The 110,261-nt window shown below is 68.5% G+C and carries 115 protein-coding genes (2 of these 115 only partly in view); 60 read left to right on the forward strand and 55 right to left on the reverse strand.

Translation table 11 applies throughout. The features are described 5' to 3' along the window. From ASF87_RS05515 to ASF87_RS05530, 4 genes are all read right to left on the reverse strand, one after another. Positions 1–136, reverse strand: the start of a protein-coding gene (locus ASF87_RS05515; protein ID WP_056374793.1) for a glycoside hydrolase family 13 protein. The gene continues 1,544 nt to the left of window position 1, outside the view; the window shows 136 of its 1,680 coding nt (coding positions 1–136); it begins with the start codon at positions 134–136; its stop codon lies off the left edge, out of view. 73 nt (positions 137–209) lie between these two features. Next, on the reverse strand, positions 210–1,088 hold the full coding sequence (locus ASF87_RS05520; protein WP_056374796.1) for a carbohydrate ABC transporter permease: 879 nt from the start codon (positions 1,086–1,088) through the stop codon (positions 210–212). Continuing rightward, the gene (locus ASF87_RS05525) at positions 1,088–2,074 is read right to left on the reverse strand and encodes a carbohydrate ABC transporter permease (RefSeq protein ID WP_235558874.1); all 987 of its coding nucleotides are present in this window, start codon (positions 2,072–2,074) and stop codon (positions 1,088–1,090) included. The genes ASF87_RS05520 and ASF87_RS05525 overlap by 1 nt, the downstream gene beginning before the upstream one ends. Then, positions 2,071–3,414: an ABC transporter substrate-binding protein gene (locus tag ASF87_RS05530; RefSeq protein WP_056374798.1), complete on the reverse strand. Its 1,344-nt coding sequence runs from the start codon at positions 3,412–3,414 to the stop codon at positions 2,071–2,073. The genes ASF87_RS05525 and ASF87_RS05530 overlap by 4 nt, the downstream gene beginning before the upstream one ends. Positions 3,415–3,515: 101 nt before the next feature. On the opposite strand from ASF87_RS05530, the gene ASF87_RS05535 reads away from it, so the two are divergent. After that, positions 3,516–4,736, forward strand: a complete 1,221-nt coding sequence (locus tag ASF87_RS05535) for an ROK family protein (RefSeq protein WP_056374800.1) — start codon at positions 3,516–3,518, stop codon at positions 4,734–4,736. A gap of 5 nt (positions 4,737–4,741) precedes the next feature. Continuing rightward, positions 4,742–5,296 (forward strand): 2'-5' RNA ligase family protein, encoded by a 555-nt coding sequence (locus ASF87_RS05540; RefSeq protein WP_235558875.1) that lies wholly within the window; start codon positions 4,742–4,744, stop codon positions 5,294–5,296. Between the two features lie 18 nt (positions 5,297–5,314). Here the strand turns inward: ASF87_RS05540 and ASF87_RS05545 are convergent, their stop codons facing one another. From ASF87_RS05545 to ASF87_RS05565, 5 genes are all read right to left on the reverse strand, one after another. Then, complete coding sequence (locus ASF87_RS05545; RefSeq protein ID WP_056376356.1) at positions 5,315–6,229, reverse strand: aldo/keto reductase; 915 nt, start codon at positions 6,227–6,229, stop codon at positions 5,315–5,317. 71 nt (positions 6,230–6,300) lie between these two features. After that, positions 6,301–7,659, reverse strand: a complete 1,359-nt coding sequence (locus ASF87_RS05550; protein WP_056374804.1) for a dihydrolipoamide acetyltransferase family protein — start codon at positions 7,657–7,659, stop codon at positions 6,301–6,303. 36 nt (positions 7,660–7,695) lie between these two features. Beyond that, entirely contained in the window at positions 7,696–8,661 is a 966-nt protein-coding gene (locus ASF87_RS05555) for an alpha-ketoacid dehydrogenase subunit beta (RefSeq protein ID WP_042540549.1), read from the reverse strand. Positions 8,662–8,672: 11 nt separating this feature from the next. Beyond that, complete coding sequence (pdhA, locus tag ASF87_RS05560) at positions 8,673–9,794, reverse strand: pyruvate dehydrogenase (acetyl-transferring) E1 component subunit alpha (RefSeq protein ID WP_056376357.1); 1,122 nt, start codon at positions 9,792–9,794, stop codon at positions 8,673–8,675. A 101-nt stretch (positions 9,795–9,895) separates the two neighbouring features. Beyond that, positions 9,896–10,963, reverse strand: coding sequence for a histidinol-phosphate transaminase (locus ASF87_RS05565; RefSeq protein WP_056374805.1), 1,068 nt, complete (start codon positions 10,961–10,963; stop codon positions 9,896–9,898). Between the two features lie 58 nt (positions 10,964–11,021). Between ASF87_RS05565 and ASF87_RS05570 the strand changes: the two genes are divergently transcribed. Continuing rightward, a complete protein-coding gene (locus ASF87_RS05570) occupies positions 11,022–11,426 on the forward strand; it encodes a phage holin family protein (RefSeq protein ID WP_042540493.1) in 405 nt (134 codons plus the stop codon). Between the two features lie 30 nt (positions 11,427–11,456). On the opposite strand, the gene ASF87_RS05575 is transcribed toward ASF87_RS05570, so the two are convergent. Both ASF87_RS05575 and ASF87_RS05580 read right to left on the reverse strand, forming a co-directional pair. After that, positions 11,457–12,734 carry a hypothetical protein gene (locus ASF87_RS05575; RefSeq protein ID WP_056374807.1) on the reverse strand — a complete coding sequence of 426 codons (1,278 nt, stop codon included), beginning with the start codon at positions 12,732–12,734 and terminating at the stop codon, positions 11,457–11,459. Then, the gene (locus ASF87_RS05580; protein ID WP_056374809.1) at positions 12,731–12,994 is read right to left on the reverse strand and encodes a hypothetical protein; all 264 of its coding nucleotides are present in this window, start codon (positions 12,992–12,994) and stop codon (positions 12,731–12,733) included. The genes ASF87_RS05575 and ASF87_RS05580 overlap by 4 nt, the downstream gene beginning before the upstream one ends. Positions 12,995–13,161: 167 nt before the next feature. Between ASF87_RS05580 and ASF87_RS05585 the strand changes: the two genes are divergently transcribed. Next, the gene (locus ASF87_RS05585; protein WP_200933698.1) at positions 13,162–13,701 is read left to right on the forward strand and encodes a low molecular weight protein-tyrosine-phosphatase; all 540 of its coding nucleotides are present in this window, start codon (positions 13,162–13,164) and stop codon (positions 13,699–13,701) included. Continuing rightward, on the forward strand, positions 13,698–15,080 hold the full coding sequence (gene purB / locus ASF87_RS05590) for an adenylosuccinate lyase (RefSeq protein ID WP_056374814.1): 1,383 nt from the start codon (positions 13,698–13,700) through the stop codon (positions 15,078–15,080). Before ASF87_RS05585 ends, purB begins: the two co-directional genes overlap by 4 nt. A gap of 11 nt (positions 15,081–15,091) precedes the next feature. Here purB and ASF87_RS05595 read toward each other — a convergent pair whose 3' ends face one another. From ASF87_RS05595 to ASF87_RS05605, 3 genes are all read right to left on the reverse strand, one after another. Continuing rightward, positions 15,092–16,525 (reverse strand): MFS transporter, encoded by a 1,434-nt coding sequence (locus tag ASF87_RS05595; protein ID WP_056374819.1) that lies wholly within the window; start codon positions 16,523–16,525, stop codon positions 15,092–15,094. Positions 16,526–16,591: 66 nt separating this feature from the next. After that, positions 16,592–16,945: a hypothetical protein gene (locus ASF87_RS05600; protein ID WP_056374821.1), complete on the reverse strand. Its 354-nt coding sequence runs from the start codon at positions 16,943–16,945 to the stop codon at positions 16,592–16,594. Continuing rightward, positions 16,942–17,592: a hypothetical protein gene (locus ASF87_RS05605; RefSeq protein ID WP_042540481.1), complete on the reverse strand. Its 651-nt coding sequence runs from the start codon at positions 17,590–17,592 to the stop codon at positions 16,942–16,944. The genes ASF87_RS05600 and ASF87_RS05605 overlap by 4 nt, the downstream gene beginning before the upstream one ends. Before the next feature lie 307 nt (positions 17,593–17,899). Here ASF87_RS05605 and ASF87_RS05610 point away from each other — a divergent pair, with 307 nt between their 5' ends. Continuing rightward, entirely contained in the window at positions 17,900–18,820 is a 921-nt protein-coding gene (locus ASF87_RS05610) for a hypothetical protein (protein ID WP_056374822.1), read from the forward strand. An 18-nt stretch (positions 18,821–18,838) separates the two neighbouring features. Here ASF87_RS05610 and ASF87_RS05615 read toward each other — a convergent pair whose 3' ends face one another. Beyond that, positions 18,839–19,675, reverse strand: coding sequence for a sulfurtransferase (locus tag ASF87_RS05615; protein ID WP_056374824.1), 837 nt, complete (start codon positions 19,673–19,675; stop codon positions 18,839–18,841). A 135-nt stretch (positions 19,676–19,810) separates the two neighbouring features. Here ASF87_RS05615 and ASF87_RS05620 point away from each other — a divergent pair, with 135 nt between their 5' ends. Next, positions 19,811–20,740, forward strand: coding sequence for a DMT family transporter (locus tag ASF87_RS05620; protein WP_056374826.1), 930 nt, complete (start codon positions 19,811–19,813; stop codon positions 20,738–20,740). 4 nt (positions 20,741–20,744) lie between these two features. Here the strand turns inward: ASF87_RS05620 and ASF87_RS05625 are convergent, their stop codons facing one another. Both ASF87_RS05625 and ASF87_RS05630 read right to left on the reverse strand, forming a co-directional pair. Next, a complete protein-coding gene (locus tag ASF87_RS05625; RefSeq protein ID WP_056374828.1) occupies positions 20,745–21,146 on the reverse strand; it encodes a (R)-mandelonitrile lyase in 402 nt (133 codons plus the stop codon). Positions 21,147–21,181: 35 nt separating this feature from the next. Next, positions 21,182–22,201: a zinc-dependent alcohol dehydrogenase family protein gene (locus ASF87_RS05630; protein WP_056374830.1), complete on the reverse strand. Its 1,020-nt coding sequence runs from the start codon at positions 22,199–22,201 to the stop codon at positions 21,182–21,184. Positions 22,202–22,317: 116 nt separating this feature from the next. Between ASF87_RS05630 and ASF87_RS05635 the strand changes: the two genes are divergently transcribed. Then, on the forward strand, positions 22,318–22,977 hold the full coding sequence (locus ASF87_RS05635; protein ID WP_056374831.1) for a GTP cyclohydrolase II: 660 nt from the start codon (positions 22,318–22,320) through the stop codon (positions 22,975–22,977). Positions 22,978–23,006: 29 nt separating this feature from the next. After that, positions 23,007–23,465 carry a MarR family winged helix-turn-helix transcriptional regulator gene (locus ASF87_RS05640; RefSeq protein ID WP_056374833.1) on the forward strand — a complete coding sequence of 153 codons (459 nt, stop codon included), beginning with the start codon at positions 23,007–23,009 and terminating at the stop codon, positions 23,463–23,465. A gap of 6 nt (positions 23,466–23,471) precedes the next feature. On the opposite strand, the gene ASF87_RS05645 is transcribed toward ASF87_RS05640, so the two are convergent. From ASF87_RS05645 to ASF87_RS05660, 4 genes are read right to left on the reverse strand one after another with little or no spacing between them, the layout of a single operon-like run. Then, the gene (locus ASF87_RS05645) at positions 23,472–24,224 is read right to left on the reverse strand and encodes an SDR family oxidoreductase (RefSeq protein WP_056374835.1); all 753 of its coding nucleotides are present in this window, start codon (positions 24,222–24,224) and stop codon (positions 23,472–23,474) included. A 28-nt stretch (positions 24,225–24,252) separates the two neighbouring features. Continuing rightward, the gene (locus tag ASF87_RS05650) at positions 24,253–24,678 is read right to left on the reverse strand and encodes a hypothetical protein (protein WP_056374837.1); all 426 of its coding nucleotides are present in this window, start codon (positions 24,676–24,678) and stop codon (positions 24,253–24,255) included. Further along, positions 24,675–25,547, reverse strand: coding sequence for an aldo/keto reductase (locus ASF87_RS05655; protein ID WP_200933743.1), 873 nt, complete (start codon positions 25,545–25,547; stop codon positions 24,675–24,677). Before ASF87_RS05655 ends, ASF87_RS05650 begins: the two co-directional genes overlap by 4 nt. Before the next feature lie 2 nt (positions 25,548–25,549). Then, positions 25,550–27,004 carry an MFS transporter gene (locus ASF87_RS05660; protein ID WP_056374841.1) on the reverse strand — a complete coding sequence of 485 codons (1,455 nt, stop codon included), beginning with the start codon at positions 27,002–27,004 and terminating at the stop codon, positions 25,550–25,552. 35 nt (positions 27,005–27,039) lie between these two features. Between ASF87_RS05660 and ASF87_RS05665 the strand changes: the two genes are divergently transcribed. Both ASF87_RS05665 and ASF87_RS05670 read left to right on the forward strand, forming a co-directional pair. Continuing rightward, entirely contained in the window at positions 27,040–27,996 is a 957-nt protein-coding gene (locus ASF87_RS05665) for a helix-turn-helix transcriptional regulator (protein ID WP_327037338.1), read from the forward strand. 65 nt (positions 27,997–28,061) lie between these two features. Next, positions 28,062–28,418, forward strand: coding sequence for a helix-turn-helix domain-containing protein (locus ASF87_RS05670; RefSeq protein ID WP_056374844.1), 357 nt, complete (start codon positions 28,062–28,064; stop codon positions 28,416–28,418). A 172-nt stretch (positions 28,419–28,590) separates the two neighbouring features. Here ASF87_RS05670 and ASF87_RS05675 read toward each other — a convergent pair whose 3' ends face one another. Next, positions 28,591–29,184: a ClpP family protease gene (locus ASF87_RS05675; RefSeq protein WP_056374846.1), complete on the reverse strand. Its 594-nt coding sequence runs from the start codon at positions 29,182–29,184 to the stop codon at positions 28,591–28,593. Further along, on the reverse strand, positions 29,181–29,795 hold the full coding sequence (locus ASF87_RS05680; RefSeq protein ID WP_056376358.1) for a ClpP family protease: 615 nt from the start codon (positions 29,793–29,795) through the stop codon (positions 29,181–29,183). Before ASF87_RS05680 ends, ASF87_RS05675 begins: the two co-directional genes overlap by 4 nt. A gap of 138 nt (positions 29,796–29,933) precedes the next feature. On the opposite strand from ASF87_RS05680, the gene ASF87_RS05685 reads away from it, so the two are divergent. Next, complete coding sequence (locus ASF87_RS05685) at positions 29,934–30,401, forward strand: acyl-CoA thioesterase (RefSeq protein ID WP_082041096.1); 468 nt, start codon at positions 29,934–29,936, stop codon at positions 30,399–30,401. Positions 30,402–30,541: 140 nt separating this feature from the next. Here ASF87_RS05685 and ASF87_RS05690 read toward each other — a convergent pair whose 3' ends face one another. After that, a complete protein-coding gene (locus ASF87_RS05690; protein WP_162238672.1) occupies positions 30,542–32,335 on the reverse strand; it encodes a hypothetical protein in 1,794 nt (597 codons plus the stop codon). Positions 32,336–32,484: 149 nt separating this feature from the next. Continuing rightward, the gene (locus ASF87_RS05695) at positions 32,485–33,699 is read right to left on the reverse strand and encodes a trans-sulfuration enzyme family protein (RefSeq protein ID WP_056376359.1); all 1,215 of its coding nucleotides are present in this window, start codon (positions 33,697–33,699) and stop codon (positions 32,485–32,487) included. 104 nt (positions 33,700–33,803) lie between these two features. On the opposite strand from ASF87_RS05695, the gene ASF87_RS05700 reads away from it, so the two are divergent. Then, entirely contained in the window at positions 33,804–34,280 is a 477-nt protein-coding gene (locus ASF87_RS05700) for an Lrp/AsnC family transcriptional regulator (protein WP_235558876.1), read from the forward strand. 49 nt (positions 34,281–34,329) lie between these two features. After that, positions 34,330–36,039, forward strand: coding sequence for an AMP-binding protein (locus ASF87_RS05705; protein ID WP_056374852.1), 1,710 nt, complete (start codon positions 34,330–34,332; stop codon positions 36,037–36,039). A 7-nt stretch (positions 36,040–36,046) separates the two neighbouring features. Here the strand turns inward: ASF87_RS05705 and ASF87_RS05710 are convergent, their stop codons facing one another. Together ASF87_RS05710 and ASF87_RS05715 are read right to left on the reverse strand one after the other, a co-directional pair. Beyond that, positions 36,047–36,442: a hypothetical protein gene (locus ASF87_RS05710; RefSeq protein ID WP_056374854.1), complete on the reverse strand. Its 396-nt coding sequence runs from the start codon at positions 36,440–36,442 to the stop codon at positions 36,047–36,049. Positions 36,443–36,562: 120 nt separating this feature from the next. Next, positions 36,563–38,041 carry an MATE family efflux transporter gene (locus ASF87_RS05715; protein ID WP_056374856.1) on the reverse strand — a complete coding sequence of 493 codons (1,479 nt, stop codon included), beginning with the start codon at positions 38,039–38,041 and terminating at the stop codon, positions 36,563–36,565. A gap of 147 nt (positions 38,042–38,188) precedes the next feature. Here ASF87_RS05715 and cycA point away from each other — a divergent pair, with 147 nt between their 5' ends. The 12 genes from cycA to ASF87_RS05775 all read left to right on the forward strand — a co-directional run bounded on the left by cycA (position 38,189) and on the right by ASF87_RS05775 (position 51,505). Next, positions 38,189–39,649, forward strand: coding sequence for a D-serine/D-alanine/glycine transporter (cycA, locus tag ASF87_RS05720; RefSeq protein ID WP_056374858.1), 1,461 nt, complete (start codon positions 38,189–38,191; stop codon positions 39,647–39,649). Between the two features lie 85 nt (positions 39,650–39,734). Beyond that, the gene (locus tag ASF87_RS05725) at positions 39,735–40,721 is read left to right on the forward strand and encodes an aldo/keto reductase (RefSeq protein ID WP_056374861.1); all 987 of its coding nucleotides are present in this window, start codon (positions 39,735–39,737) and stop codon (positions 40,719–40,721) included. Between the two features lie 43 nt (positions 40,722–40,764). After that, on the forward strand, positions 40,765–41,418 hold the full coding sequence (locus ASF87_RS05730; protein WP_056374862.1) for an IMPACT family protein: 654 nt from the start codon (positions 40,765–40,767) through the stop codon (positions 41,416–41,418). Positions 41,419–41,492: 74 nt separating this feature from the next. Beyond that, entirely contained in the window at positions 41,493–42,422 is a 930-nt protein-coding gene (locus ASF87_RS05735; RefSeq protein ID WP_042540447.1) for a J domain-containing protein, read from the forward strand. 59 nt (positions 42,423–42,481) lie between these two features. Then, positions 42,482–43,462: a hypothetical protein gene (locus ASF87_RS05740; protein ID WP_056374865.1), complete on the forward strand. Its 981-nt coding sequence runs from the start codon at positions 42,482–42,484 to the stop codon at positions 43,460–43,462. Positions 43,463–43,598: 136 nt separating this feature from the next. After that, positions 43,599–44,591: a LacI family DNA-binding transcriptional regulator gene (locus ASF87_RS05745; RefSeq protein WP_056374867.1), complete on the forward strand. Its 993-nt coding sequence runs from the start codon at positions 43,599–43,601 to the stop codon at positions 44,589–44,591. Between the two features lie 35 nt (positions 44,592–44,626). Continuing rightward, positions 44,627–45,895: an extracellular solute-binding protein gene (locus ASF87_RS05750; protein WP_056374868.1), complete on the forward strand. Its 1,269-nt coding sequence runs from the start codon at positions 44,627–44,629 to the stop codon at positions 45,893–45,895. A gap of 10 nt (positions 45,896–45,905) precedes the next feature. Next, on the forward strand, positions 45,906–46,871 hold the full coding sequence (locus ASF87_RS05755; RefSeq protein ID WP_056374869.1) for a carbohydrate ABC transporter permease: 966 nt from the start codon (positions 45,906–45,908) through the stop codon (positions 46,869–46,871). Between the two features lie 2 nt (positions 46,872–46,873). Then, positions 46,874–47,713, forward strand: a complete 840-nt coding sequence (locus ASF87_RS05760) for a carbohydrate ABC transporter permease (protein ID WP_042540439.1) — start codon at positions 46,874–46,876, stop codon at positions 47,711–47,713. Positions 47,714–47,747: 34 nt separating this feature from the next. Continuing rightward, on the forward strand, positions 47,748–48,746 hold the full coding sequence (locus tag ASF87_RS05765) for a glycoside hydrolase family 130 protein (protein ID WP_056374870.1): 999 nt from the start codon (positions 47,748–47,750) through the stop codon (positions 48,744–48,746). 4 nt (positions 48,747–48,750) lie between these two features. Continuing rightward, positions 48,751–50,808 (forward strand): hypothetical protein, encoded by a 2,058-nt coding sequence (locus ASF87_RS05770; RefSeq protein WP_056374873.1) that lies wholly within the window; start codon positions 48,751–48,753, stop codon positions 50,806–50,808. A gap of 40 nt (positions 50,809–50,848) precedes the next feature. Then, positions 50,849–51,505, forward strand: coding sequence for a histidine phosphatase family protein (locus tag ASF87_RS05775; RefSeq protein WP_228385721.1), 657 nt, complete (start codon positions 50,849–50,851; stop codon positions 51,503–51,505). A 30-nt stretch (positions 51,506–51,535) separates the two neighbouring features. Here the strand turns inward: ASF87_RS05775 and ASF87_RS05780 are convergent, their stop codons facing one another. Beyond that, a complete protein-coding gene (locus ASF87_RS05780; protein WP_157550011.1) occupies positions 51,536–52,078 on the reverse strand; it encodes a hypothetical protein in 543 nt (180 codons plus the stop codon). 93 nt (positions 52,079–52,171) lie between these two features. Here ASF87_RS05780 and ASF87_RS05785 point away from each other — a divergent pair, with 93 nt between their 5' ends. From ASF87_RS05785 to ASF87_RS05795, 3 genes are all read left to right on the forward strand, one after another. Beyond that, positions 52,172–52,594, forward strand: coding sequence for a Fur family transcriptional regulator (locus ASF87_RS05785; RefSeq protein WP_056374876.1), 423 nt, complete (start codon positions 52,172–52,174; stop codon positions 52,592–52,594). A 64-nt stretch (positions 52,595–52,658) separates the two neighbouring features. Next, positions 52,659–54,110, forward strand: coding sequence for a catalase (locus ASF87_RS05790; RefSeq protein WP_056374877.1), 1,452 nt, complete (start codon positions 52,659–52,661; stop codon positions 54,108–54,110). 83 nt (positions 54,111–54,193) lie between these two features. Then, entirely contained in the window at positions 54,194–55,003 is an 810-nt protein-coding gene (locus ASF87_RS05795; protein WP_056374878.1) for an alpha/beta fold hydrolase, read from the forward strand. A gap of 58 nt (positions 55,004–55,061) precedes the next feature. Here ASF87_RS05795 and msrA read toward each other — a convergent pair whose 3' ends face one another. Together msrA and msrB are read right to left on the reverse strand one after the other, a co-directional pair. After that, positions 55,062–55,607: a peptide-methionine (S)-S-oxide reductase MsrA gene (gene msrA, locus ASF87_RS05800; RefSeq protein ID WP_056374879.1), complete on the reverse strand. Its 546-nt coding sequence runs from the start codon at positions 55,605–55,607 to the stop codon at positions 55,062–55,064. Continuing rightward, the gene (gene msrB / locus ASF87_RS05805) at positions 55,604–56,074 is read right to left on the reverse strand and encodes a peptide-methionine (R)-S-oxide reductase MsrB (RefSeq protein ID WP_056374881.1); all 471 of its coding nucleotides are present in this window, start codon (positions 56,072–56,074) and stop codon (positions 55,604–55,606) included. Before msrB ends, msrA begins: the two co-directional genes overlap by 4 nt. Positions 56,075–56,225: 151 nt before the next feature. Here msrB and ASF87_RS05810 point away from each other — a divergent pair, with 151 nt between their 5' ends. Then, positions 56,226–57,143 (forward strand): DUF808 domain-containing protein, encoded by a 918-nt coding sequence (locus ASF87_RS05810; protein WP_042540422.1) that lies wholly within the window; start codon positions 56,226–56,228, stop codon positions 57,141–57,143. Between the two features lie 22 nt (positions 57,144–57,165). On the opposite strand, the gene ASF87_RS05815 is transcribed toward ASF87_RS05810, so the two are convergent. Then, a complete protein-coding gene (locus ASF87_RS05815; RefSeq protein WP_056374883.1) occupies positions 57,166–58,515 on the reverse strand; it encodes an HNH endonuclease signature motif containing protein in 1,350 nt (449 codons plus the stop codon). Positions 58,516–58,585: 70 nt separating this feature from the next. Further along, complete coding sequence (locus ASF87_RS05820; RefSeq protein ID WP_056374885.1) at positions 58,586–59,338, reverse strand: SDR family oxidoreductase; 753 nt, start codon at positions 59,336–59,338, stop codon at positions 58,586–58,588. A gap of 149 nt (positions 59,339–59,487) precedes the next feature. On the opposite strand from ASF87_RS05820, the gene sigJ reads away from it, so the two are divergent. From sigJ to ASF87_RS05840, 4 genes are all read left to right on the forward strand, one after another. Beyond that, positions 59,488–60,399, forward strand: a complete 912-nt coding sequence (gene sigJ / locus ASF87_RS05825; RefSeq protein ID WP_056374887.1) for an RNA polymerase sigma factor SigJ — start codon at positions 59,488–59,490, stop codon at positions 60,397–60,399. An 87-nt stretch (positions 60,400–60,486) separates the two neighbouring features. Further along, positions 60,487–61,014 carry a GNAT family N-acetyltransferase gene (locus tag ASF87_RS05830; protein ID WP_042540414.1) on the forward strand — a complete coding sequence of 176 codons (528 nt, stop codon included), beginning with the start codon at positions 60,487–60,489 and terminating at the stop codon, positions 61,012–61,014. A gap of 41 nt (positions 61,015–61,055) precedes the next feature. Continuing rightward, positions 61,056–61,742 (forward strand): nicotinamide riboside transporter PnuC, encoded by a 687-nt coding sequence (gene pnuC / locus ASF87_RS05835; protein WP_056376360.1) that lies wholly within the window; start codon positions 61,056–61,058, stop codon positions 61,740–61,742. 83 nt (positions 61,743–61,825) lie between these two features. Beyond that, the gene (locus ASF87_RS05840; protein WP_056374888.1) at positions 61,826–63,211 is read left to right on the forward strand and encodes an LLM class flavin-dependent oxidoreductase; all 1,386 of its coding nucleotides are present in this window, start codon (positions 61,826–61,828) and stop codon (positions 63,209–63,211) included. A 30-nt stretch (positions 63,212–63,241) separates the two neighbouring features. On the opposite strand, the gene ASF87_RS05845 is transcribed toward ASF87_RS05840, so the two are convergent. Continuing rightward, positions 63,242–63,421, reverse strand: a complete 180-nt coding sequence (locus ASF87_RS05845; RefSeq protein ID WP_042541496.1) for a hypothetical protein — start codon at positions 63,419–63,421, stop codon at positions 63,242–63,244. A 100-nt stretch (positions 63,422–63,521) separates the two neighbouring features. Here ASF87_RS05845 and ASF87_RS05850 point away from each other — a divergent pair, with 100 nt between their 5' ends. The 3 genes from ASF87_RS05850 to ASF87_RS05860 all read left to right on the forward strand — a co-directional run bounded on the left by ASF87_RS05850 (position 63,522) and on the right by ASF87_RS05860 (position 65,339). Continuing rightward, positions 63,522–63,971: a carboxymuconolactone decarboxylase family protein gene (locus ASF87_RS05850; protein ID WP_056376361.1), complete on the forward strand. Its 450-nt coding sequence runs from the start codon at positions 63,522–63,524 to the stop codon at positions 63,969–63,971. A gap of 124 nt (positions 63,972–64,095) precedes the next feature. Then, on the forward strand, positions 64,096–65,136 hold the full coding sequence (locus tag ASF87_RS05855; protein WP_056374890.1) for an iron-containing redox enzyme family protein: 1,041 nt from the start codon (positions 64,096–64,098) through the stop codon (positions 65,134–65,136). Then, the gene (locus ASF87_RS05860) at positions 65,133–65,339 is read left to right on the forward strand and encodes a CDGSH iron-sulfur domain-containing protein (protein ID WP_056374892.1); all 207 of its coding nucleotides are present in this window, start codon (positions 65,133–65,135) and stop codon (positions 65,337–65,339) included. Before ASF87_RS05855 ends, ASF87_RS05860 begins: the two co-directional genes overlap by 4 nt. Before the next feature lie 65 nt (positions 65,340–65,404). Here the strand turns inward: ASF87_RS05860 and ASF87_RS17670 are convergent, their stop codons facing one another. Continuing rightward, complete coding sequence (locus tag ASF87_RS17670) at positions 65,405–65,728, reverse strand: hypothetical protein (RefSeq protein WP_157550012.1); 324 nt, start codon at positions 65,726–65,728, stop codon at positions 65,405–65,407. Between the two features lie 610 nt (positions 65,729–66,338). Between ASF87_RS17670 and ASF87_RS05870 the strand changes: the two genes are divergently transcribed. From ASF87_RS05870 to ASF87_RS05890, 5 genes are all read left to right on the forward strand, one after another. After that, a complete protein-coding gene (locus ASF87_RS05870; RefSeq protein WP_042541499.1) occupies positions 66,339–67,016 on the forward strand; it encodes a response regulator transcription factor in 678 nt (225 codons plus the stop codon). After that, a complete protein-coding gene (locus ASF87_RS05875; protein WP_056374896.1) occupies positions 67,009–68,340 on the forward strand; it encodes a sensor histidine kinase in 1,332 nt (443 codons plus the stop codon). The genes ASF87_RS05870 and ASF87_RS05875 overlap by 8 nt, the downstream gene beginning before the upstream one ends. A gap of 528 nt (positions 68,341–68,868) precedes the next feature. Continuing rightward, positions 68,869–69,708, forward strand: a complete 840-nt coding sequence (locus ASF87_RS05880) for a PepSY domain-containing protein (RefSeq protein WP_235558879.1) — start codon at positions 68,869–68,871, stop codon at positions 69,706–69,708. Between the two features lie 161 nt (positions 69,709–69,869). Beyond that, positions 69,870–70,172, forward strand: a complete 303-nt coding sequence (locus ASF87_RS05885) for a hypothetical protein (RefSeq protein ID WP_056374898.1) — start codon at positions 69,870–69,872, stop codon at positions 70,170–70,172. A 41-nt stretch (positions 70,173–70,213) separates the two neighbouring features. Next, positions 70,214–70,441 (forward strand): RNA-binding S4 domain-containing protein, encoded by a 228-nt coding sequence (locus ASF87_RS05890; RefSeq protein WP_042541504.1) that lies wholly within the window; start codon positions 70,214–70,216, stop codon positions 70,439–70,441. Between the two features lie 18 nt (positions 70,442–70,459). Here ASF87_RS05890 and ASF87_RS05895 read toward each other — a convergent pair whose 3' ends face one another. Then, positions 70,460–71,017 carry a dihydrofolate reductase family protein gene (locus ASF87_RS05895; protein ID WP_056374900.1) on the reverse strand — a complete coding sequence of 186 codons (558 nt, stop codon included), beginning with the start codon at positions 71,015–71,017 and terminating at the stop codon, positions 70,460–70,462. Positions 71,018–71,276: 259 nt separating this feature from the next. On the opposite strand from ASF87_RS05895, the gene ASF87_RS05900 reads away from it, so the two are divergent. Both ASF87_RS05900 and ASF87_RS05905 read left to right on the forward strand, forming a co-directional pair. Next, positions 71,277–72,173: an SDR family oxidoreductase gene (locus ASF87_RS05900; RefSeq protein WP_056374902.1), complete on the forward strand. Its 897-nt coding sequence runs from the start codon at positions 71,277–71,279 to the stop codon at positions 72,171–72,173. Positions 72,174–72,274: 101 nt separating this feature from the next. Further along, positions 72,275–73,060, forward strand: coding sequence for a DNA/RNA non-specific endonuclease (locus tag ASF87_RS05905; protein WP_056374904.1), 786 nt, complete (start codon positions 72,275–72,277; stop codon positions 73,058–73,060). 342 nt (positions 73,061–73,402) lie between these two features. Here ASF87_RS05905 and ASF87_RS05910 read toward each other — a convergent pair whose 3' ends face one another. The 6 genes from ASF87_RS05910 to ASF87_RS05935 all read right to left on the reverse strand — a co-directional run bounded on the left by ASF87_RS05910 (position 73,403) and on the right by ASF87_RS05935 (position 80,311). Then, entirely contained in the window at positions 73,403–74,350 is a 948-nt protein-coding gene (locus ASF87_RS05910) for a hypothetical protein (protein WP_056374906.1), read from the reverse strand. Continuing rightward, positions 74,347–75,138: a signal peptidase I gene (locus ASF87_RS05915; RefSeq protein ID WP_162238673.1), complete on the reverse strand. Its 792-nt coding sequence runs from the start codon at positions 75,136–75,138 to the stop codon at positions 74,347–74,349. Before ASF87_RS05915 ends, ASF87_RS05910 begins: the two co-directional genes overlap by 4 nt. A gap of 71 nt (positions 75,139–75,209) precedes the next feature. After that, positions 75,210–75,944 carry a SipW-dependent-type signal peptide-containing protein gene (locus ASF87_RS05920; RefSeq protein WP_056374911.1) on the reverse strand — a complete coding sequence of 245 codons (735 nt, stop codon included), beginning with the start codon at positions 75,942–75,944 and terminating at the stop codon, positions 75,210–75,212. Between the two features lie 43 nt (positions 75,945–75,987). Next, positions 75,988–76,896: a hypothetical protein gene (locus ASF87_RS05925; protein ID WP_056374912.1), complete on the reverse strand. Its 909-nt coding sequence runs from the start codon at positions 76,894–76,896 to the stop codon at positions 75,988–75,990. Then, a complete protein-coding gene (locus ASF87_RS05930) occupies positions 76,893–77,543 on the reverse strand; it encodes a SipW-dependent-type signal peptide-containing protein (RefSeq protein WP_056374914.1) in 651 nt (216 codons plus the stop codon). The genes ASF87_RS05925 and ASF87_RS05930 overlap by 4 nt, the downstream gene beginning before the upstream one ends. After that, positions 77,540–80,311, reverse strand: coding sequence for a hypothetical protein (locus tag ASF87_RS05935; protein ID WP_056374915.1), 2,772 nt, complete (start codon positions 80,309–80,311; stop codon positions 77,540–77,542). Before ASF87_RS05935 ends, ASF87_RS05930 begins: the two co-directional genes overlap by 4 nt. A 514-nt stretch (positions 80,312–80,825) precedes the next feature. On the opposite strand from ASF87_RS05935, the gene ASF87_RS05940 reads away from it, so the two are divergent. Beyond that, positions 80,826–83,417, forward strand: coding sequence for a LuxR family transcriptional regulator (locus tag ASF87_RS05940; RefSeq protein ID WP_157550013.1), 2,592 nt, complete (start codon positions 80,826–80,828; stop codon positions 83,415–83,417). A gap of 236 nt (positions 83,418–83,653) precedes the next feature. Here the strand turns inward: ASF87_RS05940 and ASF87_RS05945 are convergent, their stop codons facing one another. Beyond that, a complete protein-coding gene (locus ASF87_RS05945) occupies positions 83,654–85,042 on the reverse strand; it encodes an FAD-dependent oxidoreductase (RefSeq protein ID WP_056374919.1) in 1,389 nt (462 codons plus the stop codon). A gap of 9 nt (positions 85,043–85,051) precedes the next feature. Next, the gene (locus ASF87_RS05950) at positions 85,052–85,813 is read right to left on the reverse strand and encodes an aquaporin (RefSeq protein WP_056374921.1); all 762 of its coding nucleotides are present in this window, start codon (positions 85,811–85,813) and stop codon (positions 85,052–85,054) included. A gap of 48 nt (positions 85,814–85,861) precedes the next feature. Here ASF87_RS05950 and ASF87_RS05955 point away from each other — a divergent pair, with 48 nt between their 5' ends. Together ASF87_RS05955 and ASF87_RS05960 are read left to right on the forward strand one after the other, a co-directional pair. After that, positions 85,862–86,536 carry an arsenate reductase/protein-tyrosine-phosphatase family protein gene (locus ASF87_RS05955; protein ID WP_056374923.1) on the forward strand — a complete coding sequence of 225 codons (675 nt, stop codon included), beginning with the start codon at positions 85,862–85,864 and terminating at the stop codon, positions 86,534–86,536. Between the two features lie 21 nt (positions 86,537–86,557). Beyond that, positions 86,558–86,956 (forward strand): arsenate-mycothiol transferase ArsC, encoded by a 399-nt coding sequence (locus tag ASF87_RS05960; protein WP_056374925.1) that lies wholly within the window; start codon positions 86,558–86,560, stop codon positions 86,954–86,956. A gap of 24 nt (positions 86,957–86,980) precedes the next feature. Here ASF87_RS05960 and ASF87_RS05965 read toward each other — a convergent pair whose 3' ends face one another. Together ASF87_RS05965 and dnaB are read right to left on the reverse strand one after the other, a co-directional pair. After that, entirely contained in the window at positions 86,981–87,175 is a 195-nt protein-coding gene (locus ASF87_RS05965) for a three-helix bundle dimerization domain-containing protein (RefSeq protein ID WP_056374927.1), read from the reverse strand. A gap of 61 nt (positions 87,176–87,236) precedes the next feature. Next, positions 87,237–88,610: a replicative DNA helicase gene (dnaB, locus tag ASF87_RS05970; protein WP_056376363.1), complete on the reverse strand. Its 1,374-nt coding sequence runs from the start codon at positions 88,608–88,610 to the stop codon at positions 87,237–87,239. 554 nt (positions 88,611–89,164) lie between these two features. On the opposite strand from dnaB, the gene ASF87_RS05975 reads away from it, so the two are divergent. The 3 genes from ASF87_RS05975 to ASF87_RS05985 all read left to right on the forward strand — a co-directional run bounded on the left by ASF87_RS05975 (position 89,165) and on the right by ASF87_RS05985 (position 92,749). Beyond that, the gene (locus ASF87_RS05975) at positions 89,165–90,256 is read left to right on the forward strand and encodes a hypothetical protein (RefSeq protein ID WP_056374929.1); all 1,092 of its coding nucleotides are present in this window, start codon (positions 89,165–89,167) and stop codon (positions 90,254–90,256) included. Positions 90,257–90,365: 109 nt separating this feature from the next. Continuing rightward, positions 90,366–91,985: a beta strand repeat-containing protein gene (locus ASF87_RS05980; RefSeq protein ID WP_056374932.1), complete on the forward strand. Its 1,620-nt coding sequence runs from the start codon at positions 90,366–90,368 to the stop codon at positions 91,983–91,985. Positions 91,986–92,257: 272 nt separating this feature from the next. Beyond that, positions 92,258–92,749, forward strand: a complete 492-nt coding sequence (locus ASF87_RS05985) for a hypothetical protein (RefSeq protein WP_157550014.1) — start codon at positions 92,258–92,260, stop codon at positions 92,747–92,749. A gap of 93 nt (positions 92,750–92,842) precedes the next feature. Here the strand turns inward: ASF87_RS05985 and rplI are convergent, their stop codons facing one another. From rplI to rpsF, 4 genes are read right to left on the reverse strand one after another with little or no spacing between them, the layout of a single operon-like run. Continuing rightward, positions 92,843–93,295 (reverse strand): 50S ribosomal protein L9, encoded by a 453-nt coding sequence (gene rplI, locus ASF87_RS05990; RefSeq protein ID WP_042541517.1) that lies wholly within the window; start codon positions 93,293–93,295, stop codon positions 92,843–92,845. An 11-nt stretch (positions 93,296–93,306) separates the two neighbouring features. Further along, complete coding sequence (rpsR, locus tag ASF87_RS05995; RefSeq protein WP_042541518.1) at positions 93,307–93,561, reverse strand: 30S ribosomal protein S18; 255 nt, start codon at positions 93,559–93,561, stop codon at positions 93,307–93,309. Positions 93,562–93,611: 50 nt separating this feature from the next. Next, positions 93,612–94,127, reverse strand: coding sequence for a single-stranded DNA-binding protein (locus ASF87_RS06000; RefSeq protein ID WP_042541519.1), 516 nt, complete (start codon positions 94,125–94,127; stop codon positions 93,612–93,614). Between the two features lie 5 nt (positions 94,128–94,132). Further along, positions 94,133–94,501 carry a 30S ribosomal protein S6 gene (gene rpsF, locus ASF87_RS06005; protein WP_042541520.1) on the reverse strand — a complete coding sequence of 123 codons (369 nt, stop codon included), beginning with the start codon at positions 94,499–94,501 and terminating at the stop codon, positions 94,133–94,135. Positions 94,502–94,727: 226 nt separating this feature from the next. On the opposite strand from rpsF, the gene ASF87_RS06010 reads away from it, so the two are divergent. Further along, positions 94,728–95,426, forward strand: coding sequence for a hypothetical protein (locus tag ASF87_RS06010; RefSeq protein WP_235558880.1), 699 nt, complete (start codon positions 94,728–94,730; stop codon positions 95,424–95,426). A gap of 417 nt (positions 95,427–95,843) precedes the next feature. On the opposite strand, the gene ASF87_RS06015 is transcribed toward ASF87_RS06010, so the two are convergent. The 5 genes from ASF87_RS06015 to ASF87_RS06035 are packed head-to-tail and all read right to left on the reverse strand — an operon-like array spanning position 95,844 to position 101,132. Further along, the gene (locus ASF87_RS06015; RefSeq protein ID WP_056374939.1) at positions 95,844–96,683 is read right to left on the reverse strand and encodes an ABC transporter ATP-binding protein; all 840 of its coding nucleotides are present in this window, start codon (positions 96,681–96,683) and stop codon (positions 95,844–95,846) included. Further along, a complete protein-coding gene (locus tag ASF87_RS06020; RefSeq protein ID WP_235558881.1) occupies positions 96,676–97,566 on the reverse strand; it encodes an ABC transporter ATP-binding protein in 891 nt (296 codons plus the stop codon). Before ASF87_RS06020 ends, ASF87_RS06015 begins: the two co-directional genes overlap by 8 nt. Then, a complete protein-coding gene (locus tag ASF87_RS06025) occupies positions 97,563–98,474 on the reverse strand; it encodes an ABC transporter permease (protein WP_056275557.1) in 912 nt (303 codons plus the stop codon). The genes ASF87_RS06020 and ASF87_RS06025 overlap by 4 nt, the downstream gene beginning before the upstream one ends. Continuing rightward, positions 98,471–99,532 (reverse strand): ABC transporter permease, encoded by a 1,062-nt coding sequence (locus ASF87_RS06030; protein ID WP_042541524.1) that lies wholly within the window; start codon positions 99,530–99,532, stop codon positions 98,471–98,473. The genes ASF87_RS06025 and ASF87_RS06030 overlap by 4 nt, the downstream gene beginning before the upstream one ends. A gap of 13 nt (positions 99,533–99,545) precedes the next feature. Next, the gene (locus tag ASF87_RS06035) at positions 99,546–101,132 is read right to left on the reverse strand and encodes an ABC transporter substrate-binding protein (protein WP_042541525.1); all 1,587 of its coding nucleotides are present in this window, start codon (positions 101,130–101,132) and stop codon (positions 99,546–99,548) included. Positions 101,133–101,281: 149 nt separating this feature from the next. Between ASF87_RS06035 and ASF87_RS06040 the strand changes: the two genes are divergently transcribed. Next, a complete protein-coding gene (locus ASF87_RS06040; protein WP_228385602.1) occupies positions 101,282–101,869 on the forward strand; it encodes an Lrp/AsnC family transcriptional regulator in 588 nt (195 codons plus the stop codon). 56 nt (positions 101,870–101,925) lie between these two features. Here the strand turns inward: ASF87_RS06040 and ASF87_RS06045 are convergent, their stop codons facing one another. Then, the gene (locus ASF87_RS06045) at positions 101,926–102,285 is read right to left on the reverse strand and encodes a hypothetical protein (RefSeq protein ID WP_235558882.1); all 360 of its coding nucleotides are present in this window, start codon (positions 102,283–102,285) and stop codon (positions 101,926–101,928) included. Positions 102,286–102,492: 207 nt separating this feature from the next. Here ASF87_RS06045 and ASF87_RS06050 point away from each other — a divergent pair, with 207 nt between their 5' ends. The 8 genes from ASF87_RS06050 to ASF87_RS06085 form a co-directional block, all read left to right on the forward strand. Beyond that, entirely contained in the window at positions 102,493–103,464 is a 972-nt protein-coding gene (locus ASF87_RS06050; RefSeq protein WP_056374941.1) for a hypothetical protein, read from the forward strand. Further along, positions 103,461–104,594 carry a hypothetical protein gene (locus ASF87_RS06055; RefSeq protein WP_056374943.1) on the forward strand — a complete coding sequence of 378 codons (1,134 nt, stop codon included), beginning with the start codon at positions 103,461–103,463 and terminating at the stop codon, positions 104,592–104,594. The genes ASF87_RS06050 and ASF87_RS06055 overlap by 4 nt, the downstream gene beginning before the upstream one ends. A 376-nt stretch (positions 104,595–104,970) precedes the next feature. Then, a complete protein-coding gene (locus ASF87_RS06060; protein WP_056374945.1) occupies positions 104,971–105,666 on the forward strand; it encodes a DUF1684 domain-containing protein in 696 nt (231 codons plus the stop codon). 28 nt (positions 105,667–105,694) lie between these two features. Further along, entirely contained in the window at positions 105,695–107,188 is a 1,494-nt protein-coding gene (locus ASF87_RS06065; RefSeq protein ID WP_056374947.1) for an ABC transporter substrate-binding protein, read from the forward strand. Positions 107,189–107,241: 53 nt separating this feature from the next. Further along, complete coding sequence (locus ASF87_RS06070) at positions 107,242–108,204, forward strand: ABC transporter permease (RefSeq protein WP_056374949.1); 963 nt, start codon at positions 107,242–107,244, stop codon at positions 108,202–108,204. After that, positions 108,201–109,061, forward strand: coding sequence for an ABC transporter permease (locus ASF87_RS06075; RefSeq protein ID WP_056374951.1), 861 nt, complete (start codon positions 108,201–108,203; stop codon positions 109,059–109,061). Before ASF87_RS06070 ends, ASF87_RS06075 begins: the two co-directional genes overlap by 4 nt. After that, positions 109,058–109,855: an ABC transporter ATP-binding protein gene (locus ASF87_RS06080; protein ID WP_056374953.1), complete on the forward strand. Its 798-nt coding sequence runs from the start codon at positions 109,058–109,060 to the stop codon at positions 109,853–109,855. The genes ASF87_RS06075 and ASF87_RS06080 overlap by 4 nt, the downstream gene beginning before the upstream one ends. Next, a protein-coding gene (locus ASF87_RS06085; protein ID WP_056374955.1) for an ABC transporter ATP-binding protein crosses the window boundary here: on the forward strand, positions 109,852–110,261 show its 5' portion. Its footprint extends 346 nt past the window's final position; only the first 410 of its 756 coding nucleotides appear in the window; the start codon lies at positions 109,852–109,854; the stop codon falls past the right edge of the window. Before ASF87_RS06080 ends, ASF87_RS06085 begins: the two co-directional genes overlap by 4 nt.

Consider the following 110,261-nt stretch of genomic DNA (forward strand, 5'->3'; position numbering starts at 1 on the left):
CGATGCCCGGGATGTCGCCGAGCCCGTCTCCGTTGGCATCGGCGAAGCTGCGGGGATAGATCTGATAGACGGCGGCCTGTCGCCACCATGCTGCCGTCTTGTCGTCGCGGGTCTCGAGGAGAAGCGCATCGGTCATGAGGGGTGTTGCTCCTTCTTGTTGCGGTCTGGGGTGCGCGCGGACCGGCGCTCGCCGGCCCGCGCGATGACGATCAGCCCTTGACGGCGCCCTGCGTGACGCCTTCCATGACGAAGCGCTGCGTGAACAGGTACGCCAGGATCGCGGGGGCCATCGCCATCAGGTACGAGGCGAACGACACGTTGTAGTTGTTGCTGAACTGGGTCTGGAAGAGGTTCTGCCGCACAGGCAGCGTCTGCATGGCCGGATCCGAGATGATCAGCGACGGCATCATGAAGTCGTTCCACGCGTAGAGGAACGCGAAGATGCCGACCGTGGCGCTCATCGGAGCGAGCAGCGGGAAGATCAGCTGCCAGAACGTCTGCCATGTGCTGGCGCCGTCGATGCGCGCGCTCTCCTCGAGCTCGATCGGGATCGATCGCAGGAACGCCGTGAACAGGAGCACGCTGAAGCTCAACTGGAACATCGTCGCGAGGATGATGACCCCGAACGGGTTGTCGAGTCCGGCCCAGCCGGTCAGCTGGATCTGCGGCAGCGCCACGACCGGGAACGGGATGAACATGGCGGCCAGCAGGTAGAAGAACGAGTAGCGGAACAGGCGGTGGTCCCAGTTGCGCACGATCGCATACGACGCGAACGCGGCGAGCACGATGGTCGCGATGACCGTTCCTGCCGTGACCAGCAGCGAGATGCCGGCTCCGACCGGGAACTTCGTCAGGTTCCACGCCTCGACGAACCCGTCGATGCTGAACGGCGCCGGCAGCGAGAACGCGTTGCCGTCGACCGCCTGGCCCGTGGTCTTGAACGCCATCGAGATCGTGACGTACAGCGGCAGCAGAACCGTGACCGCGCACAGGATCAGGATGATCGTGCCCGACCAGTTGACGCGCTCCATGCGGACGCGCGGCTTCTTGCCCGAGGTGGGGATGGTGGTGAGTGTCTGCGTCGACATCAGAGTGCGTTCCTTCCGCGGGTCAGCGAGAGCTGCAGCAGGGAGATGAGCACGGCGACGATGAAGAAGATCGTCGCATTGGCCATCTGATAGGCGTAGTCGCCGCCGTTGAAGCCCGCGATGATCGTCATCGCGACGCTGCGGGTGGCGGTGCCGGGCCCGCCGTTTGTGAGTCCGACGATGATGTCGTAGGCGTTGAGAAAGCCCTTGAAGCCCAGGATCACGTTGATCACCACGTATCCGGCCACGAGCGGCAGTGTGATGCGGAACAGCTGCTGCCTCTTGTTCGCGCCGTCGATGCTCGCCGCCTCGTAGACCTCGCCGGGCACCGAGAGGAGCCCTGCGATGTAGATCAGCAGCGTGCCGGGAACCGCCTGCCACGCGGTCACGATCACGATCGCGACCCACGCGAGATCGGGGTTCGCGAGAAGGCTGGTCGAGAGCCACGGGATGCCGGTGGCGGCACCCGCGGCCGGGATGGAGTTGGAGAAGAGGAAGTTGAAGACGTAGGCGATGATGATGCCCGAGATCACCATCGGGATCACGAAGATCGTGCGCAGCCCGGTCTTGAAGCGGATGCGGGAGGTCAGCCCCACCGCGAGCATGAAGGCGACCACGTTGACGACGATCACCGTGGCGATCGAGAAGCCGAACGTGAACAGGTAGCTCTGCAGGATGGCCGGGTCGCTGAACATCGCGATGTAGTTCGTCAGCCCGTTGAAGCTCCACTCGCCGATGCCGATGGAGTCGGTGAAGCTGAAGAAGATGCCCATGACCGCGGGAACGGTGATCGCCAGGGTGAAGATCACGAGGGTCGGAAGCAGGAACAGGTAGTAGATCGGCTCGACGCGCCCCTTGCGACGGGCGAGCTTGCGGGTGCCGCCGGTGACGATCGCCGTGGTGTCGGTCGTCGGACTGTTGGGCTTCGTGATGTTCGATGCCGCGGGGTTCGGAGCTGCCGGGCCCGGCAGAGCGGTGTTCGTCATGGCGTGGACTCCTCTGTCTCGCCGGATGCTGAGTCCTCACCGGATGCGTTGTCCTGGGTCGACGGAATGGGAGCGCGGAACGCGATCCTGGCCCAGTCGGCATCCATGGTGCGCAACGTGGAGGTCGTGGACGCGCCGAGCACCATCGCCTGCGCGTAGTTGAAGACCGGAAGGGTCCTGGGCACGAGCACCGAGGGTCCCTGATAGATCTGGCCGTTGTCGTAGTACTCGACCATTCCCTCGACCCGAGGGTCATCGGGGGCCGGAGCATCGTTGGTCGGGGTGAAGCCGAGCTGCGAGGCGTTGTACTCCTCGATGTTCTCGGGCAGGAACAGGTACTCGAGGAAGTCGCGTGCGGCTTCCTGGTGCTGCGACCCCTCGGGGATCATCGCCGCGAGGTCCATGTTGACGCGCACGCCGAGGTCGGCGGGGTCGTCGGTCATCGGCAGCGGGAAGGTGCCGAGAGCGAGATCGGGAGCGGTCTTCTCGATCTCGCTGAACGCCCATGGCCCCTGCAGGTACATCGCCGCCTCGCCCTTGCCGAACGCGAGGTTGCCGTCGCCGTATGCACGGCTCGCAGCATCCGCATTCGTGTACTCGTTCACGAGCGTCATCATGCGGTCCATGGGCTCTGCGAAGTCCTTCTCGAACGAGGCCTCCGAATCCGGTCCCACCTCGGTGCCCTCCTGCGCGAGCGTGTCGAAGAAGTCGATCACGTCGACCGAGCCGCCGGCGGTGTAGTCGTACCAGCCCTGCGCGACCGTCCAGTCGTCCTTGAAGGTGGCGTAGAACGGGTCGATCCCCGCCTCCTTCAGCTGGTCGCACACGGCGATCAGCTCGTCCCAGGTCTGCGGAACCTCGAGACCCTGCTGCTCGAAGATCTCCTTGTTGTAGATCACCGAGGCGCCCATCACGGAGTACGGCAGCGCGCTCGTGCGCCCCTCGCACGACCCGTACTGCTCCATGAGGGGCTGCAGGTCGTCGCGGATCGTCGAGGCTGCTTCGGTGCCGGAGAGATCGGTGAGCGCGCAGCGCTGCACGAACCGGGCGATCTCGTAGTTGTAGTTGGCGAGCATGATGTCGGGCGGGTTGCCGCGCACGAAGCTGGCAGACACCACATCGACACCGGACGTGTCGATCTCGACGCGCACCTTGTCTTGCGAGGCGTTGTACTCGGCGACGCGTTCGGTCATGAACTCGATCGCCTCGCGTTTGCTGAAGGTGAAGCGGATGGTCTCGGTTCCGCCGACGGTCGAGCAGCCGGTCAGGGCGGCGCCGACCAGGGCGAGCGCGGCGGCTCCGGCGACGAGCCGGGCCGGGCGTGGTGGTTTGACAGACACCGTTGTCCTTTCGTCCGGTAGATCCGCAGACTAAATCTAGTGAGCGAATTTACTTCGATGAACGGTACTGTCTCATGTGAACGAGAGTGAGGTCAAGACCCGTGACAGAAGTCTCTGCAGGTCTGGGCACCGGGCGAGCCAGTGTCGGCGCGATCCTCGACTTCGCGTGGACCGCCGGTGAGTTCACCGCGACCGAGGCGATGGCGAGCACCTCATTGACCCGCTCGACCGCGATCGACGGAATCGACACCCTCGTCGATGCCGGAGTTCTGCGCGAACTTCCCAACGCCCGCGTCGCGGGAAGCTACCGCGCCGGGCGGCCCGCGAGGCGCTTCGTGCTGGCATCCGATCTCGGCGTCGTGATCGGAGTGGATGCCGGAGACACCCACCTCGCGGTCACGATCGCCGATCCGCTCGAGAACACGCTCGTGCACCATCGCACCGACCTCGATCCGACGCAGTCCGCAGCCGCCCGTCGCGCGACGATCCTCGAGCAGATGCAGCTCGCGATCGCCGAAGCAGACGCCACACGCGAATCGATCCTCGCGATCTGCGTCGGAGTGGCCGCGCCCGTGAATCGCGCCGGCATCTCCCCTCCGCACCCGGAGGGCTTCTGGGAGCGTACGAACCCGGGCCTCGCCGAGGCGCTCGACGACTGGGCGCCCGTCGTCGAGATCAAGAACGACGCACAGCTCGCTGCGATCGCCGAGGGCTCAGCCGGAGCGGCGATCGGATGCCGCGACTACGTCGCCCTGCTCGCGAGCGAGCGCTTCGGTGGCGGGGTCGTCGTCGACGGCCACGTGCTGCACGGTGCGCACGGCGGCGTCGGCGAGGGCGTCGTGTTCGACCACATCATCGGAGTGGGGTCGGCCTTCGGCCTGCGCTACGCGCTGCAGGACCAGGTACGGGCCGCCGTCGAGAGCGGTGAGATCGACTCGGACTCGGCGATCGGGCGGCTCGCGGGCGCCGACCGCATCGACCCGCGCACTGTGCTGACCGCGGCATCCGCCGGCGATGCCGATGCGCTGCTCGCGACCTCGCGCGTCGGTGCGACCCTCGCCCGCGTCGTGGGCGTGCTGGGCAGCATGTACGACCCCGCCCGCGTGATCGTGTGCGGTGCGGTGGCCGAGAGCATCGCCCCCGTGCTCACAGCCGCGCGCGAGGTGCTGCCGACCCAGCTGCACCTGCCCGCGCCCGAGATCCTCGCCTCGACGCTCGGCGCCGAGGTCGTGTCGATCGGCGCCGTCACGACGGCGCGCCGGGCTGCGCATGAGGTGGCTGTGCCCTTGTTAGCGGAGCGACGGCTGAGCGCGGTCGGCTGAGCGCCGTGCGAGAACCAGAGCTGCAGCAATCCCCCGCGGCGATCGAACTGCTCCTCGACCCGAAGGCCGAAGCCGAGATCCGGGCCGAGTGGGATGCTCTCGCCGCGCGCGGCATGTCGAGCCTGGCGGCACACACGTCCGCGAGCAACCGCCCTCACGTCACCCTGGTCGCTCGCGTCGGGCTGCCGAAGGTGGATCGCCGCGTCCTGGCAGACATCCCTTCGTTCCCGATCACGCTGGGCGCTCCGCTGCTCTTCGGCAACGGCGAGCGCCGCGTGCTGGCCCGCAGCATCGTGCCCACCGGGGAGCTGCTCGCCCTCCGAGCAGCGGTTCGCTCCGCCGTCGGCACGGGTGACGATGCCCCCCACACGGCACCGGGCGAGTGGATGCCGCACGTCGCCCTCGCCCGCAGATTGCGCGTCGCCGATCTCGCGGAGGCGCTGGATCTCATCGGCGGCGACATCCATGCTCACGCGCGCAGCGTGCGGCACTGGGACCCCGCCACCGCGCAGATTACGACCCTCGCGGAACTGCGGCCGATGCGCTCCTCAGCGCGCTGAGCTGAACAGCAGCAACTCTCAGGCGTAGTCGCTGTCGTCCACCGGCGAAGGCGCCGGACCCAGGCTCTCGATGGCGTTCCACAGCGCCTCCGGGACCTCCGCCTGCTCCAGCTCGTCGAGCTGTTCACGACGGTGCGGTGACGACACCCCGACGACGGTGGAGTCGACCAGCGGCGACCGCAGCGAGTAGTGCAGGGCTGCGGCAGCCATCGACGTTCCATGCTCCGCGCACAGGCGCTGCAACCGCTCGGTCCACGCCAGCAGCTCCTCTCCGGCGGGGCGATAGGCGTACTGCGCACCGGAATGCGGCCCCTTGACGAGCAGACCCGAACCGAACGGCGCAGCGTTGAACACGACCATGCCACGTTCCTTGGCGTCGGTGAAGACAGGCTCAGCCGAGTGATCCACGAGGGTGAATCGGTTGTGGATCAGCACGGCGTCGAACACGCCCGTCTCGACGTACTTCGCCATCAGCGGCACCGGGGCGGCCGCCACACCGATCGCGTCCACCACACCCGCGCTCCGGAGCTCGATGAGCCCCTGCACCGCGCCACCGATCGAGATCGTGTCTTCGAACGACACCGAGTACGGGTCGTGCAGGTGCAGCAGCGGAAGCCGGTCGACCCCGAGCCGAGTGGTCGTCTCCTCAAACGAGCGGAGCACGCGGTCTCGGTCGAACACGCCGGTCTCGGGGTCCTGATCCACCTTCGAGATGACCCGCGAACCGTCCATCCCCAGCTCCCGCAGCGCGATTCCGAGCACCGCCTCGGAGCGACCGCCGGCGTAGTTGTTCGAGGTGTCCACGAACCCGTGTCGGCTCGTGAGCAGGTCGATCGCGACCTCGACGGCCGCTCTCTCCTCGGCGGACCCCGGCGTCGAATGTCGGCCGAGGCCGGAGGTTCCGAGGGTGATGGCAGTCGGTTCGATCTTCATCCGCTGGAGTCCGTTCTCGTGGGGGTCGGTCGTCGCGGTTCTGCTGCCACTGTATCCCCGGGCGATCCGCATCACTCGACGAGCAGTGCGGGCTCCTCGAGCACGGATGCCACGTCGGCGATGAAGCGGCTCATGCCGTCGCCGTCGATCACGCGGTGGTCGAACGATCCGGCGACCGTGGTGACCCAGCGGGGGCGCACCTCTCCGTCGACGACCCACGGCTTCTGGCTGATCGTGCCCATCGCCACGATGCCCGCCTCGCCGGGGTTGATGATCGGCGTGCCGGCATCCATCCCGAAGACGCCGATGTTGGTGATCGTGATCGTGCCGCCCTGCTGGTCGGCCGGGCTCGTCTTGCCCTCGCGGGCGGTGAGCGTCAGGCGGTTCAGCGCGCGGGCGAGATCCTTCATGCTGAGATCCTGCGCGTCCTTGATGTTCGGCACGAGCAGGCCGCGAGGCGTGGCCGCGGCGATGCCGAGGTTCACGTAGTGGCGCACGGCGATCTCGGCGCCGCCCTCGGTCTCGATCCAGGCGGCGTTGACCATCGGGGTGCGACGTGCGGCCCAGATCACGGCACGGGCCATGATCAGCAGCGGGGAGACGCGGATGTCGGCGTAGTCGGGCGACGCCTTGAGGCGCTTGACGAGTTCCATCGTGCGGCTCGCGTCGATCTCCTTCCACACGGTGACGTGCGGGGCGGAGTAGGCGCTCTGCACCATCGCCGACGAGGTCGCCTTGCGCACTCCCTTGACCGGGATCGACTCGGTGCGGTCGTCGCTCCGGCCGGAGGCGGATGCCGGGGCCGGCGACAGCCCGCGGGCGAGACCCGACGGGGTGCTCTGCGGCGCGGGCACGGTCTCCTCGCGCACGGCACCCCACTCGGGCGTCTCGATGTTGCGGAAGACGCTGGCCTGCTGTGCGTGGGTCATCACGTCGTCGCGGGTGACCTCGCCGTCGGCGCCGGTGGGCGTGACGCTCGTGAGGTCGACGCCCAGGTCGCGAGCGAGCTTGCGGATCGGCGGCTTCGCGATCACACCCACCGACGAGCGAACGGGGCGCTCGGCCGGTCGCTTGCGTCGCGAGGTCGCACCGCCGCCCGTGCCGTAGCCGACGAGCACCGAGCCACCACCCTCTTCGGGCGCAAGAGCTTCGGCCGTGGCGATCACGCCCGGACCGGCATCATCACGGGCATCCGTCACGAAGGTGATGATCGGCGAGCCGACCTCGACCGTCGCCCCCTCTGCGGCGAGCAGCTCACCGACGACTCCCGCGTGCGGCGAGGGCAGCTCGACGAGCGACTTGGCCGTCTCGATCTCGCAGATCACGTCGTTGATGGCGACGGTGTCACCGGGCGCGACCTTCCACGCCACGATCTCGGCCTCGGTCAGGCCCTCGCCCACATCGGGGAGGTTGAAGTTCTGCGTGCTCATGTGCGGTCCTTTCGGAACGGCAAGATCGGGGTGAGATCAGTAGGCGAGGGAGCGATCGACGGCTTCGAGGATGCGGTCCGCATCGGGGAGGTAGGTGCCCTCGAGCTTCGCGGGCGGGAACGGGGTGTCGTACCCCGAGACGCGCAGCACCGGGGCCTCGAGTGCGTAGAAGGCGCGCTCCATGACGGTGGCCGCGATCTCGCTGCCGATGCTGACGAAGCCCTGCGCCTCCTGCGCGTAGACCATGCGTCCGGTCTTGCGCACCGAGCTCAGGATCGGCTCGTAGTCGACCGGCGACAGCGAACGCACATCGACGACCTCGCAGCTGGTGCCCTCTGCCTCGGCGAGCGCGGCCGCCTGCAGCAGCGTCGTCACCATGGCGCCGTGTCCGACGAGCGTCACGTCCGAGCCGGTGCGCACGACGCGAGACGAGTGCAGCGGGGCGGCAGAGGCGTCGAGCTCGACCTCGCCCTTCTGCCAGTAGCGGCTCTTGGGCTCCATGAAGATCACCGGGTCGTTCGACGCGATGGCCTCCTGGATCATCCAGTACGCGTCATTCGGCGTCGAGGGCGAGACCACCCGCAGTCCGGGGGTGTGCGCGAAGTACGCCTCCGGGCTCTCCTGATGGTGCTCGACGGCACCGATGTGTCCGCCGTACGGGATGCGGATCACGATCGGCAGGCTCAGCTTGCCCTCGTGCCGGTTGGTGAGCTTGGCGAGCTGAGTCGTGATCTGGTCGAACGCGGGGAACACGAATCCGTCGAACTGGATCTCGATCACCGGGCGGAACCCGGTCATCGCGAGCCCGATCGCCGTGCCGACGATCCCCGACTCGGCGAGCGGCGTGTCGAGCACGCGCTTGTCGCCGAAGTCGCGCTGCAGGTGCTCGGTGACGCGGAACACGCCGCCGAGCTTGCCGATGTCCTCGCCCATGAGCAGGACCTTGGAGTCGTCCTCCATCGCCCGACGCAGGCCCGAGTTGAGCGCCTTGCTGAGGGGCATCGTCTCCAGGGTCACTTGCTGTCTCCTTCGAAAGACGCCTCATACCGCGCGTGCCAGGCCTTCTGCTCCGCGATGAGCGGGTGCGGCTCGCTGTACACGTGGTCGAAGATCTTGTCTGCGGTGGGGGATCCGAGTTCGACGCTGCGCGAACGCAGGTCTTCGGCCGCGTCCGCGGCCTCGGCATCCACATCGGCGAAGAACTGCCCTGCTGCTCCCCTGTTCTCGAGGAACGCGCGCATGCGATCGATCGGATCGCGCTGGGCCCACGACTGCTCTTCGTCTGAACCGCGGTACTTCGTGGGGTCGTCGCTGGTGGTGTGCGCGCCGAGACGGTAGGTGACCGCCTCGATCGCGCGAGGGCCCTGGCCACTGCGGGCCTCATCGAGGGCGACCCGCGAGACGGCATAGCTGGCGAGCACGTCGTTGCCGTCCACGCGCACGCTGGGGATGCCGTAACCGGCGCTGCGCTCGACGAGCGGCACCCGCGACTGCGTCGCGACCGGCACCGAGATCGCCCAGTGGTTGTTCTGCAGGAAGAACACGGTGGGCGCCTGGTAGCTCGCCGCGAAGACCATCGCCTCGTGCACGTCGCCCTGGCTCGATGCCCCGTCGCCGTAGTAGACGATGACCGCTTCGTCCTTGTCGAGGTCGCCGGTGCCGGATCGCCCGTCGAAGTTGAGCCCCATGGCGAATCCGGCCGCGTGCAGCACCTGCGAGCCGAGCACGAGAGTGTAGAGGCGGGTGTTGCCGTTCTTCGGGTCGGTCGGGTCCCAGCCACCGTGCGAGACGCCGCGCATGAGCTTGATGATGTCGACGGGGTCGACGCCGCGGATGCGCGTCACGGCGTGCTCGCGGTACGACGGGAAGATGGTGTCCTGCGCGCGGGCGGCGCGGGCGGACCCGACCTGGGCGGCCTCCTGTCCGCGGCTCGGCGGCCACAGCGCGAGCTGCCCCTGACGCTGCAGGTTGGTCGCCTGAGTGTCGATCGCGCGGATGATCACCATGTCGCGGTAGAACTGCTCGAGCTCGGCGTCGCTGATCGCCTCGATCAGGGACAGATATTGCTCGGCAGCCGGACTCGGCGTGAAGCGGCCATCCTGATCCAGGACGCGTACGAGTTCAGTCTCTGGCAAGGTCACGGTGCCACGCTACCGCCGTCCGCATGCTCGGGCACGCATACCTAGGACGTCCTCGCATCTGCCGGGAAACCGGAGAACAGGGCGCCCCGAGCCCGTCAGAGCTGCGTCGCGGCGACCTCGAGGACGCGATCGACCGATGCCTCTTCGCCGACCGAGATGCGGATGCCGTCGCCGGGGAAAGGGCGCACGATGAGGTCGGCCGACGCGAAGGCCGCAGCGACCTCGACGGTGCGCTCGCCGGTGGGCAGCCAGATGAAATTGGCCTGGCTGTCGGGCACGTCCCAGCCCTGCCTGCGCAGCCCCTCGAGCAGGCGAGTGCGTCGTTCGACGATCACGGCCACGCGCTCGAGCAGCTCGGACTCGGCATCGAGGCTGGCGATGGCGGCGTTCTCGGCCGCCGACGTCACGGAGAGCGGGATGCCGGTGGTGCGCGCGGCATCGAGCACCTTCTCGTTGCCGATCGCGTATCCGATGCGCAGACCCGCCAGTCCGTAGGCCTTCGAGAACGTGCGCAGCACCACGACGTTCGGATGCCGTTCGAACACGCGCTCTGCAAGACCGTCGACCGCGCCGGGTGCGGTCACGAACTCGGCGTAGGCCTCGTCGAGGATGATCAGCACGTCGGTGGGGACGCGCTCGACGAACGTCGCGAAGTCGTCGCTCGTGATGATCGGCCCGGTCGGGTTGTTCGGGGTGCACAGGATGACCGCGCGGGTGCGCTCGGTGACCGCATCGGCCATCGCGTCAAGGTCGTGGCGCGAGTCGGCGGTCAGAGGCACCTGCACTCCGGTCGCACCGGCGACGAGCGGCAGGCTCGGGTACGCCTCGAATGAGCGCCACGCGTAGACGACCTCGTCGCCGACTGAAGAGGTCGCGAGGATCAGCTGATGGAGGATCGAGACGCTGCCCGCGGCGACGTGCACCTGCTCGGGAGCGACCGCGTAGCGAACCCCCAGCCGCTCGCGCAGGCGGCCGGCGGTGGCATCCGGGTAGCGGTTGATCGGCGTCGTGTGCTGCAGCGCGGCGGCGACGGAGGGAAGCGGCTCGAACGGGTTCTCGTTGCTCGAGAGCTTGTAGGCGTCGGGGCCGGCCTGCTTGCCCTGTCGGTACGGCGCCAGGGCGGCGATGGCGGGGCGGATGCGCGGCAGGATCGGGTCGGTCACAAGGATGAGTCTAGATTCGGCCACCCTCCGGCGGAGCACATGGAAGACTGGGATGACTATGCGCTTCATCATCCGAGTCGTCGTCAACGCGTTCGCCCTGTGGGTCGTGACGCTGATCCCCGCCCTGCAGGTGCAGATCACGGCGTTCGCGCCGGGCGAGACCCTGCAGCTCGTGCTGACCCTGCTCGCGGTCGCCGCGATCTTCGCGCTCGTGAACACCTTCATCGGCACGGTGGTGAAGATCGTCGCGTTCCCGCTGTACATCCTCACCCTCGGCCTCATCGGGTTCGTGATCAACGGGTTCCTGCTGTGGCTCACCGCCTGGATCACGAGCAGCTTCGACTGGGGTCTCACGGTCGGCAGCTTCTGGTGGGGCGTGCTCGCCGCGCTCATCATCTCGCTGATCAACGGCGTCTTCGGCTTCATCCTGCGCCCGCAGAGCAAGAAGCAGCGCCGCGACTGACGGGAAGACCGCGCATCCCCGGCGCGTCCCTCATTCGGTGCGCTCGGCCTGATACTCGGTGCGCTCGATCACCTCGGCCGCGTCGAGCTCTCTCCAGAACTCGTCCACCGCGTCCATCCGGGGATCGCTCAGGTCGTCTGCGAACCTCGCGGTGTCTCTGTACGTCTCCAGGTGATGAGCGTCGACCACGAGGTCGTCGAACGTGTCATTCGGATTCGCTTCCGTCGAGATGGTGACGCTGTCGTCCGACCCTGTGCCCTCGGGTGACCCTCCGCCGGCCAGCGCCGAGACCGGGTCGTTCGTGTGACGCAGCTGGATGATGGTCTGGTCGTCATCGAGCGTCGGCTCGACCGGGCTTCCCGCGGTGATCTGCATCTGCACATCGAACTCGCTCTCCATCGCGAGGTGCGCGGCGACCATCCCCGATTGCGAGTGGGCCACGACGTCGACCTCGTCGCCTGGCTCGGCGCCCGCTGCCCTGAGTGCGTCGAGTGTCGACTGATACGACGCCGACCTCTGCCCGGTGTAGAGCTGAAGGTTGGACTTCGAGTCCCACGGCTCCTTTCCTCCCCACCCGACGCTCTGGGTTCCCTCCAGATAGGCCACGAACTTCGTCGTGCCATCGGCGAAGGAGTACTTCTCGACGGCGACCTGCGCCCCCGCGGTGGTCGGCATGCGCCCGAAGGCTCCCGCCAGGCCCGTCGGCGCACCGGTGGGCGACGACGTCTTCACCGGCGAGACCGAGACGGGGTCGGCCTTGCCCCGCAGAGTCTCGCCGGGGAGCACCTTGCCCAAGCCCGACACCACCCCCACCATCGCCACGGTCCTGAACACCTCGTCATACAGCGCGGGTGTCACGAGGTTGCCGGTCAATCCCTCGAAGCGCTCGGCGCGCCACTGGGCGATCACCTCATCGGCCATCGCCTGGATGCGGTCATCCGACGCCGCGAGCCGATCGGCCCGGCGCAACAGCCGCTGCGCCGTGCTCGGATCGGTCTGCGCGAGCATCTCGGCCTCGGCTCGCAGCTCGACGTACTCGTAGGCATCGGCCATGAGCAGCGTGGAGCTGGCGGTCTCCCGGCACTCGGAGTGCAGGCGAGACACGTGCTGACCCGACGCCCACAGCCCGACCGTGTCGACGTGCGCGCTCAAGCCCGGAGTGTCGACGATGATCCGATGCGCCCGCATGATCGCGGAGTGCGCATCGTCATAGCGGCAGGCGACGGCATCCACACGTCGAGCGACGTCGCGCAGCGCGTCGGGGTCGACCGAGATCGCTCCGCCGTGATCGATGGTCAGCCCGCTCACGAGGCGTCGATCCGCTCAGCCTCGGATTCGCGGCTGCGCATCTCGGACGCCTCGACACGAGCGCCCTGTCGAAGCTCGTCGAGCGAGCGCTGCATCGCGCGCACTCCGTCGGAGTGCCAGTCGGTGTCGGAGGCGAGGACGGCGAGCGACGCGCGCACGTCGTCGAGCGCCTCGACGGCGGTGCGGAGGGCTGCCAGGGTCTGCGCCCTCGCCCAGGCGGTCTCGGCCGCGCCGGTCTGCGCGAGTGCAAAGGAGTACATGCGCCCAGCATCCGTCGTGGCCCGCCGAGTCCGAGATCGGAGTCGCCATGATCGGCGGAGACCGTGGGGGGAACGCTCGACCCCCGCGGTGGTGCAGAACGGGTGCACCACGCCCGGCCGGGATACCCGGCATCGCACGATCGGCCTTCGACGGGCAGAATAGGACGGTGACATCCCCGGATCCCTTCCGCGTGATCTTCGTGTGCACGGGGAACATCTGCCGCTCTCCGATGGCAGAGGTGGTGTTCCGCGATCTCGCGGAGCGACAGGGCCTCGGCTCGCGGATCGTGTCGCGCAGCGCCGGAACGGGTGACTGGCATCTCGGCGAACGGGCCGACCATCGCACGATCGATTCGCTCGCCCGCCGCGGGTACGACGGCTCGCAGCATCGCGCGAAGCAGTTCACCTTCGCCTCCTTCTCGGAGAACGATCTGGTCGTCGCCCTCGACCGCACGCACGAGCGCATCCTGCGTGAGTGGGCGCACGATGAGGACGAAGAGGGCAAAGTCACCCTGCTGCTCGCCTTCGACCCCGATGCCCGGAGCCAGGATGTGCCCGACCCGTACTACGCCGGCGCCGAGATGTTCGATTCGGTGCTCGGTATGATTGAGACCGCGACTCGCGGGCTGTTCCGCCAGCTCGAGCCGGCTCTTCGCCAGCCCCGCACGCCCCGCACTCCCGGGGCCCGATCAGGAGGACTCCCCTGACTTTCCAGCCTTCGCTCCCGCCCCAGCCCCTGAGCCCCCTCGACGGTCGCTACCGCGGCGCCGTCACCGGCCTCGCCGACTTCCTCTCGGAGGCGGGTCTGAACCGCGCCAGGGTCGAGGTCGAGGTGGAGTGGCTGATCGCGCTCACCGACCGCTCGCTCTTCGAGACGAGCCCGCTGTCGGATGCCGACAAAGAGCGGCTCCGCGCCCTCTACCGCGACTTCGGCCAGGCCGAGATCGACTGGCTCGCCGAGAAGGAGGCCGTCACCCAGCACGACGTCAAGGCCATCGAGTATCTGGTGCGTGACCGCCTGTCGACGCTCGGCCTCGACAGCATCGCCGAGCTCACGCACTTCGCCTGCACGAGTGAGGACATCAACTCCGCCTCCTACGCGCTCACCGTGAAGCGCGCGGTCGAAGAGGTCTGGCTCCCCGCGCTCGACGTCGTGATCGCCAAGCTCCGCGAGCTGGCCGCCGAGCACGCCGACGCCGCGATGCTCTCTCGCACCCACGGACAGCCGGCCACCCCGTCGACCATGGGCAAGGAGATCGCCGTCTTCGCGTGGCGTCTCGAACGTGTGCGCGCCCAGATCGCGGCATCCGACTACCTCGCCAAGTTCTCAGGCGCAACGGGCACCTGGTCTGCGCACCTCGCGGCCGACCCCGACGCCGACTGGCCCACGATCTCGCGTGAGTACATCGAGGGTCTCGGTCTCGGCTTCAACCTGCTGACCACGCAGATCGAGTCGCACGACTGGCAGGTCGAGCTCTACGACCGAGTGCGTCACGCCGGCGGGATCCTGCACAACCTCGCGACCGACATCTGGACCTACATCTCGCTCGGCTACTTCGCGCAGATCCCCGTCGCCGGCGCGACCGGCTCGTCGACGATGCCGCACAAGATCAACCCGATCCGGTTCGAGAACGCCGAGGCGAACCTCGAGATCTCGGGTGCTCTGCTCGCATCCCTCGGTCAGACCCTCGTCACGAGCCGCCTGCAGCGCGACCTCACCGACTCGACGACGCAGCGCAACATCGGCGTCGCCTTCGGCCACTCGCTGCTCGCGATCGACAACCTGCGACGCGGCCTCAACGCCATCTCGCTCTCTCGCGATGTGCTGCTCGCCGACCTCGACGTGAACTGGGAGGTTCTCGCCGAGGCGATCCAGACCGTCATCCGCGCCGAGGTCGTCGCCGGTCGCTCGTCGATCACCGACCCCTACGCTCTGCTCAAGGAGCTGACCCGCGGGCACCGCGTCGGCGCTGCAGATCTGGCGGAGTTCGTCGAAGGGCTCGAGATCGGCGATGCCGCGAAGCAGCGTCTGCTGGCCCTCACCCCCGCGTCGTACACCGGCATCGCCGAGCAGCTCGCGAAGTAACCCGCCGAACGCTACGGGCGCGGCTCTGCGGAGTGCGCGCCCGCAGGGTCGCGAGGCATGAACGCCGCAGCGACCAGGGTCAGCACGGCCACCACTGCCGCGGCGATGAACACCCAGACGGATGCCGAGATGATGGTCGCCGGATCATCCGGGCCGGCGCCCTGCGCGATCACCGAGTTCGAGATCGCGCCGAACACGGCCACGCCGAGCGCGCTGCCGGCCGACCGGGCGAAGGCGTTCATGCCGGTGACGGCTCCGCGCTCCCCCCATCCGACCGACGCCTGAGCGGCGATCAGCGTGGGAGCGGCGCTCCACCCCAGGCCGAAGCCGAGCACGAACGCGACCGCCGCGATCGAGAACGGGTTGGGCCACGGAGAGACCACCGCGAGCGCGATCGCTGCGACGGCCGTGATCGACATGCCCGTGAGCGCGGTGCGCCGGAATCCGATCCTCATGTACAGCCGCCCCGCGTTCGCGGCGGCGAGCGGCCAGCCGAGGGTGAGCGCCGCGACCGCCAGCCCCGACAGCAGCGGCGCGATGCCGATGGAGCCCTCGAGGTAGGCGGGCGCGAAGCTCGTGACTCCGGTCATCAGGGCGCCGATGCCCAGTGAGACGATCGTGGTCGTGAGGATCAGCGGCCTCGCGGCCAGGCGCAGGTCGACGATCGGCTCGGCGGCACGTCGCTCGACGAGCCCGAAGGCCACGAGCGCAGCCGCACCCGACCCGAAGCAGATGGCGCTGGGGATCGAGAGCCAGGCCCAGGCATTGCCGCCCTCGAGCATGCCCAGAATCAGGCCGGTGAGTCCGACGGTCAGGAGCACCGCTCCGGCGTAGTCGATGCGATGCTGCTGCGTCTGCTTCTCTTCGTGGTACTTGCGCAGCAGCATCCATCCCGCGATCAGACACAGCGGGATGTTGACCCAGAAGATCCACCGCCACGCGTCGAGCTGGGCGAAGATGCCACCGAGCGCAGGGCCGACGACGGACGAGATCGCCCAGACGGATGCGATGTATCCCTGCACCTTGGCGCGCTCGGCGACGGTGTAGATGTCGCCCACGATCGTCATCGACATGGGTGCGACGGCGCCTGCGCCGAGACCCTGGATGATGCGGAAGACGATCAAGGCCGTCATGCTCCAGGCGAAGCCCGAGAGCAGGGAGCCGAGCAGGAACAGCGCGATTCCGAGCAGGATGATCGGCTTGCGGCCGACGGTGTCGGCGAAGCGCGAGTAGATCGGCACGCTGACCGCCTGCGCGAGCAGGTACACCGAGAAGAGCCAGGGGAACTGCTGATAGCTGCCCAGGTCGCGCACGATGCTCGGCACCGCGGTCGCGAGGATCGTCGCGTCGATCGCGATCAGGCCGGTGGCGAGCATGAGCGCCCCGAGCACGGGGCCCCGTGCCGACCGGAGTCCGATGGAGGCGCGATCGATCGAGGCAGTCACTACAGGGACAAGCCGTCGCAGCCCGGGGCTATTCCGGTCGGGTCGGAGAAACCCGCGATCATCATGTCAGGAGGAGGACGTGCGATCCGGCTTGTCGGAGTCGGGTTCGTCTGACGTCTCGGGGTCGAAGAGCACGGGACGGTCGACCGTCTTGGCGACGTCGGCGGGATCGACCACGAGGATCAGCATCGCCAGGAACAGCAGCGTGACGATGAACGCTCCGCCGCCCACCACGAGACCGAGCGCGATCGGAGTGAGGCCGTCGTAGGTGCCGCTGGCGATCGCGTTGTTGACGCGGGCGGTGAACGCTCCCGTCGACACGAGCGTCACCACGGCGGCGAAGATTCCGCAGCCGAGTGCGATTCCCAGCAGGTGCAGAGGGCGCAGGATGTCGCGCCGGGTGGGCTTCTCGTCGCTCATCGCTCTCCTCCGTGCCCGGCGGGGGCGGGGTCGTTCTCGGTCGTGCGACCCTCGGCGACAGCATCCGCTCGCTTCGGGGTGAGACCGGCGATGCCGAGGAAGACGGCGACGATCGCCGCGTATCCGCCGAACATGCCGACGCCGAGGATGATGCCGGTGAGTTGGAACGCGCCGGCTCCGTCGATCTCGTACGGCTGCACGAAGCCGGCCGGGATCGCGATCAGCAGCACGGCCAGGAGCAGCCCGAACGCGCCGAGGGTGATCGAGTCGCGTGCGTTCGCCTCGCCGGCTCTGCGCGCACGCAGCCCGACGACGAGTTCGAGGATGCCGGTCGTCACCGACCAGGCGATGACGACGACGAAGAAGACGTCTTCGGTTCGCCATGCGGGCACACCGGCCGTCATGCCGGCGACGAAGCTCAGCAGCGCGAAGACGACGGACGGCCAGCGCTGGCCGGCCGGATAGACGAGCCACGTGGCGACGATCATCACGAGGCCGGTCGTGAGCACGAACCCGCTGAAGACGGAGAGACCGACGGCCGCCGAGTGATCGGGCGAGAAGGTGATCATCACGGCTGCGGCGGCGGCGAAGAGCGCGCGCAGCAGCTGAACGTGACGCACGGTGAACGCGCGGGCAGGGGCAGACATGAAGATCGAGAATCCTCCGGGGGTGTTCCCCCCAGTCTACGCGGGGGCGCTGAGTGGGCGCCGACACCGGAGAGGTGTTCGCGGGGCCCGATGGATCTCCCCAGATCGATCACCAGGCCCCGCGACAGAACGCAGCGACGGGGGCGACACTGCGTTGTGGACCGAGACGCCGTGAGGTCGGGCACCCTGCTCACGATTGCTCAGCCCAGTAGACCCCAGAAATAGCACCTCGTCCCCTACGCGATGCTGGTGTGGTCGTAAGCTCACTCTAGAACGCGATTCTTCACATACCGGAGGGGGTGCTGTGATGAGCATGGAAAGTGGCATTCGCCGATATGCCGATGTATTCGCGGCGTCCTTCCGAGACGCGATCAATGCACGTGGATTGACCCTCGCCCGGCTGCACGAGCAGTTGCGCGCTCGCGGCAACAGCGTGTCGATGGCGACCCTCAGTTACTGGCGCTCCGGAGCACGCCGCCCCGAAGGTGCCCAGTCGATGGCCGCCCTCGGCGACATCGAGCAGCTTCTGCACCTCGAGCCCGGCTCCCTCACCGCTCTGCTCGGCACGACGAACCGCACAGGACCCCTCGGCCCCAATCTTTTCCCCCTCGACGAGCAGGAACTCGAGGAGGCCGTCAAAGAGGCGTTCGCCGCCCTCGGCGCCGAGTACCCCGACACGTCGCGCGAGCTCACGACGCACTCCGTGACGGACGTGGATGCCGCCGGCAACGTGTCGTACTCCATCACCCGCAGCATCGTGCAGTCGACCGTCGGGACGGTCGTGTCGATCCCGTTCCTGGAGATGACGCCGGGCATCAGCACGCCCGCCCCCTTCATCGAGGCTGTGGCCGGGGGACGGATCTCCGCGCGCTACTCGCATCCGAACGGCGAGGTGCATGGCGTCCTGTTCGAGCTCGACGTGCCACTGACCGCGCCGGGCACCGCGATGGTGGAGTGGTCGGTCGCCTACCCGCCCGACTATCCGCCGCAACGGGAGACGGGTCACGCCGTCGCTCGGCAGTGCCGAGAGCTGCTGGTATGGACGCGGTTCCACCCCGACGCACTGCCCGACCGCATCGAGGAGCGCGTCGAGACCCCGGACGGCTCGACGCTCACCGAGCTGTCTCTGGAGGGCCGCACGTCAGTGCACCAGGTGCGACGCGCATTCGGCCCGGGGCTTCTCGGCGTCGCATGGAGCTACGCGGACGGCGCTGACCCCGGCGCCTGACCCCCGGCGCCTGACCGCTCAGCCGGGCTGATCGCCGACCGCGACCGGGCGCCCCGGCGTGTTCGACCACTGGCTCCACGAGCCGGGGAAGACCTTCGCCTCGATGCCGATCTCGTCGAGCACCAGAGCGGTATGCGCCGCAGTGATGCCCGAGCCGCAATACGCCGCGACAGGGGTGCCCTCGGTCACGCCGACGGCCGCGAAGGTCGCCTGGAGGGTGTGCATGTCGAGGATCCGGCCCTCGGCGTCGAGATGAGCGGCCATCGGCACGTTGAGCGCTCCGGGGATGTGTCCGGCGACGGGATCGAGAGGTTCGTGCTCTCCGCGATAGCGATCGGGCGCACGCACGTCGAGCAGCACGCCCGAGTCGGCGAAAGAGGCAGCCTCGTCGATCGAGATCGCATCGTCGCCGATCTCGTCGAGAACCACATCACCCGGCTCCGCCTGCACGTCATCGCCTGCGACCGGGAGGCCCGCGGCCGTCCAGGCGCGGATGCCGCCGTCGAGCACGCGCACATCGACTCCGCCCTGGCGCAGCAGCCACCAGGCGCGCGATGCGCTGAGTCCCTTCGCGTCGTCGTACGCGACGACGATGTCGCCCTGGTTGACGCCCCATCGGCGCGCAGCATCCTGAAGCGTCTGAGTGGAGGGCAGCGGATGACGGCCCTCAGACGGCTCTCCGTGCGTGGCCAGCTCGGTCGCGAGCGGCACGAAGACCGCCCCGGGGATGTGCCCTGAGAGATAGTCGGCATGGCCGTCCGGCCGGTCGAGTCGCCACCGCACGTCGATCAGACGAAGGGGCGCCTCGGACTTCAGCAGTTCGTCCAGTTCGGCAGCGCTCACGAAATTGCTCATGAGGCGAGGCTATCGAGCGGGCGTTCGAATCACGCACCTGACCGTATTCCGTCGACATGTCGGACTGTTCGCGCGATTCGAAACGGGGGTGCGCACGGCGCTAGGCTCGAGCCGGCCGCGTCGAGAAAGGACAGCATGTCCACTCGACTCCGCTTCATGAGCCTGCGTCGGCAGGAGATCGCCCTGATCGCCGTCACCGCGGTATGGGGCAGCACGTTCCTGCTCGTGCACTGGGCGATGCAGCATTCGGGGCCGTGGTTCTTCGTCGGCATCCGGTTCCTGATCGCCGGACTGATCAGCGTCGTCATCTTCCGCCGGGCGCTGCGGGGCATGCGCTGGCGCGACATCGGCGCCGGCGTCGCGATCGGCGTGATGATCTATCTCGGATACGGGCTGCAGACCGTCGGGCTGCAGACCATCGACTCGAGCACGTCGGCGTTCATCACGGCGATGTACATCCCGCTCGTGCCGCTCGCGCAGTGGGCCGTGTTCCGCAAGCGCCCACCGGCGATGGCGTTCGTGGGCGCCGCTCTCGCGTTCCTGGGCCTGCTGTTCATCGCGGGTCCCGACGCCTTCGCGCTGACACTCGGATCCGGCGAGATCCTGACGCTCATCAGCACGCTGCCGATCGCGGCCGAGATCATCCTGATCAGCGTCTTCGCCGGAAGGATCGACCTCGGTCGGATCACGATCGTCCAGCTCCTCACCGCGGGCGCACTCGGCATTCTGACCATGCCGGTCGTCGGCGAGGGCCTGCCGGAGTTCTCCTGGATCTGGGTCGGCTGCGCGGTCGGGCTCGGGGCGGCGAGCTGCATCATCCAGCTCACGATGAACTGGGCCCAGAAGTCCGTCTCGCCGACGCGCGCCACGATCATCTACGCGGGCGAGCCTGTCTGGGCAGCCGTGATCGGGCGCATCGCCGGCGAGCGCCTGCCCCTCGCCGCGCTGATCGGCGGCGCGCTCGTGGTGCTCGGCATCCTGGCCAGCGAGCTCAAGCTCGTGCGGCGCCGCGAACCGGCACCCGCACCGGCACCGGCACCGGCACCGGCACGGAAGGCCGAGTAGCGGTTCAGCGCCGGCGGTAGTCCTCGTCGGTCACGTGCTCGAGCCACGTCGTGGTCTGGCTCGGGTCGTCCGCACCCTCGAGCAGCGCGAGGTGCTGCATGAAGCAGTCCTCGGCGGCACCGTGCCAATGCTCCTCCCCCGGCGGCGTGTAGATCGTCTCGCCCGGCCGCGCCTCGACGACGGTGCCGTCGCGCGTGCCGCACAGTGCAGTGCCCTCAGTGACGCGCAGGTACTGGCCGCGCGCATGCGAGTGCCACGCGGTGCGCGCCCCGGGCGCGAAGCGGACGAGTCCGCCCGACATCCGCTGGTCTGCGTCGTGCGGCGCGATGATCGGGTCGAGCCAGACGTCGCCGGTGAACCACTCGGGCGGGTTCTTCACCGTCGGGATGCGGTCTTCGATGTGCATGTCGTCTCCTGTGATCGGGTTGCCGACTGCCCGACTCAGACGGTGAGCAGGACTTTGGTGGCGCGGCGCTCGTCCATGGCGCGATACCCCTCGGCGGCTTCCTCGAGCGGAAGCGTGAGGTCGAACACCTTGCCGGGGTCGATCTTGCGGTCCCAGATGAGCTGGATCAGCTCGGGGAGGAAGCGGCGCACCGGAGCCGGGCCGCCGTGCAGGTGCACGCCCGAGAAGAAGAGCTCCTCGCCGGGCAGCGCGACGTCGTGCGAGACGCCGACGTATCCGACGTGACCGCCGGGCCGGGTCGCGCGGATGGCCTGCATCATCGACTCCTGCGTGCCGACGGCCTCGATCACCGAGTGGGCGCCGAGCCCGTTCGTGAGCTCTTTGATGCGGGCGACGCCCTCGTCTCCGCGCTCCTCGACGATGTCGGTCGCGCCGAACTCGCGCGCCAGCGCCTGGCGGTCGGCATGACGGCTCATGGCGATGATCCGCTCGGCGCCGAGTTCACGCGCGGCGAGGATGCCGAGCAGACCCACGGCTCCGTCACCGACCACGGCGACGGTCTTGCCCGGGCCGACCTCCGCGGCGACGGCCGCGAACCAGCCGGTCCCCAGCACATCGGATGCCGCGAGCAGCGACGGGATCAGATCGGCGTCGGGCTGACCCGGCGTCGCGACGAGCGTGCCGTCGGCGTGCGGGATCAGCGAGTACTCGGCCTGGGTTCCGAAGCGGCCCATCGGCACGACGTGCACGCAGCGCGACTGGTATCCGGCCTGGCAGATCTCGCAGGTGTTGTCCGAGGCCATGAACGAGCCGACGACGAAGTCGCCGACCTTCACGTTCTTCACATCGGCGCCGATCTCCTCGACGATGCCGACGTACTCGTGGCCCATCGGGTCGTGGTCGACCTCGTTCGCGCCCCGGTAGGGCCACAGGTCGGATCCGCAGATGCAGGTCGCGGCGATCCGGATCACGGCATCGGTCGGACGGGTGATGGTCGGGTTCTCGCGGTCCTCGACGCGAACGTCGCCGGGCGCGTACATGACTACTCCACGCATGAGTGGTGCTCCTTCGGTCTTGTGGTTCCAGTCAACTCCCGATCTCGCGTGCTCGGGAGGTTCTGAGAGAACTCCTCTCACGGGAATATCGGCGACGTCGGCGCGTTGCACCCGACATGATTGAAACTTCAACCGTCGTTCCGGTCGCCACCGAGCGGACGCGCGTGCGCGTGCCGATGCGCTTCGCCGACGGATTCTCCACCACGGCGGACGTCGTCACATTCGACGGTCTGATCGACGGCCGTGAGCACCTGCTGCTCGGGCTCGGAGACTGGAGGGCGGCGATGGAGCGGGCGGCGGACGGCGGCGACGCACCCCTCGTGCGCCCGCACAGCGAATGCCTGACCGGAGACGTGTTCGGCTCGGAGCGCTGCGACTGCGGCCCGCAGCTGCGGGAGGCCGTGGAGCGCATCGCCGAAGACGGCGGGTTCCTTCTCTACCTGCGTCAGGAGGGCCGGGGCATCGGCCTGTACGCCAAGCTCGACGCGTACGCGCTGCAGGATGCAGGGCTCGACACGTACGAGGCGAACGTGGCGCTCGGTCGCGGCGAGGACGAACGCGACTACACGATCGCCGCGCAGATGCTGCAGGCGGTCGGCGTCGACAGCATCCGCCTGCTGAGCAACAACCCTGACAAGGCTGCGCAGCTCGAGGCACTCGGCATCCGCGTCACCGAGCAGGTGCGCACCGGCGTGCACCTGTCGGACGCGAACCACCGCTACCTCGAGACCAAGCGCGACCACACCTCGCACACGCTCGACCTCTCCGCCGCGTGATGGCGGCAGCCGTGAGGGAGGCAGGCGCGATGAGCGAACGACGCCTCGATGACGACGAGATGGCGACCTGGCTGCCGACCATCCGCTTCGTGCAGCTGCTTCCGCAGGTGCTCGACCGCACCCTGAAGGCCGAGACCGGACTCAAGCACTCGCACTACGCGATCCTCGTGACGCTGGCAGGGCAGGGGGACCGCACGATACCGATGACCGAGCTCGCCCAGATCGCCGGACTCAGCCGCTCGCGCCTGAGCCACGCGATCGACTCGCTCGAGCATCTCGGCTGGGTGACGCGCACCTCGTGCAGCAGCGACAAGCGCACGCTGACCGCTGCCCTGACGGATGCCGGTCGCGAACTGCTCCGTGCGGCGGCGCCCGTCCATGTGGCGCAGATCCGCGAGCTGATCCTCGATCCCCTGACCGCCGAGGAGCGGGAACAGCTCGGCACGATCCTGACCAGACTGCTCCCGGGCGTCGCCGCCGCCCTCTGACGCCGATCAGGTCCCGGGCGCGACGCGGGCGAGATCCTCGCGCACGGAAGCCGGCTCGTCCGACAGCGGCATGGTGTCAGCATCCTTCGCGCTGTCGATGCCGTCGTCTGGCTCGAGAGCGGCGAAGAGCGGCTCGAGGTCGGTCTGCGCCGGCCCCCGTTCAGCGACCAGCTCGAACGTCTTGCCGTTCGCGGCCTCGGACGTCAGCGACGCCACCAGTACCTCGGCGAGCTGGGCGCGGGAGATCACGCCGTCTGCGGGGCTGCCCGAGGTGCGGGTGTCGCCCTGCAGGAGGTGCAGCTCGTGCTGGTCATCGTCGTTGAAGTCGAACCAGCTCGGGCGCACGATCGTGTACCCGTTGCCACTCGCGCGGACGAGCCGCTCGGCCCTACGCTTCCAATCGTGGGCACGGTTGCTGCGGTTGTAGGCGCCGTCTCGATAGGTCACCCCGATCGCCGTCATCAGCGCGATGCGCAGGGGGCGATTGCCCACAGCCTGGAGAACGTTGCGCACTCCGCCGTAGTCGACGTCGCGGTAACCCGCCTCCGCGCCATGCGTGCCGTGGGTGAAGATCACCGCGTCGATGTCTCGCACGGCGTCGGCGAGGCTCGCCGGGTCGGTCAGGTCACCGCGGACGGTGTCGACTCCGCCCTGACGGCTGAGGATGCGGATGCTGTGGCCAGCCGCCGTCGCGACGCGCGCGACATGGCGTCCGATGCTGCCGGTGCCGCCGACGAGCAGGATGGTCAGTGCGGTCATGGTTCTCTCCTCGATTCGAGTCGCGATGTCAGGCGCGGGCCCGGGTCTTGATCTCGGCCAGTGCGTTCATGAAACCCTCCGAGCATCCGCTCGCTCCGGCCAGGCGATCGAGAGCGATGACGTCGATCTGCTGCCCGACGATCTCGCCGGGGAGCGCGTCTGCGAACGCCTGCTGGTGCTGCAGCGAGGTCGGGTCCTCGGCGGGAGTGGTGATCGTGACCTCGGTCACGATGTCGTCCTCGATGGTCAGAGCGACGTCCTGGTGAGACGGCAACGATCCGTACCATCCGGTGGCCGCGTACTCTCCGTCTCGATAGTCGACCTCCGACGCATCCGGGGCGGGAGAGCTCTCGTCGATCGGACGCGGAGCGGAATCGGCGGCGCACGCTGCGAGAGAGACTCCTGCGACCAGCGCCCCGGCCACCCACGCGCCCGACCTGACGAGGTGACTCATGCCTCGGGGATCTCCCGGCCGAAGGTCTCGAGCGTGACGTCCTCGGGCTCCGGGCCGCGGCGCACACCGGTGTCGAGCGCATCGATGGCCTGCAGCTGCTCGTCCGAGAGCTCGAAGTCGAAGACGTCGAAGTTCTCGGCGATGCGGGCGGGGCGTACCGACTTCGGCAGCGCGGATCGACCCTGCTGCAGGTGCCAGCGCAGCATCACCTGCGCAGGCGACTTACCGTGCTCGGTCGCGATCGCCGTGAGGGTCTCGTCATCGAAGACCGATGCACCGTTCGGGCGGTACGCCGTGATGCCGCCGATGGGCGACCAGGCCTGCGTGACGGTGCCGGCAGCGGTATCCGCCTGCTGCACCTCGCGCTGCTGGAAGTACGGGTGCACCTCGATCTGGTTGATCGCCGGGACGATGCTCGTCTCAGCCGCCAGCTTCTCGAGGTGCTCCACCATGAAGTTGCTGACGCCGATGGCGCGCACCCGGCCGTCGGCGAGCAGAGTCTCGAGGGCCTTGTAGGCGCCGAGCGTGAGATCGAAACGCGTCGGCAGAGCCTGGTGCAGGATCAGCAGGTCGAGCTGGTCGACGCCGAGCTTGCCGGTCGACTTCTCGAACGCGTGCAGCGTCTCGTCGAAGCCGAAGTCGCTGATCCAGACCTTGGTCTCGATGAAGACCTCGTCGCGCGCGATGCCGGTGCGACGGATCGCCTCGCCGACCTCGCGCTCGTTGCCGTACGCGGCGGCGGTGTCGATCAGGCGGTAGCCGGTAGCGAGTGCGGTGCTGACGGCATCGACAGTCTCTTCCGGGGCGGCCTGGAAGACTCCGAAGCCGAGGGCGGGCATCTCGATGCCGTTGTTGAGCGTGATGTTCATGGTCATACCTCCAGTGTGCGAGTGGTCGCGGTGGTGAGGGAGTGCCTGGTGGAACCCCTCTCGGTGGTCTCCGCCCGCGACGCGCGCGGAGACGGAAGGATCAGTGCGAGGGCGAGCACGAGTGCGGCGACCAGGAACCCCGTCGCTGCGGTCAGAGTCACAGAGACCTCTCCGGCGAGCGCCGCCCGGGCGGTCGCCCCCGGGGTGTCTGACGCCGCCGCGATGGCGACGAGCATGCCGAGTCCGAGTGACATGCCGACCTGGTGGAACGTGTTGATGACGCCGGAGGCGGCGCCGGCATCCGCAGTCGTCGTGCCGGCGATGCCGAACGAGGTCATCGGCGCGAAGGCGAGCCCCTGCCCCGCTCCGATGAGGAGCATCGGCAGTGCGACGCCGGCGAGGTACGAGCTGTCGATGCGGAGGCGGCTGAGCCACAGCATGCCGCCCGCTGTGAGGAGGATGCCGATGACCAGCGGCACCCGGCCGCCGACGCGCGCGACGAGTCGAGGGATCGCGAGGGCGACCGCGAAGTTCACCAGAGTCATGGGCAGGAACGCGAGCCCCGCCTGGAGGGCCGTGAACCCCAGCACCCCCTGCAGGAACTGCGTCGTGAAGTAGAAGAAACCGATCATGGCGCCGAGGTAGGTCAGGCGCACGAGGTAGGCCCCGGTACGGATCCTGCTGCGGAACAGACGGAGCGGCATGATCGGCTGCGCCGCCCGAGACTCCGCGATCACGAATACCGCGAGCAGCAGGAGCGATGCCGAGAACGAGACGATCGTGACGGGGTCGCCCCATCCGGCTTCGGATCCGTGCAGCAGGCCGAACACGAGCGAGCCGATGCCGAGTGTGGAGGTGATCGCGCCGGTGATGTCGAACCGGCCGGGCGCTGCATCGGTCTCGGGGAGGAACCGAGGGGCGAGGACGATCATCGCGATGCCGATCGGGACGTTGATCCAGAACCCCGCTCGCCACGACAGCAGGGTGGCCGCGGCGCCGCCGACGAGCATCCCGAGGCTCGCCCCGATGCCGGCGGTCGCGGCGTACCAGGCGACGGCCCTGTCGCGTTGCGCTCCCTCGAAGCTCGCCGTCAGAAGCGAGAGCGCCGACGGTGCCACGATCGCGGCCCCCACGCCCTGCAGCGCTCGGGCCGAGATGAGCCACCACGCGGCAGGGGCCAGGGCGATCAGCAGAGAGGCGACCGAGAAGACGACCAGACCGAACACGAACACGCGTCGACGGCCGAGGATGTCGCCGGCGCGGGCCCCGAGAAGAAGGAGTCCGCCGAAGACGAGCGTGTAGGCGTCCTGCACCCACGCGAGCTCTGACGGGCCGAGTCCGAGGTCTGCGGCGAGCGCGGGCAGCGCCGTGAAGATCACCGAGTTGTCGAGCAGGATCATGAAGTAGCCGACGAGGATGATCGTCAGGATCGCCGCGCTGTTCCGGTTCTGTGTCATGAAGCCATTCGACGCCCGCTGCGCGGTCGGGGGCAGTGACAGCCGACCCCGGTACTGCCAGTACCTCCCTTCGCCGGTCGCGTGCGCGTACGGTCGATGACATGGACACCCGCAGCGAGGTGCGCGAGTTCCTCTCCACGAGGCGCGCACGCATCACCCCCGACCAGGCTGGCCTGCCCGCATTCGGCGGCAACCGCCGGGTGCCGGGGCTCCGCCGAGAAGAGGTGTCGCTGCTCGCCGGCGTCAGCGTCGACTACTACACGCGTCTAGAGCGGGGCGATCTGTCGGGCGTCTCCGACAGCGTGCTCGACGCGCTCGCCCGCGCCCTGCAGCTCGACGAGGCCGAGACCGCACACCTGTTCGACCTCGCCCGCACGGCGAACGCCTCACCGGTCGCCCGCAAGCCGCGCAAGAAGGTCGAGACGCTGCGCCCCAGCATCCTGCGCCTGCTCGACGCGATGACCGAGGCGCCCGCGATCGTGCGCAACAACTACTTCGACTACCTCGCGGCGAACGCGCTGGGCCGCGCCCTCTACGCGCCGCTCTTCACGACCCCGGTGCCGAACAGTGCGCGCTTCGCTTTCCTCGACCCGGCGGCGCAGGAGTTCTACCCCGAGTGGGAGCGCAACACCCAGGAGCTCGTCGCTGCGATGCGCGGCGAGGCCGGGCGCAACCCCTTCGACCGCAAGCTCACCGATCTCGTGGGAGAGCTGTCGACCCGCAGCGAGCGGTTCCGCACCCTGTGGGCGGCGCACAACGTGCGCTTCCACCGCAGCGGCGTCAAACGCATCAACCACCCGGTCGTGGGCGAGATGGAGCTCACCTACGAGGCGTTCGAGCTGCCCGCCGACGCCGGGTTGCAGATGTCGACCTACACGGCAGAGCCGGGAACAGCGTCGGCCGACAAGCTGCGGATGCTGGCGAGCTGGGCGGCGACGGACGCGGCCGTCGCCGCGCCCGAGACCGTGTCGCCGGAGCGCACCGAGGCCTGAGCGCGACCGTTCTGCTCTGAGCAGAACCGCTCGAAACCCCCACTGACGGCGGATTATCGTGAGGCATGGCCGACCTCGTCCCGTTCCCCCGCGCACCCCGCCCCGCCCGCCCTCGCCCGAGTGAACCCGAACCCCTGTGGCGCCAGATGCTCGGCGACCAGCTGCGGCGGCGACGACATGACCGCGACGAGACGCTGACCGAGACGGCCGAGAACGCCGGGCTCTCGCCGCAGTACCTCTCGGAGGTCGAACGGGGACTCAAAGAGCCGTCGAGCGAAATGATCGCGGCGATCGCCGGCGCCCTCGACACCTCACTGATCGAGCTGACGAGCGCCGTGGCCGCCGAGCTGCGTCAGGTGACGGCCGCTCCGGCATCCGCTGCCTTCTCGGCCGCACGCGGGGCCTTCGCCCTCGCTGCCTGAGCCATCGCGGGATCCCCGGTCGGAGTCTTCGGGCCGGGGCGTCGGCCAGATCTTCGGCCCCGGCCCGTGTCCTTGGCCCGTTTGCAGGACCACGGCACGTCTGCAGGAACAGATCGGCAGAATCACCCCGCACCCGTGCTTCGATCCTGCAGACGGCCGGCCGGGCATCGGGTCAGACAGCCCGCTCTCCCAAGACGGTGTCGATCAGCCCGTAGTCGAGAGCGGCGGATGCCGTGAAGACGCGATCCCGGTCGGTGTCGGCGCGCAGCTCGCTCAGCGACCGCCCACTGTGCCTGGCCAGGATCGACTCCATGTCCGAGCGCACACGCACGACCTCGTCGGCCGCCAGGATCAGATCGGGGATAGCCCCACGCGACTGCCCGGCCGGCTGATGCAGCACGATGCGGGCATGGGCCAGCGCGGCCCGCTGACCCGGCGCTCCGGCGGCGACGAGCAGTGCGGCGGGTCCGATCGCCTGCCCGACGCAGGTCGTCGCGACGGCCGGACGGATGTGCTGCATCGTGTCGTAGATCGCCAGAGCCGCCCCCGGGTCGCCGCCCTCGCTGTTGATGTAGAACTGCACGCCCGCGTCCTGACTGTCGGCATCCAGATGCAGCAGCTGCGCGATCAGCGCGTTCGCCACTCCCGCGTCGATGCCGGTGCCGAGATAGATGACCCGTTCGGCGAGCAGGTGCGAGTAGACGTCCATCACGCGTTCGCCCCGCGGATGCTGCGCGATGACGTTCGGGATCGTGTAGCCGCTCATGCGCTCGCCCCCAGTCCGACTCTGGCCCGTCTGCGCGGCATGAGATCGACCGACGAGTCGACGATCTCGTCGATGAACCCGTAGTCCTTCGCCTGCCCCGCGGTGTACCAGCGGTCATGCAGCGAGTCCTCGAAGATGCGCTCCATGGGCTGCCCGGTGTCGACGGCGATCAGTCCGAGCACGGTGTCGCGCATGTGCCGAAGGTCGTCTGCCTGGGTCTCGATCTCGCCCGCCGAGCCGCCGATGCCGGCAGACCCCTGATGCATGAGGATGCGCGCGTGCGGCAGCGCCCTGCGCTTGCCCTTCGTGCCTGCCGAGAGCAGGAACTGCCCGGCGCTGCACGCGAGTCCGAGCGCCAGGGTCGCCACGTCGTTCGGCACCAGCGTCATGAGGTCGCGGATCGCGAGCATCGACGGCACGGAGCCGCCGGGCGAGTGGATCCACAGGGCGATGTCGGTCGTCGGATCCTCGGCCGAGAGGGTGAGCAGCTGCGTCATCAGCAGCGTGCCGTTGTCGTCGTCGAGGGCACCGTCGAGCACGAGCACGCGCTCGTGGAACAGCGCCCGTCTGGCCTCGGGTCCGAAGTGCGGGATGGGGGTCTCTTCGCTCATGGCCTCAGCATCCGCCGTTTCGAGTCCGGTCGGAACCGGATCCGCCCTCGGCAGATCCGCCCCGGGCAGAGCGACCGCCGACATGCACGGATGTGCACGCGTAACACCGCCGACTCACGATGCTCCTACCCTCGAAGCATGGCGAAACAGCAGACACCCGAGTGGCAGTGGTCCGAAGACGGCATCAACTTCCGCACCCGCAAATGGGTGAAGCCGGAGGACCTCAACGCGAACGGATCGCTGTTCGGCGGCAGCCTGCTCAAGTGGATCGATGAGGAGGCCGCGATCTACGCGATCGTGCAGCTGGGCAACTACCGCGCGGTGACCAAGCACATCTCCGAGATCAACTTCGAGGCCTCAGCCGTGCAAGGCGACCTGATCGAGATCGGCCTGCAGGCGACCCACTTCGGCACCACCTCGCTGACCATGCGCGCGGTCGCCCGCAACATGATCACCCGCAAGCGCATCCTCACGATCGAGAAGATCGTGTTCGTGAGCCTCGACGAGGACGGCACGCCGACCCCCCACGGGTATGACGAGATCACCTACAACCGCGATCGGATGCCGACGGAGCGCATCGCCACAGGCACGATCCGCCTGCCGTAGAGCCAGGCTCCGGCATCCTCTCGCCCTGCGTCTCACGCGCGCGGAAGGAGATCTCCCGTATCGAAGGACGATCGTGCGGATCGGGTCCTTCGGAACGAGAGATCTCCTTCGATGCGTGCGGCGTCAGTCCGGGATGCCGCTCAGACGCTCCGACGGTGGCTGACGCGGTGGCCGATCCAGAAGCCGACCGCGATGAGTCCGGCCAGCGTGACGACGAGCATCCAGGGCAGCATCGACGGCGCAGCGCCCGCCGTCGCGGTCGCGAGTGTGCCGGAGCCGTCGGCGATCAGGCCGTTGCCGTCTGCGAGTTCCGATGCACCCGCCTCGAGCTTGTCACCGCCCTCCGCCAGTTCGCCGGTGCCTTCGGCCACAGTCGCAGCACCCTCCGAAAGCTCGCCGACGCCGGTGCTCAGGTCTGACGCACCGACCTTCAGCGTCTCGGTGCCCTCGGCCAACGCGGTCGCGCCCTCGTCGAGGCTCGCCGCACCGGCGCTGAGTCGCGCCGAACCGTCCTGCAGCGACACGGCGCCATCGGCGAGAGTGTCGAGACCAGCGGCGAGCCGATCCGCGCCGGCCCACAGTTCTGCGGTGCCCGCCTTCAGAGGCTGCAGTCCCGTGGCCAGCGCGAGCGCGCCTCCCGAAAGCTGCGAGGCTCCGTCGCTCAGTGGCTGCACGCCGTCGGCGAGCTTCAACGCACCGGCGGATACCGCTGAGGCGCCTGCCTTGAGCGTGCCCACACCGGACTCGAGCGTCGAGGCGCCGGCGGCGAGACCGGAAGTGCCGGCCTTCAGCTGCTGCACCCCCGCGACGAATGCCGGGGCCCCTGCGGTCGGGTCTGCCAGCGCGACCGTTCCCGGCCATCCCTGTGCGGCATCGCCGTTGACCAGCGCATTCGCACCGCCGGCGACCAGCTGCGCTCCGGCGGCGGCCTGGATCGTCCCCTGCGCGAGCACGGGTGCCGCGGCGGCCGCTCCGGCGATCCCGTCGACCTGAGCATCCACTCCGGCGGCGAGAGCAGCGAGCTGCTGCATCTGCGCGTTCGTCGGGTCTGCCGCAGCGAGCTGGGAGAGCGCATCGGCCAGCTGCTGCGCGTTCGCGGGGGCACCGTCGGCCGCCTCGGTGATCGCCGCGGCGTTCTCCGGGCTGGCGAGCGCCTCGAGCTGCGGCGTCACGGCGCCGGTGATCGTCGAGCTGAGCTGGTTCGCCCCGCCGAGCACCTGACCCGCGACCTGGTGCGCGCCGGCGACCCCGGCGGCGAGATTCGTCGCTCCATCGAGCACCGACTGGGCTCCCGCGTCGACCTGCTGCGCGCCCGTCGTGAGGTCCTGGGCGCCGTCGACGAGCGACTGGGCTCCGCCGTCGACCTGCTGTGTTCCTGCTGCCACCTGCTGAGCGCCGTCGAGAGCGGCCTGGGCTCCGGAATCGATCTGCTGCGCACCGGCCGAGACCTGCTGCGCACCGTCGAGAGCGGACTGCACACCGGCATCCGCTGACGTGAGTCCTGATTCGAGACGCTCGGCGCCGGTCAGCGCCGACAGTGCTCCGGCGCTCAGCCGAGCAGCCCCGGACGCGGCGTTCGAGGCGCCGATCGCGAGAGTGTCGGCACCTACGGCGAGCGCGGCGGCGCCGGTGGAGGCGCTCTGTGCACCCGTGGCGACCTTCTCCGAGCCGACGTGGGCGCTCGTCGCTCCCGCCGCGAGCTGCTCCGTGCCGGCGGCGAGCTCGTCGGCCCCCGCAGAGAGATCACCGGCACCTGCGGCGAGGTCGGCCGAGCCGTCTCGTGCGGTGGTGGTGCCGTCGGCGAGTTCCGCGGCACCGGCCGCGATCTTGCCCGTGGTCAGGAAGAACAGGATCACCATCGCGGCCAGCAGCAGGCTGAGCACGATCACGGCTATGCGCATGCCGATTCCGTGCGCGTGGGGCTTTGCACTCATCATTGAGGACTCCCGGGGGTCAGTGGCGTCGTTGCCACCGGCGAGTGTATGGGCGGGTTCTCAGGATTCGCACAGGTTTGCTCCTCGGAACTAGATCCCGTCGAGCGTGAGACTCAGTTCCTTGTAGCTGTTCGACAAACGTCTTGACCTCACGCCCACGGACGGGCGGATGCCGCCGTGCCCTCCGCCCGCGACAGCGCGGCGAATGCCTGCGCGAGGTCGGCGATCAGGTCGTCGACGTTCTCGAGACCGATCGACAGCCGCAGCACATCAGCGTCGGGGCGCGCCTCTGCAGGCACGGGCCGGTGCGTGAGCGCGGCCGGATGCTGGATCAGCGAATCGACGCCGCCCAGCGACACGGCGTGGGTGAACAGCGACGTCGATGAGGTGACTGCGGATGCCGCGGCATACCCGCCCTGCATCCGCATCGCGATCATGGCCCCCGTGCCCCGCATCTGGCGCTGGATGATGCCCTGCGGGTCGTCGTCGAGTCCGGGATAGAACACCTCGGCGATCTCGGGACGGTCGATCAGCCACTGCACGATGCGGCGAGCGCTCTCCTGCTGCGCCCGCATGCGCACCGGAAGGGTGGTGAGCCCGCGGTGCAGCAGGTAGGCGCCGAGCGGGTGCAGCAGACCGCCGGTCACGGCACGCACACGACGGAGCGCCTCTGCGGTCTGCTCGCCGCAGGCCACCACACCGGCGATCACGTCACCGTGCCCGCCGAGGTACTTCGTGGCACTGTGCAGCGACATGGCCGCCCCGTGGTCGAGGGGATTCTGCAGCACGGGCGTCGCGAAGGTGTTGTCGACGACCACCGGCACGACTCCCGCCTGCGCCACCACCGCCGCGATGTCGGCGATGTCGAGCGTCGGGTTGGCGGGAGTCTCGACCACCACGAGCCCCGTGTCCGGGCGGATGGACGCTGCGACCTCGGCAGGGTGGCAGTAGGTGGTCTCGACTCCCAGCAGGCCGGAGCCGAGCAGGTGGTCGGTGCCGCCGTAGAGGGGGCGCACTGCCACCACGTGGTTCTTCCCCGCCGCGGGGCCGTGCGCGAGGATCACCGCGGTCATCGCCGCCATGCCCGATGCGAAGGCGACGGCGGCCTCGGCGTGCTCGAGCTCGGCGAGTGCGTCTTCGAACCGCCCCACGGTGGGGTTCCAGAGCCTGGCGTAGACCATGCTGCCGTCGGCGGGCGGACGCCCACCCGTCGCCATCGCCTCGTACGAGTCACCACCGCGCTCGATGTCGGGCAGCGGGTTGGTCGTCGACAGATCGATCGGCAGCGCGTGGACTCCCAGTGCGTCGAGGTCTGAGCGGCCGCTGTGCACGGCGACGGTGTCTGGATGCAACGGTGCAGTCATGTCTGCCACGTTGCCCGAAGTGCGATGGATGCGCAGAAATTCGACAGAATCCGTCGGATCCTGAGTCGTTCTCGATATTCTGAGCAGAGAAGCGATACCAGGAGGTGCGGGCTTTGGCGAAAGCACAACTCGACGAGGTCGATCTCGAGATCCTCGCCGTGCTCACCCGCGATGCCGAGGTCACCAACAAGGCGCTCGCGCACGGGCTGGGTCTCGCCGAGTCGACGTGCGCCCACCGCGTGCGCGCCCTGCGTGAGCGCGGGATCATCCGCGACACCCGCATCCGGGTCGACGGGTCGGCCCTCGGTCTGCCCCTGCAGGCGATCATCAAGGTGCGCCTGGCGAACCACACGGGCCCCAAGGTCACCGCGCTCTTCGACGCGCTCGCGGCGATCCCGCGGGTGCTGCAGGTGTTCCACGTCGCGGGCGTCGACGACTTCCTCGTGCACGTGGCGGTGCAGGATGCCACCGCCCTGCGCGACATCGTGCTCGAGCACATCACGGTCCACCCCGTCGTTCGCGGCACCGAGACGCAGCTGGTGTTCGAACTCCGCGACGGGGCCGGCCTGCTCGCGCGCTGAGCGGGTCGTGGGCGAGGATGGACACGTCTGCCGAGCAAGGGAGCCCAGAATGAGCCGCAGCGCCACCGCAGCCACGACCGCGATCAGAGAGATGCGCGACTTCCTGTTCGCGAATGCGACGGACTACGCGGCGGCGCGCGAAGGGTTCGTCTGGCCGAGGCCCACCGAGTTCAACTTCGCGCTCGAGTGGTTCGATGTCATCGCCGACGAGACGCCCGACCGCCCGGCCGTGCAGATCGTCTCGGCCGATCTCAGTCTCGAGTCGTGGACCTACGGAGAGCTGTCAGCCCGCTCGGATCAGGTCGCTGCCTGGCTGACCGGCCTCGGCGTCCGACGCGGCGACCATGTCATCGTGATGCTCGGCAACACCATCGAGCTGTGGGAGGTGATGCTCGCCATCACCAAGATCGGCGCGGTGTCGATCCCGACGTCGACCCTGCTCTCGGCATCCGACCTCGCCTACCGCGTCGAGCACGGCCGGGCGCGCGCGATCGTCACGCTCGGCAGCCTCGCCGAGCGCATCGCCGACATCGACGCCGACGTGCTGCGCATCGGCGTGGGCGACGGCGTCCCCGCCCAATGGACGCGGTTCGATGGCTCATCCGACGCCCCGACGGCCTTCGATCCGGACGCCGCCACACCGGCCGACGACACGGCCCTGCTCTACTTCACGAGCGGCACCACCAGCCGCCCGAAGCTCGTGCAGCACACTCACGTCTCGTATCCCATCGGACATCTGTCGACCATGTGGTGGCTGGGTGTGCGACCCGATGACGTGCACCTCAACATCTCGTCACCGGGGTGGGCGAAGCATGCGTGGTCGAGCTTCTACTCGCCGTTCCTCGCCGAGGCGACGGTGTTCGTCTACAACTACGACAGGTTCGACGCGAACACCCTGATGCAGGTCATGGACACACACCACGTCTCCACGTTCTGCGCTCCGCCGACGGTGTGGCGGATGCTGATCCAGGCCGACCTCGCGCGACTCACCCACCCGCCGCGCGAGCTGGTCGGAGCGGGCGAGCCGCTGAACCCCGAGGTCATCGACCGGGTGCGCGCGGCGTGGGGCGGCACGATCCGCGACGGCTTCGGGCAGACCGAGATGACGGCCTGTGTGGGCAACTCCCCCGGTCAGGTCGTGAAGGTCGGCTCCATGGGACGCCCGTTGCCCGGGTATCCGGTCGTGCTGCTCGACCCCGCCACCGGAGAGATCGCCGAGCACGAGGGCGAGATCGCGCTCGACCTGACCCACCCTCCGGTCGGGCTCATGGCCGGGTACTACGACGATCCGGACAAGACGGCCGAATCCCGCGTCGGCGGCTTCCATCACACCGGAGACATCGCCCAGCGGGATGCCGACGGATACCTGACCTACATCGGCCGGGCAGACGACGTGTTCAAGGCCTCCGACTACAAGATCTCGCCGTTCGAGCTCGAATCGGTGCTGCTGGAGCACGACCTCGTGATCGAGGCGGCGGTGATCCCGAGCCCCGACCCGACGCGACTCGCGGTTCCGAAGGCGTACGTGTGCCTGCACCCCGACGCGGTCGGCGCTGAAGCCGACGCCGCCCGCTCGATCTTCGCCTACGCCCACGATCGTCTGTCGTCGCACCTCTGGGTGCGGATCATCGAGTTCGTGCCGGAGCTGCCCAAGACGATCTCGGGCAAGATCCGCCGCGTCGAGCTGCGCGCCAGAGAGGCCGAGCGCGTCACCTCAGGAGACGAGGCCGCACAGCACCGCGACCGCGACTACCGCTGAAGAGCTCTCAGCCTGCCAGTGCGGGCTGACTGCCCGTGCTCGGCGTCACCGTCGTGCCGCGCGGCACGACGACCGGATCCGGTGCGTCGACGAGTGCCTGGACGCGCGCGGCACGGGCAGCTTCTCGTGCCGGCTCACCCGTGTTCACGATGCCGCGACCCACGGCTCCGATCACCAGCATCGCGACGAGCGCCCCGCCTGAGATCAGCAACGGCATCCACTGATTCGCGAACGATGCCGTGGAGCTGAGCATCGCGCTCGGAATCCACAGACCGACCGCTCCGCCGGCGAGACCCGCCGCTCCGCGCATGATCGCGATTCCTGCGATGAGCGCACACAGCGCTGCGAGCACAGCGCCCACCACTCCGATCGGCACCAGAATCGATGCCAGTTCGCTTGCCACCCTTGACGATGTCATCACGACCCCCCGGTCTGCGGAATCTCCGCACTACCAACATTACGAAGTGTCGGCATGCTGGACATCCATCTCAAGGATGATGTTCCGCAACCGTGACGGGCTTGTTCAGCGCCTCGTCAACCGCGCGAAACGTGAGGTCCTGACCACTCGCACCGGCTGGGTGACGACCGCATCGACGACCATCGAGCCGTCCGTCGGCCCGATGATCGCCATCGTCGAGGTCTCCGTGGCCTCGATGGGGTCGACGCGCATGCGGCCGAGCGCGCGGTGAGCGCGCACGTAGGCCGGCACCAGCAGCACGATCGCGCCCAGCCAGGCGAGAGGGTTGCTGAGCGCGACGCCCTCGAAGCCGATGAGCGCGCCCAGCACGATGGCGGCCCCCACGCGCATCACCAGCTCGATCACTCCCGTGACCGTGGGCACGAGGGTGTGGCCGAGGCCCTGCAGCGCGCCACGGAGCACGAACAGCACGCCCAGCGCCCAGTATCCGCATCCGTTGATGATCAGCATGAGGTGCGCGAGTTCGACGACCCCATCCGCCGCCGCGCCCTCGCCGACGAACAGCCGCACCAGCGGCGCCCCGAACGCGATGATGACGCCTCCGAGCGCGATGCCGGCGGCGATCGCCATCCAGGTGCCCTCCACGACACCGCGGCGGATGCGGTCGGGTCGGCGTCCGCCCAGGTTCTGCGCCGTGTACATCGACGAGGCGAGACCCAGCGACGAGAGGAAGGCCACGGCGAGGCCGTCGACACGGGACGCCGTCGTATAGGCGGCGACAGCCTCGGAGCCGAGGGTGTTGAGGGCCACCTGCACGACGAGCGTGCCGATCGCGATGATCGAGGCCTGGAAGCCCATCGGCAGGCCGAGGCGCAGGTGCTCTCGGATGTCGTCGCGGGTGACGCGCCGGTCGGCACGACGCAGGTGCAGCATCGGCAGCCGGCGACGCACGAACTCGAGGCACAGCACGACCGACACGGCCTGGGCGACGACGGTCGCGAGAGCCGCACCGGCCACGCCCCAGTCGAGCGGGCCGACCATGAGGATCACGAGTCCGACGTTGAGCGCACACGACACCGTGAGGAAGATCAGCGGAGTGCGCGAGTCGCCGATGGCACGGATGATCGCCGAGAGGAAGTTGAAGAACATCGTCGCGCTGGCGCCGATGAAGCTGATCTGCGTGAAGATCGTCGCCTCGGCCATGAGCTCGTCAGGCGTCTGCAGCAGGGCGAGCGTCGGCGCCGCGATCAGCGGCGCGACGATCGTGAGCACAACGCTCGTGATGCCGGTCAGGATCACGCCCGTCGCGACCGAGCGACGCACCGCTGCGCCGTCTCCCGCGCCGAACGCCTGCGCGATCGGGATAGCGAAACCGCTCGTCAGGCCCCAGGCGAAGCCGATCAGCAGGAACAGCAGGCTGCCGGTCGCGCCGACGGCGGCGAGGGACTCGACGCCGAGGTGCCGGCCGACGACGACGACATCGGCGAACTGGTACATCTGCTGCACGACATTGCCGAGCAGCAGGGGGATCGAGAACGACAGGATGACACGCCACGGGCGGCCCGTGGTGAGAGAGGTGGCCATGGTGGGAGCGGCTCGCAGAACTGGGGGGATGATCGGGGGTCGAACCAGGATATCGAATCGATTCGGTTAACTGCCATCCCCGATCGGCCATTACGGTCGGAAGGATGCCGCAGCGGGACGCGGCGCCCAACACCGGAGGTTCGAGCGATGACGACAGAGAGAACACGGGGATCCGTCGGGGTGGACGGAACCGCCGACGGCGACGACCAGCACCTGAAGAGGGCCCTGAGCAACCGTCACATCCAGCTGCTCGCGATCGGCGGCGCCATCGGCACCGGCCTCTTCATGGGCAGCGGCAAGACGATCTCGGTCGCCGGCCCCTCGGTGATCTTCGTCTACATGATCATCGGCTTCATGCTCTTCTTCGTGATGCGGGCGATGGGCGAGCTGCTGCTGTCGAACCTCAAGTACAAGTCGTTCAGCGACTTCGCGAGCGACCTGCTCGGCCCGTGGGCCGGCTTCTTCACCGGATGGACGTACTGGTTCTGCTGGGTCGTCACCGGAGTCGCGGATGTGATCGCGATCGCGGGGTACACGGACGCGCTGATCCCCGGCATCCCGTTGTGGATCCCCGGCGTCCTCGTGATCGTCATCCTGCTCGCACTGAACCTGCCCACCGTCGCCGCGTTCGGCGAGATGGAGTTCTGGTTCGCGCTGATCAAGATCATCGCGATCGTCGCGCTCATCGTCACGGGTCTTGTGATGATCTTCACCGGCTTCCAGCACGATGCGGGAACCGCGAGCTTCAGCAACCTGTGGGACCACGGCGGCATGTTCCCGCACGGCTTCATGGGCTTCGTCGCCGGGTTCCAGATCGCCGTGTTCGCGTTCGTCGGCGTCGAGCTCGTCGGCACCGCCGCGGCCGAGACCAAAGACCCCGAGAAGAACCTGCCCAAGGCGATCAACGCGATCCCGATCCGCATCCTGCTCTTCTACGTGGGCGCGCTCATCATCCTGATGGCGGTCACCCCGTGGACCGAGTACGTCGCCGGCGAGAGCCCGTTCATCGCGATGTTCGCCCTCGCGGGTCTCGGCATCGCGGCGACGGTGGTGAACCTCGTCGTGCTGACCTCGGCCATGTCGAGCGCCAACTCGGGCATCTACTCGACGTCGCGCATGGTGTTCGGCCTCGCGCAGGACGGCGACGCCCCGCGCGTCTTCGGCCGGCTGTCGAAGCGACGTGTGCCGCAGAACGCTCTCTTCTTGTCGTGCATCCTGCTGCTCTCGGGCGTCGTGCTGCTCTATGCGGGCAAGGACATCGGCACCGCGTTCGACATGGTGACCACGGTCTCGGCCGTGTGCTTCATGTTCGTCTGGACGATCTTCCTCTGCAGCTACCTCGTGTACCGCCGTCGGCGGCCGGAGAAGGTCGCAGCGTCGAAGTTCCGCATGCCGGGCGGCATCTTCATGGTCTACGTGGTGCTCGCGTTCTTCGTGTTCATCCTCTGGGCGCTCACGACGCAGCCCGACACCCTTATCGCGCTGCTCGTGACGCCGATCTGGTTCGTGCTGCTGCTCGTCGCCTGGATGTTCGTGCGCACGTCGCAGAACCATCTGACCCGTCACGCGGAGCACATCGCGTACCTGCGCGACGACTCCCCGGAGTAGTCCTGGACGGCCGTGGGAGGTTCTGACAGCCCCTCCCTCATCGTCGAGGCCGCGCGTAGCGTCGGTCTCGACGAAAGGACACGCAATGCACACTCGCACACTCGGACAGGGCCTCGAGGTCTCCGCCGTCGGGCTCGGATGCATGGGGATGTCGCAGAGCTACGGGCCGAACCCGGGCACCCGCGACGAGATGATCGGCGTGCTGAGGTCGGCTCTCGACCTCGGCGTCACCTTCTTCGACACCGCGGAGGTCTACGGCCCCTATGTGAACGAGGAGCTGGTCGGCGAGGCTCTCGAGCCCATCCGCGACCAGGTCATCATCGCGACGAAGTTCGGCTGGCGCATCGAAGACGGCAAGAGCGTCGGGCTCGACAGTCGGCCGGAGCAGATCCGTCGCGTCGCCGAGCAGTCGCTGCGTCGCCTGCGCACCGACGTGATCGACCTCTTCTACCAGCACCGTGTCGACCCGGATGTGCCGATCGACGACGTCGCAGGCACGGTAACCGAGCTCATCGCCGAGGGCAAGGTGAGGCACTTCGGGCTGTCCGAGGCATCGGCCTCGACGATCCGCCGGGCCCACGCCGTGCAGCCCGTCACGGCGCTGCAGAGCGAGTACTCGCTGTGGACGCGCGACCCTGAGGCCGAGATCCTGCCCACACTCGGCGAGCTCGGCATCGGCTTCGTGCCGTTCAGCCCGCTCGGCAAGGGGTTCCTCACCGGCACGGTCGATCGCACCACCTCATTCGCCGACGGCGACATCCGCGGCACGATCCCGCGCTTCAGCGAGGAGAACCGGGCGGCGAACGAGGCGCTGGTCGGCCACGTCGCCTCGCTCGCGGAGTCCAAGGAGGCCTCCCCCGGCCAGATCGCCCTCGCGTGGCTGCTCGCTCGGGAGCCGTGGATCGTGCCGATTCCCGGCACGAGGCGCACGTCGCGGATCGCCGAGAATGCGGGAGCCACCACGGTGGCCCTGTCGGCCGACGAACTCGCCGACCTCGATCAGCTCGCCGACCGGGTCGGCGTGCAGGGAGATCGGTACAACCCGCAGCAGATGTCGTTCGTCGACCGCTGAGTCGACCGCTGAGCAGCGGCGTGCGCTGGGTAGTCTGAGGCGGATGACTCCGCCCCGCACCTACCCGGCCACGATCGCCGCGCCCGTGGAGCATGAACTCATCATCAAGAAGTCGCGGTTCATCGCGACCGTCGAGCCGGTCACCTCGGTCGAGGACGCGGATGCCGTGATCGCACGCCTGCGCAAGCAGTGGTGGGATGCGCGGCACAACTGCAGCGCGATGGTCACCGGCCTGCTCGGCGATCAGGCCCGCTCGTCGGATGACGGTGAGCCGTCCGGCACTGCGGGGGTGCCGATGCTCGAAGTGCTCAGACGGCGCGAGCTGACGGACGTCGTGGCAGTGGTGACCCGCTACTTCGGCGGCGTGAAGCTCGGCGCCGGCGGGCTCGTGCGGGCCTACTCGACCGCTGTCTCCGAAGCCCTCGATCTCGCATCGCTCGTGCACCGGCAGTCCCTGACCCAGGTGACGATCGACGTCGCGCAGGCGGATGCCGGACGCTTCGACAACCTTCTGCGCGACTGGGTGCCGCGTCACGGCGCGACGCTCGGCGAGCCACGATACGCGGCGCTGGCGACTCTCGAGGTGTGGGTGCCCGCGCAGGAGATCGACCGGCTCGCGGATGACATCGCAGCGGCATCCGCCGGTTCCGTGATTCCGGTGATCGGCGTGGAGCGCGTCGTCGACGTGCCGGCCTGACCCCGGCCGACGCGCCCGGCTGATCCACAACAGCATCCGGATATTCTGGATGCCGCGATCTCGGAAGGAGAGCGATGTTCGACAGCCCGCTCTCGGCTTCCGCCTATGAGATCCTCGGCGTGGACCCGACCGTCGACGACGGCGAGCTGCGGCGCGCGTATCGCCTGCGCCTGCGGCAGACCCACCCGGACACGGGCGGAGACGCGGCCGTCTTCATCCAGGTGCAGCGAGCGTGGGAGCTGATCGGCACCCCCGAGGGCCGCGCCGCCTACGACCGTCGCTCGGGTGCGCACCCCGGCATCCCGGCCGAGCCGGAGTGGAACGGCTGGCGACCGCAGTCGGCCGCCCGCACGGACACCCGCCCTCGAGCTCGCTCCTACGGGCATCCCGGCGGGTGGCGCCGCGAGCGCTACCTGTCGCTGATCCGCGAATGGGCCGGCCGTGGCGTCGAGGTACCCGACCCCTATGACCCGGCGCTCGTGCGCTCGGCCCCGCGCGACCTGCGACGCCTGCTCGCCGATGCTCTCGCCGAAGAGGCGACCGCCCGCACGGTGAGCGCGCTCGGCATGGGCTTCACGGTGTGGCACGACGTCGCCACAGGAGCGGATGCCGACGACAAGCTCGACCATGTCGTGCTCAGCCCCTCGGGCCTCTACGGCGTCATGTCGGAGGACTTCGGCGGAGTCGTCGGGTTCCGTCGGGGCGAGATCACCGGCCCGAGTCTGGGCACACGCGCGCCCGTCACCGCCGCACTCTCGCGCATGCGCACCGTGGCCAAGGCCGCGCGGGTGAAGTTCGGCGGACTGATCATGGTGCTCCCCGACGACGATCTCGCGCAGGCCGTCACCCCGCTCGGCAGCAGCCGCGGCGTTCCCGTGGTCGTCGTGCGTCGCAGCGCGCTCGCGATGGTGCTGCGCCAGGGAGTCCCCGGTGCCCGCGCCATCGGCGGCAACGAGCTGTTCGACGTGCGCACACGCCTGCAGCAGACCGTCACCTTCGTCTGACCCCGGCCTCCCAGAACGAGGGACTCCCGGCATCGACTCGGCGGGAGTACCCTGCTCGCATGGCTACGCCCGCGGCGACGATGGCATGGATGCTCGATGCCGATCCGGCCCTGCGCTGGCAGGTGGAGCGCGACCTGCTCGGCGCCCCGGCCGATGTCTGGAGGTCCACGCGAGCTCGGGTGTCGACGGAGGGTTTCGGGGCCGCACTCCTCGCCGCGCAGGATCCGGACGGACGCTGGGACGGAGGGGCGCACTTTCCCGGCGACTTCTTCGGAACTGCGGAGGCGGAGCAGCCGGGTCAACCGTGGACTGCCACGAGCTGGTCTCTGAATCAGCTCCGGGAGTGGGGGGTGCCCGCGGCGGCGCTCGGCGACACCGCGGACCGTCTCGCACGCAACTGCCGGTGGGAGTATGACGACATGCCCTTCTGGGGTGGCGAGATCGACGTGTGCATCAACGCGTTCACCCTCGCGAACGGCGGATGGCTGGGGGCCGACGTCTCGCGACTGGTCCGATGGTTCCCGGAGCACCGGCTCGCCGACGGAGGGTGGAACTGCGAGGCGGAGGAGGGCGACTCGGTCCGATCCTCGTTTCACTCCACGCTCAACGCGCTCCGCGGGATGCTCTCCTACGAGCTCGCGACCGGGGACACGTCACTGCGATCGACGCGGCACGCCGGCGAGGAGTACCTCCTCCGAAGGCAACTGATGTTCCGTGCATCCACCGGCGAGCTCGTGGACGGGTTCGTGGTCCGTTTCGTCTACCCGAGCAGACATCAGTACAGCGCTCTGGCGGCGCTCGACTACTTCCGCGACGTGTCACAATCCGACCGAACCGCCCGAGACCCGCGAACGGATGCCGCAGTCGAGCTCGTGCGCGCGGCGCGACAGGCAGATGGATCCTGGCTCCAGGGCCCGCCGCTGGAGGGGCGGACGTGGTTCGCCGTCGATGCCGCGGAAGGCGCCCCGTCGCGGTGGCTGACCCTGATCGGGACGCGGGTCCTCGAGTGGGCAGATGGGGGCTCCTCCCCCGACGCATGATCCCGTCGGTTGTGACGGGCCTTGACCGCGGTTGTCAAACCGGTTTACACTCGCTTCACCCGCATTCGTCAAACCGGTTTAATCGTGCCGTGCCGAGTGTTCAGGGATCAACCCGGAAGTTCCACGAGGAGGTGGCATGAGCCGCACGACGATCGCCGACGTCGCCCGCGAGGCCGGCGTCACCAAGGCCACCGTCTCGCACGCGATGAGCGGCAAGCGGCCCATCTCCGACGACACCAGGGCCAAGGTGCTCGCCGCCGCAGAGAAGCTCAACTGGGTGCCGAGCCAGAGCGCCCGCGCGCTGGCCACGCAGAAGGCCAATGCGCTCGCCGTGGTGCTGGCCCGTGACCCCGAGGTCATCGCCAACGACTCGTTCTTCCCCGCGTTCATCGCGGGCGTCGAATCGGTGCTGGCTGAGACCGAGACGGCGCTGATCCTGCAGGTCGTTCCCGATCGGGCGGCCGAGGAGCGCGCCTACCGATCCCTCAGCCACGGCCGCGCCGATGGCGCCCTGCTGCTCGACCTGCGAGACGACGACTGGCGCGTGCCGCTGCTCGAAGAGCTCGACCTCCCTTCGGTGCTGGTCGGCGCCTACGAGCAGCCGACCCGATTCTCGTGCGTGCGCACCGACGATGACGCACCGGTGCGCGAGATCATCGCTCACCTGCGCGCCGAGGGTCACGAACGCATCGCTCACGTCTCGGGTCCGCTCGACTACGTGCACTCGCGCGTGCGGGCCGATGCCTACACCGATGCCGTGGGCGGCGATGCCCTGCTGCGCGAGGGCGACTTCACCGCCTCGAGTGGCCGGGAGCGCACCGCCGAGCTGCTCGCGCTGCCCGATCGCCCGACCGCCATCCTCTATTCCAACGACACCATGGCGATCGCCGGGCTGTCGTTCGCGCGGTCGAGCGGCCTCAGCATCCCCCGCGATCTCGCGATCGCCGGCTTCGACGACGACCATCTCTCGGCCCACCTCTCCCCCGCGCTCACGAGCGTCTCGTCGGGCCCCGCCGCGCGAGGACGCGCTGCCGCCCGCCTGCTTCAGGCCGACATCCTCGGCGCCGAGCCGCGCACAGAGGTCGTCGACTGCAACGTCGTGCACTTCCGGGAGAGCACAGCCCGCTAGACGATCACCCGAACCATCGCGTCAAGGAGGACAACATGAAGAAGAAGATCCGCGCAGCAGCGCTCCTGGGAGCGGTCGCGCTCGTCGCCACCGGATGCTCATCCGGAGGCGGAGGCGGCGATGCCTCGGCCGAGGGCACCGGCTCGATCGACATCTGGCTGTCGAACAACGAACAGGAGGTCGCCTGGGGCACCGCCGTGGTCGAGGCCTGGAACGCCGAGCACCCCGACGAGAAGGTCAACGCGCAGGAGATCCCCGCGGGCTCGTCGTCGGAAGAGGCGATCACCGCCGCCATCACAGCCGGCACCGCACCCTGCCTCGTCTACAACGTCGCTCCGGCCGCGGTCTCGGGCTGGGTCAAGCAGGGCGGGCTCGTCGACCTCAGCACCATGGAGGGCGGCAGCGACTACATCACCGAACGCGGTGGTGAGGTCGACTCGTATGCCACCGACGGAAGCTTCTACCAGCTGCCGTGGAAGTCGAACCCGGTCATGGTGATGTACAACAAGGCCCTGTTCGAGGCTGCAGGCATCGATCCCGAAGACCCCCAGATGGCCTCGTATGACGAATTCCTCGCCGGGTCGCGCGCGATCGTCGAATCCGGAGTGCAGAGCGCGATCTGGCCGGCACCCACCAGCGAGTTCTACCAGCCCTGGTTCGACTTCTATCCCCTGTACCTCGCCGAGACCGACGGCACCATGCTCGTCGAAGACGGCGCGGCGACGGTCGACTCGGATGCCGGGCGCGAGGTCGCGGAGTTCTGGAAGACCTTCTACGACGAGAAGCTCTCGCCCAACGAGGCGTCGACCGATGACGCGATGTCTGCCGGGACGACCGCCATGCAGCTCGCCGGCCCGTGGGCCATCCCTTCGTACGCCGAGACCGTGGACGTCGGGTTCATGCCCGTGCCGACCAGCGACGGTCGCGAGAACCCGACGACGTTCGCGGACTCGAAGAGCGTCTCGATGTTCACCGCGTGCGAGAACCAGGGCACCGCATGGGAGTTCCTGAAGTTCTCGACGAGCGTCGACAGCGACGGCCAGCTGCTCGAGGCGACGGGCCAGATGCCGATGCGCACCGACCTCACCGAGACCTACGCCGACTACTTCGACGCGAACCCGAACTACGTGGCGTTCGCCGAGCAGGCCGAGGCCACGGCAGACGTGCCCAGCATCCCGAACTCCGTGGAGGCCTGGCAGGCGTTCCGCGACGAGTACTCCGCCGCCGTGATCTTCGGCAAGGAGTCGATCGACGACTTCCTGAAGAACGCCGCGACGAAGATCGACAATCTCGTCGCCGAGTGATGAGCCGGACATGACGCTCCGAGACGACGCCGTCGCGGACGTGGCCGGGGGCACCACCGCCCCGGCCCCGTCCGCGGGCCGGCCACCGAGGGCGCGGTTGCGCACCCGCCTGCTGGGTGCGCAACCGATCGGCGGCCTCTTCGCCCTGCCGTATCTGGTCTTCGTGCTGGCGATCTTCGCGTTCCCATTGGGATTCGCGGTCTACATCGCCTTCCACGACTACTTCTTCACGGCACCCAATGTCGACGTCGACCGGCCGTTCGTGGGCTTCGACAACTTCGTCACGGTGCTCACCGACCCGAGGGTTCTCGGATCGTTCCGCAACACCCTGATCTTCCTCGTGATCAACGTGCCGCTCACCGCCGTGCTCTCGCTCGTGCTCGCGGCGGCGCTGAACACCGGCATCCGCTGGGTCGCCGCCTACCGGGTGGCGTTCTACGTGCCGTATCTGACGGCCAGTGTCTCGCTCGTCGGCGTGTGGATGCTGCTGTTCTCGGGCAACGGCCTGATCAACACGATCCTCGGGCCACTCGCCCCCGATCCATCGTGGCTGGTGAACAGCGGTCTCGCGATGCCGATGATCGCGCTGTACGTCACGTGGAAGCAGCTGGGGTTCTACATCCTGCTCTACCTCGCCGCACTCCAGAACGTGCCGAAGGAGCTCTACGAGTCGGCAGAGACCGACGGCGCGGGCGCGTTCTCGCGCTTCTGGAACGTCACCGTTCCCGGTGTGCGCAGCGCCACCACGCTCGTGCTGATCCTGTCGATCATCACCGGAGCGAACCTCTTCACCGAGCCGTACCTGCTCACGAACGGCGGCGGCCCCGACGGCGCCTCCTCGACACCCGTGCTGCTCATCTATCAACTGGGCATCCAGCAGCAGAATCCCGACACCGCGGCCGCGATCGGCATGATCCTCGTGATCCTGGTCGGCATGCTGTCGCTCGCCGCCAACCGCGCCACCAGGGAGCGATGACCATGAGACGCAAGCGTTCACTGCCCCGCATCCTGAGCGTGATCCTGCTCACGGTCGCGGCGATCGGATTCGCGTTCCCGTTCTACTTCATGCTGGTCGGTGCGTTCCAGGAGAACCCGACGAACTCGCCCGACGAGCTCTTCCCGACGAGCGGCTGGACGATCGACAACTTCCTCGCGATCGACTCCCGCATCGACCTGGTCGGCTCGCTGCTCAACTCGCTGATCTTCACGGCGGGCGTGCTGCTGGGCACCGTCGTGTTCGGACTGCTCGCCGGGTATGCGATCGCGCGGCTCGACTTCCGCGGTCGCGGAGTGATCTGGGTGCTCATGCTGCTGGTGCAGATGGTGCCGTTCCAGCTGCTCATGATCCCGCTGTACGTGCAGATCACGCGCAATTACGGGCTCGGCGACTCGTACATGGGCATGATCCTGCCGTTCCTCATCAACACCACCGCGGTGTTCATCTTCGTGCAGTTCTTCAAAGCGCTGCCCGTCGAGATCTTCGAGGCCGCCCGCATCGACGGCGCCGGCGAGATCCGCCTGCTCACCTCGGTCGCGATCCCGCTCATCAAGCCGGTGCTCGTGACCGTCGTGCTCGTGACCTTCATCGGCCCGTGGAACGAGTTCCTCTGGCCGTTCCTCATCACGAAGGACGCATCGCTGCAACCGCTCGCCGTGTCCCTCGCGAACTACATCTCGAACGTGGCGCAGTCCACGGCGAACCCCAACGGCGCGATCCTCGCCGGAGCGACCGCCCTGGCGTTCCCCGTCGTCATCCTGTTCATCGTCTTCCAGCGCTTCTTCCGGGCCACCGACCTCGGTGCGGCCGTCAAGGGCTGACCGGCCCCTCTCCAGAATCCCCGAAAGGACCCCCATGTTCACCGGAGCATCCTTCCCCCTCGGCCCGTTCACCCCCTACGAGGGCAACCCGATCCTGCGTCCGAAGGGCGACAGCTGGGAGTCGGCCAACCTCTACAACCCTGCGGCCCTCGTCGACGGCGACGAGGTGGTGCTGCTCTACCGGGCGCACGCAGACGACATCGTCTCGCACATCGGCATCGCCCGCTCGAGCGACGGCGTGAACTTCACCCGCGAGGACGCACCGATCCTCTCGCCCTCCGAGGACTATGAGCGCTACGGATGCGAGGATCCACGCATCGCGCTGATCGACGGCACCTACTACCTGACCTACACCGGCTGGGATCGGCGCAGCGCGCAGCTGTGCCTCGCGACCTCGACCGATCTGCGCACCTGGACCAAGCACGGACCGCTGTTCGACGACTTCGACACCTTCAAGACCATGGACCCCCGCGGGTTCAACTGGTCGAAGGCCGGGGTCATCGTGCCGCAGAAGATGCACGGCAAGTGGTGGATGTACTTCGGCGAGGGTGGCATCTACTGGGCCACCAGCGACGATCTGATCCACTGGACGCCCGGCACGGCCGACACCGAGCCGATGTACTCGCCGACCCCCGGCACGTGGGATGAGGCGCTCGTCGAGATCGGCACCTCACCTGTCGTCACCGACAACGGGTTGCTCGTGATGCTCACGAATGGGGCGACCAGGACAGTGCACGAAGACGGTTCGGTCGACGTGGACTACCGCTGCGGCCAGATCGCGATCGACCCCGACGAGCCGACCAAGGTGCTCGCGCGGCTGCAGGAGCCGTGGTTGCGTCCGCAGACCTTCGAGGACACGCACGGGCTCGTCTCGAACGTCACGTTCGTCGAAGGACTCGTGAAGTTCCAGGGCCGGTGGTTCGCGTACTACGGGCAGTCGGACACGACGCTGGCCGTCGCCATCCACGACCCCGCCCAGCCGTGGGGTCGCGCACTGCGAGACGGCACCGACTCGAACACGAGCGAGGAATGAGACCATGGCCATCTCCCGACGGACCTTCCTGACCGCGGCAGCCGCCACCTCGGCGCTGGCGCTCCTGCCGCTGGATTCGACCGGGGCGCAGGCGTCAGCGTCCGCTGCCGGCCTGCCTCTGGGGTCTCTCCCTCTGGGGTCTCTGCCTGCGGGGGCGAATGCCGGGGCGCGACTCACGAACCTCGCGCACCTGCGCTTTCTGCTCGCGGAGGTGCCCGTCGTGGCGAGCGCCACGCACACCACGTTCGGCATCGACGTCTCGCCGCGTGTGCTCGCGCCGTGGACGTATGCCGACACCGACGGCGCCGGGGGCTACCGCCCGGTGGGTGGCGGCACTCGCGACGCCGTGACCGGCTCTTGGACGCAGGGCGCGTACAACGCGGATGACATCGCCCGAGCCGCCGTCGTGTTCCTGCGCGAATGGAAGGCGACCGGCGACGCGCAGGCCCGCGACGAGGCACGCGATGTGCTCCGGTCGCTGGCGTTCCTGCAGACGACCAGCGGGCCGAACGCCGGTCGCGTGGTGCTGTGGCAGCAGGAGGACGGAACGCTGAACCCGAGCGCGATCCCCGTCGAGCTGCCGGATCCGTCGGACTCCGCCGAGTCGTACTGGCTGGCGCGCACGGTGTGGGCGTTCGGTGAGGGGTATGCGGCCTTCCGGCGGGAGGATGCCGAGTTCACGGCGTTCCTCCTCTCGCGGCTGCATCTGGCCCTCGATGCGCTCGGTCGCGAGTCGCTGTCGCGCGCCGGGCAGTGGGTGCGCAGCGACGGACGCGACCTGCCCGCCTGGTTGATCGCGGGTGGAGCGGATGCCACGGCCGAGGCCATGCTCGGACTCGCCGCCGCGACCGAGGCCGGAGACGCCCGAAGCCGACAGGCTCTGCAGACGTATGGAGAAGGTGTCGCGGCGATGGCCACTGTTCCTGCGAAGGGCTGGCCGTTCGGCGCCGTGCTGCCCTGGACCGGATCGCTGGGATTCTGGCACGCCTGGGGTGCGGCCGCCCCCGAGGCTCTCGCTCGCGCCGGTGCGCTGCTGCGACGTCGTGAGTGGACCGCGGCGGCCGTGGCGGATGCCGGGACCTTCACCCCGCAGGTGCTCGCCTCGGGTGGTCCGCACAACGCCTGGGCGCCGTTGCCTGCGGAGGCGCAGATCGCCTACGGAGCGCATGGTCGCGTCGCGGCGGCGGTGCAGGCGGCATCCGTCGGCGGTGAGGGTCTGCGGGTGCTCGCAGGGCTCGCCGCCGGGTGGTTCTTCGGCGCGAACACCGCCGGAGTCCCGGTCTACGATCCGGCCACCGGAGTGACCTTCGACGGTGTCGAGACCGATGGGCGGGTGAACCGCAACTCCGGGGCCGAATCCACCATCCACGGCCTCCTCACGATGCTGCTGCTGGATGCGAACCGTGACATCGCCCGGATCGCGACGTCGATCACCGGGCTGTCATCGTTCTCGGGGCTGCGGGTGATCGATGCCGAGGGCGCCCGGCTCTCGGCGGGATGCGTGGTCGTGCGACCCGAGGGCGGCGCCTGGACCGGCGAGGGCAACCTGTCGGGTGGCGCGTACGTGCGCGTTCCCGCGGGCGAGTCGGTCGAGTTCGATGTGACCGAGGCCGACGGCATCCTGCACGGTCTCGTGTGGAGACAGGCGGCGGATGCGGGCGAAGCGGTGTGGGAGGTGTTCCGCGGTCGCCGGCGTCTGTGGAGCTCTCGCACACCCGCGGGAGGCACCGGCGAGCGCGGACTCACTGAAGCCGACGGGATGCTGGTGCCGCAGCTGCTCGGCGGCGACCTGCCCGGGGAGCCGGTGACCGTCCGCTGCACGAGCACCGGCGACGTGCGGCTCGATGCCCTGATGATCCAGCCGGCTGTCGCGAACGCGGTGTACTCGACCACCTCCGGTGCGGCGGTGCTCTATGCGAACGGAACTCGACGCGATCAGCGGGTCGCTGTGCTCGCACCCGGTGCCGGACGAGCCTACGAGGCAGACGGATCGCAGCGAGGTCAGGCCGTCGGCGGCGGAAAGGTGCGCGTGCGCGGGGGCGGGTTCACGATCACGCAGTGACCGGGCCCCGACCTCGGGCTACGGTTGCGGTGTGCCTGCGATCCCTGTCTACGACCAGCTGCCCGACCGGCCCGCGCCCGACAACCCCACGGGAAAGCTCGTGCTCCTGCGCCATGGCGAGACCGAGTGGTCGAAGGCCGGACTGCACACCGGCCTCACGGACATCCCGCTCACGGCGCGGGGCGAAGACCTCGCCCGGGGTGCCGGACAGCTGGTCGCCGACTACGACTTCTCGCTCGTGCTGTCGTCGCCGCTCGAGCGCGCCCGGCGCACGGCCGAGCTCGCCGGTCTGCACGCCGAGATCGATCCGCTGCTCGTCGAGTGGGACTACGGCGGATACGAGGGCCGCACGACGAAGGACATCCGCGAGGAGCTCGGCTATGACTGGAGCGCATTCACTCACGGAGTGATCCGAGGCGCGACACCGGGCGAGACCGTCGAGGAGGTCGCGGCCCGCGCATCCCGCGTGCTCACCCGGGTTCTGCCGAAGCTGACCGAGGGTGATGTCGCGCTGGTCGCGCACGGGCACTTCCTTCGCATCCTCACCGCGGTCTATCTGCGCCTGGCGCCGCGCTTCGGCGCTCAGATCACGCTGGACGCCGGATCGGTGTCGGTGCTGAGCTTCTACCGCGAGCAGCCGGCGATCCTGACCTGGAACTACGGCCTCGAGCTGCCTCTCGCGCCGTCGGAGTCCTGACGCCCTCAGTGGATCCAGACGACCGCGCGCTCAGGACGCCTCGACGAGCGACAGCGCGTGGACCGTGGGGGCGCCCTCGAGAGCGAGTGCGAATCGAATCCCTGTGCGAGCATTCGTGACGTCGAAGGCGATCGTCTCGTTCGCGCACACGACCGGCTCTGCCGGGTCTCCCTCGTCCAGCTCGCTGGTCACGAGAGTGATGGTGCCGTCACCCCTGCAGGCGAACTGAGCCTGGTACGACCCCGGCGGGAGTGACGTGAAGGACGTCACGTCGTGGGCCGAACTGTTCTCGCTCATCCACCCGGAGAAGCCGAAGACGTATCCGTCGGCGTCTCCGCTGGGAACGGCAGTCTTCGCCCAGTCGGCGATCTCTTCGACCGGCACCGGGAGCAGCGCTTCATCCGCCTCGGCGTCCGGAGTCGGGGTCGGCGCAGGGCTCGAGGCAGAGGCCGAGTTCGAGGCGGAGGGCGACGGGGACCCCTCGCCCGACCCTGAGGGTTCGCCACTGCATCCGGCGAGCGCGACGCCTGCCATCAGGATCAGTCCCACTGCTGCCGCTCTTGTCGTAGACATCCCTTCACGCTACGTGCACGTGTGCAGGATGCAACCCGCGCGGCCGACACGCCATTCTTTTGAATTACTCAAAAGAGACGCTAGAGTCGAGGCATGGAGACAGAACTCGACTCGGCACTTCGCGGTGCCGGGCTGCGTGCGACCGCGGGCCGCGTCGCCGTTCTCGAGGCTCTGGAATCCATGGCCCACACGGATGCGGAGCGGGTCTTCCGCGCCGTCTCCGACGTGCTTCCGACGACGTCGATCCAGTCGGTGCACAACATCCTCGCGGACCTGACGACGGCGGGTCTGATCCGCCGGATCGAACCGGCAGGCTCCGCGGCGCTCTATGAACGGCGCATCGACGACAACCATCACCACATCGTCTGCACCCAGTGCGGTGCGATCGGCGATGTGGACTGCGTCGTCGGCGAAGCGCCGTGCCTCACCCCGTCTTCGGCGGGGGGATTCACCGTCCAGACAGCCGAAGTGACCTTCTGGGGCCTGTGCCCCAGTTGCCAGAACGCCGCGCAGTAGCATCCGACGTCCGATCCCGGGCACCCGGGGTGATCGTCGTCCCTGTGCGCAGAAGGAGAAGAACATGACCGACCCATCGACCACCACCCAGACGGGCACTCCCGTCGCGAGCGACGCCCACTCGCTCACCGTCGGAGCAGACGGACCCACAGTCCTGCACGACCGCTACCTCGTCGAGAAGCTCGCGTCGTTCAACCGCGAGCGTGTGCCGGAGCGCAACCCGCACGCCAAGGGCGGCGGAGCCTTCGGAACCTTCACCGTCACCGAGGATGTGTCGGCCTACACCCGTGCCGCAGCCTTCCAGCCCGGCGCCGTGAGCGAGACGCTGCTGCGCTTCTCGTCGGTCGCCGGCGAGCAGGGTTCGCCCGACACCTGGCGCGACGTGCGCGGCTTCGCACTGCGCTTCTACACGTCCGAGGGCAACCTCGACATCGTCGGCAACAACACCCCGACCTTCTTCCTGCGCGACGCAATGAAGTTCCCCGACTTCATCCACTCGCAGAAGCGCCTCGGCGACTCGGGTCTGCGCGACGCCGACATGCAGTGGGACTTCTGGACCCTCTCTCCCGAGTCCGCCCACCAGGTCACGTACCTGATGGGAGACCGTGGCCTGCCGCGCAGCTGGCGCCACATGAACGGCTACGGCTCGCACACCTACCAGTGGGTCAACGCCGCAGGCGAGCGCTTCTGGGTGCAGTACCACTTCCTGTCGAAGCAGGGCGTCGAGGCGATGAGCGCCGAAGAGGCCGAGAAGCTCGCAGGGTCGGATGCCGACTACTACCGTCGCGACCTGTTCGACGCGATCGCGAGCGGCGACGCCCCCTCCTGGGATGTCTACGTGCAGGTCATGCCCTACGACGAGGGCAAGACCTACCGCTTCAACCCCTTCGACCTGACGAAGACCTGGTCGAAGAAGGACTACCCGCGCATCAAGGTCGGCACGTTCACGCTCGACCGCAACCCGCAGAACTTCTTCGCCGAGATCGAGCAGGCCGCCTTCTCGCCGGGCAACCAGGTTCCCGGCACGGGCATCTCGCCCGACAAGATGCTCATGGCCCGCGTGTTCGCCTACTCCGACGCGCAGCGTTACCGCATCGGCGCGAACTACAACCAGCTTCCGGTCAACCAGCCGCATGCGGCCGAGGTGCGCAACTACATGCACGAAGGCCAGATGCAGTACAAGTTCAACCCGGCCGAGCACCGCGTCTACACGCCGAACTCGTACGGCCCCGCCGGTGGACCGACCGCCGACCCGGCCGCGGGTGTCGAAGCGAGCTGGGAGTCGGACGGCGAGCTGATCCGCGCCGCGGCGACCCTGCACCTCGACGACGACGACTTCGGTCAGGCCGGCACGCTGTACCGCACGGTCTTCGACGACGAGCAGCGCGCGCGCTTCCTCGACACGCTGACCGGTCAGGGGCAGGCCATCACGATCGACGCGATCCGCGAGCGCTTCTTCCAGTACTGGACGAACGTCGACGCATCGCTCGGAGAGGCTCTGCGCGCTCGCTTCTGAGTCGCATCTGCTGACGACCGAGACCCACCGTTCCCTCGGGGCCGGTGGGTCTCGGCGTCTCCGGGCATCGCAGGAGGAGGACAATGGATGCCGTGGCTGTTCCTCTCTCCGACCTGACCAACATGCCCGAACCCCAGCAGGTGTACGCCGCTGACGGCACTCGCCTCGCGACGTACACGTGGGGCGAGATCGATGCGCCGGTGGTGGTGATCGTGCACGGCTTCGCGTCGAGCGCCCGCGACACCTGGGTGCTCACGGGCTGGGTGCGCGAGCTCACCAAGGCCGGATACCGCGTGCTGGCGCTCGACCAGCGAGGCCATGGCCTCAGCCAGAAGCCGCACCAGGCCGACGCGTACGGCATCCGCACCCTCGCGACCGACGTCGAGACGGTCATGGACGCATACCTCGTCGATGAAGCCGTCTATGTCGGGTACTCGCTCGGGGCGCGGGTCGGCTGGGAGGTCGTGCGTGATCTTCCGCATCGCATCGGCCGGGCAGTGCTCGGCGGGGTGCCCGACGGCATCCCTCTCGCGCGGCTCGATCTCGATCAGGTGCGCGCATACCTCGCGGACGGCACGCCCGTGTCGGATGCGACGACGCAGAACTACATCACGCTGACGGAGCGCGTGCCGGGCAACGACCTCGGAGCCCTGGTGGCGCTGGCGGAGGGGATGCGGTCGTCACGGACGATCGACCCCGATCCGTCGAACGCCCCCGCGAGCCCGATCCTGTTCGCGACGGGCTCGAAGGACGCGATCATCGAAGGCTCGCGCGCACTCGCATCCGCTGCCCCCCAGGGGCGGTTCTTCGAGATCCCGGATCGCAACCACTTCAACGCTCCCGGGTCCCGCGCGTTCAAAGAGGCCGCGCTGGCGTTCCTGTCGGAGGGCTGACCGCAGGCACGAGAAGAGCCCTCCGTCTCGAGGTGACGAAGGGCTCTCGGGGTGACGGTCAGACCGTCGCGTTCTCTTCGCGCTTCGGCAGCACCCATCCCGCACGCGGGAAGTGGCAGGTGTAGCCGTTGGGGTACTTGATCAGGTAGTCCTGGTGCTCTTCCTCCGCCTGCCAGAACGGGCCCGCGGGCTCGATCGTGGTCACTGCCTTGCCCGGCCACAGGCCTGAGGCGTCGACGTCGGCGATGGTGTCGCGGGCGACGGCCTCCTGCTCGGGGCTGAGCGGGAAGATCGCCGAGCGGTAGCTCGAGCCGACATCGTTGCCCTGACGGTCCTTCGTCGACGGGTCGTGGATCTGGAAGAAGAACGCGAGGATGTCGCGGTACGTCGTCTTGGTTGGGTCGAAGACGATCTCCACAGCCTCGGCATGACCGGGGTGGTTGCGGTAGGTGGCGTGGTCGTTGCTGCCGCCGGTGTAGCCGACACGGGTGTCGAGCACGCCGGGCTGGCGGCGGATCAGGTCTTCCATGCCCCAGAAGCAGCCGCCCGCCAGCACGGCGGTCTCGGCTCCGGGGGTGCGGGTGATGGTTCCGGTGTCGGTCATGACTGCTCCTCAGAGGTGGGGGTGGTGGGGAAGAGGTGACGGTAGCGACCGTACCCCTCATCTTCCAGGCTGTCAGCCGGGATGAAGCGCAGGGCGGCGGAGTTCATGCAGTATCGGAGCCCGCCTGCATCGCGCGGTCCGTCGTCGAAGACGTGCCCCAGGTGGCTGTCGGCGCCGGTGGAACGCGCCTCCGTGCGCGTCATCCAGAGCTTGCGGTCGGTGCGCGTGGTCACGGCATCGGCCTCGATGGGCTTGGTGAAGCTCGGCCATCCGGTGCCGCTGTCGAACTTGTCGGTCGACGCGAAGAGCGGCTGGCCCGAGACGACGTCGACGTAGATGCCGTCGTCGTGGTTGTTCCAATACGCGTTGCGGAAGGGCGGCTCGGTGGCATCCTCCTGCGTCACCTCGTACTGCAGGTGCGTGAGGTCGCTGACCGCCGCGGGGTTCTTGCTGTACTCGTTCGACATGATCTGACTCCTTGTCCGACGCGGCTGGCTGCAGCGTCTTAGAGGAGAACCAGGCAGGCGCCGGTTTTGGTCCCGCAGGACTGTGAGCGGGCTGTGAGTTTGAAAGGAGTCGATAGAGTTGCTCAGCCACACACACCACAGGGAGACGCACATGTCGGTTGGACTGCTCGCCGTCGTCGATGACATCCTCAGCGCGGCGATGAAGGCCTCGGCGAAAGCCGCGGGCGTCGTGATCGACGATGCCGCGGTGACCCCGCAATATGTGCAGGGCATCACGCCGGCGCGCGAGCTGCCCGTGGTCGCGAAGATCGCGCTCGGTTCGCTGGTCAACAAGTTCGTGATCATCATCCCGATCGCGCTGGTGCTCACCGCCTTCGCGCCGTGGGTGCTGCCGTACCTGCTGATCCTCGGCGGTGCCTATCTGTGCTTCGAAGGCGCCGAGAAGGTGCTCGAGTGGTTCGGCGTGCAGCACGGTCACGCCGATGAAGGCGCCCGCGACGAGAAGAAGCTGGTGCTCGGCGCGGTGCGTACCGACCTGATCCTCTCGACCGAGATCATGCTGATCTCGCTGGCGAACCTCGAGGCCGGTCTCGACATCTGGACGACCCTCGCGATCCTCGCGGTGATCGCCCTGCTCATGACGGGCGTCGTCTACGGCGCCGTGGCCCTGCTCGTGAAGATCGATGACATCGGTCTGAAGATGGCCAAGAACCCGGTCGCACGCGTCCGCCACACGGGAATGCGGATCGTGCGCTCGATGCCGGCGGTCTTCCGCTTCATCAGCATCCTCGGCACTGTGGCGATGCTGTGGGTCGGTGGCCACCTGCTGCTCGTTAACCTCGGCGAGGTGGGCGTGCACTTCGGCGAGGACATCCTGCATGCCATCGAGCATGCGCTCGAGCCCCTCGGCGCTGTCATCGTATGGATCGGCGACACCCTCTTCTCGGCCATCGCCGGCCTGATCGCCGGTCTGATCATCGTCGGGATCATCCTGGGCATCGGCCGCCTGATCGGCAAGAAGCCGAACTTCCACGAGGGCGAGGAATCGCCCGCCGACGTGCACGTCTGAACCGCGCACCGCGGAATCGACGTCAGGCAGCGATGTCATAGCGGGCCCGGCCCCCGAGGCGCGGAGTCCTCGCGAGATCGATGCTTCGCGGCGGGATCAGCCATACCCGTGCCGCGACCCCGACGCCCTCGACGCGGATATCCCACCCGTTGTCGTGGATGCGATGGTGACACGACTCGCACAGCAGTACGCCGTTGTTCAGGTCGGTGCGTCCGGTGTCTCGCTGCCACCACCTGATGTGGTGGGCCTTGGTCATCTGCGGCGGGAGACCGCACATGGCGCAGCCGCCGTCTCGCTCGACGAGCGCCAATCGCTGCGCCCGGGTGAACAACCGCTTCTCGCGCCCCCAGTCGAGGATCTCCCCCGCTGATCCGAGAACCACCGGGATGATGCCGCCACCCGCAGCCATGCGACGGCAGGTGCTGACGCTCACGGGCTGGTCGCTGCCGTCGATCGTCGCGCTGCCCTCGCCCGACATGAGCTGGTCGAGGTTCACGCGCACCACCACTGTCGCACCCGATGCGGGCATCCCGCCGTTGTCGCAGGCGATCGCGTGCTCGCAGATGGCGGTCAACGCATCGGCCTGGATCATCGCGACCGAACGGCGATCGGCATCCGGCGCGTCAGGGTCTGTCGCGGTGATCCGCGACTGAAACGACGCCGCCACGTAGGCCTGTATCGCGGCCTTGATCGGCGCCCCTGAGGCGATGTCAGTCTGCAGCACAAGGTGAAGCGAGCCGTCGCGCTCGAACATCGTCAGGGAACGGCGGTCGCGGGCCTCTCGCTCTCTGGGTGCGACGCCGTCTGGGTCGAGCCAGGCTTCGGCACGGGCCACCAGCTTGCCGACGTCGGCGAGGGACATCCCCGCTGACCTGCCGACGAGGAGACGCTCGGCCTCTTCGACCCGAGCCGACCCCACCTTGAGTCGGATCCGCTCGAGCAGGCTGACGATGAGCGCGGCGGCCGCGACGGAGATCTCCCCTGCGGCGAGCGCCGACGCCAGCGCCGGATACCGCGCGGGCAGGACCTCACCCAACAGATTCGTCCGCGGCGCCGCTGCCTGCCCCACCGCGATGAGTCGCTTGGCGTCGCCGGCCGACCCACCCGTGTTCGCGGCGATCATCGCCGCAGCACTCCGGTATCCATGCTGCTTCGCGAACCCGTCAGGGCCGAGTTCCGACCGCGACTCGTGCGCGATCGTCGCCGCGAGCTCGGCGTGGAGCCCGTCGAGGCATCGCTGCGCCTGGCTCACCGCACGATGCGCGTCGAGCAGCTCGATGCGCGAGAGCTCCGCTGACCCCTCGGCGTCGCCCCAGACGTCGCCGAGGCGCTTGACGGCCTCGAGAAGCGGCATCAGGCGGGATGAGGGCATGTCTCCATTTTAGAACAGATGTTCGAATCTCGAGCGAGATGCCGGAATCCACTGGAGCAGGAAATCGAGCTCATGACGGCAGGTGGTCATCACCCCGCAGCCACTCATCGAACGTGATCCGACCCTGCAGAGCATCCGCCCCTCCGCGCAGCGACCCCGACGCCAGCCCTCGCCCGTACGCGCCGGGCAGCCGCACTCCCAGCACCCGCCGGCGCACTCCGTCGAACGCCAGCTGCCTCCGCGCCACATCCGCGAGAACCTCGTCGCGCGGTCCGACCAGGTCGGACGCACGCCCGGCCGGTGCGCCCTCGGCGACGCGCACCAGATGCTCCCCGACCTCGCGCGCAGCCACCGGCCGCATGAGCAGCTTCGGCAGCACCGCCACCGGGCCGGACATCCCCGACAGCAGCTGTCCGGCGAACTCGTGGAACTGACCGGCCCTCGCGATCGTGAACGGCACCGACCCTGCAGCCACCGCGCGTTCCTGCGCCAGCTTGCCCGCGTAGTACGAGGCGTCGATGCCATCGATCCCCACGATCGACAGAGCGACGTGGTGCGCGACACCCGCACGCGACTCCGCAGCCAGCAGATTGCGGGTCGCGGTCTCGAAGAACTTCACCGCCTTCGCAGCCGAGAGCGTGGTCGTGTTCGTGACGTCGATGACGGCATCCGCCCCCTGCAGCCGCTCGGCCAGTCCGGCACCGGTGAGCACATCGGCTCCGGATGATCGCGACAGCACCACCACCTCGTGACCGGCCGCCCGCGCCGCCTCCACGGCGTGCCGACCGACCACCCCTGTTCCTCCTGCGACCGCGATCCTCATCCGATTCCCTCTCCGCTCCGGGGCGCACGTCCACGCCTCCTGCACCAGATGACGAATCAGCACCCGAGAACGTGAGGCCTCACACTCCACCCTGCTCCGTCGTCATATCCTGCGAAAGCACACTCGCACCCGCATCCGAAAGGCACCCCATGGATGACGACCTCGACGACGTCTTCCGCGAGCGGCGACGCCTGCTCGCCCTCGGATACCGGATGACCGGCACTCTGGCGGATGCCGAGGATGTCGTGCAGGAGACCTACCTGCGCTGGTACCGGCTCACCGAAGCTGAGCGCGAGACCATCGCGAACCCCGCCGGCTGGCTCACCACCGTCGCGGGACGCGTCGCCCTCGACCTTCTGGGTTCCGCCCGCCACAGGCGCGAGCAGTACGTCGGGCCGTGGCTGCCCGAGCCCGTTCCGGCCGAGCTCTTCGCCGGAGCGATCGGATCGCGCACGGTCACGACGTCCGAAGATCCTCTCGATCGCATCACTCTCGACGACGACGTCTCGACCGCGCTGTTGGTCGTGCTCGAGGCGATGACTCCCGCCGAGCGCGTCGCCTTCGTGCTGCACGACGTCTTCGCCGTGCCTTTCGACGAGATCGCCGAGGCCGTGGGGCGGTCTTCCGCGGCGGTGCGGCAGCTCGCGTCATCCGCTCGTCGTCACGTGCGCGAGAACCGGGCGACCGCCGTGCCTCGCGCCGAGCACGACCGCGTGGTGCGGGCCTTCCAGCAGGCGACGCGCACGGGCGAGGTCGCCCCGCTGCTGAAGTTCTTGGCACCAGACGTCGAACTGCGCAGCGACGGAGGCGGCGTGGTCAGCGCCGCCCGCAATGTCGTGAGCGGCGCCGACAACGTCGCCCGCTTCCTGCTCGGGATCGCGGCCAAGAACCCCCACTTCACCGCCGAGGAGAAGCACTTCGGCGACGGTCTCGGCGTGGTGTTCCGCGACGGAGAGAACGTGCATTCGGTCATGAACGTGCACGTCGAGGCGGGTGTGATCACCCAGCTGTGGATCGTGCTCAACCCCGCCAAGCTCACCTACTGGAATACGTCGGAGTGATCCGAAGCGGGTGCCCGAGAGCCCCCGCCCCGGCATCCTGCTACCGTCGTGCAGTGCGCACCCGAGCGCAGATGCAGGAGACAGCCGATGAGCGACCCCCAGATCCGGGATGCCGAGACCGCCGACCTCGAAGCGATCACGGCGATCCACAACGACGCGGTGCTGAACACCACCGCGATCTGGAATGAAGAGGCGGTCACGGTCGAAGACCGCGCCGCCTGGCTCGCGGAGCGCACAGGCCGCGGCTATCCCGTCATCGTCGCGGTCGACGAGACCGGCGTGCTCGGGTATGCGACCTTCGGCGACTGGCGCCCGCACAGCGGATATCGGCACACCGTCGAGCATTCTGTCTACGTCCGCGACGGCCAGCGGGGTCGCGGCATCGGCAAGGCGCTGATGATCGAGCTCATCCACCGCGCCCGCAGCCTCGGCAAGCACGTGATGGTCGCCGCGATCGAGAGCAGCAACACGGGGTCGATCATCATGCATAAGCGCCTCGACTTCATGCAGGTCGGGCGCATGCCGCAGGTCGGCACCAAGTTCGATCGCTGGCTCGACCTCACGTTCCTGCAGCTGGTGCTCGACCAGCGGCCCTTCCCCGACGAGACGAAGTGAACGTCTTCCTCTGGCTGGTCGACGCCTTCAACTCGCAGTGGATGCTGCCCGGCGGCCAGGTGCTGCTCGTGCGCGAGGTGGTCGGCAATGCATTCGGCCTCGCCAGCGCACTCGGCGGCATGCAGCGCAAGATCTGGGCGTGGCCGGTCGGCATCGTCGGCAACCTGCTGCTGCTCACCGTCTTCCTCGGATCCATCCTCAATCCCGATCATGAGCTGCCGCACCTGCTCGGTCAGGCCGGTCGTCAGGTCATGTTCATCATCGTGGCGATCTACGGGTGGGTGCGCTGGCGGCAGGCCTCGTCGTCGGGTGGTCGCGTCACGCCCCGGTGGGCACCGAACAGCGCGCGCATCGGCCTGGTGCTCGTGATGGTGATCGGCACGATCGCCCTCACTCCCCTGTTCCGCGCCCTCGGCTCGTGGGAGCCGGTGTGGGCCGACGCGTGGACCTTCGTCGGGTCCCTGCTCGCCACCTACGGCATGGCCAAGGGGTGGACCGAGTTCTGGCTGATCTGGATCGCCGTCGACGTCGTGGGCGTGCCGCTGCTGTTCAGCTCGGGCTTCTACGCGACCGGACTCATGTACGTGTTCTACGGCGTCTTCACCGCGGTCGGATTCGTCGTCTGGTGCCGAGCGCAGGCGAACGCCAAACCGCAGGTCGAGACGATCATGCCCGACCCGCGTCCGATCACGTCCATCACGAAGACCGTCGACGGCGACCGGGGCTGACCCGGCCGGACTCGACCGACGAATGTGTCGCCCCGTGTCGCAAGGGCTGACACGGGGCGCCTCTGCGGGTTTTGCTTGACCCCATGACCCGTCAGATCCGCTTCAACGCCTTCGACATGAACTGCGTCGCCCACCAGTCGTCCGGTCTGTGGCGGCACCCGGACGACCGCTCGCGTCAGTACAACACCATCTCGTACTGGACGGATCTGGCGAAGCTGCTCGAGAGCGCGACCTTCGACGGCATCTTCATCGCCGACGTGCTCGGCACCTACGACGTCTACGGCGGCACCAACGAGGCGGCGATCCGCAACGGCGCACAGGTTCCCGTGAACGACCCGATCCTGCTCGTGAGCGCGATGGCGGCGGTCACCGAGCACCTCGGCTTCGGCATCACCGCCGGCACCGCCTTCGAGCACCCCTATCCGTTCGCACGGCGTCTGAGCACGCTCGACCACCTGACCAACGGACGCGTCGGCTGGAATGTCGTGACCGGCTACCTGCCCAGCGCCGCCCGCAACATGGGTCAGCACGATCAGCTCGCGCACGACGACCGCTACGACCACGCCGACGAGTACGTCGAGGTGCTCTACAAGCTGTGGGAGGGATCGTGGGAAGACGACGCCGTCGTCGAAGACCGAGAGCGCGGCATCTTCACCGACCCGGCGAAGGTGCACCCGATCGGCCACGAGGGGAAGCACTTCAGCGTTCCCGGCATCCACATCTCCGAGCCGTCGCCGCAGCGCACCCCGGTCATCTACCAGGCCGGAGCCAGCCCTCGCGGTGTGCGCTTCGCATCGGAGAACGCCGAGGCGATCTTCGTCGCCGCGCCCTCGAAGGAGGTGCTCGCCGGCACCGTGAAGCGCATCCGGGATGCGCTGGAGGACGCGGGTCGCGACCGCTACGACGCGAAGATCTACACGCTGCTCACCGTCATCACGGGGGCCACGAGCGCGGATGCCGCGGCGAAGCACGCCGAATACCTGTCCTACGCGAGCCCGGAGGGCGCGCTGACCTTCATGTCGGGCTGGATGGGCGTCGACCTCTCGCAGTATGCCGAGGACGAGCCCGTCGGCAACGTCGAGTCCAACGCGATCCAGTCGGTGCTGCAGCATCTCAAGGAGGAAGCCGACCTCGGACGCGAGTGGACCGTCGGCGACTTCGGCCGCCACAACGCGATCGGCGGCCTCGGCCCGACCATCGTCGGATCTGGCGTCGAGATCGCCGACGAACTGCAGTCGTGGGTCGAGGAGACCGACATCGACGGATTCAACCTCGCCTACGCGGTCACGCCCGGCACCTGGCAGGACGTCATCGAGCACGTCATCCCGGTGCTGCGCGAGCGCGGCGTCTACCCGAACGAGTACACCCCGGGCACGCTGCGCAACAAGCTGCAGGGCAAGGGCGACCGCGTGCAGGACACGCATCGCGCCGCGCGCTATCGGGTCGGAGCGAACGCCACCGTCGCATGATCAGCGCCGGGCGGAGACCAGAGGCGCCGGTCAGTCTGCCTTCGAGCTGAACATCCCGCGCAGCACCAGGAACACCACGACCGCGACGACGGCGACGATCGCGAGCTTCGCGATGAACCAGAGGATCGAGAAGAGCGCGCTGACGATCCACCAGGCGATCACGACGGCGAGCACGACGCCGATGATGGTCCAGAGCGAGTTCTTGTTCATGGCTCCAGCCTAGGCGGCGCGGCCGACGTCACAGATCCGGATGCTGCGACGTCAGTACTCATGGAGGCGCATCTCGCGCCCCATGAGCGAAGGAGACGACGTGACTCACGTCAACATCGGCAAGGTCTATGCAGCCCCGTATCAGGCGATGCTGGAGTTCAACGCCCAGGCGGTCGCCGCAGCCGAGGATGCCGGCCTCTCGCCGTTGCTCGTCGAACTGGTCAAGGTGCGGGCGTCGCAGCTCAACGGCTGCGCCTTCTGCCTCAGGATGCACTGCGCCGATGCGGTCAAGGCCGGGGAGACGGCCGACCGACTGGCCGTGCTCGCGGGATGGTGGGAGTCGCAGTACTTCTCGGCCGAGGAGCAGGCCGCCCTGCAGATCGCCGAGAACGTGACATTGATCGGCGACCACGGCCGCCTCGCAGAGCGCGGAGTCGACGTCGAGGGCGTGCTGACCGAGAAGCAGATCGCCGCCGTGACCTGGCTCGCCGTGGTCATCAACAGCTGGAACCGCATCGCGATCAGCAGCCACTACGCCGTGCACGCCTGATCGAGCGACGGTGAGACGGTGGCGGGAGGGCGGATGCCACCGCATCCGCCCCCGTCCCTTCCGCATCGGATGTGTCGCCGTCAAGACCCTTCTCGAGAAGGGGATCGGGGGCGAGACTTCGAGCATGTCTGCACCGGCCCTCACTCCGTCCGCCCTCCACGGCATCGCCGCCCGCGGCCCGCTCAGCGACGGCATCATCCGCCGACTGACCGGAGAAGACGCCGACGACCTCGGCGCCCGCGCCGAGACCGCGCTCGCCACCAGCGACGATGTCGTGCGCGACGACGACATCCAACTCGCGCTCTTCGTGCTGTACGCCTCGTCGTACGGATCTCTGTCCGAGCTCGATCCCGCCCTCGAGTGGGACCCGGCACTGATCGCCACGCGAGGACTCCTCGAGCACGCCTTCGAGCGGGCGTTGCGGGCGACCGTGTCGACCCCGGAACTGCCCGAGCCGACCGTGGATGCCGTCGGACGAGCCCTGTTCGCTCTCGCCGAGGCCGACACCGGACCGAGCCTCTCTCGTTACGTCGCGAAGAAGGCCACGGACGAGCAGATGCACGAGTTCTTCATGCAGCGCTCGATCTACACGCTGCGCGAGGCGGACCCGCACTCGTGGGCGATCCCCCGCCTGACCGGTCGGCCCAAGGCGGCGCTCGTCGAGATCCAGTCGGACGAGTACGGCGGAGGGCGCCCCGACCGTGTGCACGCGACGATCTTCGCTCGCGCGATGCGCGGCGCCGGCCTCGACGACACCTATGGCGCCTACGTCGACGACGTGCCGGCGATCACGCTCGCGTCGCTCAACATGATGTCGATGTTCGGCCTCAACCGTCGGCTCGTCGGAGCGATCGTCGGCCATCTGGCCGCGTTCGAGATGACCTCGTCGATCCCCAATCGGTTCTACGCCGACGGGCTGCGACGGCTCGGCTTCGCCGAGGACGTGACCGACTACTTCGACGAGCACGTCGAAGCGGATGCCGTGCACGAGCAGATCGCCGCGCGTGACCTCGCGGGTGGGCTGGCCGAGGACCGCCCCGACCTGCTGCCCGACATCATGTTCGGCGCCGCAGCCTGCCTCACCGTCGACGGATGGGCGGCGGGACACATGCTCGACTCCTGGACGCGCGGCGAATCCTCGCTGCGAGAGCGGGACGCGCGATGAGCGGGGCGCAGGATGCCGTCACGATCACGGCGTACCCCGACGGCCCGCTGCTGGTGCGCGGAGCAGCGGTGCTCGAGACCTCCGACGGCGAGCCGATCGAGGTGACGCGCCGCACGGTGGCGCTGTGCCGTTGCGGTCTCTCGACGATCAAGCCGTTCTGCGACGGCACGCACAAGGCCGCCGGGTTCCGCACCGACGCCTGATCTCGATGATGCGGGCCGGGCGCGATCAGCGCGGGCCGGTCGCGATCAGCGCGCGTCGGCCGCGATCAGTGCCCGACTGCCGGCAGGCAGCCGCCGTCCATGATGACGCCGCCGATCTCGACCGTGAGCGTGTCTGCCGAGACCTCCCCGAAGATGCAGCCGCCCTCGGGAGCAGCCGCGCCGAAGGCCACAGCGCGTTCATCGCCCAGCGTCTGGACGCCCGTGAGGCCCGCTGCGGCGAACACCTGCTCGACCGCGTGCACCGACAGGTCTCCTGAGGCACGGAGCGTCTCGAGCCCGGTGCGGACGGCAGCCGCCGGCTCCTCCGCGGCTGCCCGACCCTCCTCCGAGAGGTCGACCCGATCGCGATAGCGCTCGTTCTGCGCCATCGCGTGATCGGGGTCGTACGGCGCGCAGTCCGGAGGCAGCTCGACGCCTTCGATCTGCGGACATGCGGCCGTAGGAGTGGGACTCGGGGATGCAGACGGCGATGCGCCAGGCGAGCCTGTGGTCGCCGTCGCACACCCTGCGAGCACCATGGTCGTCGCGACGACGAGAAGAAGACGTGCACCTCTCGACCTGTCCCCCCGGATTCCGGTCATGCCCTCATGCAACCACACGGGACGGACGGTGCCAACCGGTGTGCGCGACGTGGGCGACCTTCGCCTGCGCCCCGGGAGGAGCACTGCGCCCCGGGAGCAGCACTGCGCCACGGGAGGAGGACTGCGCCACGGGGGGAGGGCTGCGCCACGGGAGGAGAACTGCGCCACGGGAGGAGAACTGCGCCACGGGAGGAGAACTGCGCCACGGGAGGAGGACTGCGCCCCGAGAGGAGTCTCAGCGGCATTCTCTCCTCCCGTAGGAGAGTTCTCCTCCCGAGGGCGCACGAGGGAGACCCGAGGGCGCACGAGGGAGAGCCCGAGTGCGCGCGCCGATGCGCACGAGCCTCATCTGACCCGCTTCAGCGCGGATTCAGCGTGCGCCCGCCACACTGGAGGAATGCGGATCCTGGTGGTTGACGACGAGGTGCGTCTTGCCGACGCCGTGCGCCGGGGGCTCGAGGCGGAGGGCTTCGCGGTCGACGTCGCGAACAACGGCGTCGACGGGCTGTGGCGTGCGCGTGAGACGCGGTACGACGCGATCGTGCTCGACCTGATGATGCCCGGCATGAGCGGGTGGAAGGTGTGCGAGGCGCTGCGCGCCGAGGAGAACTGGACGCCCGTGCTCATGCTCACCGCCAAGGACGGCGAGTGGGACCAGGTCGAGGCCCTCGAGACGGGTGCAGACGACTACGTGACCAAGCCGTTCTCCTTCGCGATCCTCGTGGCTCGCCTCCGTGCCCTCGTGCGCCGTGGCGCTGTCGCGCGCCCTGCGGTGCTCGAAGCCGGAGACCTCAAGCTCGACCCGTCGTCGCACCACGTCTGGCGCGGTGAGACCCAGGTCACGTTGACCGCGCGCGAGTTCGCCGTGCTCGAGCACCTCATGCGGCACCGCGGTCAGGTGCTGTCGAAGCGCGCGCTGATCGAGGGCGTCTGGGACGACGACTTCGACGGCGACCCGAACATCGTCGAGGTCTACGTCGGTCACCTGCGCCGCAAGCTCGACAAGCCCTTCGGGCGCGAGGCGATCGAGACGATCCGCGGCGCCGGCTATCGATTGGCGGCCGACGGTGGCTAGCCGCGCGTTCCGATCGGTGCGTGCCAGGACGACCCTCGGCGCGACCCTCGTCGTGGCCGTCGCGCTGCTGATCGGGGCGTTCTCGTTCTACGGCATCCTGAGCTCCAGCATCCATGCCAGCGCCGAGCGCGCCGCCGAGCAGCGACTCGACGAACTCGCCGAGCGCTTCGACGGCCCCGGCGGCGGCCCGGGCGGCGAGCGCGGCGTCGACTCCCTCGACGACGAGATCGTGCAGATCATCGGCGAGGACGGCGCGGTCAGGGCCGCCAGCGAGGACGCCCGCGACGAGCTCGGCTCCACCGCGCTCCCCCTCGCCGACCAGGCACGCACCACGACGATCGGGGGCGAGCCGATGCTCGTCGTCTCCGACGACCTCGAGAACGACGAGACGCTCGTGCTCGCCGTCTCGATCGAAGACGGTGTCGAGACGCTGTCGACGGTCGCCGTGCTGCTCACGGTCGCCGTGCCGCTGCTTCTGCTGCTCGTCGCCGTCACCACCTGGCTCGTCGTCGGCCGGGCGCTGCGGCCGGTCACCCGCATCCGCGAGGAGGTCGACGGCATCACCGCCGAGCACCTGCACCGACGCGTCGAGGTGCCGCCGTCATCCGACGAGATCGCCGCACTCGCGACCACCATGAACCGGATGCTCGATCGCCTCGACTCGTCGGCCACCGCCCAGCGCCGCTTCGTCTCGGATGCCTCGCACGAGCTGCGCTCACCGCTCGCGACGATCCGTCAGCACGCCGAGCTCGCACAGGCGCACCCGGCCACCACGAGCATCGGCGAGCTGGCCGAGGTCGTCTCAGACGAGGGGCTCCGGCTGCAGGGCATCGTCGAGTCGCTGCTGCTGCTCGCCCGGCTCGACGAGGGCGGCGGCACGCACGACGAGGCCATCGACCTCGACGACCTGGCCCTGGGCGAGGTGCGACGCCTGAGGTCGCGAGGGGTCGAGGTCGACGGGTCGGGCATCCGTGCGGCCCGGGTCGCCGGGGATCCACGGCTTCTCGGCCAGCTGCTGCGCAACCTCGCCGACAACGCCGTCAGGCACAGTGCCGGCCGCGTGGCGATCAGCGTGATCCCACAGGGCGCCTGGGTGTTCGTGACCGTCGAGGACGACGGCGCAGGAGTGCCCGCCGACGAGCGCGAGCGCATCTTCGAGCGCTTCGTGCGGCTCGATGAGGCCCGCAGCCGGGATGCCGGGGGCAGCGGCCTCGGTCTCGCGATCGTGCAGGGCATCGCCGCGGCCAGCGGCGGGACGGTCTCGGTCGACGCCTCGCGCTGGGGCGGCGCCCGCTTCGTGGTGACCCTGCCGCTCTCGGACTGACATCCTCTCGGCATCCGGTCCGTCTGCAGGTCCCGGCACTTCCCGGCACCGGGCCCCGTCTGCAGGTCCCGGCACTTCCCGACACCCGGTCCGTCTGCAGGTCCCGGCACTTCCCGGCACCCGGCCCGTCTGCAGATCCCGGCACTTCCCGGCATCCGGTCCGTCTGCAGACCCCGGCACTTCCCGACACCCGGCCCGTCTGCAGGACCGAAGCACGGATGCGGGACCAGACACCTGTTCTCGTCCCGCATTCGTGCCCGGATCCTGCAAACGGTACGAGGAAACCCCAAGCCGACTTCGACATCCGGGCCGTCCGAAGGCCGAACACCCCCGGCACCCGGCCCGTCTGCAGGACCGAAGCACGGATGCGGGACCAGACACCTGTTCTCGTCCCGCAGACGTGCTCGGATCCTGCAAACGGTACGAGGAAACCCCGGTTCGCGGCCCCGGCCGTTCGGTCGCTGGTTCCTGAAGAGGTCTTCAGGAGGCTTCAGGGTGGCTTCAGCACCGCCGGGAGAGCATCGAGACATGAACGACAAGAACTCGACCCCCGACCAGACGCCCGAGAACCTCCCCGAGAACTCGACTCCGCCGGCGCCCCCCGCTCCGCCCGCGCCGACTCCGGCCCACGACGCCGAGACCGTGCCCGTCGCACCGCTCGCCGCTGACACCGGCGCTCCGGCATCCGTTCCCGCAGCCCCCGCGAAGCGTGGTCGCAAGCGTGCCCTTCTCATCGGCGGTGGAATCGCGGCCGCGGTGGTTCTCGCCGGCGGCGGCGTGGCCATCGGAGCAGCGATCGGCGACGAGTTCGGCGACGACGACGACCGTCCTTCGGTCTCCGACGGCCCCCGTGGCGACGCCGACGACAACGGCGGACAGCCGGGCGACGACCGAGACGACCGCGACGACGACGGAGAGCAGGGCGCACCCCAGGGCGGGGGCCCGGTGACCGACATCGGCGCCGACTCCGCCGACGAGCTCGTGAAGATCGCGGATGCCGCCCGCGGCGCAGCCGAAGGCGACGTGACGTCCATCGACGCGAAGCGCGACGGCACCTGGGAGGTGCAGCTGACCACGGCGAACGGCAGCGAGACCGAGGTGCGGGTGGATGCCGACCTCGCCGCCACCGTCGTCTCGACCGAGCAGGACGACGATGACTCCGCCCCCACCCACACCCTCGACGAGTCGGCCATCCGCGCACTCGTCGATGCCGCGCTGGCCGAGGCCGACGGCATGATCACCGACCTCGACGCCGACAACGACGAGGTCAGCCCCTACGACGCGTCGGTGCTCACGACCGACCGCCGCTCGATCGACATCGACTTCAGCGCCGACTTCGCCGTCGTCGGCACCGACATCGACGACTGAGCACCCCGCGTCGTTCCTCGAGCCGCCGGCCCCACGGGTCGGCGGCTCGACGCATCTCCGACGAGTTCGGCACTTTCGCATCATGATCCGTTCACCGCGCGGTCTCTGTAGGTGGGTACGGTCTCGATCGCAGACCGAAGATGCTGTCGTCAGGGGAATCCATGCCGGTCACGGTGCACACGTACTTCTACACACCCGCGCGGACGGACTCCGTCGTGCGGGTGCTGCAGCAGCTCACGACAGAGCTGAAGCGCGTCGAGTGGCGAGTCTCCGATCATCGCTCGGTGGCGTTCAGCACACGACGGACGCTGTTCGAGGGACCCGCCGACGTGAGGGTCGTCGCGACTCCGATGGCTGAGGGCGGATCCGACGTGCGGATCGCACTGCAGTCGCCGGCCCGTCGCCGGATGACCTCGAAGGCGGCCGACCGGCTCAGCGAACGGATCCAGCGGGCGCTCGGCTGAGCGCGAGCCACGGCCCGCATCCGGCGGATAGCATCGGAGTCATGACGAATTCCGGCCGCATCGACGATGTCTCCATCGGCGGCGAGATGATCCGCCTCGGGCAGTTCCTGAAGTACTCGGGTCTGCTCGACTCGGGTGGCGACGCCAAGGAGGTCGTGATCGACGGTTTCGTGAAGGTCAACGACGAGGTCGATCGTCGTCGGGGCCGTCAGCTGCACGACGGCGACCTGGTCACCTTCGAGGGCCGCACCGTCCGCGTGCGCCCCTGACGCCGGCAGCGATCGCCGTCACCGCCGCGTCGCGTAGCGGAGGAACATCACCCCGCTGCTGAAGCGCTTGTCGTCGAGCAGTTCGAGATCGACGTGCACGTCGCCGGGGAAGAACGGCTTGCCGCCCCCGACGATACCCGGACCGATGAACAGGCCGAACTCGTCGACCAGACCCGCGCGGATCGCCTCGGCCGCGAGCGTCGGCCCGTCGACAGAGAGGTCGCTGTCGGATTCGGCTTTCCAGCGCTCGATGGTCTCGGGGTCGAACGTGCGCTCGAGCCGCGTGCGCTCGCTCGACACCTCGGCGAGTGTCTTCGAGAAGACGACCTTGTCGGCCGCCTGCCAGACCCGTGCGTAGTCGATGCCGACCTGCGGCTGATCGGGCTCGAGGTGGGCGGTCTCCCAATAGACCATCGTCTCGTACATGCGCCGCCCGTAGAGATAGGTGCCGACGTCGGCGAACTGCCTGTTGATGAAGTCGTGCAGCTCCTCGTCGAGCGCCCAGTCGAATCCTCCGTGGGGCCCGCTGACATATCCGTCGAGCGACGTGATCATGGAGAAGATGAGTCGGCCCATGCGGCGAGGCTACTCCGCGTGCCGGGGGTTGGTCGACCCCCTCGCTGCCGCTCTCTCAGGAGGAGATCTGCCCTTCGGGAGGAGCAATCCTGCGAATCTCTCCTCCCGAAGAGCAGTTCTCCTCCCCCAGCGACATCGACGACGGCCCCGGGCTTCGCCCTTAGCGACCTGAGTCCGCAGACGCAAGGCGCTGGCCGACATCCCGACCTCGGCGCACGCTGGAGTCATACCCCCAGACCAGCGACCGAGAGGACACCCCATGTCTCGCGACCAGTACACCTTCGTCAACCCGGCCGAGCTCTATTCCGACATCGAGCCCGAGAAGCAGCACATGCCCGAACCCGGGCTCGACGCCGACCTCGCCCCGAAGGCCGACCTCGGCGAGGAGAGCTACCGCGGCACCGGTCGTCTCACCGGCCGCAAGGCACTGATCACCGGCGGCGACTCGGGCATCGGAGCGGCGACCGCGATCGCCTTCGCCCGTGAAGGAGCCGACGTCGCGCTCTCATACCTTCCGGAAGAGGAGGAGGATGCTGCGCGCATCGCCGGCATCCTTCGCGACGCGGGCGCCACCGTCGCGCAGATTCCCGGCGATCTGCGCGACCCCGAGTACTGCCGCACGCTGGTGGCTGAGGCGGTCGGCGCGCTCGGCGGCCTCGACATCCTCGTGAACAACGGCGGCAAGCAGGTCTACCAGGAGTCTCTGACCGACATCACCGACGAGCAGTTCGACGACACCTTCAAGACCAACGTCTACGCGATGTTCTGGATCACGAAGGCGGCGCTGCCGCACCTCCCTGCCGGTTCGACGATCATCAACACCACCTCGATCCAGGCGTACTCGCCGTCGGGAATCCTCGTCGACTACGCGTCGACCAAGGCCACGATCAACGCCTTCACCAAGGGCCTCGCCGACCAGCTCGCGCCGAAAGGCATCCGCGTGAACGCCGTGGCTCCGGGGCCGATCTGGACGCCGCTGCAGCCCAGCGACGGACAGCCGCAGGAGAAGCTCCCGGAGTTCGGTGAGGACACGCCTCTCGGCCGCATGGGTCAGCCTGCCGAGCTTGCTCCCGCCTACGTGTTCCTGGCCTCGGCCGAGTCGAGCTACGTCGCCGGCGAGACGCTCAACGTCAACGGCGGCATGCCCACACCGTGACCCGCTGACAGCGAACGCCCCCTCCCGAAGCGACCGGGTTGGGGCGTTCCCGTGTTCGGCACCCCGTTGGCGATGTCGGGGGTACGAGGCAATATGACGGTATGGCAGACGGATACGACCTCGATTTCCTTCCGACGCGAGTCCCCCTGCCCCGACCGGCGCAGGATGCGACCGAGCTGACCTACCCGCGCTTCACGGTGCTGCTCGACCGCGACCGTCGGCTGGCCTCCGTGACCGGCGTGAACATCGACGGAGCGCTGCTGCGCGAACTGCCGCGCACCGGCGAGTGGAGGCTCGACCCCCGGATCGACGACGAGCTGCAGACGGGTCCTGATGTCTACGCGCGCAACGACCTCGACCGCGGCCATCTCGTGCGGCGGCGTGATCCGGGATGGGGCGATGTCGATGAGGCGAGGGATGCCACCGAGGCGACCTTCTTCTATCCGAACGCCGCCCCGCAGTCGGCAGGATTCAACCAGTCGAAGGACCTCTGGCTCGGCCTGGAAGACCATGTGATCGAGTATGCCGAGACGACCGATCAGCGTGTCTCGGTCTACACCGCGCCTGTGCTGGGTGACGACGACCCGCCGTATCGCGGCATCCGCATCCCGCTCCGGTTCTGGAAGATCGCGGCCTGGCAGACGCCGGATGGCCTGTCGGCCGCAGGGTTCGTGCTCGATCAGTCCGAGCTGGTCGACACCCCCGACGGCCTGCTCGCCGCGCCGCCTCTGGGCGCCTTCCGCACGTTCCAGGTTCCGGTCGCCGAGATCGCCCGAGTCACGAAGATCGACGTGGGACCCTTGCTCGACGCCGATGTGCTCGCCCGGCCGAGTGCGCGATCGACCGAGTGGCGACCGCTCGCCTCCGCATCCGACATCACGCTCTAGGCGTCTACCGGTTCATCGACGCGACGAGGCACGCCGCTGCCACGGACGAACCCCTGCATCCTCACCACCGGGTGGACGTGCTCGCGGAGGAGTGCGGTGGTCGTCCTCTCGTCCGCGGGTCATCCCAGCCAGGCGAACGGGTGAACGCCGCCACGATCCGGGGAGGAGAAGTCGCGATCGGGGAGAGATGCGACTCTGTGACGGCGTTCGTGCGGATGATCCGCGGTGATCCGACTGGGTGATCGAACGGTTCAACCATCTCGTGAACCGCGCGCTCGCACGCCGAGAAGGGGGCGGATTCCGAGCCGGGAACCGCGGTCTCCGGTGCCGACGCCCCGTCTCTCAGTAGTGCGGAGTGCCCGCCGCAGTAGTGCCGCACAGAGCGCAGTCCGGGCACACGCGCCGACGGCCGCGGTCGGGCTCTGTCAGATCCACCCAGGACTCGTCCCGACCGATGGTCCTCGAGCAGTCGTCGCACCGCCGCCGACGGTCGGCGACGAGCAGAAGCCCTGCGAGCAGCAGCAGCACCGCGGCGATTCCGACGAGGAAGAGCGAGCCTGCTCCCGTCATCGCCAGCCGAGTCGGCTGCTCGTCGACCTCGCCGGACATCGTCGAGACGACATCGAACGCGAGCGCGGTCGACTCATGTCCCTCGTTGCGCTGCGATGCAATCGTGGCGGGGATCTCGAACCCGATCTCCACGGCCACCGTCTCACCCTGGGCGACCCGCACCTCGGCGATGTCGACAGTGCCGGTCATCTCTTCGGCGAGTGCGGAGAAGCGCTGCCGCCCCTCGACACCGCCGACGCTCCAGAACAGCTCGACCTCGCCGGCGAGGTCGGGATTGCGAGCGCCGCCGGGCACGCTCTCATCCAGGCGCAGCGACACGGTGAGGCCGGCTCGCGCAGGACCGCTGTTCGTCAGCATCAGGGTGCGTTGAGTGCGATCTCCCGGCGCGGCGATGCGCCGACCGACGAACGACGACTCCGCGGTCGAATACCCCCGGCCCGACCAGTCCAGGTGCGTCGCCGGACCGTCCCAGGCGGCCTCGGCAATCGCATCCCCTGACTGCGAACCACCCCCGGATGCCGGTGCCACCGCCCTGTCGACGGGTTCGCCGGTCGTCGAGACGCCGGTCGTCGAACCCGCCGCCACGGCAGGGAGCACGCCCACAGGAGAGAGCGCCCCCGCCAGCATGAGCAGGAGCACCACGGCGAGGATCCAGGCAATGGACGTCTCCCGTCGGGTGCGACGGCGTGCGTCCGCGAGGAGGCCGTCCACTCCGTTCATCGCCGGCTCCGCTCGGCATCCGTCGCGTGCGACAGCATCTCGCGCAGCGAATCGTCGTCGAGCGAGAGGAGTCCGAGCCGCGCGACGTGGAGTTCCTCCTCGCGGATCGCGATCTCCCGCTCTCTGAGATCGAGCTCCCGGATCCGGAGGTCGTCGGCGACAGAGAGAACGGCAGGGGCCGCGGATGCCGCGGGGGCGTCGTTCACGCCCCGTCCGGAGGTCATGATCACGCGGGTGCGAGGCCGCCGGAAGGTGGTCCATGCGCCGTAGCCGAGAAGCCCGGCGCCGAGCGCGACGCCGAGCACCACGATGTTGTCGGTGGCCCACTGGCGCACCCATCCGAGGGCGGGGAGGCTGTAGAGCATCACCCCGCGAACCTGCTCGGGAGACACCGGCGCGTCGGCGGCGGAGTTCGCGTCACCCTGAGTGATGAGCCTGCAGTCCGTGCCGTCGTCGAACGTGCCGACGGTCTTGCCCACGACGCGGTGGGTGATGAGAGCCGGGTCGCCCGGCTCCGGAAGATAGGTCACGATGTCGCCGACCCCGATCTCGGTGCACACCTGATCGGGCGCGACGCCTCGCACCGCCACGACATCACCGGGCGCGAGCGTCGGCTCCATTGAACCGGTGAGCACCGTCAGCGAGGTGCCGCCGGATGCGCGCGGGACCACGAGAAGCGCGGCGATGAGCGCGAGCACCGTCACGACCAGCGCGATCGATACGGCCCGTCCGGCGATGCGCCAGGGCGACTCGTACCAGCTCCTCGGAATCCTGCCCGTGGTGCGCATGCGTGCGTCTCTCTTCATGATCGTGAGCGACGGAGGCGCCCCTGTCTCGGGGCGCCTCCCGACGGTGGGTCTCAGAACTGCTCGCCGGTGTCGCGAACCTGCTCGAGCGTGAGGTTCAGCCCCGACAGCGTGTCGGTGAGCGCGACGTCGGTGCGGTCGGTGACCGTCGACGAGAAGGCGCCGTAGACGACGACCGTCACGTCTTCGGTGGTCTCGGCCATCGAGAGCACGGTGGTGCCGTTCGCGTCCTCGAGGCCGGCGCTCTGACCCGTCTGCGGCGCCGACAGGTACAGCAGCGTCGCATCTGCCGCGACGGGCAGCGCGATCTCAGGCTGCACGAGCGCACCGTCCTGGTAGACCTCGTAGGTGTAGGTCATGCCGCTGATGTCGTAGTCGTTCGCCGTGAGACCGTCGAGCGAGAGGCGACCCACTAGGTTGTCTCCCTCCAGCGTCACGTCGGCCGAGAACGAGGCCGCGACCTTGTCGCCGGGCACGATGCGCCAGGTCGACGCATCCGCGGGGGCCAGCGCGTGGCCGAGCTGCGAGCCGTCCGTGCCGACGACGGTGGCGGTGGCGTCGTCGCGGTCTGCCGAGACGTCCCAGAAGGTCGTGTCGGCAGTCTGCACGACGTCGAGGTCGCCGGCGGTGATCTGTCCGCCGCTGAAGCCGTCGGTCGCCGTCCACAGGGCGAACGTCGACCCGCCCGCGAGCAGTGCGGCGGCGCCACCGGCGACGAGCAGCAGAGCGCCGCGGCGCTTCTTCCTCTCTTCGGTCACGACGATGATCTGAGGGTTCTCGTTGGACATGTTCTTCTTCCTTCTCCTGGGTGGTGTGTTTCTGCTTCGGCGACTAGCGCGTGGCGTGATCGCCGGGTGCGACGGCGGGGTTCGCGTTCGTCACACGGGGATCGATGCGGATCACGAGGTCGGGTTCGCCCGCGGGATCCGGATGCACCGTGCCGCTCCACGACGAGTCGTCGCGCGACAGGCTGCCGTCGTCGCCGGTGCCTTCCGCCCACGCCGTGTGGTCGTAGACGCCGATGGCGTTCAGCGATGCGGGAAACGCGACCGCGGCGTCCCACGTGTCGACGTCGCGGTTCTCGCTGCCATCGACGGCGATCCCCTGGGCGCTCGCCTCCGAGACGTACACGCCGTCGGCTCGGTGGTTCCAGATCATCGCGACGCACCATGTCTGGCTGACCGTGGCGCCCGTGGGGTTGGCAGCGGGCTCCTGCAGCGTCCGATCGGACGCGTCGAGCAGGTGAACGTTCACGGCGGCTTCGCCGTCGACGGGCGCCTCGGGGATCATCGAGCAGTCGTCGCCGAGGCCGGCCGGGTAGATCCGAACGGTCGAGTCCGCCAGCAGTGTGCCTTCCTGGGCGACGCCCCCGGCGAGCTCGGCCGAGCGACCGTCGTGCCAGACCTGATCGCCGAGCGTGACGTCGTAGTCGAGTCCGGCGATGCCGAGAGCGGCCCCGGTCACCTGAAAGCGCCAGATCACGGGTTCTGTTCTCAGGCCGCCCTGATCGAGCACCGTGGCTATCTCGGTGCCGGGCAGGGTGATCTCGACCGGCTCGCCCGACGCCGACAGCACACGCTGCGACTCGGCGACGGCTCCGAAGATCACTGCTCCCGTGCGGAGCTCAGGCACCACGACCGCGTCGTTCGCGGTCCACAGCGCGTTCGCTGTCGAGACGACCCCGAAGGCCATGACACCGGCGATCGCGGCGGTGAGCGACAGAGTCGAGCGCAGCCTCATCGACCGGCACCGTTCGCGCGCACCTGATCGAGACGCACGATGAGGTCGCCCGCGGCCCAGACTCCCGCGGCACTGTGAACGTCGGAGTCCGTCCAGGCGTAGTCGCCGCGCACCTCGACGGTCACGATCACCGACCATCGATCGGACTCACCCTGCGACGACCCCACGAGACCGGGAACGGCCAGCGGCGTCCCGTCGGCAGAGCCGGTCGCGACCGTGTCTCCCTCGGCATTCTCCACGCGCAGTGCGATCGCGATCTCGCCCGTCTCCTCCTGCGCCCGCACTGCGTCGGGAGACGCGAACTCGACACTCAGCGCTGCGGTCAGATTCTCGCCGCACAGGTAGGTCTCGAGCGGCTGCGTGATCTCGATCACGTCGCCAGGCATCGTGAAGAAGTCCTCGGGCGTGGTTGCCAGGTCGCCAGACCGCGGCTCGGTCACGCCCGGGGTGATCTGCCGCCAGGATGCGTCCTCCGTGGTCATCGAGAGGTCGCCGGCCTGCCACAGAGACCCTGCGAAGGTGTCTTCCGACGACCACAGCGCGTAGGTGCCGGCGCCGATCGCCGCGACCGTCAGGGCTGCGACGGCGATCACGCTCACGACCAGGGGCAGCGTGCGGCCGCGGGGCGGAGCCTGGACGGCGGTCATCGTCCCCACCCGTCGGCGGTGCCGTTCGAGACGATCGTGCCGCACGCGGCGACCTTCGCGTTCTCGCCGACGGCGAGCTGCGAGATCGAGCCGATCACTCCCTGCGCGCCCAGGCGCAGGTCCGAGTCCGTGACGACGATGTCGTGCAGGCTCGTGATCCAGTCGTCGGTCGATCGGTTCGTGACCGTGTACACGAAGCACACCGCCTGTCCGTCGACGAGGCGCGCCCCGCTGAGCACAGGCCTACCCGTCTGCTCGATCGTCGCGGGAGTCGAGGCATCCGCCACGTCGGCGTAGGCCCGCTTCTCGATCTCGATGGTCGGGTCTGTGGCGAACAGGAACGCGCTCACCGACGGCACGACCAGCCCGTCGTAGTTCTCATCCTCCGAGGCGACGGTCGCTGCGATGGTCGCCTCGGTGTTCGCCGTGACATCTCCGTCGGTCGCCTGCAGCACGATCGACTCCGTCGAACGCGCGCCGGGGGCGATGACCGGAGTGGAAGTCGAGAGACCGACTCCATGCGCGACGCCCACTGCGTCGATCTTCGACGAGAAGATCAACGGCGATGTCGGCACGGGCGCACCGGCTCGCAGCATCATCGAGTAGGACTTGCCCTTCTCGTCTCCCGTGACCAGCGTGAACCGGGGAGAGGTGACCTGCAGCGGATTGACGAAGGTCACTCGAGGGTCGGCAGAGACCGCAGCAGCGGTGTTCGTCAATCCCGATGTCGACGTGACGCGACCGGCCGCGAGAGTCGCCGAGACGGATGCCGAGTCGTCGACCCGCGCGACCACGTCGAACTCGAGTCCGTTCTCACCCGCGACAGGAGTCACGGCGACGACTCGCGGATCGAGGCGCTCGGCATCGAGGGTCTCGGCGGTCGCCGCAGCGCTCAGCTGGATGTCATCCGCGGTGACGGTCGACGGGTCGAGGGGCAGCGAAGACCTCAGCGTGTAATGGAGGTCGCGACTCATCGTCGGGTCGTTCTGACCGCTGGCCTGATCGAGCGTGAGAGTCGGGCGGCAGTTGCCGGTCACCGCCGCCGTGCGGCTGAACTGCGACGACGTCAGCTGCGGCGTCGTCTCGACGTGCGTCTGCACGCGCACGAAACCCGAGACGTCGCCCGTCGTGGCGTTCACGGCCTGCGCGGAGGCGGGCACGGTGGCGCCGGCGAGCGGCTGCGGTCCGACGGGCAGCGAGAAGGCGACGGATGCCGCAGCGGCGGTCACTCCGGTCACGCGCCCGAGGTGGATCTCGGCTGTGCGGTCGCCCGTCCAGTAGAGATCGAGCGACACGGGTCCGCTCGGCACCGACTTGCCGCTGCCTGCAGGTTTCGCCACTGTGATCTCCGCGGTGCATGTTCCGCCCGTGAACGTGGTGCGGGGCGCTGCGACCATCGCGCCGCTCGAGGGAGCCGCCACGACCGACGCCGCAGCAGTGGGGTACCACGTCGACACCGTCTGGTTCGATTCGGTTCCGTTGTCGACCAGGAGCGAGCCTCCGTCGCCGGTCTCCTCCCCGGTCGCCGGCCTGCCCTGCGACCCTGAACGCGTGCCGAAGGTGTTGCCCGAGACGGTGGTCAGACCGCTGCGCGAGAGACGGATGCTCGACTCGTAGCCGTCGAAGTAGTTGTCGGTGATGCTGAGCCCGCTTGGCACCGTGCCGCTGCGGGTCAGGCCGTCCCAGGAGATCGCGATGGTCTGCCCCGACGTCGCGCGTACGAAGTCGTTGCGCGAGATCCGGTTCTCTCCGCTCAGGGTGCCCGGGGGCAGCGTGACGAACGCGTACTCGTCTCCCGTGCCGTTTCCGACGGAGTTGAGGAACTGGTTGCCCGAGATGTTCAGGTTCGACAGCCTCACACCCGTCGTGCTGTTGTTCGAGAACTTGAAGGCCGTCGCCCCGTTGAGGTTCCTCACGGTCGAATCGGTGAACGAGAAGCCGTCGAGGACGACGTTCGCGTCGCGCGGCGAGAAGGTGGTGAGGTTCGTGCGGCAGCCCGAGCCGTCGGATCCGTTGCACACGCCGCCGGCCGTGTAGCTGACCTTCACCCGCGCGATGGAGATGTTCTTCATCGGTGTGGCGGTCGTGGCGTTGAACAGGAACAGCCCTGAGGTCTGCTGTCCCTCGTGGTAGAACCCCTGCAGCTCGTAGTCGCTGACCGAGATGTCGCTGGCACCCTGGCGATAGACGACGAAGCGCTCGGGGTAGTAGTTCTCCTTCGTCACGGTCGAGCCGCCCGCGAGGCTGACCCGCTTCGCCTGCTCGCCCATCACGATGGACGTGCCGCTGGAGAGGATGTCGCGGAAGTTCTTCAGCGCGACGTCCGGACCGTTGATCTCGAATGCCGCCGCCTCGGTCGACTCGGAGGTCGGAATGATGGAGACACGGTTGTCGAGGTCGAGCGTGACCGGTGCAGTGATGCGATAGAAGGCGCCGTCATCCCAGGTCGACACCGCGCTCGTCTGCATCCAGTTCGCGGTGGAGCGGGTCATCACCGGACGGATGATGCCGCTGAGGCCGGGCTTCACGCCGATGACGACGGCCCCGGGCGCACCGTTCAGGGCATTCGACTCCTCGAGCGCGGCGCGCAGCGTGCAGGAGCCGTCAGCTGTCCGGCACACGCCATCACCCGGTGTCTGATCGACTCCCGAGAACGCGAGGCTGGTGATCTCGAGCTCGTGGCTGGGCGCGGACATCGCCGGAGCCGCCACCAGGAGGCCGCCCATGATCAGGGCGACTGTTGCCGTCACGGCAGAGACGACACGCACGCGGCGCGCCGTGCGGCGGCGCCTGCGTGATGTTCGACGGCCTTCTTCTCGCGGGCTCGCGCTCACAGCTGTCGTCCTCCGGGTGGGTCCGCGCGACGCATGTCGCGCTCGAGTGATGGGAGACCGCGGGCACGATGTGCGCAGAATGGGCGGTCATCGTAAGCATGCGGTCGACGACCCGCCCGCCGCAGGGCTCTCGGTGGGCTTCAGCATCCCTCCGCTTCGATCTCAGTGGAGCTCCCCGGCCGTTGCGTAGCGGGGTCGCACGAACCTGCGGGATGCACGTCGCCGACCCTCAGTACTGCTCCTGCGGGTACTTACCCGTGCCGCTCCTCATGCCGCTGGCCGATCGTGAGTACGCAAGGTCGGCACTCGCCGCTCGTACTACACGGGATTCACCTCACGAGCGACGCCGCCACCGGGAAGGCTCATGCGAGGGAGCAGCCGCGTCACCCCCCGCCGCGCGGCTATCTCTGACAGGTCCAGGAGAGTAGCTTTTGCATAGGAACAGCACGTGAGGAAGCGGGATCTCATGGTGGTCGGTCGCGAAGAGAGTCTCGCCGCAGCAGTGGACCTCATCCAGGCGGGCGTCAGCATCGACGTCGTCGGCAGCCGCGGTTCAGGTCGCAGCGCTTTCCTCAAGGCGCTGCGTGCCCGGGTCGAGCAGGACGAATGGACGGTCGTCTCCGTGCGCGGAATCGCGTCGCTGCGCCAGCATCCGCTCGCCGCACTGCATCTCGCCGGCATCGGCGCGACCAGTGGTCAACGGCCGGGGCCGAGCCTTCACGAGACCGCAGACTCGCTGCGCCAGGCGCTCCGCGCCTCGCGCTTGGTGCTGTTCCTCGATGACTGGGATGACCTCGACGAGTCGTCGTGGGGTGTCGCGGAGTCGGTGCGACGCGAGTACGGCGTGCCGATCGTGCTCTCTCGCCTGCAGGGTCTTCGAGCCAGACACACTCCGAGCGGCCTGCCCGCGTCGACTCTCGAACCCTCGTACGTGATCGACATGACCCCGTTGCGCTTCGAGGAGCTCGAGACGGCTCTCGAGAAGTATCTGTCGCACCCGATCGAGGCGAGCACGATGAGCCGGGTGTTCGCGAAGTCGGGGGGAAACATCGGCCTCGCCCTGAGCCTGGTCGACGCGACCGTGCGTGAGAAGCGTCTCGTGCTGCGCGGCGGCGAGTGGACCGCCACCCGCGATCTGTGGAGCAGCGGACTGCGAGCCGTGCTGGAGGCGCACCTCGAGAGCCTCGATGACGCCACGCGTGATGCGCTCGAGATCATCGCGATCGTGGGTGTGGCCGATATCGACACGGCGAGCCAGCTCGTCGACTGGGGCACGCTCGAGCTGCTGGAGGAGCGCCGGATGATCACCTTCATCCCCAGCGGCGACCGGCAGCTCGTCGCCGTCATGCCGCCGCTGCTGGTCGAGTTCTTCCGGCACGAGCCGCTCACAGCGCGACGCACGCGACTGACGAGCCAGATCGTGCGACAGCTGAGCACGCCCGAGTCGGTGTGGTCGGTGCTCACCGACCAGCAGTCGTCTCCGACCGCGTCGGGTGGTCAGGATGCTCTCTTCGTCCGGCTGCTGCAGGAGCGTGCCCGCGCACGCCGTATCGTGACGGCCGCCGAGTGGGAGGCGAACCCGACCGCCGCCAGTGCCGTGCGCTACATCCGTGCCCTCATGCACACGCACACAGCGAGGGTGCGAGACGTGATCGCCGACGTCCTCTCGTCTCCTGCGACGCGCACCGGGGACGACGCCAGTCGTGCCGAGTTCGCCGCGCTCAAGGCGGAGTGGACCGCCTACGTCGACGACGACCTGCAGCGAGCGGTCGCGCAGCTGCAGGACGACGCCCAGACGGTGGGTGCGCACGCCGGGATGCTGCGGGCTGTCGAGGTGCAGCTGCTCGCGAACCTCGACACCGTGCCCGCTGACTTCGGCAACCGCCTCGAGGTGTCCGACGAGCTGCCCGCGGCGGTCAAGCTGATGATGCTCGAGACCCAGATGAGCGTGCTCGTCAGCCTCGGTCGTTTCTCCGACGCGCTGCGGGTCTTCGGCCTCATCGAGGCGCTCGAGCACGAGGAGCAGCGGTACACCCCTCGGGTGCTGCTCGGCATGGCACTGTTCGGCCAGGGCGACCCGGGCGCCGCTCTCGACGTGCTGCAGCGCGGGTTCGACGAGGCGCACGGCTACCTCGACATCGACGCCGTGCGAGCCTTCGGCACCGCCGCATCGCTGTGTCATCTGGCAGCGGGTGATCATGCGGCCGTCGACGACCTGCTCGAGGTCATCTTCTCGGCGGGAGAGCCCTCACCGCTGCCGCCCGGAGTGCAGCTCTCGCTGTTCGCGGTCGCCGCCGTGGTCGCCATCCGACGAGGGCAGGTGACGACCGGCGAGCGGCTGGCCGCCGACCTGGATCAGCTCGGAGCAGAAGACGGCCCGCTTCCGGGGCAGAGCAAGGCGTGGCCCCAGGTGCAGCTGCTCGCCTTCGACGGAAGCACCGAGAAGGCCGCCGAGCTGCTCGCCCGCTCCGGCGACGCCCTCTGGAACCGCGGAGCCCGCGTGGCAGGGCTCACCGCCCAGCTCTCCGCCGTCGAACTCGACCCGACGCCGACCCGGCTGTCCGCCGCGATGGCGCACGCGAAGGAGCTGCCGGAGGCGGCAGGGCTGGCGGCCCAGGCCTCGTTCGTCAGCGCGCTGGTGCAGCGGGATCCCGTGGCGATGCTCGCCGTCGCGGACGAGCTCGACGTGCGCGGGCTCACCGGTACTGCGCTGTCGGCCTGCCGCTTCGCGCGGGCCTGGTTCGCGGCGGGGGCGGACGACCTCGGACAGCAGCGCGCGGTCGAGCGCGAGGAGCAGATCCGTGCCCGTCACCCGGGGAGGAACTACGACCTCGCGCGGTTCGGTGCGACAGCTGTCACCCTCACCGACCGCGAGAAGGAGGTGGGGCGCCTCGCCGCGGGCGGCCTCTCCAACTCCGAGATCGCCTCCCGACTCGTGCTGAGTGTGCGCACGGTCGAGAGCCACATGCACCGGATCATGCGCAAGCTCGACGTCTCGAACCGCCGAGAGCTGCGGCGTCACGCCGAAGCGCTGACCTGATCTGAGCGCTGCCTCGACCCGCGGCATACCGGTCGACAATAGGGCTTGTGCGGCGAGTCGGCTGGTGTCACGCTTGCCTCACAGTTCTGTCGCGCTGTAACGCGACAGCTGGGGTGCCGCCCATTGACGGCATCGGATGGGGCGCCCTTTCTGCCGCCTCCCCCGTGGTGGGGGCGTCCCGTCCTCCCCCGGATCAGCCGACGATGCCCGCTGACCGGCGCCGCCGATGCGGCGTGTCAGCTGAGACGCGTCGACAGCGAACGCGCCTCTCGCTCCCAGGCCTGGGTCGCGACCTGCACGGCGTCCCACGGCGAGCCGAGTGGAGGCGTGTACGACAGGTCGAGATCGCTCATCTCGGCCACCGTCATGGCGTGGTGCAGCGCCGTGGCATACGTGTCCACTCGTTTCGAGATCTCGGCGCCGCGCGTTCCGACGAGCTGAGAACCCAAGAGGCGTCCGTCGAGCGTGTCACCCGTGACACGGATGCTGATGGGAGTGGCTCCGGGGTAGTAGCGCTTGTGATCGTCCGCGATCGCGGTCTGACTGTGCGGCGCGAATCCCGCCTCGATCGCCTCGTGGTCTCGCAGGCCCGTGCGTGCCGCCACGACGTCGAACACCTTGACGACCTGCGTGCCGAGGCTTCCGGCGAAGTGCGCGTCGCCGCCGATCGCGTTCTCTCCGGCCACGCGCCCCTGCTTGTGAGCGGTCGTGCCGAGCGGCAGATAGGTGACGCCGAGCAGGCGGTGATGAGTGACCACGCCGTCACCCGCCGCCCAGACATGCGGCAGACCTGTGCGCATTCGGTCATCGACGACGACCGCCCCGCCGGCACCCGTCGCTGCTCCCGCTGAGGTGAGCAGGCCGGTGTTGGGGCGCACGCCGACAACGACGAGCACCAGGTCGGCACCGCGCGAGAACGGTGCGCCGTCGCGGGATCCCGACACCGTGAGCCGCCCCGCGTCGCGAGAGACCTCTTCGACCCGGGTGTTCGTGAGCACCTCGACGCCGTGTCGGGTGAGTTCGTCGTGCACGAGCGCGCCGAGCTCGGGGTCGAGGGTCGAGAGCACTTCGGGCCCGCGCTGCAACTGGGTGACCCGAAGTCCGCGAACCGTGAGCGCTTCGGCCATCTCGAGCCCGACATACCCGGCACCCACGATGATCGCCGTCTCGGGCTGATGCTCGTCGAGATGGCGCTGGAGCGCGAAGGTGTCCCCCATGGAGTGCAGCAGGTGCACGCCGTCGTCGGGGCCGAGCCTGTCGAGACCCTCGATCCCGGCCGTCGACGGAGACGCCCCGGTGCCGACCATGAGCTCGTCGTAGGCGATGCTCGACTCGGTGCCGTCCTGGTCACGCACGGTGAGCCGCTGCCCCTGCACGTCGATGCTCGTGGCGAGGGTGTTCAGGCTCAGCGTCATGCCGGTGGCCTCGAGATCGGCGTGCGTGCGGTGAGCGAGGGACTGCCACGGCTGCACCTCCCGAGAGAAGTAGTACGGGATGCCGCAGATCGAGAAGTTCGGGTAGGCATCGGCCACGACCACGGTGACGTCGACCGAGGGGTCGAGTTCGCGGGCCCGCAGTGCGGTGGAGATTCCGGCGTCGCTTCCGCCGATCGCTACGAGATGCATGACTGCCTTTCAGGGCTGGGTTTCGAGGTACTGGGGAACCACGACACGGTCCGCGGCACGGGTGGCCGTCGGGTAGAAGACGAGCAGGAGCGCGAGGCCGAGAGCGGCCCCGACGACCTGCGCGACGACGAACGGAACCACCGAGCCGGGCGCGATGCCGGCGAACGTGTCGGTGAACATGCGCGCGATGGTCACAGCCGGGTTCGCGAACGACGTCGAGCTGGTGAACCAGTACGCCGCGCCGATGTAGGCGCCGACCGCGGCAGCCGTCGCCGATGCGGTGCCCGTGCGGGCGAGTGCGAAGATCAGCAGCACCAGACCGGCAGTGGCGACGACCTCGCCGACCAGGTGGCCGCCGGTCGCGCGGTCATGAGACGAGAACCCGGGCGCGGTGTCGAACATCACCCCCGCCAGGAGGGTTCCCGCGATGCCGCCGAAGATCTGCGCGAGCACGTATGGCGGGAGGTCGCACAGCGGCAGGCCCGTGCCCTCGCGGCGTCCGATCAACCAGTCGGCGATCGACACGACCGGGTTGAAGTGCGCGCCCGAGACGGGGCCGAGCATCAGGATCAACACCGACAGGCCCAGCGCCGTCGCCAGGCTGTTCTCGAGCAGCTGCAGCCCGACGTCGTCGGGAGACAGCCGCTGGGCGGCGATCCCCGACCCGACGACGATGGTGACGAGCAGACCAGAGCCGACGAACTCGGCGGCAGCGCGACGCGGCAGAGAGGGGCGAAGAGTCCCGAGGCGAGACGGAGGGGAGATGTTCATGTCGATTCATCTTGACCCGCGCGGGGTAGTTCAGTCAAGATTGAAACAATGAACATTGAAAGAATCACGGATGTCGACGCCCGGGCTGCGAAGCACGCCGCGCTGGGTGACGCGTCCCGCCTGCGGATCGTCGACCTGCTGACTCTCGGCGACCTGTCCCCCACCGAGATCCGGGCGGCGCTGGGGCTTCCGGCGAACCTCATCACGCATCACCTGAACACGCTCGAAGCCGTCGGGATCGTGGCGCGTTCGCGGTCGGAGGCCGACAAGCGGCGCAGCTACGTCCACCTGACCGACACCGCACTGCACGGACTCATGCCGGGGCGGGTCGAGCACGCGAGCCGCGTCGTGTTCGTCTGCACCGCGAACTCGGCCCGGTCTCAGTTGGCCGCCGCCTTGTGGTCGGCGCACAGCAGCATCCCCGCATCCTCCGGAGGAACGCACCCCGCCGAGCGGATCGATCCTGGCGCAGTGGCGGCGGCAGATCGCCACTCCCTCGATCTGCCCGATGACTCGCCACGCGCCCTCGATGCGGTGTTGACCGGATCCGACTTCGTGGTGACCGTCTGCGACAACGCGCACGAAGAGCTCGGCGTCTCTGGCCACCTGCACTGGTCGATCCCCGACCCGGTGCGCGTCGGGTCCGTCGACGCCTTCGACTCCGCCTACGACGAGCTGGAGCGCCGGATCATCCAGCTCGCGCCCCGTCTCGCCGCGAGCTGAACCCCACCAGAAAGAGAACCCGTGACCGACACCGCCCCTACCGTCCTGTTCATCTGCCAGCACAACGCCGGCCGCTCGCAGCTCGGCGCCGCTCTGCTGCAGCACCTTGCCGGCGACCGCTTCGTCGCGACCTCGGCAGGCCTCTCCCCCGCCGACGGGGTGAACCCGGCAGTGGCCGCCACCGTCGCAGAGCTCGGCATGGACATCACAGACCGGGTGCCCCGCGCCGTCACGAGCGACGACCTCGATGCTGCCGATGTCGTGGTCCTGATGAAGCCAGGGCTCGCCCTGCCCTCGACCCCCAGCGGCGAGGTGCTGGAGTGGTCGTTCCCGAACCCCGAGTCGTGGGATGCCGACGCGGTGCGCCCGCTGCGCGAGGCCGTCGCCGCGAAGATCCGGGAGACGCTGCTCACGCGCTGAGCTCGAAGCCCCGCCGCCGACGGACTACTTCGCGAGGCGGCTACGCACAGCGCGCTCGGTGAGCACAGTGAGATAGTCGGTGACTCTGCTGTTCGAGATCTTCCCGAGTTCTTCGACGGCGAGCGACGAGATGTGCTCATGCTCGACTTCGGGATAGCGCTCAGCCACTCGGTCGGTGACTTGCTTCACGATCTCTTGAGGGTCGATATTGGTCGCCACAGCAGCATGGTACGACGAACAGGTCGGCTCAGCCTAGAGCGGGATTCGGGGCCCGATCACCTCAGTTGAAGTCGCCGCCCGGCGCCATGTCCATGAAGCGCGAGTAGTGCCCCTGGAAGGCCACGGTGATTGTCGCCGTCGGGCCGTTACGGTGCTTGGCCACGATCAGGTCGGCCTCACCCGGACGAACGTCCTTGTCGTAGACCGAGTCGCGGTGCAGCAGGATCACCATGTCGGCGTCCTGCTCGATCGAGCCGGACTCACGCAGGTCGCTGATCGCGGGCTTCTTGTCTGTGCGCTGCTCGGGACCACGGTTCAGTTGCGACAGTGCGATGACAGGAACCTGCAGCTCCTTGGCGATGAGCTTGAGGCTTCGCGAGAACTCCGAGACCTCCTGCTGGCGCGACTCGACACGCTTTCCCGACGTCATCAGCTGCAGGTAGTCGATGATGACCATCCGCAGACCCTCGCGCTGCTTGAGTCGCCGGCACTTCGCACGGATCTCGACCAGCGTCATGTTGGGGCTGTCGTCGATGTAGAGGGGGGCGTCGTTGATGCGGCCTCGAGTGGCCGCGACGGTGGTCCAGTCCCGCGGGTCGAGGTTTCCCTTGCGCATGTTCTGCAGCGGGATCTGACCTTCGGCGCTCAGCAGACGCATCGCGATCTCGCTCTTGCCCATCTCGAGCGAGAAGAAGACGGAGGGGATGTTGTGGCCGATGGACGCCGAGCGCGCGAAGTCGAGCGCGAGGGTCGACTTACCCATCGCAGGACGCGCGGCGACGACGATCATCTGCCCGCCGTGCAGGCCGTTGGTGAGCTCGTCGAGTTCCTTGAAGCCCGTCGGAACGCCCGTCATCGACCCGTCGCGGCCGCTGGCTGCCTCGATCTCTTCGAGCGCGGCATCGACCGCGATCTGCAGCGGCACGTAGTCTTCGGCAGTCTCGGATCCGGTGATCGAGTAGATCTCTGCCTGGGCGTTGTTGACGATGTCGGTGGCGTCGCCCTGTCCGTCGTAACCGAGCTGCACGATGCGGGTGCCCGCATCGACCAGACGGCGAAGGATCGCCCGCTCCGACACGATGCCCGCGTAGTAGCCGGCGTTAGCCGCAGTGGGGACGATCGAGGTGAGGGTATGCAGATAATCGGCACCGCCGGCGCGACTCAGCTCTCCCGTCTTGATGAGCTCGTCGGTGACGGCGACGACGTCCGTCGGCTCGCCGTGCGAGTAGAGCGACAGGATCGCCTCGAAGATGAGCTCGTGCTTGGGGATGTAGAAGTCGGCGCCCTTGAGCGTCTCGATCACATCGGCGACGGCATCCTTCGAGAGGAGCATTCCACCCAGCGCGCTCTGTTCGGCGAGCGTGTCGTGCGGGGGTGTGCGCTCTGGTGGACGCTTGCCCCCGAGGCGCTCCTCTGTGATGTCGGCGATCGACACGCTGCTCCCTTCGATGCGACGTTCTTCCGGTGTGCTCGGTGCCGACTGCGTCGGCCGCTCGATGCGATTCAGCTCGAGAAGGACCGTTCGCACAGCAAACCAGGCACTTCCGACATCGGGTCGCTGCACCACGCTACGAGCGGGTGTTTTCGGTCGCAACACGCCCTGTGGATAACTATGTGGAAAGCGTGCGAACAAGTCCGGAGAGTCTGTGCAGAACGCATGTGGATAACTCGGTGGAGTACCTCGAAACAGGGTTCTATTTTTTACCCTGGTCTGGGATTTAGAGTTTCCCCACCCTGTGGATGAGAACGTGGTTCAACTGGGCATTGAAGGTTGATCGCATCCGGTGGGGGATGTGTAGAACCTGGGGAAAGTCAAGCCGAGATTCAACCGGGCGCGTCACACTGCGCAACCCCCTGAAATGTGCGCGAGATGTCATCGTTTTCGAGCGGAACCCTCTAGACATCGCGATATGCCGGGAGTATCGTCACCGGCAATCGACGCAGTGCGCGTCGTGAACGAACGATCGCTCTCGGGGGAGGGAAGTCGACGTGAACGCTCAAGAAGCCCGGCGCGGCCTTCCGGCTGTCGCCCTCTGGGGCAGCCTGGGCGCGGTCGCGTGGGCGGCGATCACGATCATCACGGGAGGGTCGTCTGCCAGCGCGGACGACAGCTCGAGCGATTCTCTGCTCGACGGCGTCTCCTCGGTCGTCAGCGAGACGGTCTCGACCGTCGAAGACACCGTCACGGCAGCGACCACGCCGATCGTGGCGCCGGCCGCCCCCGTCGTCACCCAGGTCGTGGCCCCGGCCGTCACCCAGGTGGTCGAGCCGGTCGTCACCCACGTCGTCGAGCCCGTCGTCACACACGTCGTCGAGCCGGTAGCGACCCAGGTCGTCGAGCCGGTGCAGCAGGTGGCTCAGCCGACCGTCGAACACGTCGCGGAGACGATCGCGCAGGTTCCGGTCGTCGGCCCGGCGACGTCGCCGATCGTCGACATCGTCGCCGACACCACCGAGGCCGTCGTGACTCCTGTGGCCGATCTGGTCGACGGATCCCCGGTGGCGCCGATCGTGACACCTGTGACGGACCTGATCGCAGGACTGCCGATCGTCGGAGATGTGACCGGCGATCTCGGAGTGCCCGCGGTGATCGACGTGGTCGTCGGTGTCGTCGACGGGACGACACCGATCGTCGGAGAGGTCGTCGACAACACCGTGCCGCCGATCGTCCCGGGCCTCACGCCCACTCGGCCAGCCGTTCCCGCATCCGGGCCGGACTCCGATCCGGTCGGACCGATCCCTGCCGCAGCCGATGCGCGGACGGGCCTCCACTCCCCTGCGGTCGCGCGCCTTCAGCCAGTCGACCCGGCAGCATCCGGACTCCAGCCGGCAGCACCCATCACTGTGCCCGCCACGAGTGCGCCGGCATCCGATGACCGGCCCTCGCCTTTCTCTCCGCCCTCCGGTGCCCCGGCGGCGCCGTCTTCCTCCGCCGGTTCGAGCGGAGCCTCCTCACTCTCCCCCGCGCACCTCAGCGACGCGGGTCTTGTGGCGTTCCGTGCTGTGGAGCGCACTCCTGGTGCACCCGACGACGTCCTGCCGACGTCTCTGGTCGCCGACACCGACGTCTCTCCTGACTGACGGGTTGTCCGGTCGTTCTTCGTGAACGACAGATGCCGTGCTGCGCGCGCACATGCTCTTCGCGTGCACCCATCCAGACATACCCAGTTCCAGTCAGGAGAAGAACATCATGCGTACTTACATCAAGCGGGCCCTGTGGGGCACGCTGCTCGCCGGCGGGATCACCCTGCTCGGCGCAACAGCCGCCAACGCGGCAGACACCTCAGGAGAAGACGGTCTGCTCTCGGGCACCCAGGCGGATACCGCGATCACGGCGCCCGTCACGATCGTCGACAACGCTGTCTCACTGCTCGGAGATTCTTCCGCGCAGCAGGCCCCGGCTCCCGTTTCGGCGCCAGCACCGGCTCCGGCTCCCGCACCGGCCCCCACCACGAGCGGTGAATCCGGCACCGCGTCGGGCACCCAGGCCGTCGTGGACGTCATCGTTCCCGTCACGGTGACCGGCAATGCGATCACCGTGCTCGGCGACTCGTCGAGCGAGTCGGCGGCGCCGGCCGAGGTTCCCCAGGCACCGGCCCCCGCCCCCGCCCCGGCTGTCACGACGAACGGCGATGACGGTGTGCTGTCGGGCACCCAGGGCCTGCTTCAGGTCGACGCGCCCATCACCGTGTCGGGCAACTCGATCGCAGTGCTCGGCGACAGCGAGACCCTCGGACAGGATGCCGCAGCACCGGCGCCCTCGAGCGGCAGCGCAACCGGATCCACAGCGCCGTCCACGTCGGGCGACGACGGCGTCGCGAGTGGCACGCAGGTGACCGCACCCGTGACGGCACCCGTCACCGTCGGCGGCAACGCGATCTCCGTGATCGGAGACAGCGAGAGCACCGGAAGCAGCGGCACCACCGCACCCGCATCCGGATCCGGGGGCAGCACCACTGCACCGGAGACCTCGGGTACCGACGCGGTCGGGAGCGGCACGCAGGTGACCGCACCTGTGACGGCGCCCGTCACCGTCGGCGGTAACGCGATCTCCGTCATCGGAGACAGCSAGTCGACGAGCGGAACCGGCTCCACCGGAACCACCGGGGCAACCCCGTCCACCGGCAGCACCACCACCGGTGACGACGGAATCCTCGGCGGAACCCAGGTCACCGCACCCGTGACCGCACCCATCACCGCCAGCGGCAACGCGATCTCCGTCATCGGAGACAGCGAAGCCGACGGAGGAGCCGGCAGCACCGCACCCATCACAGGAACCCCGTCCACCGGCAGCACCACCACCGGTGACGACGGAATCCTCGGTGGAACCCAGGTCACCGCCCCCGTGACTCTTCCGATCACGATCGGCGGCAACGCGATCTCCGTGGTAGGCGAGAGCACCGTCACGGCTCCCCCGAGCGATCCCGGAACCGACCCGGGAACGGATCCCGGCACCGACCCCGGAACGGACCCCGGAACGGACCCCGGCACAGATCCTGGAACCGACCCGGGGACGGACCCCGGCACAGATCCCGGAACCGACCCCGGCACGGACCCTGGGACCGACCCCGGCACGGACCCCGGCACCGACCCCGGCACAACTCCCGGCGCAGTCACGGGAGTGGGCACCGACGCCGACGCCGGCACGTCCGCGACCGCCGTTGCAAGCGGCGCCGCCGTGACGGCATCCGCCCCGGCAGAGGGACTCGCCGCGACCGGTGATTCCACCTCGTTCGGCTTCGCATTCCTCGCTGCATTCCTGCTCCTCCTCGGAGCCGGAATGCTGCGTCGTCGCCCCATGACGGCGTAGCCGCAGACCCCGGCGGTGTCGACGTCCTCGGGGGAGGAGATGCGACACCGTCGGTGTGCGGATCCCGTGATGCCCTGAGCAGGTTCCCCAGACCTGCCCGCGTCAGCGATGCCGCACAGTTCACGGATGCCCCGCGTCCCCAGCGCGGGGCATCCGTCGTGCCCGGAACCTGCACGAGGCGCCTCGGATGGGGCCGAGAACGATCCGCCTAGACTCTGCGGGGAGGTCATCATGCAGAACGCGCTCGCCTCGCAGGTGCGGGGGGTGCCACGGTGACAGAGGATCCGCGCCGCCTGCGGTGGGCGGTCAACGGCGCACGGACATTCCATATCCCTACTGATGCCGCAGATGTCGCCCTGGTCGAGATCGATCGTGCGATGCAGGCTGCCCACTTCCGTGCAGACGTGCCCGGTGCCGAGGCTGGGGTGCGGCGAATCCACCGGCGCGGGTCGGTTGTCGGCGATGTCCTCATCGGCGGAAGCGGTCTCTCCACCCTCACGACCAGGCTCGGTCCGCTGTCCGCCCGAGGCGTCGCCGTCACCTGGATCGGCCCGGTCGACGCGCACTCGATCTGCGTGATCGTCTCACTGGTCGCCGGATCCCACGTCGGAGGGGACTTCGTCGACGGGGTCGACCAAGCAGTGCGCTCTCTCGTCTCCCGCGGCATACCTGTCGAGGACGACGGGTGGTCACGGTCCGTCGACGTCGATGAGACTTTGCCCGCGAATCCCCGTCGCGCCGCCGAACTCGGTCTCACCCGCTAGCCGCCTTCACCAGACCCTCCGAAACACCGACCGGCCGCGAACGCAGAACGCCCCCTGTCCCGAAGGACAGGGGGCGTTCGAGAGCGTCGCGCCTTACTTGGCGGCGACGACCTGCAGCGTGATGACTGCGGTCACGTCGTCGTGCAGACGAACGGTGGCCTCGTGCTCGCCGACCGACTTGATCGCCGACGGGATGTGCACCTTGCGCTTGTCGATCGAGCCGAGACCCGCGGCTGCGACAGCATCCGCGATGTGATCGGTCTTGACCGAACCGAAGAGGCGACCCTCGTTGCCGGCCTTGACGGCCAGGCGCACCTTGGTGGCCTCGAGGGAGTTCTTCAGCGCCACGGCCTCGTCGCGGTCGTGGATCGCGCGAGCCTGACGAGCAGCCTGGATCGAAGCGACCTGCTTTTCGCCACCGCGGGTCCACGCCGTAGCGAAGCCCTGGGGGATGAGGTAGTTGCGGGCGAACCCGTTCTTGACCTCGACTACGTCACCGGCGCTACCAAGCCCGGCGACCTCGTTCGTGAGAATCAGCTTTGCCATCTCGATACCCCTTACCGGCCGGCGCCAGCGTAGGGCAGGAGTGCCATTTCGCGTGCGTTCTTGATCGCGGTGGCGATCAGACGCTGCTCCTGCACCGAAACACCGGTGATACGACGGGCGCGGATCTTGCCACGCTCCGAGACGAACTTGCGGAGGGTGGAGACATCCTTGTAATCGATGACTCCGACCCGGATCGACTTCGCGGGAGCGGTGGGCTTGCCACCCTTCCGCGGCTTGCGGCGGTCGCCGCTAGACTTTCCAGCCATTGTTTTTCCTTAATGATGAGACGGATGCCGAAGCATCCCGAGATCCTGTTTCAGAAGGGGGTGTCGTCGCCGAAGCTGCCCGGAGTGCTCCAGGCATCTGCGCTCGTCGACGAGCCGGGGGTTGACCACGGCTCTTCCGACACCTGCTGCTGCTGAGCGGGGCGCGACTGTCCGCCGCCACCACCGCCGCCGCCACCGGTCGACGCCGCACGGGTGACCTGCGCGGTCGCGTATCGAAGCGAGGGGCCGATCTCGTCGACCTCCAGCTCGATAGCGGTGCGCTGGTTGCCCTCGCGGTCCTGGTAGGAGCGCTGACGCAGACGGCCCTGCGCCATGACGCGCATGCCCTTGGTCAGCGAACCCGCCACGTGCTCGGCGAACTCGCGCCAGACCGACGCACGGAGGAACAGCGCTTCGCCGTCCTTCCACTCGTTGGCGGCGCGGTCGAAGTTCCGAGGCGTCGAAGCGATGGTGAAGTTCGCCACCGGCAGTCCGTTCTGCGTGTAGCGCAGCTCGGGGTCGGCCGTGAGGTTGCCCACCACGGTGATGACTGTTTCGCCGGCCATCGGACTCAGGCCTTCGCAGCCTTGGCGGCCTTGCGAGCAGCCTTCTCTTCGGTGCGCTTCGCTTCGAACGCGACCATCGCCTGAGCTTCCTCAGAACGGAGGACCTTGGTGCGCATGATCTGCTCGTTCAGCTTCAGCTGACGGTCGAGCTCCTGCGTGGCCTCGCTGGTGGCGGTGAAGTTGACGACGGCGTAGATGCCCTCGTTCTTCTTCTGGATCTCGTAAGCCAGACGGCGCTTGCCCCAGATGTCGACCTTGTCAATCGAGCCACCATCGTTGGTGATGACCTTCAGGAACTTGTCGAGCGTAGGGGCTACCTGGCGCTCGTCGATCTCGGGGGTCAGAATGACCATGAGTTCGTACTGGTGCGTCACTTACCCACCTCCTTCGGACTAGAACGGCTTCCGGGACTTTCCCGGAAGCAGGAGGGTGTGTGAACGTCATCCGCCGAGCCACCCGAGTGGGCGCCTGATGGCAGACAACCTTGACAGTGTAGCGGAGAAACCTTCGGCCTGCCCCCACGCGTATCGCCGGGCAGTTGGCATGCTGGAGTGCGTGCGGTCTGACACTCAGTGCGCACACGACCGAAGGGGGAACGCCATGCGCGTCAACAAATGGGGGGTCGGCATCGTCCTGACCGCCACCGTACTGCTCACCGGGTGCACCGCGGGTGCCGAAGAGCCCGCTGAAGAAGAGCCCACAGCGGCCGCGGAGGAGACCACCGCCCCCGAGTCCGACTGCCCTGAGCTGACCGAAGGCGCGACCGTCGACGGCACCGCGCTCGGCGCCTGCATCACCGAGGCGATGACCGACACCGCCGGCTACCAGGCCAAGACGTCGATCATGGGCATGGACACGACCGCCCGGTACAACCCCGCGACGGATGCCGTCGAGACCATCACTCCGATGGGATCGCTGATCATCATCGGCGACGACGCCTGGGTCAAGACTCCTACGACCGAGTGGCAGGTCGCCGACCCGAACTCGAGCGACCCGATCGTCGCCGCGCTCAGCAGCGGTGCTGCGACGGCGGCGGGCACCGACCCGGCCACGGCCGCAGGCGCGCTCACCGGCGAGTTCACCGTGACCGGAACCGGCAGCCGCCTGGGTCAGGACGTCTACCTCGTGAGCGGCACGTCCGAGGCGCAGGGCGTCGCCGTCGACGTGGTGTTCGAGGTCACCGACGACTACGTGGTGCTGGCGACGACCGGCAGCACCGAGGCCGCCGGCCAGATGATCGAGACCTCGCTCGAGATCACCGAGTGGGACGTCGAGCAGGACATCGTCGCACCTCTCTGATCCACCAGCGGATGCTGCGGGCCGGGGCGATCGCCTCGGCCCGCGGTGCGTTCCGGGCTCTACTGGCGCAGCATCCGCTCGGGCTCTCCCTCGACCCACCCTCTCGGGCCATCCCCTGGGGAGGAGATCTGCGCTTCGGGAGGAGGATCGGGTTCGGAACCTCCTCCCCAGAGACAGATCTCCTCCCGAGGGGCAGACGCGAACGCACCAGCCGTGTTCAGCGGCGCCGTGACCCGCCGATCAGGCTGAGGCGTCGAGGCCCTTCCGTCGGGAGGACGGCTGCGCCACGGGAGGATGCTTCGTGCCCATCCGTCCTCCCGAGGCGCAGATCTCCTCCCGAGGGGCAGTGGGGCGGATGTCCTCCCGAGCGAGCGAACAGCCGGGCGAGCAAGCGCCCGAGCGGGCGGACGACAGACGTCAGTCGATGACGGGGGCGATCTCAGACCAGACGATGCGCTCGTTCGTCGAGGGCGCGACCGGGATGCGACCTGCTCCGTCGGGCTCGGGGATCGCCGCGAGCAGCGCCTGGGTGTACGGATGCTGCGGCGCAGACCACACACGATCGGTGGCCCCCGCTTCGAGCACCCGTCCGGCGAACATCACGAAGGTCCGATCGGCGATGCGCCGGACGACGGCGAGGTCGTGCGAGATGAACAGCATCCCCGCGCCGGCCTCGGCGACGAGGTCTCGCATGAGACCGGCGACGCTCGTCTGGGTCGATGCATCCAGAGCCGAGATCGGCTCGTCGGCGACGAGCAGCGACGGCCGCGCGGCGAGCGCGCGCGCGATCGCGAGCCGCTGCTTCTGGCCGCCCGAGAACTGATGCGGGAAGCGCGTGGCGACCTCGGTGGGCAGCCCGACGCGGTCGAGCCACTCTGCGACGGTCGATCCTTCGGCGCCGCGAGCGCGGGCGGTCGCGATGCCGTCGGCGATCTGGTCGCCCACGCGACGCCGCGGGTTGAGCGACGTCGACGGATCCTGGAACACCATCTGGATGCCGGTGAGAGCGAGGTCGCGCCGACGGATGCCGAGCGGCTTCACGGGCTCGCCGCGGAACCGCACCTCTCCCCCGGCGAGCTTCTCGATGCCGACGACCGCACGGGCCAGGCTCGATTTGCCGCTGCCTGACTCGCCCACGAGCGCGACGGTCTCTCCGGGGGCGACGGTCAGCGAGACGCCGTCGACGGCGACCACCGGCGGGCTCCCGGGGTAGCGCACGACGACGCCCTGCGCGTCGAGGACGGCGATCTCACTCATCTGCGGCCTCCTCTTCGGCATCCTTCACGGCAGCATCCGAGAGCGCCGCATCCGACACCACCGGATCGATGAGCGCGGGATCCGGTGAGGCGATCTCGAGCTTCGACCCCGGCAGGGCGGCGAGCAGCGTGCGGGTGTATTCGTGCTGCGGGTCGCGGAACAGGGTCTCGCGGTCTGCCCGCTCGACGATGTGCCCGTTCTTCATCACGGCGACCTCGTCGGCGATCGCACTCATGACGCCCAGGTCGTGCGTGACGAGCAGCACGGCGAGATTACGGTCGGTCGCGAGGTCGCGCAGCAGACGGAGGATGCCGGCCTGCACCGTGACGTCGAGCGCGGTGGTCGGCTCGTCGGCCAGCAGCACCTCGGGGTCGCACGCGAGCGCACATGCGATGGCGATGCGCTGGCGCTGACCGCCGGAGAACTGGTGGGGGTAGCGCTTCAGAGCCGCATCCGGATTCGGCACCTGCACCGTCTCGAGCAGCTCGATGGCCCGGGCCTTCGCGGCCTCGCCCCGAAGACCGAGGTGCACGCGCATGTGGTCGGTGAGCTGCCGGCCGATCGGCAGCTGCGGGTGCAGCGACGCCGACGGATCTTGGAAGATCATCGCGATGCGCTTCCCGCGAATGCGGTTGAGGCCGCGGCGGCGCATGCCGACCAGCTCCTCCCCCGCGAGCGTGATGGATCCGCCGGTGCGCGCCTGCCGCGGCAGCAGCCCGAGCACGGCGAGCGCGGTGAGTGTCTTGCCCGATCCGGATTCACCGGCGAGGCCGTGGATGCGACCGGCCTCGAGGTCGAGCGAGATCCCGTGCACGAGAGGGCGACCGATGTCGATCGTCAGGTCGCGGATGCTCAGAGCACTCATGGGGGCCGAGGCGGTCATGCTGCCGCCCCCTTCGCCGATGCCACATGCTCGGCCTGCTTCTCGTGCGTGACCTCGGCCGTCGGGTCGAGGATGTCGCGCATCGCGTCACCGAGGAAGTTGAACGCGAGCACCACGGTGAGGATCGCGAGACCGGGGAAGACCCCGAGCCACCAGGCATCGAAGTTCTGCATGGCGGCGGAGATCATCGATCCCCACTCTGCGGTCGGAGGCTGCGCGCCGAGACCGAGGAACGAGAGGCCGGAGAGCAGCAGGATCGCCGCACCGATGTCGAGGGTGGCGAGCACCAGCACGGGTCCGGCGATGTTCGGAAGGATGTCGATGAACAGCGTCCGCAGCGGCGAGTGACCGAGCAGACGACCGGCGATGACGTAGTTCTGCCCGCGGAGTCCGAGCACGATGCTGCGCGTGACTCGCGAGTACTGCGGCCACGAGACCACGATCGCCGCGATCACCGCGTTGAACAGCGACGGCCCGAGGGATGCCGCCACCACCATCGCGAGGATGACCGTCGGGAACGCCATGAACAGATCGGTGATGCGCATCAGCGTCTCGTCGACCCAGCCGCCGAAGTAGCCGGCGACGGCGCCGATCACGGTGCCGATGATCATCGCGGCGATCACGAGCATGAGCGCCAGTGGAAGGCTCACCGTCGCACCGGTCATCAGGCGCGAGAAGATGTCTCGTCCGTTGCCGTCGGTGCCGAGCAGTGTGTCGATTCCCGGCGCCTGCAGACGAGGAAGCACCTGGGCATTGGGGCCGTAGGGAACCCACCACTGCGCGGTGAAGGCGACGATGATCCATGCTCCGGCGATGACGGTGCCGATCACGCCGAGCGGCGTGCGCCAGGCGCGGGGCCAGCGGAACCGGAACCGCCAGGGACCGGATGCCGAGTCGATGCGGCTCATGCGATCCTCACTCTCGGGTCGAGGACGCCGTAGAGCAGATCGACGACGAAGTTGATGAGGAGGTAGATGAAGCCGACGACGAGACCGACGCCCATGATTCCGGGGAGGTCGAGGTTCGCCGCCGAGTTGTAGGCGTAGGTGCCCAGGCCGGGCCACGCGAACACCGACTCGACGAGCACGGTGCCGGAGAGCAGCGAGCCGAACGCGACGCCGACGATGGTGAGGATCGGCAGGGATGCCCCTCGGAGCACGTAGTCGAGGATCACGCGCATGGCCGGAAGGCCCTTGGCGCGGGCCGCGCGCACGTAGTCGCTGCCGAGCACCTCGAGCACCGATGTGCGGATGAAGCGCGTCAACAGGCCGATCGTCACGAGCGACAGCACCATGACCGGGAGGGCGAGGTGGGCGAGGGCATCGGCGAATCCGACGCCGTCTCCGTTGAGGAGGTAGTCGACCGTGTAGAGCCCGGTGATGCGTGGCGGCGGCGTGATCGACGGAGAGATGCGACCGGAGCCGGGCGCGATGCGCAGCTCGAGGAAGAACACGTAGAAGCTGACCAGAGCGAGCCAGAACGTCGGGACGCTCAGCCCGATCAGCGTCACGATGCGGATGACCTGGTCGGTGACGAGGCCGCGACGGTAGGCCGCGAGGGTTCCGAGCACGACGCTCACCGCGAGGCTGAGGATGATGGCCCCGATCGCGATCTCGATCGTCGCCGGCACCGCGGTGGCCAGGTCGCTGGTGACCGGTCGCCCGGTCACCAGCGATGTTCCGAGGTCTCCTCGAAACAGGTTGCCCATGTAGATGAAGTACTGCACGAAGAGAGGCTGATCGAGGCCCTGGGCCTTGATGAACGCCTCGCGCGTCTCGGGGTTCTGCGATGCTCCCTCACCCAGAGCCGCCGACACGGGGTCGCCGGGCACGAGGTTCGTCAGCGCGAAGGTCACGATCGTGACTCCCACGAGAAGGAGCAGCGAAGTGCCGATCCGGCGCAGCAGGTATCCGACGAGCGGTGACCTGCGACGCTGAGCCTGCCGTCGCACGGCCACCGTCGTCATCAGTCAGCCCCGATCAGCCGGCAGGCGTGATCTCGGCGATGTCCATCTCCCACACCGAGTTGTACACGGCGCCGGTGACGGCATCCGCCGTGGCGATGTTGCGGCCGGGGACGATCAGCGGCACGAAGGGGCCCTCGGCCTGCATCGCCTCGGCGAACGAGGTGAAGGCCTCGCTGCGCTGGGCCTCGTCGGTCGCGGCGGCAGCACCGGCTGCGATGCCTGCGATCTCGGGGTTGGCCTCAGCGGCCCAGCCTGCGCGCAGACCGACCTTCAGGCCGGGAGCGAACGGGAGGAAGTTCGCCGAGTCGGCGTAGTCCGGGCCCCAGAACCACAGGCCGAAGCCCTCGGTGCCGTTGACGTAGGCGTCGAGCTCGGTGGCGAACGGCGCCGGCGCGAGTTCGACCGTGATGCCGGCATCCTCGAGCTGAGCCTGGATGCGCTCGGCGAGCGGGGTGAACTCCACGCCGCCGACCGGGTAGTCGTTCGGGAACTGCAGCTTCAGGGTCTGACCCGTGTAGCCGGCTTCGGCGAGAGCGGCCTCGGCCTTGTCGAGGTCCTGCTCCACACCGGTGTCGAGGGCGCCCTCGAATCCGGGCGGGATCACACCGGTCGCCTGCACGGCACCCGCACCTGCGAGCTCGAGCAGCGCGTCGTAGTCGAGTGCGTAGCGGATCGCCTCGGCGATCTTGACGTTGGCGAGCTCACCCGCGACGGCCTCGGACTGATTGAGCAGCAGGAAGATCGTCTGGCCGGACGGCACCGACTCGACGTTCAGTCCGTCGCCGAGGCCGGAGACCTGGTCGCCGTTGAGATCCATCGCGACCATCGAGTCGCCGCCCTTGAGGTTCGCGAGCTGCGTCGCGCTCTCCGAGACGTTGCGCACGACGACGCGGCCGTATGCCGCCTCTTCGTCACCGTTGTACTCGTCGCTCTTGGTCAGCACGACCTGCGACGAGAGGTCGAGCGTGTCGAGCACGAACGGGCCGGAACCGGCGGACTCGCCGTCGAGGAAGCTCTGCGCACTGTCGGAGCCGTCGATCGATCCGCCGTTCTCGATGACCACGTCGGAGTTGACGATGCCGAGCGCAGGGTTGGCAAGGATCGCGGGCAGCTGCAGCAGCGGCGTCTCGGAGGTGATCGAGATTGTCTTCTCGTCGACCTCGGTGATCGTCAGGCCGCCCAGGAGGAAGTTCGGCTTGGCGTCGGTCATGCCCTGGATGCGCTGCAGGGTGAAGACGACATCCTTCGCCTCGATCGGCGTGCCGTCGGAGAAGACGCGGTCGCCCTCGAGCGTGAAGGTGAACTCGGTCGCCTCATCGTTCTGCTCCCACGACGCGAGGCCGGGCACAGGGGTCGAGACATCCGAGCCCTCGAAGTCGACGAGGGTCTCGTAGAGCGCCTTCGCGATCATGTTGCCGGTCGGGTCGTAGGTGTGACCGGGGTCGGCGGTCTCGATCGAGAACGCGGTGTCGATGACCAGCGAGTCGGAACCGGAGGATTCTCCCCCGGTGTTCGCCGAGTTGCCACCGGAGCAACCGGCGAGAGCGAAGAGCGCGACAGCTCCGATCGCGATGACGGACGTGCTGCGACGTGACGACATATGGGCCTCCAGGGGCGAGGAGTTTCATCGGGTTCGGTCGACGCCGGGTGGACGACCGGTGATCAGATTCGCATTGTATGGGACTATGTGTCCAGCAAGAATGCAGACGTCATCACAGTCTGTCCAAGACCCCGCCCATGAGGAGCATTGTGTCCACCAAGAGCGACGAAGCCGTGAAGCAATCTGGACGAAGTGCCGCCCCACTGGACGACATCGGATACAGAATCCTCGAGACGCTGCGCGATAACGGTCGGATCTCGATCGCCGCGCTGGCCGAGACCGTGGGGATTTCTCGCGCGAACGCCTACACGCGGGTCGAGACGCTCATGCAGGACGGCGTCATCACCGGGTTCAGCGCGCGGGTCGATCAGTCCAAGGCGGGGCTGTCGATCGGTGCGCTCGTCTTCGTCACCGTGCATCCGCAGGCCTGGGCGTCGTTCCGCGAGAGCGTGCTCGAGATGCCCGACGTCGAGTGGTGCGCCATCACCACGGGCGAGCATGACGCCATGCTGCTCATCCGTGCCGTCGACGTGAGCGGCGTGCACGAGTTCACGACCGGCGTCGTCGCGCAGCTGCCCGAGGTGCGCACCGTCGTCAGCGTGGTCGTGCTCGACGAGGTGATCCGCCGGTCGTTCCTGCTGCCGAGCGACCTGCCGGAGCGCGACCTGGCGACGCCGCTGGGCATGACGCGATGGACTCCGGCGACGCCGGGTCGCGACATGCTGCCGCCACGCTGACGCGGAACCCGGTGGTCGAGCGAGGACGGCGAAGCCGACCGGGACGAAACGCCCGATCAGGCCGCGACGGGCTCTTCGCAGACGCTGAGCTGCGGCAGTCCGTGCATCTCGTAGTGCTCGACGAGACGGATGCGGCCGTCATCCGTGAGTTCGAGCTGGCTCTCGCCGTCTCCGGTCACGACGGCGCCGTCTGAGACGAGCACGTGCACGAACGACACCCAGATGGTGTCGCCGGTGCGGGTGCCGACGAAGCGCCCGAAGGTGACGGTGTCACCGGAGTAGTCACCCCAGATCGCACCGTCCTTCTCCCGATAGACGAACTCGCTGGGAGACTCGGGGTCGACAGCCGAGGTGGTCGAGGAGACCATCAGGAACCGGCGGCCGTCGAGCGAGGGGATGGTTGCAGTCGAACTCACCCTCCGATTATGGAGGGCGCTCGAAGGTGCACTGAAGCCCCTTCGGCAAGCGTCTTCCCGGGCAGCTCGCGGAGCAGGCAGGGTGAGACGAAACAGGCGCGGGCACCGATGCCCTCGGCGTTTCGTCTGACCCTCGTTCGACGTCGAGCATGCGCCCCTCCGCCGCGCGGGCAGGTGAACCGATGCCTCGCAGGTACCGTGGGTCGCATGCAGTGGATCTCTGACACCTCGGCCGGCGACTGGCTGCGCAAGCGGCTCGACGACCCCTGGAACGCGACGATGCACGACGTCGTGCCGCACGGTTTCCCGGCCTATGCCCGCATCCTGCACCCCGGCATCGTGCGCTCTCTGCCCGACCGGCCGGTGCCGACCTACGACGAGTACGACGCCATGCCGGAGGCCGAGCGACTGGCGCTGGTCGATCAGTTCATCGACGAGCCCGTGACCTGGGCCGAGACGGCATCCGCCTTCGGCACCACACTGCATCCGCTGGCGCAGTGGCAGCGGATCGTCCGCACCCCACCCGACGCCGACTGGAACCTGCGGCTGTCACCCGACGGCCGAGAGTTCACGGGGCCGATGGAGGGCGAAGTCTCTCCGGAGATGCTCTCCGCGATCGCCGGGCACCTCACCACCCACACGACGACTCCGGATGCCGGCTTCGCGGCGCTCTGGGAGGGCCGCGGCGGTCTGGTGGGCCATATGGGTCACAGCCCCACTCGCCTCTTCATCACGTTCAACGACGAGCCGAATCACCAGGCGATGCTCGACCGCAGCATCCATGACCCTCTCAACAACGCCTTCCGCAAGCCGACGTGGCAGGAGGGCATCCTGTCACGCGAGATCTCGGAAGGACCGCGGTTCCGCCTCCCCGGGCGCGACCACGTGCTCTTCCGGGGAACCGTCACCGACTTCGCGCGGCCTGACTGGGTGCTGGACGTCCCCTGGCGCGACCGTTCGGGCGAGGAGCACGGGTTCCCCCCGTCGGCGCAGAGTCCGAGCATCCTGTGGCCCGACGACCACGCCTGGGTGATGGTGAGCGAGATCGATTACGACTCGACGATCGTGGCCGGATCGGCCGAGCTGGTCGCCGCGATCTGCGCCGACGAGCGTCTCGAGGCTTTCCCGATACCCGAGAACGCCGACCTGACCTGGGATGCCGACGAGGTGAACCGATGACGACTCCGCGGCCCGCGTCCGCGGCGTCCTTCGACGCCGCGCCGCTCACCGAGCCGGTCGATCCGAAGGCGGTCACCGCGTTCGCCGCCGAGCTTCGAGCCCGAGGGTCCAGCGGCACGAACGGCTCGAGCATCATCGCGATCGTCGTCATCGCGCTCATGGCCATCATCGTGGTGCCGGTGGTCTTCACGACCATCGTCGGCATGGTCTCCACACCCGGTGGATCCGGGCTCGCCATCGTTCCGCTGGTGATCTTCGGCGCCGTCGCTGTCGTGATCGCCATCGGTTCGTTCGTCGGATGGCGGCGCGCCCGCGTCACGCGCTACCGCCTGCACCGGTTCGCCCAGGCGAACGGGATGTCGTACGAGGGACGAGTGACTGCCCCCGCGCTGCCGGGGATGATCTTCGGCCTCGGCGGCTCGCGCATGTCGACCGATCTCGTGCGCGGCACGACGCCGCGGTTCGTCGAGTTCGGCAACTACCAGTACACGGTGAAGCGGGGCAAGAGCTCGACCACCTACCGCTGGGGCTATGTCGCGGTGAAACTCGACGTGCCGCTGCCCAACATCGTGCTCGACGCCAAGGGCAACAACGGATTCGGATCGAACCTGCCGGCGTCGTTCCAGAAGGAGCAGCGGCTGTCGCTCGAGGGCGACTTCGACGAGTACTTCACCCTCTACTGCCCCGAGGGGTACGAGCGAGACGCGCTCTATCTGTTCAGCCCCGACATCATGGCCCGGTTCATCGACAACGCCGCCGAGCTCGACGTCGAGATCGTCGACGACTGGATGTTCCTCTACACGCAGCGCAGGGTGTCGACGCTCGACCCTGCGACCTGGGCGTGGCTGTTCGGCGCCGTCGGCGCGTTGATCACGAAGCTCGATCAGTGGGAGCGCTGGAGAGACGAGCGTCTGCTCCTCGAGAATCAGACGGCTGCGGCATCCGCTTCCCCGGCCGGCTCACCGCGGGCCACGGGCGAGCGGCTTCCGTTCGCGCCACCGGCCGGCCTGCTCTCGCCGCCGCCGGGTGTCGCCCACGAAGGACGCAGACTGAAGCGCAGCTTCCCGTGGGTGCCGGTCGTGTTCCTGATCGGCTTCGCGGTGTTCTGGTTCTGGTCCAGGTCGTTCTGAACGCGACCCCCGAGGGCGGGTTGTGGGGGTGGGTGCTGACTGGGGATCAGCGCTCCCACCCCATCCCCCCTCGGGATCAGAAGAAGATCTGACTCTCCCTCCGCAGGACGGTCGAACCGTCCGTACGCGCGGGTCAGCTGGGGACTGACGACTCTGCGCGTATATGAGTAATGGTATACCGGCATACGTTGCATTCCGTTGCGTCGGAGAGGTTCGACCGAACCGGTCGAATCCCGCGGAATGATGCACGAAATGCGGACAGAATGCCCTCCTGGAAGGCGGCATTCGTGCACTCTCGCGAATGCCTGTCCTCGCGCATTACTCCGAGTGACGGACCCGGCCCCTCCCCCTTCTGCATGCAAGAGAATGGAAAGCGATGTCTGAGCACGAAGATCACACCCACTGGCAGGCCGAGCGCCGTGCCTCCGTCACGTCCGCGACCGGAAACCTCGCCCTGATCGAGACCCGCTGGACGGGCGAGGCGCCCGATCTGGATGCCGAGCAGCAGGCGGCATCCGACACGGTGACCGTGACGCCGATCCAGCGGACGAACATCGAGACCGGCGAGGCCGAGCACGGACTGCGTCTGTGGGATGCCGATGCACCGGCGATCCGCGCCTTCGACCGCATCGACACCTACGACTACGACCCTGCGTGGGTGCTCGAGGGCCACTTCACCCCGGTGTCCGGCGATCGCCGAGTGTCGTTCGAGCACATCCGCGACAACGGCGGCACACGCGAGCTCGTCGTCCCCGGCGACATCCACTTCGAGCTCGACGGCCGTGAGTACGATCTGGCCGCCTTCGACGACGGCGGCACCCTGCTGCTCGTGTTCGGTGATGAGACGAACGGCGCCGAGACCTACGGATCCGGCCGCTTCCTGTTCGTCGAGCTGCGCGACGACGAGGGCACCGTGGTGCTCGACTTCAACCGCGCCTTCGTGCCGCCGTGCGGGTTCAGCGCCCAGTACAACTGCCCGTTGCCGCCGGCATCCAACCGCTTCCCCCTGCCTATCCGAGCAGGCGAGAAGAACGTCGTCTTCCGCGACGGCTTCGACATCTACGCGGCGTGACGCCGCACACCCTCACCCTGGAGCACTCATGAGAAGAACCCGCATCCTCGGCGCGCTCGGCGCCGTGGCCACGCTCGCCCTCGTGGCCGGATGCGCGTCGGGCGCCACCGACGACGCCGCGAGCGAAGACGCCACGATCTTCATCGGGTCGCTGTACGAGCCCACCAACCTGAGCAACACGCAGGGCGGTGGCCAGGGCGTGACCGAGGCCCTGACCGGCAACGTCTACGAGGGCCTCTACCGCCTGACCGACGACGGCGAGGTCGAGCCGCTTCTCGCCGAAGACGCTCAGGTGTCCGACGACGGCCTCACCTACACGATCACGCTGCGCGACGACGTGACCTTCCACTCCGGTGACCCGCTGACCTCCGCCGATGTGAAGTCGAGCGTCGAGGCCGTCACCGCCGAGGACTCCGTGTCGGCGCGCAAGTCGAGCTTCAAGACGATCGCCGACATCGCGACCCCCGACGACCAGACCGTCGTCTTCACGCTGTCGCAGCGGTCGATCTCGTTCCTCTACAACCTCAGCTACGTCTGGGTCGTGAACGACGAGGCCGGCGACATCACCGGGTCGGAAGACGGCACGGGCCCCTACACGCTCGACGAGTGGAAGAAGGGCTCCACCCTGACGCTCGAGCGCTGGGACGACTACTGGGGCGAGCCGGCCAAGAACGCCGAGGTCGTCTACACGTACTTCACCGACGCGACCGCCGAGAACAACGCTCTGGCCACGGGCGAGATCGACGTGATCACGAGCGTGCAGAGCCCGGATTCGCTCGCGCAGTTCGACAACGACGACTACGTGATCAGCGAGGGAACCTCGACCACGAAGGAGCTGCTCGCCTTCAACGACCGCGTCGCCCCCTTCGACAACGCACTCGTGCGCAAGGCGATCTACTCGGCGATCGACACCCAGAAGCTCCTCGAGTCGATCTGGGGCGACTACGGCACGCTCATCGGCTCGATGGTGCCGCCGACCGACCCCTGGTACGAGGACCTCACCGCGGTGAACCCCTACGACGTCGAGCTGTCGAAGGATCTGCTCGCTCAGGCCGGCTACGCCGACGGCTTCACGTTCACGCTCGACACCCCGAGCTACGACCCGCACCCCGCCGTGGCGGAGTTCCTGCAGTCACAGCTCGCCGAGGTCGGCATCACAGTCGAGATCAACACGATCAGCGCCGACGAGTGGTACACGAAGGTGTTCAAGGAGCAGGACTTCGAGGCCACGCTCCAGGAGCACGTGAACGACCGCGACGTCGTCTGGTACGGCAACCCCGACTTCTACTGGGGATACAGCGACGCCCAGGTGCAGCAGTGGGTCGCCGAGGCCGAGCAGGCAGCCACGACCGACGAGCAGACCGCCCTGCTGAAGCAGGTCAACGAGAAGATCGCCGAGGATGCCGCGAGCGTATGGTTGTACCTGTACCCGCAGATCGTGGTCGCCTCGAGCGACCTCAGCGGTTACCCGGTCAACGGCCTGAACTCGCAGTTCTTCGCCTACGACATCGTCAAGTCCTGACGCGCGAGGGGGATGCCGCGCGTCGGCATCCCCCTCTTTCATCCTGAGAAGCCATGCTCGCCTACCTGCTGCGCCGCCTCGCGTTCCTCGTGGTGTCGCTCGTCGTCGCGATGATCGCGATCTTCGTGCTGCTGCGCCTGCTCCCCGGCGACCCGGCGAACGCGCTGCTCTCGGTGAACGCCACCCCCGAGCAGATCGCCGCCGCCCGCGCACAGGTCGGCTCGGATCAGCCTCTCCTGCAGCAGTTCACGACCTGGGCGGGGCAGCTCCTGCGCTTCGATCTCGGTGAGTCCTTCCTGAGTTCGCGTCCGGTCGGCCCCGATATCGCCGACCGCCTCGCCGTGACCCTTCCGCTCACGCTCATCGCGTTCACCGTCGCTCTGCTCGTCTCGCTCGTGATCGGCATCACCGCGGCCGTGAAGTCCGACCGCTGGTACGGCATCGCCCTCTCCGGCTTCGCGCAGCTCGGCGTGGCCGTGCCCGTCTTCTGGGTGGGTGTCGTGCTCGTGTGGGTCTTCGCTCTCGGACTCGGCCTGCTGCCGTCCGGCGGCTTCCCGCGAGACGACTGGGAGGACCCGGCTGATGCTCTGCGCTCGCTCGCGCTTCCCGTCATCACGATCGTGATCGTGATGAGCGCCTCTCTCAGCCGCTATGTGCGATCGGCGACCCTCGACGTGATCGGCAGCGACTACCTGCGCACCGCCCGGGCCGGCGGTTCCGGCACTGCTGAAGCGCTTCTGCGTCACGGTGTGCGCAACGGCTCTGTGCCCGTCGTCGCGATCCTCGGCATCGAGCTGTCGACGACACTGCTGGGCGCGGTCGTCGTCGAGAGCGTCTTCACTCTTCCCGGCCTCGGCAGCCTGCTGCTGTCGGCCATCGAGCAGCACGACTTCCAGGTCATCCAGGGAGTCCTCGTCGTCAGCACCCTCTTCGTGCTGCTCGTCGGGTTCGCCGCAGACATCGTGCAGCGCCTGATCGATCCGCGTCTGCGCACGAGCGTCTCGGGCAACCGATGAGCCGCGTCGCCGAGCAGCTGATCACCGACTCCGTGCCTGCGCGGCGTCGGCCGAAGGCGACCCTGCTGATCGGGCTCGTCCTCACCGGTGCCATCGTGCTGATCGCCCTCGTCTCGCTGTTCTGGCTGCCCTACCCGCTCGCCGACACCAGCGGCAGCCGCCTCGAGGGTCCGAGCGCCCTGCATCTGCTCGGCACCGACCGACTCGGCCGCGACCTGCTCTCTCAGCTCATGTGGGGTGCCCGGATCGCACTGATCGTCGGCATCTGCTCGGTGGCGATCGCGGCCGTGCTCGGCACGATCGTCGGCCTCATCGCCGCATTCTCGCGCCCCTGGGTCGACGACACGCTCTCCGCCGGACTCGACGTCGTGATCGCCTTCCCCGTGCTGCTGCTCGCGATGCTCGTCGTCGCGGTCCAGGGCGCCTCGCTGTGGTCGGCGGTGCTCGCGATCGGCCTGGCGATGTCGGCGGTGGTCGCGCGTCTCACCCGCATCCTGTCGCGCCGCGTGCTGCAGGAGCAGTTCGTCACCGCGGCGCGAACCAGCGGTACGTCCGTACTCGGAATCGTCTTCCAGCACGTGCTGCCCAACATCGCTCCGACTCTCGCGGTCAGTCTCGCGCTGCAGTTCGGTGCCGCGGTGCTCGCCGAGGCGAGCCTGTCGTACCTCGGACTCGGCGCTCCGCCGCCCAACGCCTCGTGGGGTCGGATGCTGCAGGAGGCTCAGGGCACTGTGCTCACCGCTCCGGTGGGCGCGATCGCGCCCGGCATCGCGATCATCGCCCTCGTGCTCGGAGTGAACTTCCTCGCCGACGGCCTGCGCGACCTCGCCGACCCGACCCGAAGGAGGAGCCGATGAGCATTCTCGAGGTCTCGGGTCTCACGGTCCGCTCGACATCCGGCGCCCTCGTTCGCGATGTCTCGTTCTCCCTCGCGCCCGGCGAGCGTCTCGGCCTGATCGGCGAGTCGGGTTCGGGCAAGTCGCTCACCTCGCTCGCCGTCACCGGTCTGCTGCCGGATTCCCTCGTCTCCTCCGGATCCGTGCTGCTCGACGGGCACCAGGTGGTCGGCGCGCGGGATGCCGCTCTGAGGCCGTTGCGCGGACCGGTCGCGCAGATCGTCTTCCAAGAACCGCTGACCGCGCTCGACCCGTTGATGAGGGTCGGTCGTCAGATCGCCGAACCGCTGCGTCGTCACCTCGGACTGCGCGGTGACGAGCTGCGGTCTGCCGTGGCGGCGGCCCTCGACGAGGTGGCCCTGTCGGAGCCGCGCTTCGCGCGCGCCTACCCGCACGAGCTCTCCGGCGGTCAGCGCCAGCGGGTGGCGATCGCGATCGCCCTCGCTGCCAAGCCGCAGCTCCTCATCGCCGACGAGCCGACGACGGCGCTGGACGTCACCGTGCAGGATGCCGTTCTCGCCCTTCTCGAGCGACTCGTCGCCGAGCGCGGCATGGCGCTGCTGTTCATCAGTCACGACCTCGCCGTGGTCTCTCGACTGGTCGACCGTATCGTCGTGCTCCGAGACGGTCTCGTCGTCGAAGAGGGCATGGTCGCGCAGGTGCTGCAGAATCCGGCGGAGCCGTACACGCGGATGCTGGTCGACAGCGCCCGCGCGCTCGACGCGTTCCTCGATGCGAAGGAGGCCGGCGCATGAGTCTCCTCGAGCTGCGCGCCGCCGGGTTCGCCTACGGATCCCGGCGGGTGCTCGACGACGTCTCCCTGAGTCTCGATGCGGGCGATTCCCTCGGTCTCGTGGGCGAGTCGGGCGCGGGCAAGTCGACGATCCTGCGACTGCTGCTCGGGCTGTCGGCACCCCGTGACGGTCAGATGCTGTTCGAGGGCGAGCCCCTGTCGTTGCGCGACCGCACGCAGATGCGCCGCTTCCGGGCGAGCGTGCAGCCCGTGTTCCAAGACCCGTACTCGTCGCTCGACCCGCGTCAGCGCATCGACCGCATCATCGGCGAGCCCCTCCGCTCCCTGCGGCTGGCATCCGGAGCCGACGCCCAGGCCCGCATCGCCGAAGCGCTCGAGTCGGTCGGCCTTCCTGCCGACACCGCTCG

It is taken from the genome of Microbacterium sp. Leaf161 (assembly GCF_001423645.1).
In the GTDB taxonomy this organism is placed as follows: domain Bacteria; phylum Actinomycetota; class Actinomycetes; order Actinomycetales; family Microbacteriaceae; genus Microbacterium; species Microbacterium forte.

Excerpts from the sequence above, each read along its gene's own strand:
- ASF87_RS05765 (WP_056374870.1), top strand. The coding sequence starts at position 47,748 with ATGTTCACCGGAGCATCCTTCCCCCTCGGCCCGTTCACCCCCTACGAG.
- cycA (WP_056374858.1), top strand. The coding sequence starts at position 38,189 with ATGACGACAGAGAGAACACGGGGATCCGTCGGGGTGGACGGAACCGCC.
- ASF87_RS05785 (WP_056374876.1), top strand. The coding sequence starts at position 52,172 with ATGGAGACAGAACTCGACTCGGCACTTCGCGGTGCCGGGCTGCGTGCG.
- ASF87_RS05860 (WP_056374892.1), top strand. The coding sequence starts at position 65,133 with ATGAGCGGGGCGCAGGATGCCGTCACGATCACGGCGTACCCCGACGGC.
- ASF87_RS05650 (WP_056374837.1), bottom strand. The coding sequence starts at position 24,678 with ATGAGTCACCTCGTCAGGTCGGGCGCGTGGGTGGCCGGGGCGCTGGTC.
- ASF87_RS05780 (WP_157550011.1), bottom strand. The coding sequence starts at position 52,078 with ATGTCTACGACAAGAGCGGCAGCAGTGGGACTGATCCTGATGGCAGGC.
- ASF87_RS05830 (WP_042540414.1), top strand. The coding sequence starts at position 60,487 with ATGAGCGACCCCCAGATCCGGGATGCCGAGACCGCCGACCTCGAAGCG.
- ASF87_RS05810 (WP_042540422.1), top strand. The coding sequence starts at position 56,226 with ATGTCGGTTGGACTGCTCGCCGTCGTCGATGACATCCTCAGCGCGGCG.
- ASF87_RS05745 (WP_056374867.1), top strand. The coding sequence starts at position 43,599 with ATGAGCCGCACGACGATCGCCGACGTCGCCCGCGAGGCCGGCGTCACC.
- ASF87_RS06080 (WP_056374953.1), top strand. The coding sequence starts at position 109,058 with ATGAGCATTCTCGAGGTCTCGGGTCTCACGGTCCGCTCGACATCCGGC.
- rplI (WP_042541517.1), bottom strand. The coding sequence starts at position 93,295 with ATGGCAAAGCTGATTCTCACGAACGAGGTCGCCGGGCTTGGTAGCGCC.
- ASF87_RS06050 (WP_056374941.1), top strand. The coding sequence starts at position 102,493 with ATGCAGTGGATCTCTGACACCTCGGCCGGCGACTGGCTGCGCAAGCGG.
- ASF87_RS05730 (WP_056374862.1), top strand. The coding sequence starts at position 40,765 with ATGACTCCGCCCCGCACCTACCCGGCCACGATCGCCGCGCCCGTGGAG.
- ASF87_RS06070 (WP_056374949.1), top strand. The coding sequence starts at position 107,242 with ATGCTCGCCTACCTGCTGCGCCGCCTCGCGTTCCTCGTGGTGTCGCTC.
- ASF87_RS05920 (WP_056374911.1), bottom strand. The coding sequence starts at position 75,944 with ATGTCCAACGAGAACCCTCAGATCATCGTCGTGACCGAAGAGAGGAAG.
- ASF87_RS05630 (WP_056374830.1), bottom strand. The coding sequence starts at position 22,201 with ATGCGTGGAGTAGTCATGTACGCGCCCGGCGACGTTCGCGTCGAGGAC.
- ASF87_RS05795 (WP_056374878.1), top strand. The coding sequence starts at position 54,194 with ATGGATGCCGTGGCTGTTCCTCTCTCCGACCTGACCAACATGCCCGAA.
- ASF87_RS05635 (WP_056374831.1), top strand. The coding sequence starts at position 22,318 with ATGATTGAAACTTCAACCGTCGTTCCGGTCGCCACCGAGCGGACGCGC.
- msrB (WP_056374881.1), bottom strand. The coding sequence starts at position 56,074 with ATGTCGAACGAGTACAGCAAGAACCCCGCGGCGGTCAGCGACCTCACG.
- ASF87_RS05625 (WP_056374828.1), bottom strand. The coding sequence starts at position 21,146 with ATGCACATCGAAGACCGCATCCCGACGGTGAAGAACCCGCCCGAGTGG.
- ASF87_RS05555 (WP_042540549.1), bottom strand. The coding sequence starts at position 8,661 with ATGCCCCTCAGCAAGGCGCTCAACTCGGGCCTGCGTCGGGCGATGGAG.
- ASF87_RS05890 (WP_042541504.1), top strand. The coding sequence starts at position 70,214 with ATGACGAATTCCGGCCGCATCGACGATGTCTCCATCGGCGGCGAGATG.
- ASF87_RS05790 (WP_056374877.1), top strand. The coding sequence starts at position 52,659 with ATGACCGACCCATCGACCACCACCCAGACGGGCACTCCCGTCGCGAGC.
- ASF87_RS05735 (WP_042540447.1), top strand. The coding sequence starts at position 41,493 with ATGTTCGACAGCCCGCTCTCGGCTTCCGCCTATGAGATCCTCGGCGTG.
- rpsR (WP_042541518.1), bottom strand. The coding sequence starts at position 93,561 with ATGGCTGGAAAGTCTAGCGGCGACCGCCGCAAGCCGCGGAAGGGTGGC.
- ASF87_RS05895 (WP_056374900.1), bottom strand. The coding sequence starts at position 71,017 with ATGGGCCGACTCATCTTCTCCATGATCACGTCGCTCGACGGATATGTC.
- ASF87_RS05680 (WP_056376358.1), bottom strand. The coding sequence starts at position 29,795 with ATGAGCGAAGAGACCCCCATCCCGCACTTCGGACCCGAGGCCAGACGG.
- pnuC (WP_056376360.1), top strand. The coding sequence starts at position 61,056 with ATGCTGCCCGGCGGCCAGGTGCTGCTCGTGCGCGAGGTGGTCGGCAAT.
- ASF87_RS05600 (WP_056374821.1), bottom strand. The coding sequence starts at position 16,945 with ATGAGCGACGAGAAGCCCACCCGGCGCGACATCCTGCGCCCTCTGCAC.
- ASF87_RS05610 (WP_056374822.1), top strand. The coding sequence starts at position 17,900 with ATGAGCATGGAAAGTGGCATTCGCCGATATGCCGATGTATTCGCGGCG.
- ASF87_RS17670 (WP_157550012.1), bottom strand. The coding sequence starts at position 65,728 with ATGGCGCAGAACGAGCGCTATCGCGATCGGGTCGACCTCTCGGAGGAG.
- ASF87_RS05640 (WP_056374833.1), top strand. The coding sequence starts at position 23,007 with ATGAGCGAACGACGCCTCGATGACGACGAGATGGCGACCTGGCTGCCG.
- ASF87_RS05705 (WP_056374852.1), top strand. The coding sequence starts at position 34,330 with ATGAGCCGCAGCGCCACCGCAGCCACGACCGCGATCAGAGAGATGCGC.
- msrA (WP_056374879.1), bottom strand. The coding sequence starts at position 55,607 with ATGACCGACACCGGAACCATCACCCGCACCCCCGGAGCCGAGACCGCC.
- ASF87_RS05645 (WP_056374835.1), bottom strand. The coding sequence starts at position 24,224 with ATGACCGCACTGACCATCCTGCTCGTCGGCGGCACCGGCAGCATCGGA.
- ASF87_RS05660 (WP_056374841.1), bottom strand. The coding sequence starts at position 27,004 with ATGACACAGAACCGGAACAGCGCGGCGATCCTGACGATCATCCTCGTC.
- ASF87_RS06065 (WP_056374947.1), top strand. The coding sequence starts at position 105,695 with ATGAGAAGAACCCGCATCCTCGGCGCGCTCGGCGCCGTGGCCACGCTC.
- ASF87_RS06075 (WP_056374951.1), top strand. The coding sequence starts at position 108,201 with ATGAGCCGCGTCGCCGAGCAGCTGATCACCGACTCCGTGCCTGCGCGG.
- ASF87_RS06055 (WP_056374943.1), top strand. The coding sequence starts at position 103,461 with ATGACGACTCCGCGGCCCGCGTCCGCGGCGTCCTTCGACGCCGCGCCG.
- ASF87_RS06030 (WP_042541524.1), bottom strand. The coding sequence starts at position 99,532 with ATGACGACGGTGGCCGTGCGACGGCAGGCTCAGCGTCGCAGGTCACCG.
- ASF87_RS06020 (WP_235558881.1), bottom strand. The coding sequence starts at position 97,566 with ATGACCGCCTCGGCCCCCATGAGTGCTCTGAGCATCCGCGACCTGACG.
- ASF87_RS05685 (WP_082041096.1), top strand. The coding sequence starts at position 29,934 with ATGGCGAAACAGCAGACACCCGAGTGGCAGTGGTCCGAAGACGGCATC.
- ASF87_RS06010 (WP_235558880.1), top strand. The coding sequence starts at position 94,728 with ATGCGCGTCAACAAATGGGGGGTCGGCATCGTCCTGACCGCCACCGTA.
- ASF87_RS05725 (WP_056374861.1), top strand. The coding sequence starts at position 39,735 with ATGCACACTCGCACACTCGGACAGGGCCTCGAGGTCTCCGCCGTCGGG.
- ASF87_RS05675 (WP_056374846.1), bottom strand. The coding sequence starts at position 29,184 with ATGAGCGGCTACACGATCCCGAACGTCATCGCGCAGCATCCGCGGGGC.
- ASF87_RS05950 (WP_056374921.1), bottom strand. The coding sequence starts at position 85,813 with ATGAACATCTCCCCTCCGTCTCGCCTCGGGACTCTTCGCCCCTCTCTG.
- ASF87_RS06000 (WP_042541519.1), bottom strand. The coding sequence starts at position 94,127 with ATGGCCGGCGAAACAGTCATCACCGTGGTGGGCAACCTCACGGCCGAC.
- ASF87_RS05945 (WP_056374919.1), bottom strand. The coding sequence starts at position 85,042 with ATGCATCTCGTAGCGATCGGCGGAAGCGACGCCGGAATCTCCACCGCA.
- ASF87_RS05690 (WP_162238672.1), bottom strand. The coding sequence starts at position 32,335 with ATGAGTGCAAAGCCCCACGCGCACGGAATCGGCATGCGCATAGCCGTG.
- ASF87_RS05770 (WP_056374873.1), top strand. The coding sequence starts at position 48,751 with ATGGCCATCTCCCGACGGACCTTCCTGACCGCGGCAGCCGCCACCTCG.
- ASF87_RS05820 (WP_056374885.1), bottom strand. The coding sequence starts at position 59,338 with ATGAGGATCGCGGTCGCAGGAGGAACAGGGGTGGTCGGTCGGCACGCC.
- ASF87_RS05885 (WP_056374898.1), top strand. The coding sequence starts at position 69,870 with ATGCCGGTCACGGTGCACACGTACTTCTACACACCCGCGCGGACGGAC.
- ASF87_RS05750 (WP_056374868.1), top strand. The coding sequence starts at position 44,627 with ATGAAGAAGAAGATCCGCGCAGCAGCGCTCCTGGGAGCGGTCGCGCTC.
- ASF87_RS05900 (WP_056374902.1), top strand. The coding sequence starts at position 71,277 with ATGTCTCGCGACCAGTACACCTTCGTCAACCCGGCCGAGCTCTATTCC.
- ASF87_RS06015 (WP_056374939.1), bottom strand. The coding sequence starts at position 96,683 with ATGAGTGAGATCGCCGTCCTCGACGCGCAGGGCGTCGTCGTGCGCTAC.
- ASF87_RS05655 (WP_200933743.1), bottom strand. The coding sequence starts at position 25,547 with ATGAACATCACGCTCAACAACGGCATCGAGATGCCCGCCCTCGGCTTC.
- ASF87_RS05615 (WP_056374824.1), bottom strand. The coding sequence starts at position 19,675 with ATGAGCAATTTCGTGAGCGCTGCCGAACTGGACGAACTGCTGAAGTCC.
- ASF87_RS05620 (WP_056374826.1), top strand. The coding sequence starts at position 19,811 with ATGTCCACTCGACTCCGCTTCATGAGCCTGCGTCGGCAGGAGATCGCC.
- ASF87_RS05840 (WP_056374888.1), top strand. The coding sequence starts at position 61,826 with ATGACCCGTCAGATCCGCTTCAACGCCTTCGACATGAACTGCGTCGCC.
- ASF87_RS05545 (WP_056376356.1), bottom strand. The coding sequence starts at position 6,229 with ATGAAGATCGAACCGACTGCCATCACCCTCGGAACCTCCGGCCTCGGC.
- ASF87_RS05550 (WP_056374804.1), bottom strand. The coding sequence starts at position 7,659 with ATGAGCACGCAGAACTTCAACCTCCCCGATGTGGGCGAGGGCCTGACC.
- ASF87_RS05670 (WP_056374844.1), top strand. The coding sequence starts at position 28,062 with ATGGCCGACCTCGTCCCGTTCCCCCGCGCACCCCGCCCCGCCCGCCCT.
- ASF87_RS05880 (WP_235558879.1), top strand. The coding sequence starts at position 68,869 with ATGAACGACAAGAACTCGACCCCCGACCAGACGCCCGAGAACCTCCCC.
- ASF87_RS05570 (WP_042540493.1), top strand. The coding sequence starts at position 11,022 with ATGCGCTTCATCATCCGAGTCGTCGTCAACGCGTTCGCCCTGTGGGTC.
- ASF87_RS05715 (WP_056374856.1), bottom strand. The coding sequence starts at position 38,041 with ATGGCCACCTCTCTCACCACGGGCCGCCCGTGGCGTGTCATCCTGTCG.
- ASF87_RS05870 (WP_042541499.1), top strand. The coding sequence starts at position 66,339 with ATGCGGATCCTGGTGGTTGACGACGAGGTGCGTCTTGCCGACGCCGTG.
- ASF87_RS06035 (WP_042541525.1), bottom strand. The coding sequence starts at position 101,132 with ATGTCGTCACGTCGCAGCACGTCCGTCATCGCGATCGGAGCTGTCGCG.
- ASF87_RS06060 (WP_056374945.1), top strand. The coding sequence starts at position 104,971 with ATGTCTGAGCACGAAGATCACACCCACTGGCAGGCCGAGCGCCGTGCC.
- ASF87_RS05695 (WP_056376359.1), bottom strand. The coding sequence starts at position 33,699 with ATGACTGCACCGTTGCATCCAGACACCGTCGCCGTGCACAGCGGCCGC.
- ASF87_RS05905 (WP_056374904.1), top strand. The coding sequence starts at position 72,275 with ATGGCAGACGGATACGACCTCGATTTCCTTCCGACGCGAGTCCCCCTG.
- ASF87_RS05855 (WP_056374890.1), top strand. The coding sequence starts at position 64,096 with ATGTCTGCACCGGCCCTCACTCCGTCCGCCCTCCACGGCATCGCCGCC.
- sigJ (WP_056374887.1), top strand. The coding sequence starts at position 59,488 with ATGGATGACGACCTCGACGACGTCTTCCGCGAGCGGCGACGCCTGCTC.
- ASF87_RS05755 (WP_056374869.1), top strand. The coding sequence starts at position 45,906 with ATGACGCTCCGAGACGACGCCGTCGCGGACGTGGCCGGGGGCACCACC.
- ASF87_RS05525 (WP_235558874.1), bottom strand. The coding sequence starts at position 2,074 with ATGACGAACACCGCTCTGCCGGGCCCGGCAGCTCCGAACCCCGCGGCA.
- ASF87_RS05915 (WP_162238673.1), bottom strand. The coding sequence starts at position 75,138 with ATGCGCACCACGGGCAGGATTCCGAGGAGCTGGTACGAGTCGCCCTGG.
- ASF87_RS05520 (WP_056374796.1), bottom strand. The coding sequence starts at position 1,088 with ATGTCGACGCAGACACTCACCACCATCCCCACCTCGGGCAAGAAGCCG.
- ASF87_RS05605 (WP_042540481.1), bottom strand. The coding sequence starts at position 17,592 with ATGTCTGCCCCTGCCCGCGCGTTCACCGTGCGTCACGTTCAGCTGCTG.
- ASF87_RS05580 (WP_056374809.1), bottom strand. The coding sequence starts at position 12,994 with ATGTACTCCTTTGCACTCGCGCAGACCGGCGCGGCCGAGACCGCCTGG.
- ASF87_RS05925 (WP_056374912.1), bottom strand. The coding sequence starts at position 76,896 with ATGAGGCTGCGCTCGACTCTGTCGCTCACCGCCGCGATCGCCGGTGTC.
- ASF87_RS05910 (WP_056374906.1), bottom strand. The coding sequence starts at position 74,350 with ATGAACGGAGTGGACGGCCTCCTCGCGGACGCACGCCGTCGCACCCGA.
- ASF87_RS05740 (WP_056374865.1), top strand. The coding sequence starts at position 42,482 with ATGGCTACGCCCGCGGCGACGATGGCATGGATGCTCGATGCCGATCCG.
- ASF87_RS05845 (WP_042541496.1), bottom strand. The coding sequence starts at position 63,421 with ATGAACAAGAACTCGCTCTGGACCATCATCGGCGTCGTGCTCGCCGTC.
- ASF87_RS05815 (WP_056374883.1), bottom strand. The coding sequence starts at position 58,515 with ATGCCCTCATCCCGCCTGATGCCGCTTCTCGAGGCCGTCAAGCGCCTC.
- ASF87_RS05930 (WP_056374914.1), bottom strand. The coding sequence starts at position 77,543 with ATGACCGCCGTCCAGGCTCCGCCCCGCGGCCGCACGCTGCCCCTGGTC.
- ASF87_RS05955 (WP_056374923.1), top strand. The coding sequence starts at position 85,862 with ATGAACATTGAAAGAATCACGGATGTCGACGCCCGGGCTGCGAAGCAC.
- ASF87_RS06025 (WP_056275557.1), bottom strand. The coding sequence starts at position 98,474 with ATGAGCCGCATCGACTCGGCATCCGGTCCCTGGCGGTTCCGGTTCCGC.
- ASF87_RS05760 (WP_042540439.1), top strand. The coding sequence starts at position 46,874 with ATGAGACGCAAGCGTTCACTGCCCCGCATCCTGAGCGTGATCCTGCTC.